Origin of the sequence: Streptomyces agglomeratus, assembly GCF_001746415.1 — a bacterium.
GTDB lineage: Bacteria > Actinomycetota > Actinomycetes > Streptomycetales > Streptomycetaceae > Streptomyces > Streptomyces agglomeratus.
This window is the reverse complement of sequence record NZ_MEHJ01000001.1, coordinates 3,968,026-4,082,432: the sequence shown is the minus strand read 5'-3', so window position 1 is coordinate 4,082,432 and position 114,407 is coordinate 3,968,026. Positions and strand designations below refer to the sequence as shown.

At 69.9% G+C, this 114,407-nt stretch carries 102 protein-coding genes, 3 tRNA genes and 1 pseudogene (2 of these 106 only partly in view); 58 read left to right on the top strand and 48 right to left on the bottom strand.

Annotated elements, in window-relative coordinates; genetic code table 11:
• Window positions 1–141 carry the beginning of an HAD family hydrolase gene (locus AS594_RS17680; RefSeq protein ID WP_069927972.1) on the bottom strand. Its footprint begins 492 nt before the window's first position, so only the first 141 of its 633 coding nucleotides appear in the window; the start codon lies at window positions 139–141; its stop codon lies beyond the left edge, outside the window.
• Window positions 142–218: 77 nt separating this feature from the next.
• Here AS594_RS17680 and AS594_RS17675 point away from each other — a divergent pair, with 77 nt between their 5' ends.
• Entirely contained in the window at window positions 219–749 is a 531-nt protein-coding gene (locus AS594_RS17675) for a DUF2269 domain-containing protein (protein ID WP_069927971.1), read from the top strand.
• Between the two features lie 4 nt (window positions 750–753).
• On the top strand, window positions 754–1,644 hold the full coding sequence (locus AS594_RS17670) for a GNAT family N-acetyltransferase (protein ID WP_069927970.1): 891 nt from the start codon (window positions 754–756) through the stop codon (window positions 1,642–1,644).
• 63 nt (window positions 1,645–1,707) lie between these two features.
• Here the strand turns inward: AS594_RS17670 and AS594_RS17665 are convergent, their stop codons facing one another.
• Window positions 1,708–2,142, bottom strand: coding sequence for a GlcG/HbpS family heme-binding protein (locus AS594_RS17665; RefSeq protein WP_069932650.1), 435 nt, complete (start codon window positions 2,140–2,142; stop codon window positions 1,708–1,710).
• Window positions 2,143–2,171: 29 nt separating this feature from the next.
• Window positions 2,172–3,389 (bottom strand): MFS transporter, encoded by a 1,218-nt coding sequence (locus tag AS594_RS17660; RefSeq protein WP_069927968.1) that lies wholly within the window; start codon window positions 3,387–3,389, stop codon window positions 2,172–2,174.
• 137 nt (window positions 3,390–3,526) lie between these two features.
• Between AS594_RS17660 and AS594_RS17655 the strand changes: the two genes are divergently transcribed.
• From AS594_RS17655 to AS594_RS17645, 3 genes are all read left to right on the top strand, one after another.
• Window positions 3,527–3,985, top strand: coding sequence for a MarR family winged helix-turn-helix transcriptional regulator (locus tag AS594_RS17655; RefSeq protein WP_069927967.1), 459 nt, complete (start codon window positions 3,527–3,529; stop codon window positions 3,983–3,985).
• 39 nt (window positions 3,986–4,024) lie between these two features.
• Window positions 4,025–4,477 carry a GNAT family N-acetyltransferase gene (locus tag AS594_RS17650; RefSeq protein WP_069927966.1) on the top strand — a complete coding sequence of 151 codons (453 nt, stop codon included), beginning with the start codon at window positions 4,025–4,027 and terminating at the stop codon, window positions 4,475–4,477.
• 114 nt (window positions 4,478–4,591) lie between these two features.
• A complete protein-coding gene (locus AS594_RS17645) occupies window positions 4,592–5,650 on the top strand; it encodes a restriction endonuclease (RefSeq protein ID WP_069932651.1) in 1,059 nt (352 codons plus the stop codon).
• 118 nt (window positions 5,651–5,768) lie between these two features.
• Here the strand turns inward: AS594_RS17645 and AS594_RS17640 are convergent, their stop codons facing one another.
• The 4 genes from AS594_RS17640 to AS594_RS17625 form a co-directional block, all read right to left on the bottom strand.
• The gene (locus AS594_RS17640; protein WP_069927964.1) at window positions 5,769–7,154 is read right to left on the bottom strand and encodes a serine hydrolase domain-containing protein; all 1,386 of its coding nucleotides are present in this window, start codon (window positions 7,152–7,154) and stop codon (window positions 5,769–5,771) included.
• Window positions 7,155–7,336: 182 nt separating this feature from the next.
• Window positions 7,337–8,128: an ABC transporter permease gene (locus AS594_RS17635; protein ID WP_069927963.1), complete on the bottom strand. Its 792-nt coding sequence runs from the start codon at window positions 8,126–8,128 to the stop codon at window positions 7,337–7,339.
• Window positions 8,125–9,084: an ATP-binding cassette domain-containing protein gene (locus AS594_RS17630; RefSeq protein ID WP_069935151.1), complete on the bottom strand. Its 960-nt coding sequence runs from the start codon at window positions 9,082–9,084 to the stop codon at window positions 8,125–8,127. The genes AS594_RS17635 and AS594_RS17630 overlap by 4 nt, the downstream gene beginning before the upstream one ends.
• 11 nt (window positions 9,085–9,095) lie before the next feature.
• Window positions 9,096–9,767 (bottom strand): DUF4097 family beta strand repeat-containing protein, encoded by a 672-nt coding sequence (locus AS594_RS17625; protein WP_069927960.1) that lies wholly within the window; start codon window positions 9,765–9,767, stop codon window positions 9,096–9,098.
• A 225-nt stretch (window positions 9,768–9,992) separates the two neighbouring features.
• Between AS594_RS17625 and AS594_RS47930 the strand changes: the two genes are divergently transcribed.
• Window positions 9,993–10,748: a helix-turn-helix domain-containing protein gene (locus AS594_RS47930; RefSeq protein ID WP_069932653.1), complete on the top strand. Its 756-nt coding sequence runs from the start codon at window positions 9,993–9,995 to the stop codon at window positions 10,746–10,748.
• 73 nt (window positions 10,749–10,821) lie between these two features.
• On the opposite strand, the gene dnaB is transcribed toward AS594_RS47930, so the two are convergent.
• Window positions 10,822–12,297 (bottom strand): replicative DNA helicase, encoded by a 1,476-nt coding sequence (dnaB, locus tag AS594_RS17615; protein ID WP_079144543.1) that lies wholly within the window; start codon window positions 12,295–12,297, stop codon window positions 10,822–10,824.
• A gap of 458 nt (window positions 12,298–12,755) precedes the next feature.
• Between dnaB and AS594_RS17610 the strand changes: the two genes are divergently transcribed.
• Window positions 12,756–14,093, top strand: coding sequence for an MATE family efflux transporter (locus AS594_RS17610; protein WP_069932654.1), 1,338 nt, complete (start codon window positions 12,756–12,758; stop codon window positions 14,091–14,093).
• A 143-nt stretch (window positions 14,094–14,236) separates the two neighbouring features.
• Here the strand turns inward: AS594_RS17610 and rplI are convergent, their stop codons facing one another.
• From rplI to rpsF, 4 genes are all read right to left on the bottom strand, one after another.
• Complete coding sequence (gene rplI / locus AS594_RS17605) at window positions 14,237–14,683, bottom strand: 50S ribosomal protein L9 (protein WP_069927956.1); 447 nt, start codon at window positions 14,681–14,683, stop codon at window positions 14,237–14,239.
• 18 nt (window positions 14,684–14,701) lie between these two features.
• Window positions 14,702–14,938 carry a 30S ribosomal protein S18 gene (gene rpsR, locus AS594_RS17600; RefSeq protein WP_003949403.1) on the bottom strand — a complete coding sequence of 79 codons (237 nt, stop codon included), beginning with the start codon at window positions 14,936–14,938 and terminating at the stop codon, window positions 14,702–14,704.
• Window positions 14,939–14,981: 43 nt separating this feature from the next.
• Window positions 14,982–15,578, bottom strand: a complete 597-nt coding sequence (locus tag AS594_RS17595) for a single-stranded DNA-binding protein (protein WP_069927955.1) — start codon at window positions 15,576–15,578, stop codon at window positions 14,982–14,984.
• A gap of 75 nt (window positions 15,579–15,653) precedes the next feature.
• Window positions 15,654–15,944 (bottom strand): 30S ribosomal protein S6, encoded by a 291-nt coding sequence (rpsF, locus tag AS594_RS17590; protein ID WP_006604399.1) that lies wholly within the window; start codon window positions 15,942–15,944, stop codon window positions 15,654–15,656.
• Window positions 15,945–16,211: 267 nt separating this feature from the next.
• Between rpsF and AS594_RS17585 the strand changes: the two genes are divergently transcribed.
• From AS594_RS17585 to AS594_RS17575, 3 genes are all read left to right on the top strand, one after another.
• Complete coding sequence (locus tag AS594_RS17585; RefSeq protein ID WP_069927954.1) at window positions 16,212–16,526, top strand: hypothetical protein; 315 nt, start codon at window positions 16,212–16,214, stop codon at window positions 16,524–16,526.
• A gap of 110 nt (window positions 16,527–16,636) precedes the next feature.
• Window positions 16,637–17,755: a lipid II:glycine glycyltransferase FemX gene (locus AS594_RS17580; protein ID WP_069932655.1), complete on the top strand. Its 1,119-nt coding sequence runs from the start codon at window positions 16,637–16,639 to the stop codon at window positions 17,753–17,755.
• A gap of 76 nt (window positions 17,756–17,831) precedes the next feature.
• Complete coding sequence (locus tag AS594_RS17575) at window positions 17,832–18,863, top strand: alanine racemase (RefSeq protein WP_069927952.1); 1,032 nt, start codon at window positions 17,832–17,834, stop codon at window positions 18,861–18,863.
• A gap of 164 nt (window positions 18,864–19,027) precedes the next feature.
• Here AS594_RS17575 and AS594_RS17570 read toward each other — a convergent pair whose 3' ends face one another.
• Together AS594_RS17570 and AS594_RS17565 are read right to left on the bottom strand one after the other, a co-directional pair.
• Window positions 19,028–20,518 carry a glycosyltransferase family 87 protein gene (locus tag AS594_RS17570; RefSeq protein WP_420877796.1) on the bottom strand — a complete coding sequence of 497 codons (1,491 nt, stop codon included), beginning with the start codon at window positions 20,516–20,518 and terminating at the stop codon, window positions 19,028–19,030.
• A 92-nt stretch (window positions 20,519–20,610) separates the two neighbouring features.
• The gene (locus AS594_RS17565; protein WP_069927950.1) at window positions 20,611–23,295 is read right to left on the bottom strand and encodes a transglycosylase domain-containing protein; all 2,685 of its coding nucleotides are present in this window, start codon (window positions 23,293–23,295) and stop codon (window positions 20,611–20,613) included.
• A 366-nt stretch (window positions 23,296–23,661) separates the two neighbouring features.
• On the opposite strand from AS594_RS17565, the gene AS594_RS17560 reads away from it, so the two are divergent.
• The 3 genes from AS594_RS17560 to AS594_RS17550 all read left to right on the top strand — a co-directional run bounded on the left by AS594_RS17560 (window position 23,662) and on the right by AS594_RS17550 (window position 26,872).
• Window positions 23,662–24,345, top strand: a complete 684-nt coding sequence (locus tag AS594_RS17560; RefSeq protein WP_069927949.1) for a PadR family transcriptional regulator — start codon at window positions 23,662–23,664, stop codon at window positions 24,343–24,345.
• A gap of 48 nt (window positions 24,346–24,393) precedes the next feature.
• Window positions 24,394–25,476: an inositol-3-phosphate synthase gene (locus AS594_RS17555; RefSeq protein WP_069927948.1), complete on the top strand. Its 1,083-nt coding sequence runs from the start codon at window positions 24,394–24,396 to the stop codon at window positions 25,474–25,476.
• A gap of 118 nt (window positions 25,477–25,594) precedes the next feature.
• A complete protein-coding gene (locus tag AS594_RS17550; protein WP_069927947.1) occupies window positions 25,595–26,872 on the top strand; it encodes an MFS transporter in 1,278 nt (425 codons plus the stop codon).
• Between the two features lie 85 nt (window positions 26,873–26,957).
• On the opposite strand, the gene AS594_RS17545 is transcribed toward AS594_RS17550, so the two are convergent.
• On the bottom strand, window positions 26,958–28,400 hold the full coding sequence (locus AS594_RS17545) for a CCA tRNA nucleotidyltransferase (protein ID WP_069935150.1): 1,443 nt from the start codon (window positions 28,398–28,400) through the stop codon (window positions 26,958–26,960).
• A 189-nt stretch (window positions 28,401–28,589) separates the two neighbouring features.
• On the opposite strand from AS594_RS17545, the gene AS594_RS17540 reads away from it, so the two are divergent.
• The 7 genes from AS594_RS17540 to trxA all read left to right on the top strand — a co-directional run bounded on the left by AS594_RS17540 (window position 28,590) and on the right by trxA (window position 38,249).
• Window positions 28,590–30,905 carry a DUF6049 family protein gene (locus AS594_RS17540; RefSeq protein ID WP_069933881.1) on the top strand — a complete coding sequence of 772 codons (2,316 nt, stop codon included), beginning with the start codon at window positions 28,590–28,592 and terminating at the stop codon, window positions 30,903–30,905.
• 139 nt (window positions 30,906–31,044) lie between these two features.
• Window positions 31,045–33,246, top strand: coding sequence for a murein biosynthesis integral membrane protein MurJ (gene murJ / locus AS594_RS17535; protein ID WP_069932657.1), 2,202 nt, complete (start codon window positions 31,045–31,047; stop codon window positions 33,244–33,246).
• Between the two features lie 121 nt (window positions 33,247–33,367).
• On the top strand, window positions 33,368–35,083 hold the full coding sequence (locus AS594_RS17530) for a protein kinase family protein (RefSeq protein WP_069927944.1): 1,716 nt from the start codon (window positions 33,368–33,370) through the stop codon (window positions 35,081–35,083).
• A 29-nt stretch (window positions 35,084–35,112) separates the two neighbouring features.
• On the top strand, window positions 35,113–35,865 hold the full coding sequence (gene sigM / locus AS594_RS17525; RefSeq protein WP_069927943.1) for an RNA polymerase sigma factor SigM: 753 nt from the start codon (window positions 35,113–35,115) through the stop codon (window positions 35,863–35,865).
• Window positions 35,862–36,755, top strand: a complete 894-nt coding sequence (locus AS594_RS17520) for a zf-HC2 domain-containing protein (RefSeq protein WP_069927942.1) — start codon at window positions 35,862–35,864, stop codon at window positions 36,753–36,755. Before sigM ends, AS594_RS17520 begins: the two co-directional genes overlap by 4 nt.
• Window positions 36,756–36,879: 124 nt before the next feature.
• The gene (trxB, locus tag AS594_RS17515; RefSeq protein ID WP_069927941.1) at window positions 36,880–37,854 is read left to right on the top strand and encodes a thioredoxin-disulfide reductase; all 975 of its coding nucleotides are present in this window, start codon (window positions 36,880–36,882) and stop codon (window positions 37,852–37,854) included.
• A 50-nt stretch (window positions 37,855–37,904) separates the two neighbouring features.
• Complete coding sequence (gene trxA / locus AS594_RS17510; protein ID WP_069927940.1) at window positions 37,905–38,249, top strand: thioredoxin; 345 nt, start codon at window positions 37,905–37,907, stop codon at window positions 38,247–38,249.
• An 82-nt stretch (window positions 38,250–38,331) separates the two neighbouring features.
• On the opposite strand, the gene AS594_RS17505 is transcribed toward trxA, so the two are convergent.
• From AS594_RS17505 to rpmH, 9 genes are all read right to left on the bottom strand, one after another.
• Window positions 38,332–38,949 carry a GNAT family N-acetyltransferase gene (locus tag AS594_RS17505; RefSeq protein ID WP_069927939.1) on the bottom strand — a complete coding sequence of 206 codons (618 nt, stop codon included), beginning with the start codon at window positions 38,947–38,949 and terminating at the stop codon, window positions 38,332–38,334.
• Window positions 38,950–39,257: 308 nt separating this feature from the next.
• Window positions 39,258–40,361 carry a ParB/RepB/Spo0J family partition protein gene (locus AS594_RS17500; protein ID WP_069927938.1) on the bottom strand — a complete coding sequence of 368 codons (1,104 nt, stop codon included), beginning with the start codon at window positions 40,359–40,361 and terminating at the stop codon, window positions 39,258–39,260.
• Window positions 40,358–41,434 (bottom strand): ParA family protein, encoded by a 1,077-nt coding sequence (locus AS594_RS17495; protein WP_079148710.1) that lies wholly within the window; start codon window positions 41,432–41,434, stop codon window positions 40,358–40,360. Before AS594_RS17495 ends, AS594_RS17500 begins: the two co-directional genes overlap by 4 nt.
• A 253-nt stretch (window positions 41,435–41,687) precedes the next feature.
• The gene (rsmG, locus tag AS594_RS17490; protein WP_069927936.1) at window positions 41,688–42,404 is read right to left on the bottom strand and encodes a 16S rRNA (guanine(527)-N(7))-methyltransferase RsmG; all 717 of its coding nucleotides are present in this window, start codon (window positions 42,402–42,404) and stop codon (window positions 41,688–41,690) included.
• Between the two features lie 107 nt (window positions 42,405–42,511).
• Window positions 42,512–43,024, bottom strand: a complete 513-nt coding sequence (locus tag AS594_RS17485; protein WP_069927935.1) for a Jag family protein — start codon at window positions 43,022–43,024, stop codon at window positions 42,512–42,514.
• Window positions 43,025–43,039: 15 nt separating this feature from the next.
• Window positions 43,040–44,275: a membrane protein insertase YidC gene (yidC, locus tag AS594_RS17480; RefSeq protein WP_069927934.1), complete on the bottom strand. Its 1,236-nt coding sequence runs from the start codon at window positions 44,273–44,275 to the stop codon at window positions 43,040–43,042.
• 3 nt (window positions 44,276–44,278) lie between these two features.
• Window positions 44,279–44,620, bottom strand: coding sequence for a membrane protein insertion efficiency factor YidD (gene yidD / locus AS594_RS17475; protein WP_069927933.1), 342 nt, complete (start codon window positions 44,618–44,620; stop codon window positions 44,279–44,281).
• Window positions 44,617–44,991: a ribonuclease P protein component gene (gene rnpA / locus AS594_RS41130; RefSeq protein WP_079144545.1), complete on the bottom strand. Its 375-nt coding sequence runs from the start codon at window positions 44,989–44,991 to the stop codon at window positions 44,617–44,619. The genes yidD and rnpA overlap by 4 nt, the downstream gene beginning before the upstream one ends.
• An 18-nt stretch (window positions 44,992–45,009) precedes the next feature.
• Window positions 45,010–45,147, bottom strand: coding sequence for a 50S ribosomal protein L34 (rpmH, locus tag AS594_RS41125; protein ID WP_019707372.1), 138 nt, complete (start codon window positions 45,145–45,147; stop codon window positions 45,010–45,012).
• A gap of 368 nt (window positions 45,148–45,515) precedes the next feature.
• On the opposite strand from rpmH, the gene dnaA reads away from it, so the two are divergent.
• From dnaA to AS594_RS17425, 11 genes are all read left to right on the top strand, one after another.
• Window positions 45,516–47,255, top strand: a complete 1,740-nt coding sequence (gene dnaA, locus AS594_RS17470; RefSeq protein ID WP_079148176.1) for a chromosomal replication initiator protein DnaA — start codon at window positions 45,516–45,518, stop codon at window positions 47,253–47,255.
• Window positions 47,256–48,127: 872 nt separating this feature from the next.
• Window positions 48,128–49,258: a DNA polymerase III subunit beta gene (gene dnaN, locus AS594_RS17465; RefSeq protein ID WP_069927931.1), complete on the top strand. Its 1,131-nt coding sequence runs from the start codon at window positions 48,128–48,130 to the stop codon at window positions 49,256–49,258.
• A gap of 88 nt (window positions 49,259–49,346) precedes the next feature.
• Window positions 49,347–50,225 carry a phosphogluconate dehydrogenase (NAD(+)-dependent, decarboxylating) gene (gnd, locus tag AS594_RS17460; protein WP_069927930.1) on the top strand — a complete coding sequence of 293 codons (879 nt, stop codon included), beginning with the start codon at window positions 49,347–49,349 and terminating at the stop codon, window positions 50,223–50,225.
• Between the two features lie 34 nt (window positions 50,226–50,259).
• On the top strand, window positions 50,260–51,390 hold the full coding sequence (recF, locus tag AS594_RS17455; RefSeq protein ID WP_069927929.1) for a DNA replication/repair protein RecF: 1,131 nt from the start codon (window positions 50,260–50,262) through the stop codon (window positions 51,388–51,390).
• Window positions 51,387–51,971 (top strand): DciA family protein, encoded by a 585-nt coding sequence (locus AS594_RS17450; RefSeq protein WP_079144547.1) that lies wholly within the window; start codon window positions 51,387–51,389, stop codon window positions 51,969–51,971. The genes recF and AS594_RS17450 overlap by 4 nt, the downstream gene beginning before the upstream one ends.
• Before the next feature lie 281 nt (window positions 51,972–52,252).
• Window positions 52,253–54,334 (top strand): DNA topoisomerase (ATP-hydrolyzing) subunit B, encoded by a 2,082-nt coding sequence (gene gyrB, locus AS594_RS17445; RefSeq protein ID WP_069932659.1) that lies wholly within the window; start codon window positions 52,253–52,255, stop codon window positions 54,332–54,334.
• Between the two features lie 49 nt (window positions 54,335–54,383).
• Window positions 54,384–57,032: a DNA gyrase subunit A gene (gene gyrA, locus AS594_RS17440; RefSeq protein ID WP_069927926.1), complete on the top strand. Its 2,649-nt coding sequence runs from the start codon at window positions 54,384–54,386 to the stop codon at window positions 57,030–57,032.
• Between the two features lie 93 nt (window positions 57,033–57,125).
• Window positions 57,126–57,746, top strand: a complete 621-nt coding sequence (locus tag AS594_RS17435) for a DUF3566 domain-containing protein (protein ID WP_069927925.1) — start codon at window positions 57,126–57,128, stop codon at window positions 57,744–57,746.
• 61 nt (window positions 57,747–57,807) lie between these two features.
• A tRNA-Ile gene (locus AS594_RS17430) sits at window positions 57,808–57,881 on the top strand.
• A 361-nt stretch (window positions 57,882–58,242) separates the two neighbouring features.
• Window positions 58,243–58,377: a DLW-39 family protein gene (locus tag AS594_RS46185; RefSeq protein ID WP_003958712.1), complete on the top strand. Its 135-nt coding sequence runs from the start codon at window positions 58,243–58,245 to the stop codon at window positions 58,375–58,377.
• 396 nt (window positions 58,378–58,773) lie between these two features.
• Complete coding sequence (locus tag AS594_RS17425; protein WP_069927924.1) at window positions 58,774–60,150, top strand: hypothetical protein; 1,377 nt, start codon at window positions 58,774–58,776, stop codon at window positions 60,148–60,150.
• 108 nt (window positions 60,151–60,258) lie between these two features.
• On the opposite strand, the gene AS594_RS17420 is transcribed toward AS594_RS17425, so the two are convergent.
• Complete coding sequence (locus tag AS594_RS17420; protein ID WP_420877794.1) at window positions 60,259–61,680, bottom strand: protein kinase domain-containing protein; 1,422 nt, start codon at window positions 61,678–61,680, stop codon at window positions 60,259–60,261.
• 30 nt (window positions 61,681–61,710) lie between these two features.
• On the bottom strand, window positions 61,711–62,259 hold the full coding sequence (locus AS594_RS17415) for a helix-turn-helix domain-containing protein (RefSeq protein WP_069927922.1): 549 nt from the start codon (window positions 62,257–62,259) through the stop codon (window positions 61,711–61,713).
• A gap of 162 nt (window positions 62,260–62,421) precedes the next feature.
• Here AS594_RS17415 and AS594_RS17410 point away from each other — a divergent pair.
• Window positions 62,422–62,494, top strand: a tRNA-Ala gene (locus AS594_RS17410).
• Between the two features lie 68 nt (window positions 62,495–62,562).
• Here the strand turns inward: AS594_RS17410 and AS594_RS17405 are convergent.
• From AS594_RS17405 to AS594_RS17395, 3 genes are all read right to left on the bottom strand, one after another.
• Complete coding sequence (locus AS594_RS17405; protein ID WP_069930576.1) at window positions 62,563–63,222, bottom strand: response regulator transcription factor; 660 nt, start codon at window positions 63,220–63,222, stop codon at window positions 62,563–62,565.
• A 25-nt stretch (window positions 63,223–63,247) separates the two neighbouring features.
• Complete coding sequence (locus AS594_RS17400; protein ID WP_240509038.1) at window positions 63,248–64,999, bottom strand: sensor histidine kinase; 1,752 nt, start codon at window positions 64,997–64,999, stop codon at window positions 63,248–63,250.
• 207 nt (window positions 65,000–65,206) lie between these two features.
• Entirely contained in the window at window positions 65,207–65,914 is a 708-nt protein-coding gene (locus AS594_RS17395) for a DUF5324 family protein (protein ID WP_069927921.1), read from the bottom strand.
• Between the two features lie 275 nt (window positions 65,915–66,189).
• Here AS594_RS17395 and AS594_RS17390 point away from each other — a divergent pair, with 275 nt between their 5' ends.
• Together AS594_RS17390 and AS594_RS17385 are read left to right on the top strand one after the other, a co-directional pair.
• The gene (locus AS594_RS17390) at window positions 66,190–66,717 is read left to right on the top strand and encodes a peptidylprolyl isomerase (RefSeq protein WP_069927920.1); all 528 of its coding nucleotides are present in this window, start codon (window positions 66,190–66,192) and stop codon (window positions 66,715–66,717) included.
• 115 nt (window positions 66,718–66,832) lie between these two features.
• Window positions 66,833–67,678 carry a rhomboid family intramembrane serine protease gene (locus AS594_RS17385; protein WP_069927919.1) on the top strand — a complete coding sequence of 282 codons (846 nt, stop codon included), beginning with the start codon at window positions 66,833–66,835 and terminating at the stop codon, window positions 67,676–67,678.
• A gap of 274 nt (window positions 67,679–67,952) precedes the next feature.
• Here the strand turns inward: AS594_RS17385 and crgA are convergent, their stop codons facing one another.
• Window positions 67,953–68,213 (bottom strand): cell division protein CrgA, encoded by a 261-nt coding sequence (gene crgA / locus AS594_RS17380; RefSeq protein ID WP_069927918.1) that lies wholly within the window; start codon window positions 68,211–68,213, stop codon window positions 67,953–67,955.
• 141 nt (window positions 68,214–68,354) lie between these two features.
• Between crgA and AS594_RS17375 the strand changes: the two genes are divergently transcribed.
• From AS594_RS17375 to AS594_RS17355, 6 genes are read left to right on the top strand one after another with little or no spacing between them, the layout of a single operon-like run.
• Window positions 68,355–69,122 (top strand): DUF881 domain-containing protein, encoded by a 768-nt coding sequence (locus AS594_RS17375; protein WP_069927917.1) that lies wholly within the window; start codon window positions 68,355–68,357, stop codon window positions 69,120–69,122.
• Between the two features lie 18 nt (window positions 69,123–69,140).
• Window positions 69,141–69,860, top strand: a complete 720-nt coding sequence (locus AS594_RS17370; protein WP_240509037.1) for a class E sortase — start codon at window positions 69,141–69,143, stop codon at window positions 69,858–69,860.
• A gap of 58 nt (window positions 69,861–69,918) precedes the next feature.
• On the top strand, window positions 69,919–70,089 hold the full coding sequence (locus tag AS594_RS44700; RefSeq protein WP_167368027.1) for a hypothetical protein: 171 nt from the start codon (window positions 69,919–69,921) through the stop codon (window positions 70,087–70,089).
• Window positions 70,086–70,724, top strand: coding sequence for an aminodeoxychorismate/anthranilate synthase component II (locus tag AS594_RS17365; protein WP_069927915.1), 639 nt, complete (start codon window positions 70,086–70,088; stop codon window positions 70,722–70,724). Before AS594_RS44700 ends, AS594_RS17365 begins: the two co-directional genes overlap by 4 nt.
• A complete protein-coding gene (locus tag AS594_RS17360) occupies window positions 70,721–72,157 on the top strand; it encodes a class E sortase (RefSeq protein WP_069932661.1) in 1,437 nt (478 codons plus the stop codon). The genes AS594_RS17365 and AS594_RS17360 overlap by 4 nt, the downstream gene beginning before the upstream one ends.
• Before the next feature lie 48 nt (window positions 72,158–72,205).
• Window positions 72,206–72,949 (top strand): class E sortase, encoded by a 744-nt coding sequence (locus AS594_RS17355; protein WP_069932662.1) that lies wholly within the window; start codon window positions 72,206–72,208, stop codon window positions 72,947–72,949.
• 237 nt (window positions 72,950–73,186) lie between these two features.
• Here the strand turns inward: AS594_RS17355 and pknB are convergent, their stop codons facing one another.
• The 6 genes from pknB to AS594_RS17325 all read right to left on the bottom strand — a co-directional run bounded on the left by pknB (window position 73,187) and on the right by AS594_RS17325 (window position 81,345).
• Window positions 73,187–75,226: a Stk1 family PASTA domain-containing Ser/Thr kinase gene (pknB, locus tag AS594_RS17350; protein WP_069927912.1), complete on the bottom strand. Its 2,040-nt coding sequence runs from the start codon at window positions 75,224–75,226 to the stop codon at window positions 73,187–73,189.
• A gap of 168 nt (window positions 75,227–75,394) precedes the next feature.
• Entirely contained in the window at window positions 75,395–76,855 is a 1,461-nt protein-coding gene (locus tag AS594_RS17345; RefSeq protein ID WP_069927911.1) for a peptidoglycan D,D-transpeptidase FtsI family protein, read from the bottom strand.
• Entirely contained in the window at window positions 76,852–78,249 is a 1,398-nt protein-coding gene (locus AS594_RS17340; protein WP_069927910.1) for an FtsW/RodA/SpoVE family cell cycle protein, read from the bottom strand. The genes AS594_RS17345 and AS594_RS17340 overlap by 4 nt, the downstream gene beginning before the upstream one ends.
• A 21-nt stretch (window positions 78,250–78,270) precedes the next feature.
• Window positions 78,271–79,821 (bottom strand): Stp1/IreP family PP2C-type Ser/Thr phosphatase, encoded by a 1,551-nt coding sequence (locus tag AS594_RS17335; RefSeq protein ID WP_069933884.1) that lies wholly within the window; start codon window positions 79,819–79,821, stop codon window positions 78,271–78,273.
• Between the two features lie 128 nt (window positions 79,822–79,949).
• Entirely contained in the window at window positions 79,950–80,459 is a 510-nt protein-coding gene (locus tag AS594_RS17330; RefSeq protein WP_069927909.1) for an FHA domain-containing protein FhaB/FipA, read from the bottom strand.
• A 10-nt stretch (window positions 80,460–80,469) separates the two neighbouring features.
• Complete coding sequence (locus tag AS594_RS17325) at window positions 80,470–81,345, bottom strand: FhaA domain-containing protein (protein WP_069927908.1); 876 nt, start codon at window positions 81,343–81,345, stop codon at window positions 80,470–80,472.
• 467 nt (window positions 81,346–81,812) lie between these two features.
• Between AS594_RS17325 and AS594_RS17320 the strand changes: the two genes are divergently transcribed.
• The 5 genes from AS594_RS17320 (at window position 81,813) to AS594_RS17300 (ending at window position 86,987) form a co-directional block, all read left to right on the top strand.
• A tRNA-Leu gene (locus tag AS594_RS17320) sits at window positions 81,813–81,895 on the top strand.
• Between the two features lie 81 nt (window positions 81,896–81,976).
• On the top strand, window positions 81,977–83,776 hold the full coding sequence (locus AS594_RS17315) for a glycosyltransferase (RefSeq protein ID WP_141747167.1): 1,800 nt from the start codon (window positions 81,977–81,979) through the stop codon (window positions 83,774–83,776).
• A gap of 218 nt (window positions 83,777–83,994) precedes the next feature.
• Window positions 83,995–85,428, top strand: coding sequence for a DUF2252 domain-containing protein (locus tag AS594_RS17310; RefSeq protein WP_069927906.1), 1,434 nt, complete (start codon window positions 83,995–83,997; stop codon window positions 85,426–85,428).
• Between the two features lie 79 nt (window positions 85,429–85,507).
• Entirely contained in the window at window positions 85,508–86,527 is a 1,020-nt protein-coding gene (locus AS594_RS17305) for a J domain-containing protein (RefSeq protein ID WP_069932664.1), read from the top strand.
• Window positions 86,528–86,642: 115 nt separating this feature from the next.
• Window positions 86,643–86,987, top strand: coding sequence for a rhodanese-like domain-containing protein (locus tag AS594_RS17300; protein ID WP_069927904.1), 345 nt, complete (start codon window positions 86,643–86,645; stop codon window positions 86,985–86,987).
• A gap of 70 nt (window positions 86,988–87,057) precedes the next feature.
• On the opposite strand, the gene AS594_RS17295 is transcribed toward AS594_RS17300, so the two are convergent.
• The 6 genes from AS594_RS17295 to paaA all read right to left on the bottom strand — a co-directional run bounded on the left by AS594_RS17295 (window position 87,058) and on the right by paaA (window position 91,887).
• Window positions 87,058–88,191: an acyl-CoA dehydrogenase family protein gene (locus AS594_RS17295; RefSeq protein WP_069932665.1), complete on the bottom strand. Its 1,134-nt coding sequence runs from the start codon at window positions 88,189–88,191 to the stop codon at window positions 87,058–87,060.
• 105 nt (window positions 88,192–88,296) lie between these two features.
• On the bottom strand, window positions 88,297–89,382 hold the full coding sequence (locus AS594_RS17290) for a 2Fe-2S iron-sulfur cluster-binding protein (protein ID WP_069927903.1): 1,086 nt from the start codon (window positions 89,380–89,382) through the stop codon (window positions 88,297–88,299).
• On the bottom strand, window positions 89,383–89,880 hold the full coding sequence (gene paaD, locus AS594_RS17285; RefSeq protein WP_069932666.1) for a 1,2-phenylacetyl-CoA epoxidase subunit PaaD: 498 nt from the start codon (window positions 89,878–89,880) through the stop codon (window positions 89,383–89,385).
• The gene (gene paaC, locus AS594_RS17280) at window positions 89,874–90,617 is read right to left on the bottom strand and encodes a 1,2-phenylacetyl-CoA epoxidase subunit PaaC (protein ID WP_069927901.1); all 744 of its coding nucleotides are present in this window, start codon (window positions 90,615–90,617) and stop codon (window positions 89,874–89,876) included. Before paaC ends, paaD begins: the two co-directional genes overlap by 7 nt.
• Window positions 90,614–90,901: a 1,2-phenylacetyl-CoA epoxidase subunit PaaB gene (paaB, locus tag AS594_RS17275; RefSeq protein ID WP_069932667.1), complete on the bottom strand. Its 288-nt coding sequence runs from the start codon at window positions 90,899–90,901 to the stop codon at window positions 90,614–90,616. Before paaB ends, paaC begins: the two co-directional genes overlap by 4 nt.
• The gene (gene paaA, locus AS594_RS17270) at window positions 90,898–91,887 is read right to left on the bottom strand and encodes a 1,2-phenylacetyl-CoA epoxidase subunit PaaA (protein ID WP_069927899.1); all 990 of its coding nucleotides are present in this window, start codon (window positions 91,885–91,887) and stop codon (window positions 90,898–90,900) included. The genes paaB and paaA overlap by 4 nt, the downstream gene beginning before the upstream one ends.
• Before the next feature lie 148 nt (window positions 91,888–92,035).
• Here paaA and AS594_RS17265 point away from each other — a divergent pair, with 148 nt between their 5' ends.
• From AS594_RS17265 to AS594_RS17255, 3 genes are read left to right on the top strand one after another with little or no spacing between them, the layout of a single operon-like run.
• Entirely contained in the window at window positions 92,036–92,797 is a 762-nt protein-coding gene (locus AS594_RS17265; protein WP_069932668.1) for a DUF5819 family protein, read from the top strand.
• Window positions 92,794–94,035, top strand: coding sequence for an HTTM domain-containing protein (locus tag AS594_RS17260; RefSeq protein WP_069932669.1), 1,242 nt, complete (start codon window positions 92,794–92,796; stop codon window positions 94,033–94,035). The genes AS594_RS17265 and AS594_RS17260 overlap by 4 nt, the downstream gene beginning before the upstream one ends.
• Window positions 94,032–94,829: a TrmH family RNA methyltransferase gene (locus AS594_RS17255; protein ID WP_069927896.1), complete on the top strand. Its 798-nt coding sequence runs from the start codon at window positions 94,032–94,034 to the stop codon at window positions 94,827–94,829. Before AS594_RS17260 ends, AS594_RS17255 begins: the two co-directional genes overlap by 4 nt.
• Window positions 94,830–94,868: 39 nt before the next feature.
• Here AS594_RS17255 and paaN read toward each other — a convergent pair whose 3' ends face one another.
• Complete coding sequence (gene paaN / locus AS594_RS17250) at window positions 94,869–96,560, bottom strand: phenylacetic acid degradation protein PaaN (RefSeq protein WP_069927895.1); 1,692 nt, start codon at window positions 96,558–96,560, stop codon at window positions 94,869–94,871.
• A gap of 125 nt (window positions 96,561–96,685) precedes the next feature.
• Here paaN and AS594_RS17245 point away from each other — a divergent pair, with 125 nt between their 5' ends.
• The gene (locus AS594_RS17245; protein ID WP_069927894.1) at window positions 96,686–98,194 is read left to right on the top strand and encodes a 3-hydroxyacyl-CoA dehydrogenase; all 1,509 of its coding nucleotides are present in this window, start codon (window positions 96,686–96,688) and stop codon (window positions 98,192–98,194) included.
• Window positions 98,194–98,796 carry a TetR/AcrR family transcriptional regulator gene (locus AS594_RS17240; protein WP_069927893.1) on the top strand — a complete coding sequence of 201 codons (603 nt, stop codon included), beginning with the start codon at window positions 98,194–98,196 and terminating at the stop codon, window positions 98,794–98,796. The genes AS594_RS17245 and AS594_RS17240 overlap by 1 nt, the downstream gene beginning before the upstream one ends.
• A gap of 54 nt (window positions 98,797–98,850) precedes the next feature.
• Here the strand turns inward: AS594_RS17240 and AS594_RS17235 are convergent, their stop codons facing one another.
• Window positions 98,851–99,408 (bottom strand): Lrp/AsnC family transcriptional regulator, encoded by a 558-nt coding sequence (locus AS594_RS17235; protein WP_240509036.1) that lies wholly within the window; start codon window positions 99,406–99,408, stop codon window positions 98,851–98,853.
• 174 nt (window positions 99,409–99,582) lie between these two features.
• On the opposite strand from AS594_RS17235, the gene pdhA reads away from it, so the two are divergent.
• From pdhA to AS594_RS17195, 8 genes and pseudogenes are all read left to right on the top strand, one after another.
• Complete coding sequence (gene pdhA, locus AS594_RS17230) at window positions 99,583–100,740, top strand: pyruvate dehydrogenase (acetyl-transferring) E1 component subunit alpha (protein ID WP_069927892.1); 1,158 nt, start codon at window positions 99,583–99,585, stop codon at window positions 100,738–100,740.
• Window positions 100,737–101,765 (top strand): alpha-ketoacid dehydrogenase subunit beta, encoded by a 1,029-nt coding sequence (locus AS594_RS17225; protein WP_069927891.1) that lies wholly within the window; start codon window positions 100,737–100,739, stop codon window positions 101,763–101,765. The genes pdhA and AS594_RS17225 overlap by 4 nt, the downstream gene beginning before the upstream one ends.
• Window positions 101,765–103,120, top strand: coding sequence for a dihydrolipoamide acetyltransferase family protein (locus AS594_RS17220; protein ID WP_069930572.1), 1,356 nt, complete (start codon window positions 101,765–101,767; stop codon window positions 103,118–103,120). Before AS594_RS17225 ends, AS594_RS17220 begins: the two co-directional genes overlap by 1 nt.
• A 77-nt stretch (window positions 103,121–103,197) precedes the next feature.
• Window positions 103,198–104,621, top strand: a pseudogene (locus AS594_RS17215) (IS701 family transposase).
• Between the two features lie 235 nt (window positions 104,622–104,856).
• Window positions 104,857–105,750, top strand: a complete 894-nt coding sequence (locus tag AS594_RS45420; protein ID WP_069935148.1) for an NTP transferase domain-containing protein — start codon at window positions 104,857–104,859, stop codon at window positions 105,748–105,750.
• Window positions 105,747–107,477: a molybdopterin molybdotransferase MoeA gene (locus AS594_RS17205; RefSeq protein ID WP_069932670.1), complete on the top strand. Its 1,731-nt coding sequence runs from the start codon at window positions 105,747–105,749 to the stop codon at window positions 107,475–107,477. The genes AS594_RS45420 and AS594_RS17205 overlap by 4 nt, the downstream gene beginning before the upstream one ends.
• Before the next feature lie 20 nt (window positions 107,478–107,497).
• Window positions 107,498–108,571 carry a potassium channel family protein gene (locus AS594_RS17200; RefSeq protein WP_079144550.1) on the top strand — a complete coding sequence of 358 codons (1,074 nt, stop codon included), beginning with the start codon at window positions 107,498–107,500 and terminating at the stop codon, window positions 108,569–108,571.
• Between the two features lie 170 nt (window positions 108,572–108,741).
• Window positions 108,742–109,722 (top strand): NAD(P)H-quinone oxidoreductase, encoded by a 981-nt coding sequence (locus AS594_RS17195; protein ID WP_069935147.1) that lies wholly within the window; start codon window positions 108,742–108,744, stop codon window positions 109,720–109,722.
• Window positions 109,723–109,883: 161 nt separating this feature from the next.
• Here the strand turns inward: AS594_RS17195 and AS594_RS17190 are convergent, their stop codons facing one another.
• The 4 genes from AS594_RS17190 to AS594_RS17175 all read right to left on the bottom strand — a co-directional run.
• Window positions 109,884–110,423 (bottom strand): bacterial proteasome activator family protein, encoded by a 540-nt coding sequence (locus AS594_RS17190; RefSeq protein ID WP_069927886.1) that lies wholly within the window; start codon window positions 110,421–110,423, stop codon window positions 109,884–109,886.
• Between the two features lie 117 nt (window positions 110,424–110,540).
• On the bottom strand, window positions 110,541–113,381 hold the full coding sequence (locus AS594_RS17185) for an ABC transporter permease (RefSeq protein WP_069932672.1): 2,841 nt from the start codon (window positions 113,379–113,381) through the stop codon (window positions 110,541–110,543).
• Window positions 113,378–114,193 (bottom strand): ABC transporter ATP-binding protein, encoded by an 816-nt coding sequence (locus AS594_RS17180; protein ID WP_240509034.1) that lies wholly within the window; start codon window positions 114,191–114,193, stop codon window positions 113,378–113,380. The genes AS594_RS17185 and AS594_RS17180 overlap by 4 nt, the downstream gene beginning before the upstream one ends.
• Before the next feature lie 56 nt (window positions 114,194–114,249).
• Window positions 114,250–114,407, bottom strand: partial view of a PadR family transcriptional regulator gene (locus AS594_RS17175; protein WP_069927884.1) — the 3' end only. The gene runs 586 nt beyond the window's last position; only the last 158 of its 744 coding nucleotides appear in the window; its start codon lies off the right edge, out of view; it ends in the stop codon at window positions 114,250–114,252.

Genomic DNA, 114,407 nt, shown 5'->3' with positions numbered 1-114,407 from the left:
GGGTGCCAGACCCCGCAGAAGGAATTCCCGCTCCAGCTCGGCGATCTCGGCACTGACACCCAGCTGACGGGAAATCTCGACCGCCGCCGCCGAGCCCCGCATCAGCGTTCCGTCGAGATCAAAGAGGTGAAGTCGCGTCATGTACGCCGAGGCTAGTACGCGCGGTTACTCCCCCTGCCGGACGCCGGACCCGCCCGCCACCGGGCAGCGTGTTTCACGTGAAACCACTCCCGCGCCCCGCACGCCGGGCACTCCTCGTCACACATCTCGCCGCTTCCGTGGGCTGGCTGGGCCTCACGGTCGGGCTGACCGCTCTCGGTATCACCGCCTGGACGACCGACTCCCCAGCCATGACCCGGTCCGCCTACACGGCCATGAAGGTCTTCGGCGACTGGCTGGTCACCCCCGTCGCACTGCTGTCACTGGGTACGGGACTGGCACTGTCCCTCGGCACACCGTGGGGCCTGGCCAGGTACCGCTGGGTGTGGGTGAAGTTCTGGCTGACCCTCGTCACCGGGGCAGCGACGGTCTTCGCGCTGCGGCCCGGCATCAGCGCGGCGGCCGCCCTCGGCGTCCCCGACAGCAGCCTCGTCGCCGCGCCGGTCGTCGCATCGAGCGCGTACCTGTTCATGACCGCGATCTCGGTCCTCAAGCCCTGGGGCCTCACCCGGCGCGGGCGGCGTTCCCGAGCCGTCTCCTCCTCTTCACGTAAAACGGTGGACGGGCGATCAGTACGTCAGCCAGCCTGATCCAATGCCGACTCCGCACGCCGAACTGCCCATCCGCCGACTGACCCTGGGCGACCTCACCGCCTGCGCCGACCTCTCGGAAGACCGCGGCTGGCCCCGCGAAGAGCACAAATGGGGCCTGCTGCTGACCGCCGGCACCGGCTACGGCATCGACGCGCCGGAAGGCAAGGGCCTCGCCGCGGCGAGTGTCGTCACCTCGTACGGCCCCCAGGACTCGTACACCCCCGGAGCCTCCGGCAAGACCGCACTCACCGCGATCGGCATGGTTCTCGTCGCGGAACGCCACGCACGGCAGGGCATCGGCCGCCGCCTGATGAAACACCTCATCGCCGGAGCAGGAACCACCCCGCTCACCCTGCACGCCACACCCAACGGCCGCCCGCTCTACGAAGAACTCGGCTTCGCCGTCACCGGCAGGGCCGAGATGGTCAGTGGCCACTTCCGTCCCTCCGGCTCCCCGTCCGACGTCCCGACCCGTCCCGCGACAGCCGACGACCTGCCGGCGATACTGCGCCTGGACGCCGAGGTGTTCGGCCAGGACCGCACCCACGTCCTCACGCGGCTGCCCGCCTTCGCCGACCAGATCCGGATCGCCGAGGACCGGAACGGCATCACCGGCTACGCGGCCGCCTGGCCCAACATGCAGACCCACGTCGTGGGGCCGCTGATCGCCAGGGACACCGAGACCGCCAAGGCACTCGTCGCCTCACTGGCCGCCGGTACGGACCGCCCGCTGCGCACCGACATCGACGTACGCCACGAGGAACTCCTGGAATGGGTGAAGGCGCACGGCCTGGAGCCGGTCGCCTTCAACGCCGTGATGACCTTCGGGATCCCCGCCCTCCCCGGCGACTGGACCCGCCGCTTCGCTCCCCTGACGGTCGCGGCGGGCTGAGGGAGCGCCGACGCGGGCTGACGGGCGGCGGCGACGGGCGGCGGGGCCCGGCCGTCGGCCCGGCTACCTGCCGAGTGCCTCGACGGCCGTGGTCGCGAACCCGTGATCCTGCTCGGGCGCCCCGCCGCCCACACCGATCGCCCCGACGAGTCGACCGTCGCGGTGGACCGGCACGCCGCCGGCGATGAACAGGAGCGGGCGGTCGAGCGCGGTCGGCAGCGTGTGGAAGAGCCCTCCGGGCTGAACGGCGTCGACCAGATCGGCCGTCGGAGCGTTCAGCTGGAGCGCGGTGTACGCCTTGCGGGTGCTGGTCTCGCCCGCGATCAGTACGGCCCTGTCGTCTCGCCGGAAGGCGAGCAGGTGGCCGCCCGCGTCGAGCACGGTGACGGCGACCGTGACGCCCGCCTCCTCGGCCGCGCGACGGGCCGCGTCAACGAGGGCTTCGGCGTCCTGAATGGTCAGCGGGACCACTGCGGTGGCTGTGGCTGTGGTGCTCATGGGGTGACTCCTTGGTTCTTGACGGGGGTTCAGCGGCGTACGGCGGCAGCGCTCAGAGCGGCGGGCTCGGGAAGCGATCCCGCGACGACCCGGCTGCGGGCGTCCGTACGGCGCTCCAGGGCGCTGGACAGGAACGCCAGGCCGAGAGCCGAGCCGGCGAGCACGGCGCCGACCCAGTTGGGGGCGGTGTAGCCGAGGCCGGCGGCGATGACGAGGCCGCCGAGCCACGCGGCGAGCGCGTTGCCGAGGTTGAACGCGCCGATGTTGACGGCGGAGGCCAGGGTGGGAGCCCCCGCGGCCTGGTCCAGAACGCGCTTCTGGAGCGGCGGAACGGTCGCGAAGCCCAGCCCGCCGATCAGCACGATGGTGACCGCCGCCGCGACCTGGTGGTGGGCGGTCACGGTGAACAGGGCGAGGACCAGCGCGAGGGCGCCGAGGGACACGTACAGCAGCGGCATCAGCGCGCGGTCCGCGAACTTGCCGCCGATCAAGTTGCCGCCGACCATGCCGAGGCCGAACAGGACCAGCAGCCAGGTGACGGATCCGGCGGAGTAGCCGGCGACGCCCGTCATCATCGGGGCGAGGTAGGTGATCGCGGCGAAGACGCCACCGAAGCCGAGCACGGTCATCGCCATGGCGAGCAGCACCTGCACATTGCGGAAGGCGGCCAGCTCGTGGCGCAGCCGCACGCCCTCGGGCCTGGGCATCTCCGGCACCAGCCGGGCCACGCCCGCCAGACCCAGCACGCCGAGCACCGCCACGGCGGCGAAGGTGAGCCGCCAGCCGTAGCTCTGGCCGATGAACGTGCCGAGCGGAACACCGACGACGTTGGCGACGGTGAGGCCGGTGAACATCATCGCGATCGCGCCGGCCTTCTTCTCCGGCGCGACCAGATCGGCCGCGACGATCGACCCGATACCGAAGAACGCGCCGTGCGCGAGGGACGCGACCACGCGGCCCGTGAGCATCACGCCGAAGGACGGGGCGAGTGCGGAGAGGAGGTTGCCCGCGATGAACAGACCCATCAGCAGCATCAGCATGCGCTTGCGGGAGATCCGGGTGCCGAGGACCGACATCAGCGGAGCGCCGAGTACGACACCGAGGGCGTAGCCGCTGACGAGGTAGCCGGCGGTGGGGATCGAGACGCCGAAGTCGGCGGCGACCTCGGGCAGCAGACCCATGATGACGAACTCTGTGGTGCCGATACCGAACGCCCCGATGGCCAGGGCGAGGAGGGCGAGTGGCATGGCCAGACCTTCCGAATAGATTGCACATGCACCTTACGAGCGTCGACATTCATTGCACACGCGGGCTAATGCAAGCGCGGGCTATTTCGGTAGTCGTCTATCCTGGGCACCAGCCGCTCCGGGAAGAGGAGAGATCCATGACCGCCACAGACCCCGCACTGACCGCCCTCTCCCAGGGCTGGTGCGCCCTCTCCCTGCTCCACGGCAGGATCGACGCCCACATCGAGAAGGCCCTCCAGAGCCGGCACGGCCTCAGCGTGCGCGAGTACTCACTCCTCGACGTCCTCAGCCGCCAGCACAGCGGCCCCGGCGGACACCTGCGCATGCAGCAGGTCGCCGACGCCGTCGTACTGAGCCAGAGCGCCACCACCCGACTGGTCACCCGCCTCGAGGACCGCGGCCTGCTCACCCGCTACCTCTGCGACACCGACCGGCGCGGCATCTACACCGACGTCACAGAGGCCGGCCAGGCCCTGCTCACCGAAGCCCGCCCCACCAACGACACCGCCCTGCGCCAGGCCCTCGACGAAGCCGCGAAGAACCCCGAGCTCGCCCCCCTGGTCAGAGCGGTGGAAGAGCTGCGCGTCCCCGCCTGATCCGCCCCCGCAAGCCTGCTCCCGCGTAATCTGCGCCCCATGAGCGATCTTGAAATACGCCCCGCGGCCCCCCACGACCTCCCCGCGATCGTCGCCATGCTCGCCGACGACCCCCTGGGCGCCCGGCGCGAATCCCCCGACGACCTCACCCCGTACACCGCCGCCCTCACCCGCCTCACCGCCGACCCCAACCAGCACCTGGTCGTCGCCGTACGCGACGACCGCGTCGTCGGCACCCTCCAGCTCACCGTGATCCCCGGACTGTCCCGCCGCGGCTCCACCCGCTCGATCATCGAAGGCGTACGCATCCACGCCGATGAACGCGGCAACGGCCTCGGCACGCGGCTCATCGAGTGGGCCGTCGACGAATCCCGCCGCCAGGGCTGCCAGTTGGTCCAACTCACCTCCGACGCCACCCGCACCGACGCCCACCGCTTCTACGAGCGGCTCGGCTTCGAGGCATCCCACGTCGGATTCAAGCTGAGTATCTGAAAACCGTTTCTTTATCCGATGTGTCTCGTTGCCCCGAGCAAGTGGGGCGGCCGTATGTCCGGATCCCGTTCCCGCACTCGAACGGGCCCCGGGGCCCAGGAGGAGACGAGCCGGATGGTCCACGAAGTGGCCCTGCTGGAATCCAGGACACTGCGCGACAGCGTCGCCAAACGCACGGAAGCACTCGACAAGGTCAAGGCGCTCTCACTGCTGCCGGACGGAGCGCACGTGACGACCCAGATGGTCGCGAAGTACTTCGAAGTGCTCGAGACCGCCGTCTACAGCATGGTGTCCGACCACCGCGAGGAGCTGGAGGCCAACGGCTACCGCCTGGCGACCCGCGAGGAGGTTACTGCCTTGAAGGCAGGAGCCTCCGTGGACCGCTACACGAGCAAGGTCGGGTTGTTCACAAGAAGGACCGTGCTCAACGTCGCCATGCTGCTCCGTGACAGCGTCGTCGCACGTCAGGTGCGTACTCACCTGCTCGACACGGAAGAAAGCCGGCCCTCGCAGCCTGTGGACAACTTTGTCCACAGGCTCTCGTCGTTGCTCGACGAGCACATCACCGAAGTCCTCGACCGGCGCATGGCCACTCACGCCGACGCGCACGTCGCCGAGATCGCGGAGGACATCTGCCGCACCGCCATCGGCCACGCGGTAGTCCCCCTGCTCAACACCGCGGTCCGGAACGACGGCGAACACCGGGACCGCATCCAGGCTCTCGAAGGCGAAGTGACCCACCTCCGGCGCGTCCTGCGCGAACGCGAGGCAGCCGGGTCGATGGGCGCACTCGACGCCATGAACCCCCGCCAGTTCGAGCAGCACATCGCCTGGCTCTGCCGACGCGACGGGTGCGACCGGGTCACGGTCACCGGAGGCCACGGCGACACGGGCGCGGACATCGTCGCCTACACCCTCGACGGGCGGCGCATCGTCGTCCAGTGCAAGTCCCGCAACCCCGGATCGGTGATCGCAAGCGGGGACGTCCAGCAGTTCATCGGCATGGCCAGACTCGAATACAACGCCGACATCGCACTACTCGTAGCCACCTGCCCGTTCACCCGCGACGCCCTCCTGCTGGCCGCCCGCCACGACGTGACGGCCGTCCACCGGGGCCTGCTCGAAGCATGGAACAACGGCGCCAGGTTGCAGGTCCTCAACACCGCGCCGTAGGGGCCATCTCCACCCTCGTCGGCCTACAGAGCGGGCCCGAAGCCGCAATCCGAAGTTGCGGCTTCGGGCCCGACGGCACTCTACCGGCGCCGGTCCGACGCCGGTTCCACGTGAAACATCACAGCCCGCGCCAGCCGCCTTCGTCCACCCCGCCAGGAATCGCGTCCTCCGGCGCGTACGGCTCCCGCGTGAAGACGAACGAACCCAGGTCCAAGTGGCTCACCGCGCCACCCTCCCGCCGCACCACCCGGAGCGTCTCCCCCAGGTAGTAGCCATCGAGGCCGAGCCACGTACCGTCCGCCCGCGCGGTGAAGCGTGATCCCCGGCCATTGCCCCGCAGCGGCTGAAGCTCCACACCACCGCCCGCGACCAGCGTCAGCGCGTACGCCGAAGTGCCCCAGAACCACGGCCCCGTCAGCGCCAGCAGCTCCCTGTCGACCTCCGCCCCGGGAAGCGGCCGCCAGGGCTCCGGGATGCGCGGCTCGGCCTCGACCACGATGCGGATCAGGTCCGCTGCCACCGCGGGCGCCGACAGCCCGGACGTCGCATTGGCAAGCGCCACCGCGGCCACGCCGTCCTCCACACTCACCCACAGACCCGCGACAAAACCCGGCAACGACCCCGTATGCCCCACCAGTGTCCGTCCGCCGCTCTGCACGATCTGCAACCCCAGCCCGTACGCGCCGAACGGGTCCCCAGGGCTCGCCGGAGCAGCAGGCGTACGCATCTCCCGTACGGACTCCGCACCCAGCACCTTGTCGTGCCCCTCCGCGAGGAACGCCGCGAAACGGCAGAGGTCGGCAGTCGTCGACCAGAGCTGACCCGCCGGAGCCATCAGCCCCAGGTCCACGGACGGCTCCGGCAGCATCACGTCCGCCCACGGGTGCACCGCCCAGCCACCCGCATGCGGCGCCTGCGGCTGTTCGCTCGTACGCCCCAGGTCCAGCGGCCCGAGCACCTCCCGCCGCAGCACCTCGCCCCAGGGCTCTCCCCGCACCGCCTCGACAAGCCGGCCGAGCAACGTGTAGCCGGGGTTGGAGTAATGGTGCGTACGCCCCGCCGGATGCATCCGCGCCTGGTCACCCAGCACATCGCCCAGCCCGGGGCGCGAAGTGCCCGGCGTCCGCTCCCACCAGGGCGCCGGCGTCTCCGCCGCCAAACCGGCGGTGTGGGCGAGAAGTTGAGCGACGGTCACCTCACTCCCCACCCCCGTACCCGGAAGGTGCTTGTCCAGCGGATCGCCCAGGTCGAGAAGACCTTCGTCGCGCAGCCGCATCACCAGCACCGCGGTGAACGTCTTGGTGATCGAACCGATCCGGTACTGCGTCCCGGGGTCCGGCCCGTGCCCCTCTACGCATGTACGGGAGCCCGTCCAGACCGTTCGCCCGTCCCGCTGAACCGCCGCCACGAGCGACGGCGCCCTGCCCTCGGCCTGGGCGGTCGCGATGCGGTGCAGGAGGGCGCGTTGCGTACTGGGCAAAAGATCTTCGAACGGTGAGGTCATGGTCAAGACCTACCCGCCCCCGCCCCACCCCGTCGACCCCTTTTGAGCTCCGACATCACGGCCGGGGATCCCCTGGACGGACGGCCCGGAACGCCGACGGGGCGGCGTACACCGACCGTGTGTCGGATACGCCGCCCTGGGGCGGGACGAGTTGCGGGAGGCGGCCCGCGCTGCCATGGCGATTACTTCGGGTCGCGGTTGAACGTCGAGGTCGACCAGAAGTAGCCGAGCACCGCGAGCCCCAGGCACCAGCCGATCGCGAGCCATCCGTTGTGGCCGATCTCCGTGCCGAGCAGCAGGCCCCGCAGGGTCTCGATGGCGGGCGTGAACGGCTGGTACTCGGCGATGGGCCGGAACCAGCCGGGCATGGAGTCGACCGGGGTGAAGGCGCTGGACAGGAGCGGCAGCAGGATCAGCGGCATCGCGTTGTTGCTGGCCGCTTCGGCGTTCGGGCTGATCAGACCCATGCCGACCGCGATCCAGGTGAGCGCCAGGGCGAAGAGCACGAGCAGCCCGAACGCCGCCAGCCACTCCAGGGCGGTTGCATCCGTGGACCGGAAGCCGATGGCCACCGCGACGGCGCCCACCAGGACCACGCTGGCGACCGACTGGAGGACGCTCCCGACCACGTGCCCGACCAGTACCGCAGGGCGGTGGATCGCCATCGTCCGGAAGCGGGCGATGATGCCCTCGGTCATGTCGTTGGAGACGGAGACCGCGGTTCCGATCGTGGTGCTGCCGATGGTCATCAGCAGCAAGCCCGGGACCACGTACGCGATGTACGCGGAGCGGTCCGCCCCGCCGCCGCCGATACCCGCGCTCATCGCGTCGCCGAAGATGTAGACGAAGAGCAGCAGCAGCATGATCGGTGTGAGCAGCAGATTGAGCGTCAGGGACGGGTAGCGCCGGGCGTGCAGGAGGTTGCGGCGCAGCATGGTGGACGAGTCGCGCATCGCGAGGGAGAGGGTGCTCATCGGACGGTCTCCTTGGGCTGGCTGGGGACGCTGGAGCCGGTGAGGGCGAAGAACACGTCGTCGAGGTCGGGGGTGTGGACGGTCAGCTCGTCGGCCTCGATGCCGGCCGAGTCCAGCCGGTCGAGGATGGAGCGCAGTTCGCGCTGGCTGCCGTCGCTGGGGATCTGTAGCGCGAGTGCCTCGTCGTCGCGGGTGACCTCGCGGAGCGCGGAGGCGGCGCTCCGGTAGGCGGCCGGGTCGGAGAAGCGCAGCCGCACGTGTCCGCCGGGGATGAGCCGCTTCAGCTCCTCGGCTGTGCCCTGGGCGGCGATCCTGCCGTCGTTGAGCACGGCGATACGGTCGGCCAGTTCGTCGGCCTCTTCCAGGTACTGGGTGGTGAGGAAGACGGTGACGCCGCCCGTGACGAGTTCGCGGATGATCTGCCACATGTTGTGGCGGCTGCGGGGGTCGAGGCCGGTGGTGGGTTCGTCGAGGAAGATGATCCGCGGGTTGCCGACCAGCGTCATCGCGATGTCCAGGCGGCGCTTCATGCCGCCGGAGTAGGTGGAGGCGGGCTTCTTAGCCGCCTCGACCAGATCGAAGCGCTCCAGCAGTTCGGCCGCGACCCGCCGCCCCTCGCGCTTGGACAGGTGGTGCAGGTCCGCCATGAGGAGCATGTTCTCCTCGCCGGTGATCAGACCGTCGACCGCGGAGAACTGACCGGTGACACCGATCGCGGAACGCACCCCGTCGGCGTCGGTGGCCAGGCTGTGGCCGCCGATGTGGATGTCGCCGGTGCCCGGGTCGGCCGAGACGAGGGTGGAGAGGATCTTCACGGCGGTGGTCTTGCCGGCGCCGTTCGGGCCGAGCAGGGAGAAGACGGTTCCTTCCGGGACGGCCAGGTCGACGCCGTCCAGCACGACCTTGTCCCCGTACGACTTGCGCAGCCCGTTCGCCGCGATGGCCAAGCTGGTCATGAGGTGCTCCTTCAGAGGCTGCGGGCGGTGACGTTGCCGTAGGCGGTCGTCGCGTGGATGTTCAGGCCGGCGGCGGCGCCGTCGGTGTTCTTGAGCGTGTTGTGGATCCGGCCGTACGTGGTGCCGGCGTCCAGGGAGGCGGAGACGCCGCGGGCGGCGCCGACCGAGATCTCGCCGTACTCGGTGCGCAGCGTGACCGTGCCGCGCATGGCCTCGGCGATGCGGAGGTCGCCCTTCTGGGTGCTGATCTCCGCGGCGCCGCCCAGGCGGCCGACCGAGACGTCGCCGGCCAGCAGGGTGAGGCGGGCGCTCCCGGCCTCGTCGATCTTGACCGAGCCCTGCGCGCCCTCGAAGACCACGTCGCCGAGCCGTCCGACGACCCGGAACTCGGAGCTGGCCGCCTTCGCCTCGACCCGGGAACCGGCCGGCAGTTGCACTGTCACCTCGATGGATCCGGAGCTGCCGAGGATCCGGTTCTTCGCCGGTGCGGCCTCGATCCGCAGGACACCGTCGCCGTACTCGACCGTGGTCTGCTCCGCCGCCTTCACGTCGCGGCCGTTCGAGGCGTCCATGGGCAGGACCTCGACCGTGGTGTCGGACCGGTCGGCGGCGATGAACCGAATGCTTCCGGCGGCGATGTCGAGGACTGCGGAGACCGGGGCGGGGGTGGTGAACGTCTGCATCGTGGTTTTCCTTTGACTCGGTGTTTCCGACATCGCAAACGCTACGTTGCCTTCACCGATCCATCAACGCACTCGTTGCACTTCACCACAATAAATGCAGGTCACAGCCAACAAATCGTTGCAATGACGCTGAAGATAACGCAACAGAAAACTCTCTGACCGTTGCAATAGAATGAGCATGAACGCTATGCTGGAGCCCTCAAGGACCACAAAGGAGAGATCGCCATGCCGGGAGGCAGACTCACCCAGCAGGAACGCCGGCACATCGCGCTGGGACTGGCCGACGGTCTCGCCTACGCCGAGATCGCCAGAAGTCTCGACCGTCCGACCTCGACGGTCACGCGCGAGGTGATGCGCAACGGCGGCCCCACCGCCTATCGCGCCGACCTCGCCCACCGCGCCACAGAACAACGCGCACATCGGCGCAAGCAGGCCGCGCCCAGGGACCCGCAGGGGCCCACACACGTCCACGGACGCGACGCCGAGGCCGTACGCGAGTACGAGGAGACGTTCACCACCGCCCTCATGGCCTCGGGCATGCCCAAGATGATGTCCCGGGTGATGGCCTGCCTCACCCTGGCCGACACCGGCAGCCTCACCGCGTCCGAGCTCGTCCAGCGCCTCCAGGTCAGCCCGGCGTCCATCTCCAAGGCGGTCGCGTTCCTCGACACCCAGGGCTTCCTCCGCCGGGAACGCGACGAACGCCGCCGCGAGCGCTACGTCGTCGACGACGACATCTGGTACCAGTCGATCGTGGCCAGTGCCCGGTCCACCGCCCAGCTCGTCGAAACCGCACGGCAAGGCGTCAGCGTCCTCGGCCCCGACAACCCGGCCGCCGCCCGCCTCGAAAACGTCGCCCGCTTCCTCAACTTCGTCTCCGAGAGCATCACCCGCGCCGCGGAGCAGGCCCGCGAGGTTCTCCACCCACGACCCGAAGCCGCCGCGGGCAGCCCTGACAAGCCAGGTGCAGACCTCGGATAGTCGGTCTGGCCGGTTCGTGTGCTGTAGGGGAGAGAGAAGCCGCCGTCCGGGCGCAGGGCTGCGACCGCGGAGGTCAGATCTGCGCCATGTCCACGAAGCGCGAGTAGTGACCCTGGAACGCCACCGTGATCGTGGCCGTAGGACCGTTACGGTGCTTCGCCACCATCAGGTCCGCCTCGCCGGCACGCGGCGACTCCTTCTCGTACGCGTCCTCACGGTGCAGCAGGATGACCATGTCCGCGTCCTGCTCGATGGACCCCGACTCACGCAGGTCGGACACCATCGGCTTCTTGTCCGTACGCTGCTCGGGACCACGGTTCAGCTGCGACAGCGCGATCACCGGCAGCTCCAGCTCCTTCGCCAGCAGCTTGAGGTTTCGCGACATGTCCGAGACCTCCTGCTGACGGCTCTCCGCCCGCTTCGAACCACCGGACTGCATCAGCTGGAGATAGTCGATGATCACCAGCTTCAGATCATTGCGCTGCTTCAGCCGGCGGCACTTCGCCCGGATCTCCATCATCGAAAGGTTCGGCGAATCGTCGATGTACAGCGGCGCCTGCGAGACGTCCGGCATCCGGCGCGCGAGCCGCGTCCAGTCCTCGTCCGTCAGCGTGCCCGAACGCATGTGATGCAGCGCCACCCTGGCCTCCGCCGACAGCAGACGCATCGCGATCTCGTTGCGCCCCATTTCAAGGGAGAAGATCACGCTCGGCAGGTTGTTCTTGATCGAACACGCCCGCGCGAAGTCCAGCGCGAGCGTCGACTTGCCCATCGCGGGACGAGCCGCGATGACGATCATCTGGCCCGGGTGCAGACCGTTGGTCAGCGAGTCGAAGTCCGTGAAACCGGTCGGCACACCGGTCATCTCGCCCGTACGCGAGCCGATCGCCTCGATCTCGTCGAGCGCGCCCTCCATGATGTCGCCGAGCGGCAGGTAGTCCTCGCTGGTGCGCTGCTCGGTGACGGCGTAGATCTCCGCCTGGGCGGCGTTCACGATGTCGTCGACGTCACCGTCGGCCGCGTATCCCATCTGCGTGATCTTCGTGCCCGCCTCGACCAGCCTGCGCAGCACCGCCCGCTCGTGGACGATCTCCGCGTAGTACTCCGCGTTCGCCGCCGTCGGCACCGTCTGCACCAGGGTGTGCAGGTACGAGGCGCCGCCGACCTTCGTGATCTCGCCGCGCTTGGTCAGCTCGGCGCCAACCGTGATGGGGTCGGCCGGCTCACCCTTGGCGTACAGGTCGAGAATCGCCGTGTAGACGGTCTCGTGGGCCGGGCGGTAGAAGTCGTGGCCCTTGAGGATCTCCACCACGTCCGCGATGGCGTCCTTCGACAGCAGCATGCCGCCGAGAACCGACTGCTCCGCGTCGAGGTCCTGCGGAGGCACCCGCTCGAAAGCCGGAGAGCCACCCTCCCAGCCACTGCCCTCGCCACCGCGGTCGTGCTGCTCGTCGCGGCCCCGGCCTTCGCCTCGGCGCCGGCGGGAGGGCAGACGGTCACCAGGACCGCTGTCGGCCCAGGGGTCGTCCAATGGCTCGGAAATGCTCACCGGGCCACCTCCTCCCGTCCGCTGCGCGGACCTCGCTGTGCCACTCTTTCTTACGGCACGGCTCTGACAAATGAGACGCCCGACTCCGGTTCCGGCGCATCGAGTTCGACGGGCTTCCGGGGCCGGAACGGAAGGCGGGCGCCGCACCACGGTAGGCCCGCGGGCACCGTCAGCCAATCTGGTTATCCACAGGCCGTGTGGACGAAAGACGAGTTGCTGTGGAGAACTCCCCAGAACCTGTGCACGGACCGGGGGACAGTACTGTGGACAAACTCATACCGCCTCCACGCCCCGGCCCCTGACCTGCACTTTCTCCATCCACGGGCTGTGGGGAAGAAAAACTTCGCCACCCGGTTCAAGATCAGAACAAACGGCGCACAGCCGAACCCTGACAGCACCCAGAAGTAAGGACCGTAGATACCTTGCATCTGTTACCTGTGGAAGATTAGATTGACCTCATGACTCAGGCCCCCACGGCAGCGAAGAACAGCCGGCGCCGGCACGACCGCGAGATCGTCGCGCTCGCCCTCCCGGCCTTCGGCGCCCTGGTCGCCGAGCCCCTTTTCGTCATGGTCGACAGCGCCGTCATCGGCCACCTCGGCACACCGCAGCTCGCGGGTCTCGGCATCGCGGCCACGCTTCTGATGACCGCTGTGAGCGTCTTCGTCTTCCTCGCGTACGCGACCACCGCCGCGGTAGCCCGCCGCGTCGGAGCGGGCGACCTTCCCGCAGCGATCCGTCAGGGCATGGACGGTATCTGGCTCGCACTCCTTCTCGGCGCGGCGGTGATCGCCTTCGTCCTGCCCGCCGCCCCCTGGCTCGTCGACCTCTTCGGCGCCTCCGAGACCGCCGCTCCGTACGCCGTCACGTATCTGCGGATCTCCAGCCTGGGTATCCCCGCGATGCTCGTGGTCCTCGCGGCGACGGGTGTCCTGCGCGGCCTCCAGGACACGAAGACGCCTCTGTACGTGGCCGTCGGCGGATTCACCGTCAACGCCGTACTCAATGTGGGTCTGGTGTACGGCGCCGGACTCGGCATAGCCGGTTCCGCGTGGGGCACCGTGATCGCCCAGTGCGCGATGGCGGCCACCTATCTGGCGGTGGTCGTGCGGGGCGCGAGGAAGCACGGGGCCTCGCTGCGTCCCGACGCGGCGGGGATACGGGCCTGTGCCCAGGCGGGTGCGCCACTGCTGGTCCGTACGCTCTCGCTGCGCGCCGTCCTGATGCTCGCCACGGCTGTGGCCGCCCGGCTCGGGGACGCCGATGTCGCGGCCCACCAGATCATCCTCGCGCTGTGGAGCCTGCTGGCCTTCGCCCTGGACGCGATAGCGATCGCCGGTCAGGCGATCATCGGGCGCTATCTGGGCGCCGGTGACGCCAAGGGGGCGCAGGAAGCGTGTCGGCGGATGGTGCAGTGGGGCATCGTCTCGGGGGTGGTGCTCGGGGTGCTGGTCGCGGTGTCGCGGCCGTTGTTCATCCCGCTGTTCACGAGCGACGAGGTGGTGCGGGACGTCCTGCTGCCGGCCTTGCTGGTGGTGGCTGTGTCGCAGCCGATTTCGGGGATCGTCTTCGTGCTGGACGGTGTTCTGATGGGTGCGGGCGACGGGCCGTATCTGGCCTGGGCGATGCTGGCGACGCTCGCTGTGTTCGCGCCGGTGGCTCTGTTGGTGCCGGTGTTCGGTGGTGGTCTGACGGCGCTGTGGTGGGCGATGACGCTGATGATGGCCGTGCGGATGCTGACGTTGTGGCTACGTGCGCGTTCGGGACGCTGGATCGTCACGGGCGCCACGCGTTGAGCGGCAGCGGCAGCGGCAGCACGTGAGAAAGCAGCAGGTGAGAACCCGACAAGCGTGAAGTGATCAGTGATGTTTCACGTGAAACGGCGAAGGGCCGCACCCCATGGGGTGCGGCCCTTCGTACTGCTGTGAGATGCGCAGCCTTAGGCGGCGACGACCTCGACGCCGAGCTTCGCGGCGACCTCTGCGTGCAGACGCACGGAGACCTGGTGCGAACCGAGGGTCTTGATCGGGGCGCCCAGCTCAACGCGGCGCTTGTCGACCTCGGGGCCACCGGCGGCCTTGATCGCCGAAGCGACGTCGGCCGGGGTGACGGAGCCGAAGAGACGGCCGGCGTCGCCGGAGCGAACGGCCAGGCGCACGTTCACGCCTTCGAGCTTGGCCTTGATCTCGTTGGCCTGCTCGATGGTCGCGATCTCGTGGATCTTGCGGGCGCGGCGGATCTGCGCCACGTCCTTCTCGCCACCCTTGGTCCAGCGGATCGCGAAACCACGCGGGACCAGGTAGTTGCGAGCGTAGCCGTCCTTGACGTCAACGACGTCGCCGGCCGTGCCGAGGCCAGTGACCTCGTGGGTGAGGATGATCTTCATTTTTCGGTCACCCTTCCCTTATCGCGCGGTGGACGTGTAGGGCAGCAGCGCCATCTCACGGCTGTTCTTGACTGCCGTGGCGACGTCACGCTGGTGCTGCGTGCAGTTGCCGGTCACGCGGCGGGCACGGATCTTGCCGCGGTCGGAAATGAACTTCCGCAGCATGTTCGTGTCCTTGTAGTCCACGTACGTGACCTTGTCCTTGCAGAATGCGCAGACCTTCTTCTTAGGCTTGCGCACAGGCGGCTTCGCCATGGTGTTTCTCCTGTGTGATCAAGAAGTGGTGTACGGGCCCGCCCTAGAAGGGGGGCTCGTCCGAGTAGCCGCCGCCGGCGGACCCGCTGGAGCTTCCGCCCCAGCTGCCGCCACCCTGCTGCTGACCGCCGCCGGCCGGTGCACTGCTGGCCCAGGGGTCGTCGGCGGGGGCGCCGCCGCCCTGCTGGCCGCCGCCGCCGGGGGCTCCGCCCCAGTTGCCGCCGCCCTGCTGACCACCCTGCTGGCCGCCGCCGTACCCACCCTGACCGCCTCGGCCGGTGGTCTTGGTGACCTTGGCCGTGGCCGTCTTCAGGCTGGGGCCGACTTCTTCGACGTCCAGCTCGTAGACCGTGCGCTTGACGCCCTCGCGGTCTTCGTAGGACCGCTGCTTGAGCCGGCCCTGAACGACGACGCGCATGCCTCGCGTAAGCGACTCCGCGACGTTCTCCGCCGCCTGACGCCAGACCGAGCAGGTGAGGAACAGGCCTTCGCCGTCCTTCCACTCATTGGTCTGCTTGTCGAAGATGCGGGGAGTGGACGCGACACGGAACTTCGCGACCGCCGCACCGGACGGGGTGAAGCGCAGCTCGGGGTCGTCGACGAGATTGCCGACGACCGTGATGACGGTCTCGCCTGCCATGGGTGAACCTCTCGGCGGGGATTGCTGCTGGCTGCTTGTTGCTACTCGGACCCGATTACCGCTGAGCTACTGAGCTCAGTGGGTTTCGGGGCGGAGGACCTTGGTCCGGAGGACCGACTCGTTCAGGTTCATCTGTCGGTCGAGCTCCTTGACGACCGCAGGCTCGGCCTGGAGGTCGATGACCGAGTAGATGCCCTCGGGCTTCTTCTTGATCTCGTAGGACAGACGACGACGGCCCCAGGTGTCGACCTTCTCGACCTTTCCGTTGCCCTCGCGGACGACGGAGAGGAAGTTCTCGATCAGCGGGGAGACAGCGCGCTCCTCGAGATCGGGGTCGAGGATGACCATCACTTCGTAGTGACGCATGTGGAACCCACCTCCTTTGGACTCAGCGGCCACGGTCGTTCCGTGGCAGGAGGGTCGTGATGCGTACGCAACGGTATCGGCCGCCACTGACAAGCCGCCTTCTTCGAGGGAAGAGGCTTGGATTGCGGCATGGGCAGACACCGGTGCAGACCGTACAGACTACCTGCTCACCGCCTTCCGGTTGAAATCCGGCCGGGAGGGGCCACACTCTTTACACATCGGGTGTGTGCGGTGTCACGATTCGCCGCTTCGAGCAGGAGGTGCCTCATGGCACAGGCAATGCGACGACGCTCCTCGACTTCCCTCTTCGAGACCGACGGCAAGCCTCATCCGCGTCAGGACACCCTGGTGGCGGTGACGGTGCTGCTGGGCGTGATCGCCTTCGTCACGGCGATGTTCCACGACCTGCATCTGATCAGCTCCTGGGTCGGGCTGGTGGGCATCATCACGGGTGCGTACGGGCAGTTCATCTCGGTCACGACCCGCGAGCGGACGTTGCTGATCGTCGGCCTGGGGGCTTCCGCGGTCGGTTTCTACCTCGGCATGGCTCACGGCGGCCTGTTCGGAGGGGTGCTGGGATAGGTCCGGCTGGGTCAGCGGCCAGTCGGGGCGCTCCCCGGGCGCAGTAGGCTTCGGCGCGAGAGCCGGAGCCCCTGATCCCATGGGGACAGACCTGCCGAGGAGCGCCCCGCATGAGCCTGACCCTGAGGACCATCAGCCGAGAGCAGCATCTGGCGTACATCCAGAGCCTGCCGTCGGCGAGCCACTGCCAGGTTCCGGCGTGGGCCGATGTGAAGACCGAGTGGCGCTCGGAGAGCCTGGGCTGGTTCGACAAGAGTGGCGTGCTGGTCGGTGCAGGGCTGGTGCTGTACCGGCAGCTGCCGAAGATCAAGCGGTACCTCGCGTATCTGCCCGAGGGCCCGGTGATCAACTGGTACGCGCCGAATCTGGACGACTGGTTGCAGCCGATGCTGGCGCATCTGAAGCAGCAGGGTGCCTTCTCCGTGAAGATGGGTCCGCCGGTGGTCATCCGCCGCTGGGACGCGCCGGCGATCAAGGCCGGTATCCAGGACCCGGATGTGAAGCGGCTGCGGGACATCGAGGCGACGTACATCGAGCCGCGCGCGTTCGAAGTGGCGGACCGGCTGCGGAAGATGGGCTGGCAGCAGGGTGAGGACGGCGGCGCCGGCTTCGGTGACGTGCAGCCGCGTTACGTGTACCAGGTGCCGCTGGCGAACCGGTCGCTGGACGATGTCCTCAAGGGCTTCAACCAGCTGTGGCGGCGCAACATCAAGAAGGCCGAGAAGGCCGGCGTCGAGGTCGTCCAGGGTGGTTACGAGGACCTGGCCGAGTGGCAGCGGCTGTACGAGATCACCGCGATCCGCGACAAGTTCCGGCCGCGCCCGCTGTCGTACTTCCAGCGCATGTGGTCCGTTCTGAACGCCGAGGACCCGAACCGGATGCGGCTGTACTTCGCGCGGCACAACGGGGTGAACCTGTCCGCGGCGACGATGCTGGTCGTCGGTGGGCACGTCTGGTACTCGTACGGCGCCTCCGACAACATCGGCCGCGAGGTCCGGCCCTCGAACGCGATGCAGTGGCGGATGCTGCGTGACGCGTACGCGATGGGCGCGACCGTGTACGACCTTCGGGGCATCTCCGACTCCCTGGACGAGACCGACCACCTGTTCGGCCTGATCCAGTTCAAGGTGGGTACGGGTGGAGAGGCTGTGGAGTACGTCGGTGAGTGGGACTTTCCGCTCAACAAGATGCTGCACAAGGCACTGGACATGTACATGTCGCGCCGCTGATCCTGCACGAATCTCAGCTCTGCATTCCTTCATACCTCTGATACACCGCAGCCACGAGAAAGGTTCCGGACCGGCCATGGCGCTCACCCTCTACGTCGACACCGCGCGCTGGCGGGCGCACCAGAAGTCCGTGCTCGACCAGTTCCCCGGGATAGTGCCGGTCTGCAAGGGCAACGGATACGGCTTCGGCCACGAACGGCTCGCCGACGAGGCGACCCGTTTCGGTTCGGACATCCTCGCCGTCGGCACCACCTACGAAGCGGCGCGCATCAAGGACTGGTTCGGCGGTGACCTGCTCGTCCTGACGCCCTTCCGGCGCGGTGAGGAACCGGTTCCGCTGCCGGACCGGGTGGTGCGCTCGGTGTCGTCGGTCGACGGGGTGCACGCGCTGGTGGGTGCCCGTGTCGTCATCGAGTGCATGAGCTCGATGAAGCGCCACGGCGTGAAGGAGGAGGAGCTCGGGCTGCTCCACGCGGCCATCGAGGACGTACGCCTGGAGGGCTTCGCCCTGCACCTCCCGCTGGACCGCACCGACGGTTCGGACGCGGTGGAGGAGGTCATCGGCTGGATGGACCGGCTGCGTGCGGCCCGTCTGCCGCTGCACACGATGTTCGTCAGCCACCTGAAGGCCGACGAACTGGTGCGCCTCCAGCAGCAGTTCCCGCAGACCCGCTTCCGCGCGCGGATCGGTACCCGGCTGTGGCTGGGCGACCACGACGCGACGGAGTACCGCGGCTCGGTGCTGGACGTGACGCGTGTGTCCAAGGGCGACCGGTTCGGCTACCGCCAGCAGAAGGCGGCGTCGGACGGCTGGCTCGTGGTGGTGGCGGGCGGTACGTCGCACGGCGTCGGCCTGGAGGCGCCCAAGGCGCTGCACGGCGTGATGCCGCGGGCGAAGGGCGTGGCGCGGGCCGGTCTGGCCACGGTCAACCGCAATCTCGCGCCGTTCGTGTGGGCGGGCAAGCAGCGCTGGTTCGCCGAGCCGCCGCACATGCAGGTGTCGATCCTGTTCGTTCCCTCGGACGCGCAGGAGCCGAAGGTGGGCGACGAACTGGTGGCCCACCTGAGGCATACGACGACGCAGTTCGACCGTCTCGTCGACCGCTGACTGCCGGCGGCACCAGCCGCCCGCCGCATCAACCGCCGACGGCATCAGCCGCCCGCAGGATCGGCCGCCCCCAGGGTCAGCGGCCGAGGTGTCAGCCGCACGCCGCACGTGGGGGCCGACCCCTGTGGGCGGTCTCCCGCCGCGCGTCCCCGCCGTCGGTCCCGCTACCGCTCGGCCGCGCCCGACCCGGCGGTGGCGCCCCATTCCACCCGGGGCCCCTCGAAGTGGTGCACGGCGTGCCGCGGCGGGTGCGCGGCCTTCCCCAGGACGAAGGTGTCCTCGGCGCCGTCGAGGACACCTCCCGAGGGGTCGTCGGAGCCGTCGCGCCGCACGGCGTCCCGCTCCGGCATGAGGATGTCGCGTACGACGACGGCGCACAGGTAGAGCGTGGCCAGCAGGTGCAGCGCGATGGCGAGCTGGTAGCCCTCGGGCGGCAGTCCGCGCTGCTTGTCGCCGCTGGTGGTGTACGCGAGGTACATCCAGATCCCGAGGTAGTACATAACCTCGCCGCCCTGCCAGATGAGGAAGTCGCGCCAGCGTGGCCGGGCGAGGGCGGCCAGCGGGATGAGCCACAGGACGTACTGCGGTGAGTAGACCTTGTTGGTGAGGACGAACGCGGCGACGACCAGGAACGCGAGCTGGGCGAAGCGCGGCCGGCGGGGCGCCGTGAGGGTCAGGGCGGCGATGCCCGCGCAGACGGCGACCATCAGCAGGGTGGCGTAGGTGTTGACGGCTTCGACGTCGAGCGGCTTTCCGGTGCGCTGCGTGATGATCAGCCAGAACGAGCCGAAGTCGACGGCCCGTTCCTGGCTGAAGGTGTAGAACTTCTTCCACCCCTCGGGGGCGAAGGCCATGACGGGCAGGTTCACCAGCAGCCAGGCTCCGCTCGCACCGAGCAGCGCGGCCCCGTACTCACGGTATTTTCCGGCCCTCCAGCACAGCACGAGGAGCGGTCCCAGCAGGAGTACGGGGTAGAGCTTCGCGGCGGTGGCGAGTCCGATGAGGATGCCGAACGCGAGGGATCGGCCCCGGGACCACATGAGCATCGCGGCGGCCGTGAGGGCGACGGCGAGCAGGTCCCAGTTGATGGTGGCGGTGAGCGCCAGGGCCGGTGCGAGCGCGACGAGCAGGGCGTCCCAGGGGCGGCGCCGGTGCGTACGGGCGACGCAGACGGCGATGACGGCGGCGCAGATCATCAGCATCAGCGCGTTGACCATCCAGTACGCCTGTTCCCGCTCCTGCACGGAACCGTCGAAGGGCATGGTCAGCCAGGCGGCGACCTGCATGAAGAGCCCGGTCAGGACGGGGTACTCGAGGAACTCCATGTCGCCGGTCAGGCGGTCGAAATACGGTACGAGCCCGTCGGCGAAGCCGCGCCCCAGATACAGGTGCGGGATGTCGGAGTAGCAGGCGTGGGTGTACTGCGAGCTGGTGCCGCGGAACCAGGCCCACTCGTAACAGGGGATTTTCTGCACCATGCCGAGCGCGAACATGCCGATGGCGACCAGGGCGACGACGCGGACCGGTGTGAGCCGGCTGGAGCCCAGCCTGGCCCAGCGGCCGACGGGTCCGCCGATCAGCTCGCTGCCCGCCGCCGCGATGTCGTCCTGATGCGTGGGCCGAACTGCGGGACGGTCCTCGTGCACGCTCGTCATGGGGGTCATCCTGCCGTACGGCGCTGTGCATGCGGCGAGGGCCGCCGCACCGGGTGCGACGGCCCTCGTCAGGGGTGGGGTGGGGCGTGGCGTCAGCCGCCGCCTCCGAAGAGGCCGCCGTTGCTGTTGCCGTTGCCCGGTTTGCCTTCGGTGCTGCCGTCGGTCGTGGTGCCGGCGTCGGTCGTACCGCCATCGGTCGTACCGGCGTCGGTGGTCCCGCCGTCGGTCGTGCCGCCGTCGGTGGTCCCGCCGGTGTCGGTGCCGCCGACGTCCGTTCCGCCGGTGTCGGTGCCGCCGTTCTTGCCGTCGTCGTCACAGGCCCAGTCGAACGGTTTGCAGGACTCGCTCGGGCTCGGTGTCTCGGAGGGAGACGGGGTCTGCGAGGGGGTCTGGGACGGGGTGGGGCTCGGCGTCTGGGACGGGGTACGGCTGGGCGTGATGCTGGGCTTGGGCGACGGAGCGCCGTCCGCGTCGGCCTTCGCGCCGATCGGTCCCGCTTCAGGGAAGTCGCTCGCGGGCAGGCCCTCGAGCGCGTCGCGCATGTAGTTCGTCCATACCTCGGCGGGGATGTCGCCACCGTGGATGGACGGGACGCCGCCGGTGCCGTTCATGGAGAGCAGCTTGCGGGACTCGGGGTCCGTACGGAACAGGGTGACGGCAGTGGACAGCTGCGGCGTGTAGCCGACGAACCAGGCCGACTTGTTCTTGTCGGTGGTTCCCGTCTTGCCGGCGGCCGGGCGGCCGAGCTTCTTGGCCTTGGTGCCGGTGCCGTTCTCGACGACGTTCTTCAGGACGTCGGTCACGTTGTCCGCGATGTTGTCGTCCATCACTCGCTTGGACGCCGGCTTGTCGAACCCGGGCTGCACCTCGCCGTTGAAGAGGACCTTCGACACGGAGTACGGCTCGACGTGCTCACCGGAGGCTGCGAACGTCGCGTACGAGTTGGCCATGCGGATGGCGCTCGGAGTGGAGGTACCGAGGGAGAAGGAGGCGTTGTTGTTGGGGTCCATCGAGCTCTCGAGAATCCCGGTGTCCTTCGCCATCTTGCGCACGTTGCTCAGACCGACATCCATGCCGAGCTGGGCGAAGGGCGTGTTGATGGACTTCTCCATCGCCTTGGTGAGGGTGACGTAGCCGAACGGGGTGGGGTCCTCGTTCTTCTGCCGGAACGGCTCCCCCTTGTTGTTCATCAGGGGCTGACCCTGCTGGTTGTTGATGACCGTCAGGTCGTTGCCGTTGTACTTGCTGTTCGGCGAGAGTCCGTCGGGACCCGAGTTCGGGGTGCCGTATTCCATGGCCGCGGCGAGGACGTACGGCTTCCAGGTCGATCCCACGGGGACACCGGAGGTGTCCGCGTTGTTGGTGAAGTGCTTCTTGTCCCAGCCGTCGCCGCCGTAGAGCGCGACGATCGCGCCGGTTTTGACATCCACCGAAGCCGAGCCGAACTGGACGAGCTTGTCCGTTTCGGGGCGCTCCTTGGGGTCGAGGAATTCCTTCTTGGTCTTGTTGACCGCCCTCTCCATCGCCTCGACCTTCTTCCTGTCGAAGGTCGTGTAGACGCGATAGCCACCCCGCTCGAGCTTCTCGGGCGTGATGTTGGTCTGCTTCATCACGTACTTCTTGGCGGTCTCGACGAGGTAGCCCTTCTGGCCCTTGAGACCACTGGCCTGCCCGGAGTCCTTGAGCTTGGGGAACTTCGTGTACGTCGCCCGCTCCGCCGGAGTCATACGGCCCACCTCGACCTCGCGGTCGAGGATCCACTTCCAGCGCTCCTCGGCGCGGGCCCGGTTCTTCGCGGGTTCGGCGGCGGTGCCGATGCCTCCGTCGGGGTTGTAGAGGTTCGGCCCCTTCAGAAGGTTCGCCAGGAAGGCGCTCTCGTCCGGCTTCAGCCTGTCGCAGTTCTTGCCGAAGTACGCCTGCGAGGCGGCCTGGATCCCGTATGCGTCACGGCCGAAGTAGGCGGTATTGAGGTAGCCGGCCATGATGTCCGGCTTCTTGTCCGTGACACCGACCTTGATCGAGATGATCAGTTCCGTGAACTTGCGCTTGAGCGTCTGGTCCTGGTCCAGATAGTTGTTCTTCACGTACTGCTGGGTGATGGTCGAGCCGCCCTGGGTCTCGCCGCCCTTGGCCATGTTCCACACGGCCCGGGCGATACCCATGGGGTCCACGCCCCAGTCCTCGTCGAAGGACTCGTTCTCGGCGGCGATCACCGCGTTCTGCATGTGCTCCGGGATCTTGTCAATGGTGACGATCTGCCGGTTGCGCTGTCCGCCGGTCGCGGCGAGCTGCGTCTTGTCACTCCAGTAGAAGACGTTGTTCTCGGCCTCCGCCATGAGCTGCGGGTTGGGCTTGTCGACCCAGGCGAAGGCCACCCCCGCCCCGGCGACCAAGAGCGCGAAGAACCCCAGGCAGGAGCCGCCGACGAGCTTCCAGGAGGGTACGAAGCGCCGCCACCCGTACCGGTCCGAGCGCGGGTAGTTGATGAAGCGGTCCTTGCCCGGCGGGCCTCCCCGCCCCCGCCCCGCCGCGCGGCCGGCGGGCTCCGCGGCGCGCCGGCGCGAGCCGCCCGAGGCGCCGCGCTGGGCGGCACGCCGGGCTTCCGCTCTGCCGCCGGGCGGACGTTCCCCTCCGTACGAACCGGAGGGCATCTCAGTGGTGCTGTTGGTGTCCCGCGTGGGGGCAGCGCGGCGGCCTGATGGCTGCTGGGCGGCTCGCCGGGCCGCGGCACGTCCTCCGTCCTGCGGCTGCGACGGTTTGCGACGGTGCTCGCTCATCGAACGACTACTCCTCGGGCAGGCGAGATCGCCTGGAAGCGGCAGGTGAGTTCCGGTCCCCCCGAAGTACGGACCACCCCGTGCTCGGGGTCGTCCGTACGGCCTCATGTGCATCCAGGACGAGGACGCTCCCTGGCGTCACTTGGTTCCCGGTGGTCTCCATGCCGCACAGACTACGCACCGTCAAAACCCACCCAGTGCCGATGTTCACCCCAAATCAGGCAAGTTGCGTGCATCGAATTGGTGATGTGACGCCGTTCACGATGGCCCCTCTTGTTCCATCGGCACTCCCGTTCTATCGTCTGGATGTATCGAGTCGATACATCAGCTCGGCATAAGGGCCGTCGGCGACTGAGGAGGCGAAGGATGAGCAGGCGCTCAGGCATCCTCGAATTCGCCGTGCTCGGCCTGCTGCGCGAGTCCCCGATGCACGGTTACGAGCTGCGCAAGCGGCTCAACACCTCGCTGGGGATCTTCCGCGCCTTCAGTTACGGAACGCTCTACCCCTGCCTCAAGACGCTCGTCGCAAACGGCTGGTTGATCGAAGAGCCCGGCAGTGCTCCCGAGGACGCGCTCGCCGCGTCTCTCGCGGGGCGCCGGGCGAAGATCGTCTACCGGCTGACGGCCGAAGGTAAGGAGCACTTCGAGGAGCTGCTCTCCCACACCGGGCCCGATACGTGGGAGGACGAGCACTTCGCCGCTCGTTTCGCCTTCTTCGGACAGACGGAGCGCGAGGTGCGGATGCGGGTGCTCGAGGGCCGCAGGAGCCGGCTGGAGGAGCGTCTCGAAAAGATGCGTGCCTCCCTGGCCCGTACCCGAGAGCGCCTGGACGACTACACGCTTGAGCTTCAGCGGCACGGCATGGAGTCCGTGGAGCGCGAAGTGCGCTGGCTGAACGAGCTCATCGAGAGCGAGCGGGCGGGGCGGGATCAGCGACGATCCGACCCCGGTGACCCGGCTCGCCACGACAGCACATCTGGAGAGACGGACGGCCTGCCCCGGCACCGGGACGACACCGGTCCGGATCCGTCCGACGACACCGTCAAGTGAGCCCTGCACTTCCGCAGGTCTCGTCTAGAACACAGGGAGCAACCGCCAATGGGTTCGGTTCGCGTAGCCATCGTCGGCGTGGGCAACTGCGCCGCCTCGCTGGTGCAGGGCGTCGAGTACTACAAGGACGCCGACCCGGCGGGCAAGGTGCCGGGTCTCATGCACGTGCAGTTCGGCGACTACCACGTCAGTGACATCGAGTTCGTCGCCGCGTTCGACGTCGACGCCAAGAAGGTCGGCCTCGACCTCGCGGACGCCATCGGCGCCAGCGAGAACAACACCATCAAGATCTGCGACGTGCCGAACACCGGCGTGAGCGTCCAGCGCGGCCACACCTACGACGGTCTGGGCAAGTACTACCGCCAGACCATCGAGGAGTCCGCCGAGGCCCCGGTCGACATCGTCCAGGTCCTCAAGGACACGCAGGCCGACGTCCTCGTCTGCTACCTCCCCGTCGGTTCCGAGAACGCCGCGAAGTTCTACGCGCAGTGCGCCATCGACGCCAAAGTCGCCTTCGTCAACGCTCTCCCCGTCTTCATCGCGGGCACCAAGGAGTGGGCGGACAAGTTCACCGAGGCGGGCGTCCCGATCATCGGCGACGACATCAAGTCGCAGGTCGGAGCCACCATCACGCACCGCGTCATGGCGAAGCTGTTCGAGGACCGGGGTGTCATCCTGGACCGCACGATGCAGCTGAACGTCGGCGGCAACATGGACTTCAAGAACATGCTCGAGCGTGAGCGCCTGGAGTCCAAGAAGATCTCGAAGACGCAGGCCGTCACCTCGCAGATCCCCGACCGCGACATGGGCGCCGACAACGTCCACATCGGCCCGTCGGACTACGTGGCCTGGCTCGACGACCGCAAGTGGGCGTACGTACGCCTCGAGGGCCGTGCCTTCGGTGACGTTCCGCTGAACCTGGAGTACAAGCTCGAGGTCTGGGACTCCCCGAACTCCGCGGGTGTCATCATCGACGCCGTGCGCGCCGCGAAGATCGCAAAGGACCGCGGCATCGGCGGCCCGATCCTCTCCGCGTCCTCGTACTTCATGAAGTCCCCGCCGGTGCAGTACTTCGACGACGCCGCCCACCGCGCCGTCGAGAGCTTCATCAAGGGCGAGGTCGAGCGCTAAAGTCCCCGCCTGCTCCACCCGTTCCACCTGGCGTGCCCGCAGGCGCGCCAGGGGCCGGTCGTCGAGGGTCCCCGGGCAATCCGCCCGGGGACCCTCGACGTGTGTGACCCTTGCTCGCATGCCCGTCGTAGGTGATCTGCGCGTCCTGCTGCGCCTGACCGACTTCCGCCGCCTGCTGACGGTCCGGCTGCTCTCCCAGTGCGCGGACGGCGTGTACCAGGTCGCGCTCGCCGCGTACGTCGTCTTCTCCCCGGAGAAGCAGACCTCGCCCGGCGCGATCGCCTCGGCGATGGCCGTACTGCTGCTCCCCTACTCGGTCGTCGGCCCGTTCGCGGGCGTGCTGCTCGACCGCTGGCAGCGCCGGCAGGTGTTCCTGTACGGGAACCTGCTGCGGGCGGTGCTCGCCTGCGGGACGGCGCTGCTGATCCTCGCGTCCGTACCCGACTGGCTCTTCTACGTTTCGGCCCTCTCCGTCACCGCCGTCAACCGCTTCGTCCTGTCCGGGCTCTCGGCGGCGCTGCCGCGCGTCGTCGACGCCGACCGGCTCGTGATGGCCAACTCGCTGTCCCCCACCGCCGGTACGCTCGCCGCCACCGTGGGCGGCGGGCTTGCCTTCGCCGTGCGGCTGGTGGCAGCGGACTCCGACGCGGTGGTGGTGCTGCTGGGGGCGGCCCTGTATCTCTGCGCCGCCCTGTCATCGCTGCGCATGAGCCGCGAACTGCTGGGCCCCGACCCCGAACAGGTGCAGCCGAGGCTGGGCGCCGCCCTGGCCTCCACGGCGCGCGGCCTGGCCGCCGGCATGCGCCATCTGGCCCAGCGCCCGTCCGCGACACGCGTGCTGGCCGCGATGACACTGATGCGGTTCTGCTACGGCGCACTGACGGTCATGGTGCTGATGCTGGTCCGCTACGCCTGGTCCGAGGGGCAGGGGACGGGTTCCGAGGGGCTGGCGCTGCTCGGGATCGCGGCCGGCTTCTCGGGGGCGGGGTTCTTCGCGGCCGCGGCGCTGACGCCGTGGGGGGTGGGCCGGTTCGGACCGTACGGGTGGATCGTCGCGTGCGCGGGGTCGGCGGCCGTCCTGGAACCGGCTCTCGCGCTGCCCTTTGAGCCCGCACCGATGATGATCGCCGCCTTCGTGCTCGGCCTGACGACGCAGGCCGCGAAGATCACCACGGACACGGTGGTGCAGTCGTCGGTGGATGACGCGTACCGGGGGCGGATCTTCTCGATCTACGACGTGCTGTTCAACGTCGCCTTCGTGGGGGCCGCGGCGACGGCGGCGGTGATGCTGCCCGCCGACGGCCGCTCAGTCGTCCTGGTGGTCACGGTCGCCGGCCTCTACGCAGTGGTCACTGCCGTCATGGTCCGTTGGAACCGAGGAGGCGGCACCTCGTGACGCGCACGGCCGAGGGGCGGTGTTTCACGTGAAACACCGCCCCTCGCCACGTCCGTCCGACCCATGTTTCACGTGAAACATGACCTCAGTTCTGCGCGGCCCACCATTCCTTGAGTGCCGCGACGGCCGCGTCGTGCTCCATCGGCCCGTTCTCCAGGCGCAGCTCCAGCAGGAACTTGTACGCCTTGCCGATCTCCGGCCCCGGCCTGATGCCCAGGATTTCCATGATCTGGTTTCCGTCCAGATCCGGCCGGATGGAGTCCAGCTCCTCCTGCTCCTTGAGTTGCGTGATGCGCTCCTCAAGTCCGTCGTACGCCCGTGAGAGCGCGCCGGCCTTGCGCTTGTTGCGCGTGGTGCAGTCCGAGCGGGTCAGCTTGTGGAGCCGTTCCAGCTGGGGTCCCGCGTCCCGTACGTACCTCCGCACCGCGGAGTCGGTCCACTCGCCGGTGCCGTAGCCGTGGAAGCGCAGGTGCAGCTCCACCAGGAGCGAGACGTCCTTGATCATGTCGTTGGAGTACTTCAGGGCCATCATGCGCTTCTTCGTCATCTTCGCCCCGACCACTTCGTGGTGGTGGAAGGAGACCCGCCCGTCCGTCTCGAAGCGCCGCGTCCGCGGCTTCCCGATGTCGTGGAGCAGCGCCGCGAGCCGCAGCACCAGGTCCGGCCCCTCCTCTTCGAGGTCGATCGCCTGCTCCAGGACCGTCAGCGAGTGCTCGTAGACGTCCTTGTGCTTGTGATGCTCATCACTCTCCAGGCGCAGCGCGGGCAGCTCCGGGAGCACGTGTCCGGCGATCCCGCTGTCGACGAGCAGCCGCAGTCCCTTGCGCGGGTTCGGGGAGAGAATCAGCTTGTTGAACTCGTCACGCACCCGCTCCGCGGAGACGATCTCGATACGTTCCGCCATGGCCGTCATCGCCTCGACGACCTCGGGAGCCACCTCGAAGTCGAGCTGGGCGGCGAACCGTGCGGCGCGCATCATCCGCAGCGGGTCGTCGGAGAACGACTCCTCGGGGGTCCCGGGCGTGCGCAGGACACGGGCCGCGAGGTCCTCCAGACCGCCGTGCGGGTCGACGAACTCCTTCTCCGGGAGGGCGACGGCCATCGCGTTCACGGTGAAGTCGCGGCGCACCAGGTCTTCCTCGATGGAGTCGCCGTACGACACCTCCGGCTTGCGCGAGGTCCTGTCGTACGCCTCGGAGCGGTACGTCGTGACCTCGATCTGGTAGCCGGCCTTCTGGCAGCCCACGGTGCCGAAGGCGATCCCGACCTCCCACACCGAGTCCGCCCAGGGCCGGACGATCTTCAGTACGTCGTCGGGCCGGGCGTCGGTCGTGAAGTCCAGGTCGTTGCCGAGGCGGCCGAGCAACGCGTCCCTGACCGATCCGCCGACGAGCGCGAGACCGAAGCCCGCCTCCTGGAAACGGCGCGCGAGATCATCGGCGACAGGGGAGACCCGCAGCAGTTCGCTGACCGCGCGGCGCTGCACCTGATTCAGGGCACTGGGGTTGTCTTCGTTGGCGTTCGGCACAACAGAAAAGGGTACGTGCCCCGGCCGGCCGAAGCTCCCCTGTTTATTGCCGCCCGACAAGACTCTTCCGATCATGTGGAGCAGTGGGCAGCACTTCGCCACAGCGCACCTCGTTACCATGCGTGGACGCAAGAACCGACAACCAACACCAACACCGACAGCAGACGAAGACTAGGGACGGGCGTGGGCGTGGCCGAGGCGGCAGACTTTCAGGGGATGGTTCCCTCACCTGCCCGCCGGTGGCTGCGGCGCGCGGCGGGGCTGCTCGCGGGCGCCCCGCTGGCGGCGGGCCTTCTGTGTGTCCCCGGGGCCGCGTCCGCGCACGCCACCGAGGACATCACCCCGTCGCGCACGGTTGATGTGTCCCTGGACGCGCTGACCCCCGGCGCCCCGGTGGAGGGTGACAAGGTCACCGTCTCCGGCACGGTCACCAACCGGGGCAAGGAAACCGTCACCGACGCGCACGTCGGCCTCAGTGTGGGGCCGCGGCTGTCCGGCCGGACGGCGATCGACGCGGCGGACCAGCGCAGCCAGGACGTGGACATCCGGGACCCCGCCGAGCTCGGCGGAAAGTTCACGAAGAAGTTCTCCAGGATCCCGTCCGGGATCAGTGAGGACTTCAGCATCACGGTGCCGGTCGACAAGCTGGAGCTGGACGACCAGGGGGTCTACCAGCTCGGGGTGTCCCTGTCGGGGCAGACGCCGAGCCGTCCGTACGAGCAGACGCTCGGCATCCAGAAGACCTTCCTCCCCTGGCAGCCCGACGCCACGGAGAAGAAGACCCAGCTCACCTACCTGTGGCCGCTGATCTCCTCCACGCATCTCACGGCCGAGACGGGCTCCGACGAGCAGCAGACACCGGTCTTCGAGAACGACAACCTCGGCGCGGAGCTCGCCCCTGGCGGGCGGCTGAACCAGCTGGTCTCGCTCGGCAACGAGCTGCCGGTGACCTGGGTGGTCGACCCGGACCTGCTCGCCACGGTCAACGCCATGACGCAGAGCTACCAGGTCAAGTCGCAGGACGGCGAAACGACCGTCGCGGGCAAGTACCAGACCGTGGCCAACCAGTGGCTGAGCGATCTCCAGAAGGCCGTCGACGGCCGCAAGGTCGTCGCGCTGCCGTTCGCCGACCCCGACCTCGCCTCGCTGGCACACCGCGGCAAGCACGTCCCCGGCTCCCTCAGTCACCTGCGGCGCGCGACCGATGTCGCGGCGACCGCGGTGAAGTCGATCCTCCAGACAGAGCCGACCACCGACTTCGCCTGGCCGGTGAACGGCGCCGTCGACCCGTCGGTCGTCGACGTCGCCACATCGGCCGGCGCCCACAACGTGATCGCCCGCAGCGACAGCCTCCCCGAGACGGGCGGTCTGTCGTACACGCCCACCGCCGCCCGGCCGATCGGCGGCGGCACCACCGCCGTGGTCGCCGACGCCAGGCTCTCCACGGCCTTCGAGGGCGACATGTCGAGCGCCGGGGACTCCACCCTGGCCATACAGAGGTTCCTCGCGCAGACCTTGGCGGTGACTCTCCAGGACGAGGAGAAGCAGCGCAGCGTCGTGGTCGCCCCGCAGCGCCTGCCGTCCGCCGGCCAGGCGCAGTCGATGGCGAGCGCCCTGCACAGCCTCGACGCCCAGCGCTGGTCGCAGCCGCTGGACCTGGTGGCCGCCTCGAAGGCCAGGCCCGACGCCCGTGCCACGACCGACGTGCCGGGCGCGGGCTCGTACCCCCGCTCACTCAGCAAGCGGGAGCTTCCGGCCAAGGCGTTCCAGGACATCAAGGCCACGCAGGACACCCTCGACAACTTCAAGGTGATCCTCACCGCACCCGACCGGGTGGTGACCCCCTTCGGCAACGCGGTCAACCGGGCGATGTCGACGTCCTGGCGGGGCAGCGAGCGCCCGGCCCAGAAGTACCGCGACGGCGTGCAGAGCTACCTCGAGAGCCTCACCGACGAGGTCCAGCTCATCCAGAAGTCCGACGCGACCCTCTCGGGGCGCAGCGCGACCGTGCCGGTGACGGTCCAGAACCAGCTGGTGCAGGGCGTCGAGAACCTCGTGCTGCGGCTCACATCCACCAAGCCGACCCGTCTCAAGCTGGACGGGGACCAGAGCATCGCCGAGCGCCCGGTGAAGGTCACGGGGGGTCACAGCCAGTCGGTGAAGTTCACGGCCACCGCCAACGCCAACGGCCCGGTACCGGTGACCGCGCAGCTCTACACCGAGGACGGCACGCCGTACGGCCGTCAGATGGAGTTCACGGTCGACGTGAACGAATTCACCCCGACCGTGATGCTCGTGATCGCCGGCGGTGTGCTGCTGCTGGTCCTCGCGGGCGTCAGGATGTACACCCAGCGCAAGCGCGCGGCGGCCCGTGAGGCCGCCGACAGGGGCGACGGCGAGTGCGGTGGCGAGGGTGACGACGCCGAGCAGCCGAGTGACCCGACACCGGACACCGGTCCCGAAAGCGGCAACCCGTCCGGCGCGGGTGAGAAAGTGGACCGTTGAGCTACGCCGTGGCCGGTCGGCCGGGGACGATGAGGTGGGGTTGCGATGCAGCGTCCAACCGGGGGACAGTCCCCGGATCCCCGGCCGTACACGCAGCGGGGCACAGCTCGCCGGAACAGGAAGCTCGAGGGGAGCACCAGTGAACGCGCCGTACGACGGTGACCGTGGACAGGGCGCGAGTGGCACCGCGCCTTTCCAGGGCGTGCCCTCGGAGCCCTCGGCAGCAGGCCATGTGCCGTCGCCGCAGCATCCCGAGTCCGCCCAGGAGCCCTATGCCGCCCCGGACCCGTACGTCCAGGACGCCTACAGCCACGATCCGTACCGCTCCCAGGACCCCTCCGCGCAGGACCCGGTGACGGAGGCGCTCTACGACCGCGCCTCGCACCCCCCGCCGCCTCCCGGCACCTACCAGGAGCCGCAGCCGCTGTACCAGCAGCCGGCCGCGCCGCAGTACGCGCCGGACCCGCACGTATGGGCGCAGACCCCGCCGCCGGAGCCGGACGGTCCCTCGCGCCGGCTGCCGTACGGGGACAACGCCGCCACCACCGAGTTCGTCGGTGTCGACGCTCTGGTCTCCCGGGCCGGCGAGGAGATCCCCGAGCAGGCGGACGCGTTCGCCCACCTCTACCGCGACCAGCAGGCGCCCGGGCAGCCCGCTCCCGTGGCCGCCCCCGAGCCGGCTCCGGCCCCCGCCCCGCCCAAGAAGCCCGCAGGCCGCGCGGCCAGTGTGCTGAAGTCGAGCGCGCTGATGGCCGCGGGCACGCTGGTCTCCCGCCTCACCGGTTTCGTACGCAGCCTGGTGATCACCGCGGCGCTGGGTGCGGCGCTGCTCGGTGATGCCTACACCGTGGCGTACACCCTGCCGACGATGATCTACATCCTCACCGTCGGCGGCGGGCTGAACTCGGTCTTCGTGCCCCAGCTGGTGCGCGCGATGAAGAACGACGAGGACGGCGGCGAAGCCTTCGCCAACCGCCTGCTCACCCTCGTCATGGTGGCCCTCGGTGTGATCGTGGCCGTCGCGGTGTTCGCGGCGCCGTACCTGGTGCACGCGATGTCGCCCACCATCGCCGACGACCCGGCGGCCAACAGCGTCGCCGTCACGTTCGCCCGTTACTGCCTGCCCACGATCTTCTTCATGGGCGTGCACGTCGTCATGGGCCAGATCCTCAACGCCCGCGGCAGGTTCGGCGCGATGATGTGGACTCCCGTCCTCAACAACATCGTCATGATCGTCACCTTCGGACTGTTCATCTGGGTGTACGGCACCTCCGCCGAGACCCGGATGGGTGTGCAGACCATCCCGGACGAGGGCATCCGGCTCCTGGGCATCGGCACGCTGCTCGGCCTCACCGTCCAGGCGCTGGCGATGATCCCGTACCTGCGCGAGACCGGATTCCGCTTCCGTCCCCGCTTCGACTGGAAGGGCCACGGCCTGGGCAAGACGGTCAAGCTCGCCAAGTGGACCGTCCTGTTCGTTCTCGCCAACCAGGCGGGTGTCGTCGTCGTCACCCAGCTCGCCACGGCGGCAGGTGCGGCGTCCGACAAGGATGGCGCCGGCATCCTGGCCTACTCGAACGCCCAGCTGATCTGGGGCATGCCGCAGGCCATCATCACGGTCTCGGTCATGGCCGCCCTGCTGCCCCGCATCTCGCGCGCCGCGCACGACAACGACCCGGGCGCCGTCCGCGACGACATCTCGCAGGGGCTGCGCAACTCGGCCGTCGCGATCGTTCCGGTCGCGTTCGCGTTCCTGGCGCTCGGCGTCCCCATGTGCACCCTGCTGTTCGCGTCCACCGGGCACCAGGCGGCCCAGTCCATGGGCTTCATCCTGATGGCGTTCGGCCTCGGACTCATCCCGTACTCCGTGCAGTACGTCGTCCTGCGCGGGTTCTACGCGTACGAGGACACCCGGACCCCCTTCTACAACACCGTCATCGTCGCAGCGGTCAACGCGGCGGCCTCCGCGCTCTGTTACGTCGTCCTGCCGTCCCAGTGGGCGGTGGTCGGTATGGCGGGCTCCTACGGCCTGGCCTACGCCATCGGCGTCGGTGTGGCCTGGCGGCGCCTGGCCAAGCGGCTGGGCGGCGACCTGGACGGCAAGCACGTCCTGCGTACGTACGCCAGGCTCTCCGGTGCGTCCGTACCGGCGGCGATCCTCGGCGGCGGCGCGGCCTACTACCTCATGCGGATCCTGGGCAGTGGCGCCCTCGGATCGCTGGCGGCCCTGGTCGGCGGAGGCATCGTACTGCTGGGAGTCTTCTTCCTCGCCGCGAAGAGAATGCGGATCGTGGAGCTCAACGCCATGGTCGGCATGGTGCGCGGACGCCTCGGGCGCTGAGCGGCCGTGCGGCTCCGCACAACCATCACCGGCCGCCGCGTGTCGTGCATAGCGCCGGACTGTGGGCACAATTGGCATGGCTGTTCAACAGCGCGCAACGGATGGGGAGGCAGGAACGACGGTGGCGGAACGTAGCACGGCTGCCGTCGACGTGGCAGACAACAGCGGTGACGAACCGCTGGCCGCCAAGGCGGACAAGGCCACGGCCGACGGGGTGGAGAAAGCCCAGGAGCCAGCGGACGACAGCAAGAGCGACGCGGACGGCGAGCGCCAAGGCGCCGAACCCCCCAGCGCGACACCTGAGCTGCACAGTGGACACAAGCTCGCCAGACGCTACCGGCTCGAAGAATGCGTCACCCGTCTGGACGGTTTCAGCAGTTGGCGGGCGGTCGACGAGAAACTGCGCCGCGCCGTGGGCGTGCACCTGCTGCCCGCGGACCACCCGCGGGCCAGGTCCGTGCTCGCCGCGGCCCGCTCCTCGGCGCTGCTCGGCGACCCCCGGTTCGTCCAGGTCCTCGACGCGGTGGAGGAGAACGACCTCGTCTACGTCGTCCACGAGTGGCTGCCCGACGCCACCGAACTGACGGCGATGCTCGCCGCCGGGCCGCTGGACGCGCACGAGGCGTACCAGCTCGTCAGCCAGGTCTCCCAGGCCATGGCCGCGGCCCACCGCGAGGGCCTCGCGCACCTCAGGCTCACCCCCGGCGCCATCCTGCGGACCTCCTCGGGCCAGTACCGGATCAGAGGTCTCGCCGTGAACGCCGCCCTGCGCGGCATCGCTTCCGACCGTCCGCAGCGCACCGACACCGAGGCGATCGGTGCACTCCTGTACGCCGCCCTGACCCAGCGCTGGCCGTACGAGAGAGACGCCTACGGCCTCTCCGGGCTGCCCAAGGGCGTCGGTCTGATCCCCCCCGACCAGGTCCGCGCCGGCATCCACCGGGGCCTCTCCGAGCTCGCCATGCGTGCCCTGGTCAACGACGGCGCCACCGCCTCACGCCAGGAACCGCCCTGCACGACCCCCGACGAGCTGGCCAAGGCCGTCGCCGCGCTGCCCCGCATCCGCCCGCCGGAGCCCACCTTCACGGCGCTGCCGGAGTACCAGCGCACCACGTACCAGCAGGGCACCTACGGCAGGCCCGGCCCGCACGCCGGTCTGCCCACGGCCCAGGCGGTCGCGGCCGTACCTCCGCGGCCCCTCCAGGGCCGCACCGGCAAAGCCCTCAAGTGGAGCGTGGCCGCGCTGCTCATCGCCGCCCTCGGCCTCGGCAGCTGGCAGCTCGCGGACACGCTCCTGGACCGCGGCCAGGACTCCGGCGACCCGAAGACCTCGCAGCCGAACGACGACGAGGCGCCGAAGAAGCGGGACCCAAAGCCGATCCGCATCGCCGACGCGACGGTGTTCGCCCCGGGCGGCTCCGGGATAGAGCCTGAGGACGTTCCGAACGCCATCGACGGCCAGACCGGCACCGCCTGGATCACCCCGTCGTACAAGGGGTTCGCCAACTTCGGCAATCTCCCGCACCGCAGGGAAGGCAGCGGGATCATCGTCGACCTCGGCAGCGTCAAGGACGTCTCCGGCATCGACATCGACATGTACCGCAGCGGCCAGACCGCCGAAGTCCTCGCCGCGCCCGAAGACGCCGCACAGCCGACCGCCGTCTCCGATTTCTCTCAGGAGATGACGAAACTGGAGCCGACGGAAGGCAAGCTGGAAGCCACGCTCGACAAGCCGGTCCGTACCCGGTACATCCTGATCCACATCACGGAACTTCCGACCGACGGATCGGCCGGCAGTTTCCGTGGCGGAATCTCGGAGATCAGGGTCTCGGGCTGACCGGCACACCAGGGGGAGGGGGCTCACCGTTGGACGACGCCGCGCACCGCGCCACAAGCGACCAGGACCTCCTGGCCGCTCATGTCAAAGGCGACCCCGACGCGTTCGGTGAGCTCGTACGGCGCCACCGCGACCGGCTGTGGGCCGTGGCCCTGCGCACGCTCGGCGACCGCGAGGAGGCGGCCGACGCCGTACAGGACGCCCTGGTGTCCGCCTACCGCGCCGCCCACACCTTCCGCGGGCAGTCCGCCGTCACCACCTGGCTGCACCGCATCACCGTCAATGCCTGCCTCGACCGGGCCCGCAAGGCGGCGTCGCGCAAGACCGCCCCGGTCGACGACGCGGACCGCCTGGACCAGCTCCTGGAGCCCCACGAGTCCGCCGAAGCGCCCGCGGAGCGCCAGGACCTCCACAGAGAGCTCATCGCGGCCCTGGCGACCCTTCCCCCCGAACAGCGGGCCGCGCTCGTCCTGGTGGACATGCAGGGCTATCCAGTGGCGGAAGCCGCCCGCGTCCTCGATGTGCCGACCGGAACGGTGAAAAGCCGCTGTGCGCGCGGCCGCGCCCGGCTGCTGCCACTCCTCACCCATCTGCGCACCCCCACCGGGGGTAGCGAGGACTCCGGCGGGGGAAGGAACCGGACGCCCGGGGCATCCGTCCCACCGGCATCGGGGCCCAAGAGCCCAAAGAAACCCGGGACCGCGGAACAAGCGGTCGCGGGACCAACGGATGCGGGACCGAGCGATCCTGCTGCGGTGAAGGGCGGAGGTGAGCGCGCATGACATCGAGGGCCGGCACGACTCAGCACCCGGATGTCTCGGAGATCTCCGACCTCGCCGAGGGGCTCCTCACCCCTTCCCGCACGGCGGACGTACGCCGACACCTCGAAGAATGCGCTCTGTGCCGCGACGTACAGGCATCCCTGGACGAGATTCGCGGACTGCTCGGGACCCTGCCCGGGCCGCCCCGGATGCCGGGCGATGTCGCGGGCCGCATCGACGCCGCGCTGGCCGCCGAAGCGCTCCTGGACTCCACGGCCCACGAGGAGACCCCGCCTGTTTCACGTGAAACAGCGCACCCGTCTCACCTCGCCGACCCCGTACCGGCAGCAGACCGCCCCGCCGGCCGCCCCCGCGCGACCACCGGGCCCGGCCGGGACAGCAGGACCAGGCGCCGTCGGCGCGGTGCCGTCCTCGGCGCCCTGTTCGGTACGGCCGCCCTCGGCATGGGCGTGTTCCTGCTCCAGTCGGTCGAGTCACCGGACGGCAAGGACGCCACCGCTGACAGGAGCGCCACCGCGAAGATGAGGTCAGGTCCCACGTTCTCCGCGAGCGCCCTCGAGAACCGCGTCCAGGACCTGATCGCCCAGCAGCCGCTCTCCCAGGAGGAGACGACCGAGAACGCCCCTTCCATGGGTATCGAGTCCCACACGCCCCTGCGCAAGACAGACGTGCCGGTGCCGCAGTGCGTCCACGAGGGCACTGGCCGCAACACGGTCCCGCTCGCCGCGGAGGAAGGCACGTACGACGGCAGGAGGGCCTTCCTCCTCGTCCTTCCGCACACCACCGACGCCACCCGGGTGCAGGCATACGTCGTCGACGCCGCGTGTGAGGGAGCCGCTCCGCCCGTCAAGGGTGAGATTCTGCTGACACAGACCTACCCTCGCCGTTGACATCGGGCCCGAATGGGGCCGGACACCTCGGGAATGCATGCCCCTTAGGATCCGTTGGGTGGGGTGAGAGTCCCAGACAGGCCCCGTAGGCAGCAGGCAGTCCGCAGAGACGAGGAAATTACCCGTGAGCGACGTCCGAAACGTGATCATCATCGGCTCCGGGCCCGCCGGCTACACCGCCGCGCTGTACACCGCGCGTGCGTCGTTGAAGCCGCTGGTGTTCGAGGGTGCGGTGACCGCAGGCGGTGCTCTGATGAACACCACCGACGTGGAGAACTTCCCCGGGTTCCGCGACGGCATCATGGGCCCCGACCTGATGGACAACATGCGCGCCCAGGCCGAGCGCTTCGGCGCCGAGCTCGTTCCGGACGACATCGTGTCCGTCGACCTCACCGGCGACATCAAGACCGTCACCGACACCGCCGGTACGGTTCACCGCGCCAAGGCGGTCATCGTCTCGACGGGCTCCCAGCACCGCAAGCTCGGTCTGCCCAAGGAGGACGCGCTCTCCGGACGCGGCGTCTCCTGGTGCGCCACCTGCGACGGGTTCTTCTTCAAGGACCAGGACATCGCCGTGGTCGGCGGCGGCGACACGGCGATGGAAGAGGCGACCTTCCTCTCCCGCTTCGCCAAGTCCGTCACCATCGTCCACCGCCGTGACACCCTGCGCGCCTCCAAGGCGATGCAGGACCGCGCCTTCGCCGACCCGAAGATCAAGTTCGCCTGGGACAGCTCGATCGCCGAGCTCCAGGGCGACCAGAAGCTCTCGGGCGTGACGCTGCGGGACACCAAGAGCGGCGAGATCACCCCGCTGCCCGTCACCGGACTGTTCATCGCCGTGGGCCACGACCCGCGCACCGAACTGTTCAAGGGCCAGCTGGAGCTGGACGAAGAGGGTTACGTGAAGGTCGACGCACCGTCAACGCGCACGAACCTCACCGGTGTCTTCGCCGCCGGCGACGTGGTGGACCACACCTACCGGCAGGCCATCACGGCCGCCGGCACCGGCTGCTCGGCCGCACTCGACGCCGAGCGATTCCTGGCCGCTCTGGCGGACACCGACAAGGTGGCCGAGCCGGAGAAGACCACCGCCGCCTGATCTCACCCTCTTCCCCACCCCACACCCCACCCGAAGTTAAGGAGGCTGCCGTGGCCGGCACCTTGAAGAACGTGACCGACGCATCCTTTGAGCAGGACGTCCTCAAGAGCGACAAGCCCGTACTGGTGGACTTCTGGGCCGCCTGGTGCGGACCGTGCCGCCAGATCGCCCCGTCTCTCGAAGCGATCGCGGCCGAGCACGACGAGATCGAGATCGTCAAGCTCAACATCGACGAGAACCCGGCCACCGCAGCCAAGTACGGCGTCATGTCCATCCCGACGCTGAACGTCTACCTGAACGGCGAGGTCGCCAAGACCATCGTCGGCGCCAAGCCGAAGGCCGCACTTCTGCGCGACCTCGGCGACTTCATCGGCGAAGAGGTCACCAAGGCCTGACACCGGCCTCTGGTTCCTGTTTCACGTGAAACGTGTGTGGGCTCATCCCTGTCGGGGATGAGCCCACACACGTTTTTCAGCCCTACAGCGGACGGAGCACCGGCTCCTTCTGCACCGCCCCCAGCAGTCTGTCCAGTGCCAGCTCGACGTCTTCCTTCCAGGAAAGCGTCGTCCTGAGCTCCAGCCTCAGCCGGGGGTGCAGCGGATGCGGGCGTACCGTCTTGAAGCCGACCGACAGCAGGTGGTCCGCAGGCAACAGACAAGCGGGCTCCGTCCAGCGGGCATCGCCGAACGCCTCGATGGCCTTGAATCCCCGCCGCAGCAAGTCCTTGGCTACGGTCTGCACCATGACGCGCCCCAGCCCCTGCCCCTGATAGCTGGGCATGATCCAGGCCGTCATCAACTGCACCGCGTCCGGCGACACCGGGCTGGTCGGGAAGGCCGTCGACCTCGGTACGTAGGCCGGCGGTGCGTACAGCACGAAGCCCGCGGGGACCTCGTCCACGTAGACCACCCGCCCGCACGAACCCCACTCCAGCAGGACCGCCGAGATCCAGGCTTCCTTCTCCAGCTCCGGAGTGCCTGCCTTTACCGCTGCTTCTCCACTGACCGGATCAAGTTCCCAGAAGACGCAGGAGCGGCAGCGCTTGGGGAGGTCCGGAAGATTGTCCAGCGTGAGCGGTACGAGCCGACGTCCCATGAAGGATGTTCCTCGCTTCCTTCCCCTGCCGCGTCACGGGCGGCCGCCAGCGCGCCCCGTTCCCGAAGCAGACTGCCGACGAACCCGCCGACCGCTCCGACACTCAGACCCGCGGTCACCAGTTGGCTGCGACTCACCGATCGCATGGCCCCCGCCCTCCTTCTCAAAGTGAACCAAGGTGGATGCGCCATACCAGAACGCATCGTATCCACCCCGAGATCGAACGGATACCGAGAGAGAGCAAAGGGCGGGAAGTGTTCCAGATTGCTCCGGACACAGCCCGCCCTGCAACAGCTCTCGGCCGGCGATCAGCTCTCGCTGCCCTCCGGGTCCTCTTCGGTGAGCCCCTTCTCTAGAACCCGCCCCTCGCCGGGGGCGAGTGTCCCAAGAATCCGCTCCAGGTCCTCCATCGACGCGAATTCGACGACGATCTTCCCCTTCTTCTGCCCCAGGTCGACCTTCACCCGCGTCTCGAACCTGTCCGAGAGACGCGAAGCGAGGCTGGACAGCGCGGGTGACAGCCGGGTACCCGCGCGCGGTCCCTTCGCCTTCGGACTGCTCTGCGGGCCCGAGCCCATCAGAGTCACGATCTCCTCGACCGCACGTACCGACAGCCCCTCGGCCACGATGCGGTGCGCCAGACGGTCCTGCTCCTCGGAGTCGTCCACCCCGAGCAACGCCCGCGCATGCCCGGCGGACAGCACGCCCGCCGCGACCCTGCGCTGCACCGACGGCGAGAGCCGCAGCAGGCGCAGTGTGTTGGACACCTGCGGACGCGAGCGCCCGATCCGGTCCGCCAGCTGGTCGTGCGTGCAGTTGAAGTCCTTGAGCAGCTGGTCGTACGCGGCAGCCTCTTCCAGCGGGTTCAGCTGCGCCCGGTGCAGGTTCTCCAGCAGCGCGTCGAGGAGAAGCTTCTCGTCCTCTGTGGCTCGGACAATCGCCGGGATCCGATCGAGACCCGCTTCCCTGCACGCACGCCACCGGCGCTCGCCCATGATGAGCTCGTACCGCTCAGGGCCCAGCTGCCGTACGACGACGGGCTGGAGGAGTCCGACCTCCTTGATGGAGGTGACCAGCTCCGCGAGCGCGTCCTCGTCGAACACCTCACGCGGTTGGCGCGAGTTCGGCTTGATGGAATCCAGCGGAAGCTCCGCGAAATGAACACCCGCGACCTCACTGGGCCCAGCGGCCTCCGGCTGCGCCCCCTGCCCGGGAACTTCGGTTTCACGTGAAACGCCGCCGGCGGGGAGCGACGTGACCTTCGCGGCCGCCACCCCGCGCTCCGCCGTCATCACCGGCACCGAACCGGGGGACGTCGAGGCCGCCCCCACGGGCGGACTCGGCTTCTCCTGCGAAGCGGCAGGGATCAGCGCACCGAGCCCACGCCCCAACCCTCTACGTCGCTCACTCACTGGATCCCCTCCGACATGCTCTGCTGGCTGTTCTGGCTGCCCGAGTGGGCATGCTGCGGGTCGTAGTGCACCCCGACGCCCCGCAACGCGATCTCACGGGCCGCTTCCAGGTAGGAAAGCGCTCCGCTGGATCCCGGGTCATAGGTGAGCACGGTCTGCCCGTAGCTCGGCGCTTCCGAGATACGCACGGACCTCGGGATGCTCGTCCGGAGCACCTCCTTGCCGAAGTGGGTACGCACTTCGTCGGCCACCTGAGAGGCGAGCCGGGTCCTGCCGTCGTACATGGTCAGCAGGATCGTCGACACATGCAGGTCCGGGTTGAGGTGCCCCCGCACCAGGTCGACGTTCCGCAGGAGCTGCCCCAGTCCCTCCAGCGCGTAGTACTCGCACTGGATGGGGATCAGCACCTCGGCACCGGCGACCATCGCATTGACGGTCAGCAGGCCCAGGGAAGGCGGGCAGTCGATGAGGATGTAGTCCAGCGGCTGCTCGTACGCCTGGATAGCCCGCTGCAAGCGACTCTCCCGCGCCACCAGCGACACCAGCTCGATCTCCGCACCGGCGAGATCGATGGTGGCCGGGGCGCAGAAGAGACCTTCGACGTCCGGGACCGGCTGGACCACTTCGGAGAGCGGCCTGCTGTCCACGAGGACGTCATAGATCGAGGGAACTTCGGCGTGATGGTCGATGCCCAGCGCCGTGGAAGCGTTGCCCTGCGGGTCGAGGTCCACCACCAGGACGCGCGCGCCGTGCAGCGCGAGCGAAGCGGCGAGGTTGACCGTAGACGTGGTCTTCCCGACGCCGCCCTTCTGGTTGGCCACCACCATGACGCGTGTCTGCTCAGGACGGGGCAGGCCCTCGCCTGCACGGCCAAGAGCTTCTACCGCCAGCTGGGCAGCACGACCAATGGGGGTGTCGTCCATAGGGGGCGGTGTTTCACGTGAAACATCCTCCCCCACCGATTCGGATCGGGGACCGGGGACCGGGTCGGTCATCGGTCCCGCGATGTTGGCGTCGGACCGCAAGGATTCACTCTCCTCGACTTCAGGCTCGCAATGCACAGAGCCTGCCATGCTTTCGGGGTCATGAACCAGCGAGGCCCGTTCTTCTGTGGACGAATCCACCTCTGTGGACAACTCCGTCCCTCTTACGGCCTTGCGGTCGCGCGGTGTGGCAGCCGCACGACCGCGGCTGATGATTCCATGCAGCAGAGAGCGACGTTTCACGTGAAACACGATGCACCGGCAGTGCACCTACATCTTCACGACACTCCGCAGTGCGTACGTATGGCAGCTTGTATGGAGCATCGCTGATAAAAAGGGCAGATCAACGGCGCCGACGCGTACGTGACGGCCGCGCCGCCTTGGCCCGCTTGGCCGCGAACCGCACCCCGCCAGGACTCTCCCCGACCTCCACACGCACCACCGTGGACAGCGGATTGACCACACCCTCGCCCACCTGAAGCACCTCGGTCTTCACCACACCGAGCTTGCTCAGCGCGGAACGGGTGCTCTTCAGCTCCTCCTCGGCGGTGTCGCCCTTGAGGGCCAGCATCTCCCCGTACGGACGCAGCAGGGGAACTCCCCAGCCCGCCAGCCGGTCCAGCGGTGCCACAGCCCGCGCCGTCACCACATGGACCGGAGGCAGCTTCCCGAGGACCTCCTCCGCCCGGCCGCGCACCACCGTCACGTGATCCAGACCCAGCAGCTCGACGACCTCCTGAAGGAAGTTCGTACGCCGCAGCAGCGGCTCCAGCAGCGTGATCTTCAGATCCGGGCGCACCAGGGCGAGCGGAATTCCCGGAAGCCCGGCACCCGAACCCACGTCGCAGACCGTGAGACCCTCCGGCACCACCTCGGAGAGCACCGCACAGTTCAGCAAGTGCCGCTCCCACAGCCGCGGCACCTCGCGAGGGCCGATCAGGCCCCGCTTGACGCCGGCGTCCGCGAGAAGCTCCGCGTACCGGACGGCCGCTGGAAAGAACTCACCGAATACCGCACGTGCCTCTTCAGGCGCCTGGGGAAGCTCTGCTTCCTCCGTCACGGGGACCGTCCTTCCGTACCGCGCTACCGAACTGATGGCTGACTAACAGGCTGACAAAGATCGGCCCCGCCTGCGAACAGACGGGGCCGACAGACAAACAAGGCCGATCAGGCCGGGAGTACGACGACGAAGCGCTCCGGCTCTTCGCCCTCGGACTCGCTGCGCAGACCAGCGGCCGCGATCGCGTCGTGCACGACCTTGCGCTCGAACGGCGTCATCGGGTCCAGCTTCACCGGCGCACCGGAACCCTTCACCTCGTCCGCGGCCTTCGCGCCGATCTCGGCGAGCTCCTCACGCCGCTTGGCCCGGAAACCCGCGATGTCCAGCATCAGCCGGCTGCGGTCCCCGGTCTCACGGTGCACAGCGAGACGCGTCAGCTCCTGAAGCGCCTCCAGCACCTCGCCGTCACGGCCCACGAGCTTCTGGAGATCACGGCTGCCCGTGTCACTGATGATCGACACGGCGGCCCGGTCGGCCTCGACGTCCATGTCGATGTCGCCGTCGAGGTCGGTGATGTCGAGCAGACCCTCAAGGTAGTCGGCCGCGATCTCCCCTTCCTGCTCGAGGCGGGTCAGGGTGTCGCTACCCTCAGCGGCCACGGAGGTGGTGCCTTCCGTCACGGGATGGACTCCTTATTACTTCTTGGACGGGTGCTTGGGCCGCTGCTGGCCCTTGCGCTGCCCGGACTTGGCTTGACGTGCGGAACCGGAAGAAGGCTTGCCGGCCGTCTTGGGCTTGTCGTCCTGCTCTTCCTTCTGGAGCGAGGGCTTCGCCGCGGACTCGGCAGCGGCAGCCTGACGCTGCGCCTTGGTCAGACGCTTGGGCTGCTGCCGCTTCGGGCCGGAATCCGGCGTCGTACCGTCCTCGGCCTCGACCTCGGGCTCGCCCTTCGCCACCGTGCCGTCGAGCTGCACCGTCAGCCGCGCCATGCCAAGACCCTTGACGAACTTGCGCTCCGCCTCGTTGCGCTCACGGCCCTTGGCGGCGATCTGCTTGATCACGTTGCGCTCGCTCCGACGGCGGACCTTGCCGTGCTTGACGATCGACTTCTGCATCCGCTCCAGCAGCTGGGCCTGAGCCTTGCTTCCCGGAGTCGGGTTGCCGTGGATCACGTACATCTGCTGACCCATGGTCCACACGTTGGTGGTCAGCCAGTAGACGAGGACACCGACGGGGAAGTTGATGCCCATGACGGCGAACATGACCGGGAAGATGTACATCAGCATCTTCTGCTGCTGCATGAACGGCGTCTTGACCGTCAGGTCGACGTTCTTCGTCATCAGCTGGCGCTGCGTGTAGAACTGCGACGCCGACATCAGGATGATCATGAGCGCGGTGACGACGCGGACATCGAACAGCGAGGCGTTGAGACTCTCCATCTTCGCCGCGCTGTCCGTGAACTTCGCGGCCAGCGGAGCACCGAAGATGTGCGCCTCACGCGCACTCGCCAGCAGCTCGTCGTTGATCACGCCCACGGTCTTGCCCGAGGCGATGTTGGAAAGCACGTGGTACAGGGCGAAGAAGAACGGCGACTGCGCCAGGATGGGAAGGCACGAGGACAGCGGGTTGGTACCCGTCTCCTTGTACAGCTTCATCATCTCTTCGGACTGACGCTGCTTGTCGTTCTTGTAGCGCTCCTGGATCTTCTTCATCTCAGGCTGGAGCGCCTGCATGCCACGCGTCGACTTGATCTGCTTGACGAACAGCGGGATCAGGCAGATCCGGATCAGCACCACGAGGGACACGATGGACAGACCCCAGGCCCAGCCCGTGTCCGGTCCGAAGAGGGCCCCGTACATCGTGTGGAACTGGACGATGACCCAGGAAACTGGGGTGGTGATAAAGCTGAACAGACTGGCAATCGTGTCCACTAATCAGGCTCCTTGAGCATTGGGCGAGGTCTCTGCGGCCGGGTTGATCTCAGCGGCGGAGTGCTGCCCGCCCTTGCTGCCGCGGTCGCCGCTCCACGCATGGCGCAGCGCTTCGTGCCAACGCGGACGCTTGCGCAGCGGGACATGGTCCACACCGCCCGGCGACCACGGATTGCACCGCAGAATGCGCCAGGCGGTCAGGGCCGTGCCCTTGACCGCACCGTGCCGGTCGATGGCGGTGAACCCGTAGTGGGAGCACGACGGGTAGTACCGGCAGACAGGCCCGAGCAACGGACTGATCGTCCACTGGTACAGCTTGATCAGAGCCAGCAGCGGGTACTTCATCGCGCGCCCCCTCCCAGCAGCCGCTCAAGTGCGGCATCCAGGTCTCGGGCCAGCTGTGCATGGTCGGCATCGCCTGATCCGGGCAATGCCCGTACGACAACCAGGCTACCGGGGGGCAGCTCCGACAGACGGTCCCGGACCAGGTGGCGAAGCCTGCGCTTCACCACGTTCCGTACGACAGCGTTGCCAACGGCTTTGCTGACGACGAAACCCGCACGCGGCTGGGGAACGCTCTCCCCAGGCGCGTGCGGGTCCGTTGCACCGCTACTTCGCAGGTGTACGACGAGGAGCGGGCGTCCGGCCCGGCGTCCTCGGCGTACCGCGGTCGCGAAGTCCTCGCGCCGCCTCAGCCGATTCTCGGTAGGCAGCACGTCATGACCTGTAGGTGATCAGGCGGAAAGGCGCGTGCGGCCCTTGGCACGGCGAGTCGCCAGGATGGCGCGACCGGCACGCGTCCGCATGCGGAGACGGAAACCGTGGGTCTTGGCGCGACGACGGTTGTTCGGCTGGAAGGTGCGCTTGCTCACTCGGGGGCTCCAGAAGTGGTGTGGTGGCGGGGCATCGCCTGGCTGTCACCGTGCGCCCACGAGGAAGCTCGCAACGCCCGTGTGCACCGCTTCACGATCACAGACCGTGATCTTTGCCCATCGGAGGCAGGCGGCAGCAGCCATCGACAACTCGACCTGGTCACGGTACGCGCGGCTACGCCATCCGGTCAAACCGACCGGGCACCAGGGTCCACTGTGCACAGGCTGTGGACAACAACTTGATGCACGCAAGGACCCGCGACTACCGTGCATGAACTTGGATTCTTATCCGTTGTGTCCTTGCCTGTCCTTCCCATCCCGTCCCAAGAACCACACCTTCGTGGGACCTGTGAGAGAGCGCGTGCCCTGTGGCTGACGTACCTGCCGATCTTGCCGCAGTGTGGCCACGCGTGCTGGAGCACCTCCTCGGAGAGGGCCAGCAGGGCATCGAGCCCAAGGACAAACAGTGGATCGAGCGCTGCCAGCCGCTCGCCCTGGTCGCCGACACGGCGCTGCTCGCCGTCCCCAACGAGTGGGGCAAGAGGGTGCTCGAAGGCCGCCTCGCGCCGCTCATCAGCGAAACGCTGAGCCGCGAGTGCGGCCGGCCGATCCGGATCGCGATCACCGTCGACGACTCGGCTGCCGAGCCGGCCCCGCAGCAGCAGCCCCAGCACGAGTCGTACGACACGTACGGGCACCGCCCGCAGGCCGACGACCTTCCGACCGCCAGGCCGGCGTACCCGGACTACCGCCAGCCCCGCCACGACCAGGGCTCCTGGTCCCGCCAGCAGGAGAACCACGGCTGGCAGCAGCCCCGCCTCGGCGGATTCCAGGAGCGCGACCCGTACGCCACCCGCCCGCAGCAGCACGACTACCGGCAGCAGGCACCCGAACACCAGCAGTACGAGCAGCCCCACTACGACCAGCCGCCGCGTCACGAGCGGCCCGAGCGCCGCGACCACCAGGACCAGCAGGCCCCGCACCGCGGCGGCCCCGGCTCCTCCATGCAGTCCGGCGGCGGTGGCGCCCCCGGCCCCCTGGCCGCGCAGGCCCCGGCCCCGGGCCCCGGCGAGCCGCACGCGCGCCTGAACCCGAAGTACCTCTTCGACACCTTCGTGATCGGCTCGTCCAACCGCTTCGCGCACGCGGCCGCCGTAGCGGTCGCCGAGGCGCCGGCGAAGGCGTACAACCCGCTCTTCATCTACGGGGAGTCGGGGCTCGGCAAGACGCACCTGCTGCACGCGATCGGGCACTACGCGCGGAGCCTCTACCCCGGCACGCGCGTGCGCTATGTGAGCTCCGAGGAGTTCACGAACGAGTTCATCAACTCCATCCGCGACGGCAAGGGCGACGCGTTCCGCAAGCGCTACCGCGATGTGGACATCCTGCTCGTCGACGACATCCAGTTCCTGGCGAGCAAGGAGTCGACGCAGGAGGAGTTCTTCCACACCTTCAATACGCTCCACAACGCCAACAAGCAGATCGTGCTGTCCTCGGACCGCCCGCCCAAGCAGCTGGTGACCCTGGAGGACCGGCTGCGCAACCGGTTCGAGTGGGGTCTGACCACCGACGTGCAGCCGCCGGAGCTGGAGACGCGTATCGCGATCCTCCGCAAGAAGGCGGTCCAGGAGCAGCTCAACGCCCCTCCGGAGGTACTGGAGTTCATCGCGTCCCGCATCTCGCGCAACATCCGCGAGCTGGAGGGCGCGCTGATCCGGGTGACGGCGTTCGCGTCGCTCAACCGGCAGCCGGTCGATCTGGGCCTCACCGAGATCGTGCTCAAGGACCTGATCCCCGGCGGTGAGGACGCGTCTCCCGAGATCACGGCGAGCGCCATCATGGCGGCGACGGCGGACTACTTCGGGCTGACGGTGGAGGACCTCTGCGGGTCGTCCCGCAGTCGCGTGCTCGTGACGGCCCGGCAGATCGCGATGTACCTGTGCCGCGAGCTCACGGACCTCTCGCTGCCGAAGATCGGCGCTCAGTTCGGCGGCCGCGACCATACGACCGTGATGCACGCCGACCGCAAGATCCGTGCCCTGATGGCGGAGCGCCGCTCCATCTACAACCAGGTCACCGAGCTCACGAACCGCATCAAGAACGGCTGACACGGCACGGGAGCGGCTTCAGGCAGGCTCCACATCACGCTCCGAAGGGCGCCCAGGGACGTACTTCCCGGGCGCCCTTCGCCGTTCCGCGCCTGCGCGGTGTCCTCGAGGTGTCTTCGCGGTGTTCGAATACGTGCCCGCGGGGCCCTGTTCTCCACAGAACAGGGCAGGATGTTCCGTCCACACCCTGGGGACCGCGAAGTTGTCCAGACTGGGTCCACAGGTGCGGTTCCTGAGACTTCATCACCCCAGGTCAGGTGGTTGTGGATTTGTGGTCAACCTTCATCCACAGGCTGTGGACGGAAATTTTGTCCACAGGGGCGGATCTTGGTTGTCCACCGGCGGCCCACAGGCTGGGCCGTCTTGTGCACAGCTAATCCACACCTCTGTCCACTGTTCGGCAACGAAACACGCGCCCTCACCGGCCCGAGTGAAAGCGGTCACACCAAGGAGGCTGGTTGGGCTGTGGGGAACATGGGTAAAGCTGGGGACAGCGCTGGGGAGAAGTCACCCCTGCCTGTGCACCCCGTGTGTGTAACTTTCGCGCGTCCACAGAAACACCGAGTTGTCCACCGGCTCCGCCCACAGGCGCGGTGGACAAAAAAGTGGGGCTGACCTGCGCAAACGGGGTTATCCACCGTTTCCACAGGCCCTACTACTACTCCCACTAAGAGTTAGCCCGGAAATCGCTTGGAAGAGGGCCCTGTGCACAACTCGGCCCCGGAGCCGGCGACGCCTCTCGCCACGACTTGACCCCGAGCCGCACCGACTGTCGGTGCCGTGCGTCAGACTGGTCCCCGGCAACACAGCCAGACGACCCCAGACCACGACGGCCAGCAGGGCGAGCCAGCAACAAGCAGGAGGCGGTTCCGGTGAAGATCCGGGTTGAGCGCGATGTACTCGCGGAGGCGGTGGCCTGGACGGCTCGCAGCCTTCCGGCCCGTCCGCCGGTCCCCGTTCTCGCGGGCCTTCTTCTGAAGGCCGAGGAGGGCGCGCTGAGCCTCTCCGGCTTCGACTACGAGGTCTCGGCCCGCGTCTCGGTCGAGGCGGACGTGGAGGAGGACGGCACCGTTCTCGTCTCCGGCCGGCTCCTCGCCGACATCTGCCGCGCCCTGCCGAACCGGCCGGTGGAGATCTCCACAGACGGTGTACGGGCGACCGTGGTCTGCGGCTCCTCCCGGTTCACACTCCACACCCTTCCTGTGGAGGAGTACCCGGCGCTGCCGCAGATGCCGACCGCGACGGGCACCGTCCCCGGTGAGGTCTTCGCCTCCGCCGCCGCCCAGGTGGCCATCGCCGCCGGCCGTGACGACACGCTGCCCGTGCTGACCGGTGTCCGCATCGAGATCGAGGGCGAGCGAGTGACGCTGGCCTCCACCGACCGCTACCGCTTCGCGGTCCGCGAGTTCATGTGGAAGCCCGAGGACCCCGAGGCCTCGGCCGTCGCGCTGGTGCCCGCCAAGACTCTGCTGGACACCGCCAAGTCGCTGACCAGCGGTGACACGGTCACCATCGCGCTGTCCAGCTCGGGCGCCGGTGAGGGGCTGATCGGTTTCGAGGGTGCCGGCCGGCGTACGACCACGCGGCTGCTGGAAGGCGACCTGCCGAAGTACCGGACGCTCTTCCCGACCGAGTTCAACTCGATCGCCGTCATCGAGACCGCGCCGTTCGTCGAGGCCGTCAAGCGTGTGGCGCTGGTCGCCGAGCGGAACACTCCGGTGCGCCTCAGCTTCGAGCAGGGCGTACTGATCCTCGAAGCGGGTTCGAGCGACGACGCACAGGCTGTGGAGCGGGTCGACGCGAACCTGGAGGGCGACGACATCTCGATCGCCTTCAACCCGACCTTCCTGTTGGACGGCCTGAGCGCGATCGACTCCCCGGTCGCCCAGCTGTCCTTCACGACGTCCACGAAGCCGGCGCTGCTCAGCGGCAGGCCCGCGGTGGATGCCGAGGCGGACGAGGCGTACAAGTACCTGATCATGCCGGTGCGGCTCTCGGGCTGACGGCCTCGGCGGCCCCCGGGTGGACCTCCGCGGCCGGGCGTAGGCTCGGTCGCGGGTACGAATCGCCACAACGCTTAAGGAATCTCTGATGGAGCTCGGTCTCGTCGGCCTCGGCAAAATGGGCGGCAACATGCGCGAGCGCATTCGCCGCGCAGGCCACACCGTCATCGGTTACGACCGCAACCCGGACGTCGCCGATGTCCACAGCCTCGAGGAGCTCGTGGCCAAGCTCAAGGGCCCGCGGGTGGTGTGGGTGATGGTTCCGGCCGGTGCCGCGACCCAGTCCACGATCGACGAGCTGGCCGAGCTGCTGGAGCCGGGCGACGTGGTCGTGGACGGCGGGAATTCCCGCTGGACGGACGACGAGAAGCACGCGGTGGAGCTGGGCCTCAAGGGCATCGGCTTCGTCGACTGCGGCGTCTCCGGTGGTGTGTGGGGTCTGGAGAACGGCTACGCGCTGATGTACGGGGGCGACGCCGAGAACGTGGCGAAGGTCCAGCCGGTCTTCGACGCGCTGAAGCCGGCGGGTGACTTCGGTTCGGTGCACGCGGGCAAGGTCGGTGCCGGGCACTTCGCGAAGATGGTTCACAACGGCATCGAGTACGCCATGATGCAGGCGTACGCCGAGGGCTGGGAGCTGCTGGAGAAGGTCGACTCCGTCACGGACGTGCGTGAGGTCTTCCGGTCCTGGCAGGAGGGCACGGTCATCCGTTCCTGGCTGCTGGACCTGGCGGTCAACGCGCTGGACGACGACGAGCACCTGGAGAGTCTGCGCGGGTACGCCGCCGACTCGGGTGAGGGCCGCTGGACGGTCGAGGCGGCGATCGACAACGCGGTGCCGCTGCCCGCGATCACGGCGTCGCTGTTCGCGCGTTTCGCGTCGCGTCAGGACGACTCCCCGCAGATGAAGATGATCGCCGCGCTGCGCAACCAGTTCGGTGGTCACGCGGTCGAGTCGAAGAAGTAAGCAGTTCAGAGCTGGGAGAAGGTCGGCGCACGCCATGCACGTCACGCATCTGTCGCTGGCCGACTTCCGCTCGTACGCCCGGGTCGAGGTCCCTCTCGATCCGGGCGTTTCCGTGTTCGTGGGGGCGAACGGGCAGGGCAAGACGAATCTCGTCGAGGCGGTCGGCTACCTGGCGACCCTCGGCAGCCACCGTGTCGCCTCGGACGCTCCGCTGGTGCGGATGGGCGCGGAGCGGGCGGTGATCCGGGCCGCGGTGACGCAGGGCGAGCGGCAGCAACTGGTGGAGCTGGAGCTGAATCCGGGCCGGGCGAACCGGGCGCGTATCAACCGGTCGTCGCAGGTCAAGCCACGTGATGTGCTGGGGATCGTACGGACGGTGCTGTTCGCGCCGGAGGACCTGGCGCTGGTGAAGGGCGATCCGGGTGAGCGGCGCCGGTTCCTCGACGAGCTGATTACGGCGCGGTCGCCGCGGATGGCGGGGGTGCGGTCGGACTACGAGCGGGTGCTGAAGCAGCGGAACACGCTGTTGAAGTCGGCGGCGATGGCGCGTCGGCACGGTGGCCGGTCGATGGACATGTCGACGCTGGACGTGTGGGACCAGCATCTGGCGCAGGTGGGTGCGGAGCTGCTGGCGCAGCGGCTGGACCTGATCGCGACCTTGCAGCCGATGACGGACAAGGCGTACGAGCAGCTGGCGCCGGGCGGGGGCCCGGTGCTGCTGGAGTACCGGAGTTCGGTTGGCGGCGGCGTAACCGCTGATCAGACGCGTGAGGAGTTGTACGAGCTGCTGTTGGCGGCGTTGGCACAGGCGCGGAAGCAGGAGATCGAGCGGGGTGTGACGCTGGTCGGTCCGCACCGGGACGATCTTGTGCTGAAGCTGGGGCAGCTGCCGGCGAAGGGCTATGCCAGCCATGGCGAGTCGTGGTCGTACGCGTTGTCGCTGCGGCTTGCTTCGTACGATCTGCTGCGCGGCGAGGGCAATGAGCCGGTGCTCGTGCTCGATGACGTCTTCGCCGAGCTGGACGCGCGCCGGCGGGAGCGGTTGGCGGAGTTGGTGGCGCCGGGTGAGCAGGTGCTGGTGACGGCCGCGGTGGATGACGATGTGCCGGGCGTGCTGGCGGGGGCGCGGTACATGGTGTCCGGCGGCGAGGTGGCGCGGGTATGAGCGGGCTCAGTGGTCCGGGTGGATTGAGCGGGGAGCTGCCGCAGGAGCAGCCGAGGGTGCCCGAGCCGTCGAGGGCGCCGGAGTCGTCGGGTGTGGATCTGGCGCGGGTGGCGTTGCGTGCGGCGAAGGAGCAGGCGCGGGCGCGGGGTGCGGCGGCGCAGCAGAAGAAGCAGGCCAGGCGTGGTGGAGGGCTGCGGTCGGGTTCGGGGGCGGACGGTCGTGACCCGCTGGCGCTGGGGGCCGCGCTGGACCGGTTGAAGACGGAGCGCGGCTGGGAGATGCCGATGGCGGTCGGCGGTGTGATGGGCCGGTGGCCGGAGATCGTGGGCGGGGATCTGGCGAAGCACTGTGTGCCGCAGCGTTACGACGAGGACGAGCGGGTTCTCACGGTGCAGTGCGATTCGACGGCGTGGGCGACGCAGCTGCGGCTGATGCAGCGGGAGCTGCTGACGCGGCTGAACGCCGATCTGGGCCGGGACACGGTGCGGATGATCAAGATCTGGGGGCCGGGTGGTCCGCCGCGCCGTTTCGGCGCGCTGCGGGCTCCGGGGAGTACGGGCCCCGGGGATACGTACGGATGAGAAGCGGCCGGCGAGCGGGTGTCCGCGTGAGGTGTCGCTCACGGTGGCGGGTGCTTGACAGCCGGAAGCGCTGGATGCCCGTGTGAGCCTCTTGGAGCCCCTTCCCGGATATGGGGAGTCGGACGGCGCCGGTTCAGGACGGCACATGGGTACTCAGGTACCGGCAAACCCCCATGAGTGTCCGCGCTACCGGTAGACTGGTGGACAATCCCGCCCGCGTGCGGGATCCGTCGACTTATACAGAACGACGCAGCCGGTCCCGTTTGTCGCGGTCTCGGCTCGTGCTGTGCCAGAAAGGGCGCTTCGTGGCCGATTCCGGCGACCCCAACGAGAACATTCCGTCCACTGATGCCGGTGAGATCGGCGAGGCTGCCCCGCAGGGCTCCTCGTCGTACGACGCCAGCGCGATTACCGTCCTCGAGGGTCTGGACGCGGTCCGCAAGCGCCCCGGCATGTACATCGGCTCGACCGGTGAGCGTGGACTTCATCACCTTGTGCAAGAGGTCGTCGACAACTCCGTCGACGAGGCCCTCGCCGGGCACGCGGACACGATCGACGTCACGATCCTGGCCGACGGCGGTGTGCGTGTCGTCGACAACGGGCGCGGCATCCCGGTGGACATGCACCCGGTCGAGAAGAAGCCGGCCGTCGAGGTCGTGCTCACGGTCCTGCACGCGGGCGGCAAGTTCGGCGGCGGCGGCTACGCCGTGTCCGGCGGTCTGCACGGTGTCGGTGTGTCCGTGGTCAACGCGCTGTCGACGCGGCTCTCGGTCGACATCAAGCGTGACGGCTTCCGCTGGACCCAGGACTACAAGCTGGGTGTGCCCACGGCCCCGCTCGCCAAGCACGAGCAGGTCGAGGACTCCGGTACGACCGTGACGTTCTGGGCGGACCCGGACGTCTTCGAGACGACCGAGTACTCCTTCGAGACGCTCGCGCGCCGCTTCCAGGAGATGGCCTTCCTCAACAAGGGTCTGACCCTGACGCTGACGGACGAGCGCGAGTCGGCCAAGGCGACGATGAACGCCGACGACCCCGACGCCGAGGCGGCGGCGGAGCAGCCGGCGAGGACGGTCACGTACCACTACGAGGGCGGCATCGTCGACTTCGTGAAGTACCTGAACTCGCGCAAGGGTGAGCTCATCCACCCGACCGTCATCGACGTCGAGGCCGAGGACAAGGAGCGCATGCTCTCGGTCGAGATCGCGATGCAGTGGAATTCGCAGTACACGGAGGGTGTGTACTCCTTCGCGAACACGATCCACACGCATGAGGGCGGTACGCACGAGGAGGGCTTCCGTGCGGCGATGACGGGTCTGGTGAACCGTTACGCGCGCGAGAAGAAGTTCCTGCGCGAGAAGGACGACAACCTCGCGGGTGAGGACATCCGCGAGGGTCTGACGGCGATCATCTCGGTGAAGCTGGGCGAGCCGCAGTTCGAGGGCCAGACGAAGACCAAGCTGGGCAACACGGAGGCGAAGACCTTCGTGCAGAAGGTCGTGCACGAGCACCTCAACGACTGGTTCGACCGCAACCCGAACGAGGCCGCGGACATCATCCGCAAGGCGATCCAGGCGGCCACGGCGCGCGTCGCGGCCCGCAAGGCGCGTGATCTGACGCGTCGCAAGGGTCTGCTGGAGTCGGCGTCGCTGCCGGGCAAGCTGTCCGACTGCCAGTCGAACGACCCGACGAAGTGCGAGATCTTCATCGTCGAGGGTGACTCCGCCGGTGGTTCGGCGAAGTCGGGCCGTAACCCGATGTACCAGGCGATCCTGCCGATCCGCGGCAAGATCCTGAACGTCGAGAAGGCGCGGATCGACAAGATCCTCCAGAACACCGAGGTCCAGGCGCTGATCTCGGCGTTCGGCACCGGTGTGCACGAGGACTTCGACATCGAGAAGCTCCGCTATCACAAGATCATTCTGATGGCGGACGCCGACGTCGACGGTCAGCACATCAACACGCTGCTGCTGACGTTCCTGTTCCGCTTCATGCGGCCGCTGGTCGAGGCAGGTCACGTGTACCTGTCGCGTCCGCCGCTGTTCAAGATCAAGTGGGGCCGGGACGACTTCGAGTACGCGTACTCGGACCGTGAGCGCGACGCGCTCGTCGAGCTCGGCAAGCAGAACGGCAAGCGGATCAGGGACGACTCGATCCAGCGCTTCAAGGGTCTCGGTGAGATGAACGCCGAGGAGCTGCGCATCACCACGATGGACGTGGACCACCGGGTTCTCGGCCAGGTGACCCTGGACGACGCGGCGCAGGCCGACGACCTGTTCTCGGTGCTGATGGGTGAGGACGTCGAGGCGCGGCGCTCGTTCATCCAGCGCAACGCCAAGGACGTCCGCTTCCTCGACATCTGAGTCGGCCGTGCAAGCCACCAGCCGCAGCTCGAAAGGACTTTGACCAGCAATGGCCGACGAGAACACCCCTGTCCCCGTGACGCCCGAAGAGGTGCCGCCCGTCGAGGGCGTGGGCATGCGTGTCGAGCCCGTGGGGCTCGAGACGGAGATGCAGCGTTCGTACCTCGACTACGCGATGTCCGTCATCGTGTCGCGTGCGCTGCCCGACGTGCGGGACGGTCTCAAGCCCGTCCACCGCCGTGTGCTGTACGCGATGTACGACGGCGGTTACCGGCCCGAGAAGGGCTTCTACAAGTGCGCCCGTGTCGTCGGTGACGTCATGGGTACGTACCACCCGCACGGCGACTCCTCGATCTACGACGCCCTGGTGCGCCTGGCGCAGCACTGGTCGATGCGCATGCCGCTGGTGGACTCCAACGGCAACTTCGGTTCTCCGGGCAACGACCCGGCCGCGGCGATGCGGTACACCGAGTGCAAGATGATGCCGCTGGCCATGGAGATGGTCCGGGACATCGACGAGGAGACCGTCGACTTCCAGGACAACTACGACGGCCGCAACCAGGAGCCGACGGTTCTGCCGGCGCGCTTCCCGAACCTGCTGATCAACGGTTCGGCGGGTATCGCGGTCGGTATGGCCACGAACATCCCGCCGCACAACCTGCGGGAGGTGGCGGCGGGCGCGCAGTGGTTCCTTGAGAACCCGGACGCGGGTCACGAGGAGCTCCTGGACGCGCTGATGGAGCGCATCAAGGGCCCCGACTTCCCGACCGGCGCGCTGGTGGTGGGCCGCAAGGGCATCGAGGAGGCGTACCGGACGGGCCGCGGCTCGATCACGATGCGCGCGGTGGTGGCGGTCGAGGAGATCCAGAACCGCCAGTGCCTGGTGGTGACGGAGCTTCCGTACCAGACCAACCCGGACAACCTGGCGCAGAAGATCGCCGACCTGGTGAAGGACGGCAAGGTCGGCGGCATCGCGGACGTCCGTGACGAGACGTCTTCGCGTACCGGTCAGCGCCTGGTCATCGTGCTGAAGCGGGACGCGGTCGCGAAGGTCGTGCTGAACAACCTGTACAAGCACACCGATCTCCAGACGAACTTCGGCGCCAACATGCTGGCGCTGGTGGACGGTGTGCCGCGGACGCTGTCGCTGGACGCGTTCATCCGGCACTGGGTGACGCACCAGATCGAGGTCATCGTCCGGCGTACGCGCTTCCGTCTGCGCAAGGCGGAGGAGCGGGCGCACATCCTGCGCGGTCTGCTCAAGGCGCTGGACGCGATCGACGAGGTCATCGCGCTGATCCGCCGAAGCCAGACGGTCGACGTGGCGCGTGAGGGCCTGATGGGCCTGCTGGAGATCGACGAGATCCAGGCGAACGCGATCCTGGAGATGCAGCTCCGCCGGCTGGCGGCGCTGGAGCGTCAGAAGATCGTCGCGGAGCACGACGAGCTCCAGGCGAAGATCAACGAGTACAACGCGATCCTCGCCTCGCCGGAGCGTCAGCGGCAGATCATCAGCGAGGAACTGGCCGCGATCGTCGACAAGTTCGGTGACGACCGCCGTTCCAAGCTGGTGCCCTTCGACGGTGACATGTCCATCGAGGACCTGATCGCCGAGGAGGACATCGTCGTCACCATCACGCGTGGCGGCTATGTGAAGCGTACGAAGACGGACGACTACCGGTCGCAGAAGCGCGGCGGCAAGGGCGTGCGCGGTACGAAGCTGAAGGAAGACGACATCGTCGACCACTTCTTCGTGTCGACGACGCACCACTGGCTGCTGTTCTTCACGAACAAGGGCCGGGTGTACCGGGCGAAGGCGTACGAGCTTCCGGACGCCGGCCGGGACGCGCGCGGGCAGCACGTCGCGAACCTGCTCGCCTTCCAGCCGGACGAGCAGATCGCGCAGATCCTCGCGATCCGTGACTACGAGGCGGCGCCTTACCTGATCCTGGCCACCAAGGGCGGCCTGGTGAAGAAGACGTCCCTGAAGGACTACGACTCGCCCCGTTCGGGCGGCGTCATCGCGATCAATCTGCGGGAGACCGCGGACGGCAGCGACGACGAGCTGATCGGCGCGGAGCTGGTGTCGGCCGAGGACGATCTGCTGCTGGTCAGCAAGAAGGCGCAGTCGATCCGCTTCACGGCGACCGACGACGCGCTGCGGCCGATGGGCCGTGCGACTTCGGGTGTGAAGGGCATGAGTTTCCGCGAAGGTGACGAGCTGCTCTCGATGAATGTCGTCCGGGCCGGTACGTTCGTGTTCACCGCCACCGATGGCGGGTACGCGAAGCGGACCCCTGTCGACGAGTACCGGGTCCAGGGTCGCGGTGGTCTGGGTATCAAGGCCGCCAAGATCGTGGAGGACCGGGGATCGCTGGTCGGCGCGCTGGTGGTGGAGGAGACGGACGAGATCCTCGCCATCACGCTCGGCGGTGGTGTGATTCGTACGCGAGTCAACGAAGTCAGGGAGACGGGCCGTGACACCATGGGCGTCCAACTGATCAACCTGGGCAAGCGCGATGCCGTCGTCGGTATCGCTCGTAATGCCGAGGCCGGTCGCGAGGCCGAAGAGGTGGAAGGCCCCGAGGGGGCCGACATCGACGAGGTCGAAGGCGATGCGGTCGAGGCGACCGAAGCCGTCGAGGTTGCCGAATCCGCCGAGGGCGCAGCGCCTTCGGCCGGTGAGCACGAGGAGTAAAGCGTGAGTGGAGCCACGGGCGCCGGAGCGGCCGCTTCTGAATCTGGAGCACCCGGTGCCCGTGGCTCTGCCGCGGACTCCCAGGGGGGGACTGTGACCGATACGCGAGGGCCTCAGGCTCAGGGGTACGACGGGTACGGGAGCGGACCGCTGCCGGGTGAGCGTGAGCCGCAGGGCGAGGGCCGCCAGGCTCAGCCGTATCACCCGCCGCAGGCGTATCCCTCGCCGCAGGGCGATGGTGCGCACGGTGCCGCAGTGGCGCCTGGTGGGGCGCAGCGGGCCGGGCAGCAGCCGGGTGCCGCCGCGGTGCGTCTGCCGCGTACGGGGGCGCGTACGACGCCGCGTACGCGCAAGGCGAGGCTGCGGGTGGCCAAGGCCGACCCGTGGTCGGTGATGAAGGTCAGCTTCCTGCTCTCCATCGCGCTGGGCATCTGCACGGTGGTGGCGGCGGCGGTGCTGTGGATGGTGATGGACGCGATGGGCGTCTTCTCCACGGTGGGCGGGACGATCAGCGAGGCGACGGGCTCCAACGAGAGCAACGGCTTCGACCTCCAGTCCTTCCTCTCGCTGCCGCGGGTACTGATCTTCACTTCGGTCATCGCGATGATCGACGTGGTGCTCGCCACGGCGCTCGCGACGCTCGGCGCGTTCATCTACAACCTGTCGGCGGGCTTCGTCGGCGGCGTCGAGCTGACGCTCGCCGAGGACGAGTAGGAAGCCGGCGGAACCGATTTTGGTACTGCCCCCGAGGTGCGCTAATCTTCAGGGGCAGCGCGGGGCTATAGCTCAGTTGGTTAGAGCGCATCCCTGATAAGGATGAGGCCACAGGTTCAAATCCTGTTAGCCCCACCGCGGACCGCAAGGTCGGAAGGCCGGTAGATCTCAGGATCTGCCGGCCTTCTACATTTGTCGCGCCGCCCGTGGGGGCCCAGGCCCACGCAGGCTCTTACCCGCACACGGAATCGCGCGCTGGCTTGTTTCACGTGAAACAGGGTCACCTCCGACGGCAACCCTCCAACGGCAACCTCCCGCCGGTCGGGGGCGGCCGTGGACGCCAGGTCGAGGGCTCCGCGGACCGAAATGATCTGCCGGGCCTTTGCTGGGTGGCGCGCGTGAGTTGGGCGGGTGGCTAGGTCACCGATCGGTATCGGTCGGTGTGTATAGTCGGGCGCCAGAAGTCTCCTACGTCAAGGAAAGACGAGGTCGCGCGGTGAAGAAGCTTCTCCTGGTCGCACTGGCCGCCATCGGCGGGCTCCTCGTGTACCGCCAGATCCAGGCGGATCGCGCCGAGCAGGATCTGTGGACGGAGGCGACTGACTCCGTGCCCGCAGGTTCGGGTGTGTGAGACCCAGTAGTCCGAAAGCCTGGCCCCGGTCGCTCAGCGTCCGGGGCTTTGTGCTGTCCGGCTTGTGCTGTCCGGCGTGTGCGTTTCGGGGACTCTGGACGGGCCGTGGTCGGTCTTTGCCGATCCATGACGGCGACCCTCCTTGAATTCACCCGAGCAAATTACTAGCTTGCTTGGGCAAAGGGCGGGAGAGTGTGGCAAGGATGAGGGGGCGGTCCGCGCAGACAGTCGCGGGGCCGGCGGGGCAGGATGGACCGGCACTGCGGCCGTCGGCGGCGGGCGGCGTGTAGTCCCCGGCCGCGAGGTCTCTGCTCGTAGCGACGCGGCGTGGGGATGCGGCGTGGGGATGCGGCGCGGTGCGGGGCGGCCGAGGAGACGACGAGGGGTGGGCGCGCGATGAGGCAGCGCAGCAGGGGCAGGGTGGCGCCGGCCGTGGTGGCGGCGCTCTGCACGGTGGTGGCGGTGCCGACGCAGGCGCGGGCGGCGGGTGAGCCCGCCCCGTACGCCTATGAACCGTCGGCGAAGCCGGCCGGGGGGACGGCCACCAACACCGACGCGCGGCGGCTGGAGCCGGGCGGGACGTACCGGGACTCGATCAAACCGGGCGGCAAGCTGTTCTACCGCCTGGAGCTCGACGCGACGTCCAACGCCTATGTTTCGGCGATGGCGGTGCCCAAGCCGGGGACGAAGGTGGGGTACGCCGACGAGCTCAAGGTGACGTTGCAGGACCGCGACGGCTCTTCGTGCAGCTACAACACCGCGCGGTTCGGCTCGGCGGAGTTCGCGCGGCCGATCGGCGCCTACGCGCACCGGACGGTCGAAAAGGACCGCAGCTCCTGCCAGGACGCCAACACGTACTACGCCCTGATCGAGCGGACCAGTGCCGCCTCCTCGTCGAGCGAGCCGTGGGAGCTGGAGATCCGGCATCAGACGGAGCCGGGCGTCGGCGCCGGCGGGGCGACCGAGGCGCCCGAGGACTGGCCCAGCAGCTCGCCCGCGCCGCCTGCCGGTGAGGCTCGGGACCGCAGGGGCGGGACGAGTTTCTACAGTGCGACCGGGCTGAAGGACGGCGAGTGGCGGGACCGGATCAAGCCGGGCGAGACGCTGTTCTACAAAGTCCCGGTCGACTGGGGGCAGCAGCTGTTCGCCAGCGCCGATCTGGGCAGCACGGCGGGTGACGGCTATGTCTCCAACGCGCTGACCATGGCCCTGTACAACCCGGCGCGGGGGCTCGTCGACAGCGCGACCGACGTGTCGTACGACGGCAAGCAGAAGTCGTCGGCGTTCGATCCGCTGCCGCCCGTGGCGTACGAGAACCGATTCGACTCGTCCGAGGACGTCAACGGGATGCGGTTCGCGGGCTGGTACTACCTGAGGGTCAGTCTGAGCCCCGAGGTGGCGAAGGAGTTCGGGCCGAAGGCACTCGGGCTCTCACTGCGGCTGAACGTCGAGAACGACAAGAAGGGCGCGCCCGCCTACAAAGGTGCCGCGGGTGACTTCCAGGTCACCGGCCAGGACCTGAGCGCGGCGGAGGACGGGCTGAGTACGCCCACGGCGGCCAGGAGCGACACGATGCGGCTCGTCGCGGCGGCCGGGATCGGGGCGGGCACCGTGCTGGTGCTCGGGCTCGCGGTGTGGACGCTGGTCGCCAGGCGGCGTGCGGCGGCGGGGGCCGGGGCCGGGGAAGCCGCCGGTCCGGGAGCTCCCGGGGGTGCCGGTCCCGGGCATGACAGTGGGGCGCCTGCACAGTACGGGCCTCCGGCCGCCTGGTAGGGCGGCCGGGCTTCCGGGGGCCTTCCGGCGCGGCTTCGGCTCAGCTCTGGGTCAGGGCCCAGATGCCCACCGCGAAGCAGGCCAGCGCCAGCAGCAGCACCGGGACCGTCACCTTCGGGGGCGGTCCCGGCCGCTTGCGGGGGGCTTGTACGGGGGTGTGTGCGCCTCGCGGGACGGTCGGGGCCTGTGGAGTGGGAACCTCCGGCCGCTGAGCGGTGTATGGACGAGTGAGGGCTTGTTCGTACTGCGCCGCGGCCTGCGGAACCTGGGAGGGGTTTCGTGGCCCGGCGGTATGGGGGAGGGCAGATGTGCGGGAAAGGGAGCGGGGGCCGGTGCCGGTGCGGCGGTGGGGGGCGTGTAGGGCTGCGCCGGGTGCGGCGGCGGGGGCTGCTCGGGCTGCCGGGGCGGATGGTGTGGAGACTGCTGCGGTGGCGGCGCCAGGTGGAAGCTGCCCGTCTCCGACATGCGCGACGGCTGCGGTACGGCGTGAGGCTGCCGGCCGTCGGTGTGGCCCTCGGTGTGGCCGCCGCCGGCTGCGGGGCCCGGCTCGGAGCTTTGGCTGTGCTGATCCGGTCCGTGGTGGTCCGGTCCGTGGTGATCCAGTCCGTGGTGGTCCGGTTTGTGGCTCCGGGGGCCGCGCGGCGCGGGTCCGGCGGGTCCTTCGGGTCCGAAGCCGGGCGGGAGCGGGCCGATCTGGTCGAAGACCTCCACCGGCTCCTCGCCGGGGCCCGCTTCGGGCAGCATCTCGACGGCCGCGGTCAGTGCCTTGCGGGCGCCCGTCGCCGTACGGAACCTGGCCTGGGGGTCGGGCTGGAGCATCCCGGCGATGACCTGCCACAGCGGCTCGGGGATGCCCTGAGGGGCACTCGGTGTGCCGTGCGTCGCGAAGTGTTCCACCAGCGCCCGGGAATCGGGCTTCTGACCCTGCACCAGGTAGAGGGCGACCAGGCCGACCGCGAACAGGTCGGCCGCGAAGTCCGGCTCGGCGCCCATCAGCTGCTCGGGCGCGAAGTAACCCGGCGTTCCCACCACGTAGTTGGTCTCGGTGAGACGGGGCTCGCCTTTGCGCATCGAGATGCCGAAGTCGGAGAGCCGCAGGTGCGGACGCCCGGTGCCGGTGGCTTCCAGGAGGATGTTGGCCGGTTTGATGTCGCGGTGCACGACACCTTCGGCGTGGACGGCCGTGAGACCGGAGAGGAGCTGGTCGAGAAGGGTGCAGACGAACCGGGGCGGCAGCGGACCGTAGTCGCCGATCAGGTGCGCCAGCGAACCGCCGCTCACCAGATCCATGGTGAACAGCACCTTGTCGTCGTCCGCGGCCCAGCTGGCCGGAGCGAGGACATGGGGGTGGTCGATCCGCAGGGCCTGCTCGCGCACGAAGCGCAGCAACGTGTGGGCGTCGCTCTGCTGGAGCACCTTGGCCGCCACGTACCGGCGGCGCCGGTGGTCCCAGGACCGCCAGACCGCGCCCACCCCACCGCGCCCGATGGGGTCGATCAGCTCGTACCGACCAGCGAAGATCTCACCCATTGCGCTGTGCCCGCTCCCCGGTCCGCCCGTTCAGCTTTGGTGCGCCTCGTAGTGGGCGACCGCGTCCGCGGTTCGCCCGGCGCCGTACACCCGGAGGAACTCTGCCAGTTCCGGGTGCGTCGGGGCGAGGGTGTCCGCCGCGTCTATGATGTCGCCGGCCGCCGCCACGGAGCGCAGCAGCGACTGGATCTCGCGCACCACGCGCCGCACGGTCGGCGCGCCCGAACTTGCCGTGGTCTGGCTGGTGTTGCTGAGCACGGAGCCGCCCTGGGATTTCTTGATCTCTTCCATCCGGTCGGTGGCCTCGGCGGCGCTGACGCTGCCGTCGGCGACCTGCCCGGCCAGGTCTTGCAGAGCCTGGACGCGCTGCACCACGGCCGGGTTGCCGATCTTGGCTCGCTGGCCGCTCATCAGCTGGGACAGCATGGGCGCGGACAGGCCGAGCACCGCCGCGAGCCTGGCCTGATTCAGGCCCAGGTCGTCGATGAGCCGACGGAAGAGCGCCCCCAGCGGCTCCCCGTACCAACTGCGCTGTAGCTCTCTGGCTCTGGCCGTCGACTCTTGCTGCGCTGCGTCCATTGCGTCTCCCCTTCGCTGCTGCGAACCTCGCCGAGCATCTTACGGAGCGTGGTCGCGGACCGGGAGTCCCAATCCTTTTGCAGGATCTGGGGGTACACCCGGTACTCTGTTCTGCGGCGGTGGCCACGGCGCGGTTGCGACCGGTCGCCTCCACCCGTTCCCGGGGCCTTAGCTCAGTTGGTAGAGCGCTGCCTTTGCAAGGCAGATGTCAGGAGTTCGAATCTCCTAGGCTCCACTGCACAGAATGCCCCTCTGGCCTGTTTTGCCAGGTCAGAGGGGCATTTCTCGTTCGCGGGGCGTCGTTTACAGGGCGGCGTCCCGGGCCAGAAGTGCTGCCTGTACGCGGTTCTCGCAGCCCAGTTTCGCAAGGATCCGGCTGACGTACGTCTTCACGGTGGCCTCGCTCATGTGCAGCCGCTTGCCGGCGTCGGCGTTGGACAGGCCCTCGCCGAGCAGGGCGAGCACGTCCCGTTCCCGCCCGCTCAGCGCCGCGACCAGCCGCCGTGCCTCCTCGGCGCGGGCGGGGGCCCGTCCGGAGGCGAGCTGCTCCACGACGTGCCGGGTCGCCCCCGGTGACAGGTAGGCGTCCCCGGCCGCGGCGGCCCGTACCGCACGGATCAGCTCGGCCGGTGCCGAGTCCTTCAGCAGGAAGCCGGCGCCGCCGCTCTCCAGGGCCCGCAGTACGTTCTCCCGCTCGCCGAACGTCGTCAGGACGATGACGCGCGCCGCGGGTACCGCCCGGCCCAGTTCGGCGAGCGCGGTGAGCCCGTCCATGACCGGCATCTGAAGGTCGAGGAGCACCACGTCCGGTGCGTGCACGCGTGCCAGGTCGACGGCCTCGCGGCCGTTGGCCGCCTCCGCCACGACCTCGATGCCCCGGTCCGAGGTGAGGATCATCCGGATCCCCGCCCGGATCAGCGGCTCGTCGTCCGCGATCACAACCCTGATGTGCGGAACCGTCACGCTCTCTCCCACAGCTGCCGCTCATCTACTGTTCGACGTCGTACGACTTCTTCTCGATCAGCTTGCCGTCCCGGAAGCAGAAGCGGAACACCGGCTCCGACGTCAGGCTGTCGCCGTACTCCGAGGACGCGAGGACCAGGCACTCGGATCCCTCCGGTTTCGCGGGCCCGCTGTCCTGAAGGCCCGACGTCATGAAGGAGTCCCCGCTCGGCAGCTTGTCGCGGACCTTCTCCTCCGACGTGCCGACCTTCACCGCTTCGTACTGGGCCGGCTCGATCATGCCCTTGTCCACCGAGCCGACGAGGAAGAACAGAGCGAACCCGCCCACCACCATCAGCAGTACCAGTGCTCCTGCCGCGATCCCGCAGCCCAGTGCGATCCCGCCGGCCCTGCTTCCGCGTCCGCCGCTCATGTTCAGCTCCCTCTGCACAGCGGTCCAGTCCATGACGGGACCAGCGTTGCCCAGAGGGACCGACGGCGACTGCTGCCGGAAGTCGTCCCGCGCATCGACCAAAGGCGCGTGTGCCGCGCCCGCCGCCGCGACCTTGGCCGGGGGGAGGCCGTCGGTGCCGTACGGCAGGACCCCGGCCACGCGGAATCCCCCGCTCTCGGTGCGTCCCGCGTGGACCATGCCACCGACCAGCCGGGCCCGTTCGCGCAGCCCCGTCAGACCCTGCCCGCCGCTGACGACGTCTTCCGGGTCCGCCGGGGCGGGGCCGTTCGCGATCTCGACGACGAGCGAGTCCGGTTCGTACCGCAGCTCGACGGTGATCGCGGCGCCCGGCGCGTGCTTGTACGCGTTGGTCAGCGCTTCCTGGACGATCCGGTACGCCGCGTGGTCGGCGGCGGCGGCCAGTGGCCGCCGGTCGCCCGAACGCCGCAGGTCGACGCTGTTGCCGGCCGCCCGCGCCGCCGCCACCAGGCCCTCGATGCCCGCCGCGCCCCGGGCCGCCGGGTACGGGTCCTCGCCGGGCGGGGGGCCCGGGGCGGGCGATGGTTCCTCCCGCTCCACGCCGTCGCGCAGGATGCCGACGACCTCGCGCAGTTCGTGCATCGCGGCCACGGAGGCGTTCCGCAGCACGCCGACCCCTTCGCGCTGGCGGTCCGTCAGCGCGGGGTCGACCTCCAGCGCTCCGGTGTGTACGGAGATCAGCGCCAGCTGGTGGCCGAGGCTGTCGTGCATGTCCTGCGCGATCCGCTGCCGCTCACGCAGCCGCGCCTGCCCGGCCACCATGGCGCGCTCGCGCAGCAGTTGGGCGTTGTGGTCCTGGAGGGCGTGCAGCAGGGTGCGGCGCTGGGTCCAGTAGCGGCTGGCCAGGCCGGGCACGACCGTCGTCGCGAGGAAGTAGAGGGTGCTGAACATGATCAGTGACAGCGGGGAGAACCGCGGCCACTCCAGGGCGACCCCGATGCCGATGGTCAGGACGTACGACGCGGTGAAAGCCCCCAGCGCGCGCCCGGCGCCCGGGATCCGGCGTCCCGCGGACCACCCCGAGACCATCAGCAGCGGCGCGAACCCGCCCAGTACGCCCGCCGCCCCGCCCGAGACGACCAGTACGCTCGCGGGCAGCCGGCGGCGCAGCAGCGACAGTACGGCGACGGCGAGGGCGGTACCGGCCTGCGCGAGTCCGGTGCTGCCCAGCAGCTCCTGCATCCCGGCCGCCAGCAGCGCGAGCACGACGGCGAGGACGCTCTCGCCCGCGATGCGGCGCCCCGGCCAGGGGTCGGGGCCGGCCAGCCACCGTCGCGAGGCTCTGATCTTCGAAGACACGTCCACGGCCGAACTCTAGGCAGCGGGCCGTGGCGCCCGCCGCGCACTTTCGTCGCGCCCGGCCGCTACGAAAGAGAACAGGGGGAGGCCGTCCGCGGCAAGCCGGCGGCGGCACGCGGCAAGCAGCGCACAGCCCGCACAGCACAACGCACGGGTGCCGGGAGACCCGCAGGTCTCCCGGCACCCGTGCTTCAAGCAGGCCCTGACGTGATGTCAGGGGTTGTTCTTGTCACGCTCCGCGGCCTCGGCCTCTGCCTCGGCCTGCTTCGCCTGCACCTCCGGGTCGAGCACCTGACCGCTGCCGTCGACCGAGGTCAGCGGCGCCCGGTCGGAGACCTCGGTGGCGGCGGGGGGCTCGACCAGCCAGTCCGGGTTGGCCTGCTTGTCCCACCACTTCCACGCCGCGAAGGCGCTGCCCGCCAGTACGCCGACGATCGCGAAGCTCTTGGCGACCCGGCCGGCCCGGGCCCGCCGCTCGTGCCTCTTGACCAGCTTGCGGATGTCCTTCGCCGTGATCTGGCCGCGCAGTGCGGCCACGGCGGCCGCACTGCGCACGGCGGCCTGCTCACGTACGGGCTGCGCGGCCGCCATCGCCTGCTCCACGCGCGGGACGGTGAAGTCGGCGGCCTGCCGGGCCGCGGTGCGGGTCCGTACCGCGGCCCGGTGGGCGGCCACGTCGACCTTCGGGGGTACGTGCGTACGGGCCTGCTCTATGCGCGGCGCCACATGTGCTCCGTACTGGACACGGGCCTGGTGAGCGGCCTTGGACACCTTCGGCGCGAGCCGTACGCGGGCGTCGTGCGCATATTGCGTGGCCTGTTCCTTGGCCGTACCGGCGTAGGGCGCCACCACTTCCGCGGCGTGCAGCACGCTCTCCTTGGCCGATTCGGATGCGGCGCGCACGCTGTCGATGCGGGTCACTGGATCCTCCTCCTTGGTGGCGGTTCGGTATATCGCCTATCCACCCATTTCGAAATCATGCCTTCCGGAGGCCATCACGGCACGTGCGGACGCGCATCCGGGTCATGGGTGGCGACTCGGGCAATCTCAGGTCTCTCAGGACAATGCGGTGCAAGGGGACTCGCGCACGACAATGCCACGGTTCGCCGTCGCGCGTGGCGGTTCGGCGGCTACTCGTCGTAAACCGTCCGTGCGAGGATCTGGACACGTCAGTGAGTACTTATGGAAGGCAGAACGTGGCAGAGCAGCTTTACGCCACCCTGAAGACCAGCCAGGGCGACATCCGGATCCGGCTCCTGCCGGACCACGCGCCGAAGACGGTCAAGAACTTCGTGGAGCTCGCACAGGGTGAGCGGGAGTGGACGAACCCCGAGACGGGGAAGAAGACCACGGACCGGCTGTACGACGGCACTGTCTTCCACCGCGTGATCCAGGACTTCATGATCCAGGGCGGCGACCCGCTGGGCAACGGCACCGGCGGTCCCGGCTACAAGTTCAGGGACGAGATCCACCCCGAGCTCGCCTTCGACAGGCCCTACCTGCTGGCGATGGCCAACGCGGGTCCGGGCACGAACGGCTCGCAGTTCTTCATCACCGTGTCGCCGACCATGTGGCTGACCGGCAAGCACACCATCTTCGGCGAGGTCACGGACCCGGCGAGCTGGAAGAACGTGGACTCCATCGCCGCCACGAAGACCAATCCGCGCACCGCGCGTCCGCTCAGCGACGTCGTCATCGAGTCGGTCGTCGTCGAGAGCCGCTGACAGACGCCGGGCGCGGCCGGGAACCAAACGGCACCGCCCGTCCGTACTGGATACGCGGGGCGGTGCACGGAGCCGGACCGCCAAGAGCCACACCTGGGGACCTAGGGACGGACCGATGGACCACTGCTACCGGCATCCGGGCCGCGAGACGGGCATCCGCTGCACGCGCTGCGAGCGTCCGGTCTGCCCGGAGTGCATGATCAGCGCGTCGGTCGGCTTCCAGTGCCCGGACTGCGTCCGCGAAGGTTCCGGTACGGGCCACCCCCCGGCCGCGAGCCGGCCCCGCACGATCGCCGGCGGCTCGGTAGCCGCCGACCCGCGGCTGGTGACGAAGATCCTTCTGGCGATCAATGTGGCGCTGTTCGTCGCGGTGCTGTCGCGCGAGGCGCTGGTCGACCAGCTCGATCTCGTCGGTCTCGCGTTCAGCCGTTCGTCGCTCCAGGTCGTCGGCGTCGCGGACGGTGAGTGGTACCGCTTGATCACGGCGGTGTTCCTGCACCAGGAGTTCTGGCACATCGGATTCAACATGCTGGGCCTGTGGTGGCTCGGCGGCCCCCTGGAGGCGGCGCTGGGCCGGGCCCGGTTCCTCGCGCTCTACCTGCTGTCCGGCCTCGGGGGCAGCGCGCTCACCTATCTCGTGGCCGCGCCGAACCAGCCCTCGCTCGGCGCTTCCGGTGCGATCTTCGGGCTGCTGGGCGCCACCGTCGTCCTGATGCGCCGCATGAACTACGACATGAAGCCGGTTCTGGTGCTTCTCGCGCTGAACCTGCTCTTCACGTTCACCTGGTCCGGCATCGCCTGGGAGGCGCACGTCGGCGGGCTCGTCGCCGGGACCCTGGTGGCGATCGCCCTCGTGCACGCGCCGCGTGAGCGCCGGGCGCTGGTGCAGTACGGCGCCTGTGGGCTGATCCTGCTGGCGACCGCCGGGATCGTCGTGGCGCGGACTCTGATGCTCACATGAGCCCTGGTGGCGTCGATTGCGCGCACGTTGTCCACAGAGCCCGGTGTGCATTGTGCATTCAGGTGGAAAGTGCGGGAACAGCTGTGCCCCTCGTCGCTGAACTGGCTTTTTCCCAGGCAGGACAAGGGGCAGGCCGTAACTTTTAACTGCCCGGCAGGGCCTCGGCAGTCACACCGGCGTCAACACGCTGTGAGTTATCCACAGATCGTCTGACCTTTCCCCACCGTGTGGACAACGCTGTGGATAACCTCTGGTCAGAGCTTGCGCGGGGCGCTTACTTCCACTGCGTGGAGACACCGAAGCCGGCGGCGATGAAGCCGAACCCGACCACGATGTTCCAGTTGTCGAAGCTCTGGATCGGCAGGTCGCCCTCGGTGACGTAGAAGACGACGATCCAGGCGAGCCCGATCAGGAAGAGCGCCAGCATCACCGGAGCCACCCAGCTCCGGTTCGTCAGCCTGATGGCGGTCGCCTGCTTCGACGGCGCCGGCGGCGGCGTGAAGTCTGACTTCTTGCGGATACGTGACTTCGGCACGAGGGACTCTCCTGTCGATGCGCTGCGTTACCGCGCAGGGAACTGTGGCTGGTGCCCGGTGCGGGCACAACGGGGAGCACTGCCTCCCCCGGGCGTCCGTTAGCGTAGTGCTTCCGCGGCGTCGAAGGAGATAAGGGTACGTTGAGCAATTCTGCCGACTCTCCCACCGAACCCGCCCGGCGCCCCGCGCTGCGGCCGGTCAGGCTGCTGACGGCCGGGGTCTTCGCGCTCGCCGGGCTGATCTTCGTGACCAGCTTCAACACGGCCAAGGGCACCAATATCCGGACCGACGCCTCGCTGCTGAAGCTCTCCGACCTGATCGACCAGCGCAGCCACAAGAACAAGGAGCTGGGCGAGTCGACGGCGGCCGTACGCGACGACGTGGACGCGCTCGCGGAGCGCGGCGACAGCAGTACGCGGGCCGAGGACGCCAGGCTCAAGGCGCTGGAGGCGTCCGCCGGCACCCAGAAGCTGTCCGGTCCGGGTCTCACCGTCACGCTCGACGACGCCCCGCCGAACGCCACGGCGAACCCCGGCTACCCCGATCCGCAGCCCAACGACCTGGTCATCCACCAGCAGGACCTCCAGGCGGTCGTCAACGCCCTGTGGCAGGGCGGCGCGAAGGGCATCAGGGTCATGGACCAGCGGCTGATCTCCACCAGCGCGGTGCGCTGCGTCGGGAACACGCTGATCCTCCAGGGGCGGGTCTACTCGCCGCCGTACAAGGTCACGGCGGTCGGCGACCGGGACCGGCTCCAGAGTGCGCTGACGGCGTCCACGGCGCTCCAGAACTACCAGCTGTACGTGAAGGCGTACGGCCTCGGCTGGAAAGTCGACGAGCACGAGGCGGTGACTCTTCCCGGCTACTCGGGCACAGTGGATCTCCACTACGCGAGGCCCGTCGAGTGAGCGGGGGAGCCGATGGCGGTGCGCGGACGGCCGGTGCGCGGAGGGCCGGTGCGGCTGGTCGTCAGGACCTTCAGTGAACTGTGCCTGACCGTAGGCACCTTGATCGTGCTCTTCGTCGCGTACGTGATGTTCTGGACGGGGGTCAAGGCCGCCGAAGCGAGCGACGGACAGATCGACCGGCTCCAGGACACCTGGGCGCGCAGCCCTCTCGCCGCCCCCGCGCCGGGGCCGGAGGCCGAGACCGCACCGCGGGCCCCCGGGGCGTACGAGCCGGGCAGGCCCTTCGCCGTGATGTACGTGCCGCGCCTGGGCAGGGACTGGGACTGGCCGGTCCTGGAGGGCACGGGGACGAAGACGCTCCAGAAGGGGCTCGGCCACTACGCGGGGACCGCGCGGCTCGGCGAGACGGGGAACTTCTCCGTCGCAGGACACCGCCGTACATACGGAGACCCCTTCAAGGATTTCCCCCGGCTGCGGCCGGGTGACGCGGTGGTGCTGACGGACGGGGCGACCTGGTTCACGTACCGGATCGTGAACAAGCCGTACCGGACCGTTCCCGGGGACATCGGTGTGATCGACGACGTTCCGCGGAAGGCCGGCTTCGACGGTCCCGGGCGCTATCTGACGCTGACGACGTGCGAGCCGGAGTGGGGCAGCAGCCACCGGCTGATCGTCTGGGCGCACCTCGACGCCACGCAGCCCGTCGCGGACGGCAGGCCGCGCGCATTGAGCGGCTGACCCACGCGCCTTCCCCGTCGCCCTTTACTCTGGGTTCCGACCGAACGGAAGGGACAGCATGTACGGCTGGATCTGGCGGCATCTGCCGGGCAACACATGGGTGCGGGCGTTCCTCGCGCTCGTACTGGTCCTGGCGGTCGTCTACGCACTGTTCCAGTACGTCTTCCCGTGGGCGGAGCCGCTGCTTCCGTTCAATGACGTGACGGTGGACGGAGGGTCGGGCCAGTGAGCGCGCGGATCCTGGTGGTCGACAACTACGACAGCTTCGTCTTCAACCTGGTCCAGTACCTCTACCAGCTCGGCGCCGAGTGCGAGGTGCTGCGCAACGACGAGGTGGAGCTGAGTCACGCCCAGGACGGCTTCGACGGCGTGCTGCTCTCGCCGGGCCCCGGCGCTCCCGAACAGGCGGGCGTCTGCGTGGACATGGTGCGGCACTGCGCCACGACGGGTGTGCCGGTCTTCGGCGTCTGCCTGGGCATGCAGTCGATGGCCGTGGCGTACGGCGGTGTGGTGGACCGGGCCCCCGAGCTGCTGCACGGCAAGACCTCCCCCGTGACGCACACGGGCGTCGGCGTCTTCGCCGGGCTGCCCTCGCCCTTCACGGCGACGCGCTATCACTCGCTGGCCGCCGAACCGGAGGCGCTGCCCGCCGAGCTGGAGGTCACCGCGCGGACGGCCGACGGGATCATCATGGGCCTGCGCCACCGGGATCTGGCGGTCGAGGGTGTGCAGTTCCATCCGGAGTCGGTACTGACGGAACACGGCCACCTGATGCTGGCCAACTGGCTTGCCCGGTGCGGCTATCCGGGCGCGGTGGAGCGGGCGGCCGGGCTCGCGCCGGTGGTGGGCAAGGCCGCCGCGTGACGGAGCTCCGCCCCGAACACGACGCCGGCCGGGAAGCCTCGTACGGGCAGGGTGCGTACGGGGCGGCAGGCGCGTTCGAGGCGGCGGTGGACCGGCTCGCGGATCCGCTGAACGATCCGCTGCCGGGGCAGGAGGGGCGGCCGTCGGCGCCGCCGCCCGCGCCGGACCCGGAGCCCGATGAGACCTCGCCGTGGTTCCGGTCGGCGACGGTGCCGCAGGCGCAGACGCGGAAGCCCGCGTACGACCAGCCCCAGCAGCCCCACCAGCCCCAGCAGCCGCACGAGGCGTACGGACAGCCGGTGCGGCAGCAGCCCGCCGTACATCAGTCCGTGCATCAATCCGTACACCCGTCCGTACAGCAGGCCGCGCAAGAGCCCCAGAGGCCCCTCCAGCGGCCGCAGGAGGCGTACGGCGTCCCGGGCGCCGCCCAGGACTGGTACGGCCCCCAGGGGCCCGTACCGGCCCCCGGGCCGACAGCGGCACCCGAACCGGCACCCGAACCGGCCAACGCCCCGGAACCCACCCCCGCCCCCGCGCCCGCGTTCGACGACGAGACCGTGGCACTGCGGACGGAGGACACCCGGCGAATAGCCGAGCCGGCGCCCGTCACCGGTGGCCGCGCGGAGCGGCGCAGGGCCGCCAAGGGCAAAGGGGGCCGGGGCAAGGCCGTCTCCGGGGCGAAGGCGGGAGAGAAGGCGGCAGCGGACAGTGCCGAGCCGCCGCGCTCCCGCGTCGAGGCCCGGCGCGCCGCCCGCGCCGCGAAGGACGGTCCGGCCGTCGTCGCGAGCCGCTTCTTCGGCGAGCTGTTCATCTCGCTGGGCGTGCTGATGCTGTTGTTCGTCACGTACCAGCTGTGGTGGACGAACGTCCGGGCCGGTCTGTTCGCGGGCCAGGAGACGGACAAGATCCAGGAGGGCTGGGCGAACGGGCGCAAGCCCGGGGCGTTCGAGCCCGGCCAGGGCTTCGCGATCATGCACATCCCCAAGCTCGACGTCGTCGTCCCGATCGCCGAGGGCATCGACAAGAAGCGGGTCCTCGACAACGGCATGGTGGGGCACTACGCGGAGGGCCGGCTCAAGACGGCGATGCCGTCGGACAAGCGGGGGAACTTCGCGGTGGCGGGTCACCGGAACACGCACGGCGAGCCGTTCCGCTACATCAACCAGCTGGAACCGGGCGATCCGATCGTGGTGGAGACGCAGGACACGTACTACACGTACGAGATGACGAGCATCCTGCCGCAGACTTCTCCTTCGAACGTGAGCGTGATCGGACCGGTGCCGCCGGGGTCGGGGTTCACCAGGCCCGGCAGGTACATCACGCTGACGACCTGCACGCCGGAATTCACGAGTACGTACCGAATGATCGTGTGGGGCAAGATGGTCGACGAACGGCCGCGCGCCAAGGGGCAGCCCGACGCACTCGTCGGCTGAGAACGGGCCGGGCGGACGTATGGGACTTGAGGGACGGGGACGGGTGCGGTGGCAGCCAGGACGACCGAGCAGGACGAGCAGACCGGCACGCCCGTGCCCGCGTCGGCACCCGGGACGGGGCGGAGGAAGCGTGGGCGCGTCGCGGGCGCGGTCAGCCTCTTCGGCGAGCTGCTGATCACGGCGGGCCTGATCCTCGGGCTCTTCGTCGTCTACTCGCTGTGGTGGACGAACGTGCTGGCCGACCGCGACGCCGACCGGCAGGGCAACGAGGTGCGCGACCGGTGGGCGGGCGGCCCCGGGGCCCTCGACACCAAGGACGGCATCGGGTTCCTGCACGTACCGGCGATGAAGAACGGCGAGGTGCTGGTCCGCAAGGGTACCGACGCGAAGGGCCTGAACCGCGGTGTCGCCGGTTACTACACGGACCCGGTGAAGTCGGCGCTGCCGGCCGACAAGCAGGGCAACTTCTCGCTGGCGGCGCACCGGGACGGGCACGGCGCGAAGTTCCACAACATCGACAAGCTCAAGGACGGCGACGCGATCGTCTTCGAGACGAAGGACACCTGGTACGTCTACAAGGTGTACGCGAAGCTTCCCGAGACCTCGAAGTACAACGTGGACGTACTGAAGCCGGTCCCGAAGGAGTCGGGCAAGAAGAAGCCGGGCCGCTACATCACGCTGACGACGTGCACGCCGGTCTACACGTCGAAGCACCGGTACGTCGTGTGGGGCGAGCTGGAGCGTACGGAGAAGGTGGACAGGCACCGTACGCCGCCGGCGGAGCTGCGCTAGCGGTCGTCGCGCACGAGAGGGGCCCGGGGCCGCACCTTCGATGTGCGGCTCCGGGCCCTTTCCCGTTCGCCGTCCCGTGCGGCTTCTTGTGCGCCTCTCGGGCGTCCTCTCGTGCGGCGTCTCGTGCGGCTGGACGCGCGCCGTCTCGTGCGGCTGGACGCGCGGCGTCGAGGGGGAACGCGCGAAGGGCCGTGGACTTCTGTCGAAGTCCACGGCCCTTCCCATGTCTGCCGGAGGCTAGTCGCTCTCGCCGCCCCGGCCGAACGCGCCGCCGAAGAGGCCGCCGGCGTCGTTGCCGCCGTTGTTGCCCCCGTTGTCGCCGCCGCCGTCACCGCCGCCGCCGCCGGCCGCGGTGGTGAGGTTGACCGCCGTGCCCTTGGGGACCTGCTGGCCGGCCGCGGGCTGCGGGAGGATGACGATGGCATCGTCGTCCTGCGGGCCGGTGACCGTGCCGACCGTCAGTCCGGCGTCCTCGATCGCCTTGCGGGCGTCCTTGAGCTTCTGGCCGGTCACGGGCGGCACCGCGACCTGCTCCGGCTGGGCCGGTGCCTTCGCGACCGTCAGGGTGACGGTGCCGCCCTTGTCCGTCTGGCTGTTGCCGACGGGGTCCTGCTTGATGACCGTGCCCGGTGCCTCGGTGGACTCTTCGTCGTTGCGGGCGACCTGGAAGCCGAGGTCCGAGAGCTGCTTGCTGGCCGCGTCGAAGGGCTGGCCGACCACGGGCGGAACGTCGGCCTTGGTGGACTTGGCGATGGAGATGGTGATCGTCTCGCCCTTCTCCGCCTTCGTGCCGCCCTCCGGGTCCTGGTCGATGACCGTGCCGGCCGTCTTCTCGGACTCGACCGACTCGGTCTCGACGGAGAAGCCCTTCGCCTCGAGGTTCTCCGTGGCCCGGTCCTTGGTCTGGTCCATGACGTCGGGGACCTCGATCTTCGGCGCGCCCGTGGAGACGACGACCGTGACGGTCGAGCCCTGCTCGACCTTCTCGCCGCTCGACGGGTTCTGCTCGCAGACGTTGCCCTTGGGCTGGTTCTCGCACTCCTTGCGCTCGCCGACCTTGACCGTCAGGTCGCCCTCCGTGGCGAGGTCTCTGGCCCGGTCGAGTTTCTCGCCGATCAGCGTCGGCACCGTCACGTCGCCGGGGCTCTCCTCACCGGGGAAGAGCGACTTGCCGATCAGGATGGCGCCGACGAGGACCAGGATGCCCGCGAGGACGAGCAGGATCGTCGAGGTGTTGCTCTTCTTGTTCTGCTGCCTGCGGCGGTCCGGGCGGTCGTCGTAGCCGTAGCCGCCGTCGTCCGGATTGACCGGCGGGAGCATCGAGGTGGGGGCGCCGCCGGTGTCGGCCGAGCGCAGCGCCGTGGTGGGCTGGTCGTCGCCGTGGCCGCCGTAGCCGCCGTAACCGACCGAGCCGAGGGCGGAGGTGGCCGCGACGGGCTGGCCGTCGAGGCACGCCTCGATGTCGGCGCGCATCTCGTCGGCGGACTGGTAGCGGTAGTCGGGGTCCTTGACCAGCGCCTTCAGGACGATGGCGTCCATCTCGGGCGTGATCTCGGGGTCGAAGTTCGACGGCGGCTGCGGCTCTTCCCGTACGTGCTGGTAGGCGACCGCGACCGGGGAGTCCCCGATGAACGGCGGCCGTACGGTCAGCAGCTCGTACAGCAGGCAGCCGGTGGAGTAGAGGTCGGACCGCGCGTCGACCTGCTCGCCCTTGGCCTGCTCCGGGGAGAGGTACTGGGCGGTGCCGATGACGGCGGCGGTCTGGGTCATGGTCATGCCGGAGTCGCCCATGGCGCGGGCGATGCCGAAGTCCATGACCTTGACCTGGCCGGTGCGCGTCAGCATGACGTTCGCCGGCTTGATGTCGCGGTGGACGATCTGGGCGCGGTGCGAGTACTCGAGGGCCTGGAGGATGCCCACGGTCATCTCCAGGGTGCGCTCGGGCAGCAGCTTGCGGCCGGAGTGCAGGAGCTCACGCAGGGTCGACCCGTCGACGTACTCCATCACGATGTACGGGATGGAGACGTTGTCGACGTAGTCCTCACCGGTGTCGTAGACCGCGACGATCGCCGGATGGTTCAGCGAGGCCGCCGACTGGGCCTCGCGGCGGAACCGGGCCTGGAAGGACGGGTCGCGGGCGAGATCCACCCGCAGCGTCTTCACGGCGACGGTGCGGCCGAGCCGGGTGTCGTGCGCGATGTAGACCTCGGCCATGCCACCACGGCCGAGCACCGAGCCCAGCTCGTACCGGCCGCCGAGGCGACGCGGCTCTTCCATAGCTAATCCAGCCCTCTCCGTCTGTCCCGACCGCACCTGTGTGTGGTCCGGCGGTGTGCTGTCCGCGCATACGGTACCGGGCGGCCCGTATCTGGTCCGCCCGTGACCGCCGAGCGGTACCCGTCGGGTACCGCGACGTGGGCGTACGCGCCCGTCAGGTGACCGGCGTCACTTCTGCCTGTCGAGGACCGCCTGCATCACGTCCTTCGCGATGGGGGCCGCGAGACCGCCGCCGGAGATGTCCTCGCGGTTGGCGTTGTCGTCCTCGACGACGACGGCGACCGCGACCGGGGAGCCTTCGTCGGTCTTGGCGTACGAGATGAACCAGGCGTAGGGCTTCTCGCTGTTGTCGACGCCGTGCTGGGCGGTGCCCGTCTTGCCGCCGACGGTGACGTCGGGGATCTTGGACCGGGTGCCGGTGCCCTCGTTGACGACCGTCTCCATCATTTCCTGGAGCTTCTGGGCGTTCTCCGGGGAGAGCGGGGTGCTCATCTCCTCGGGGCTCGTCTTCTCCAGGACGTCCAGGTTCGGATCGGTGAGCCGGTCGATCATGTACGGCTTCATCAGCTTGCCGTCGTTGGCGATGGCGGCGGTCACCATGGCCATCTGGAGCGGGGTGGCGGCGGTGTTGAACTGGCCGATGGAGGAGAGGGCCGTCTGGGCCTTGTCCATGTCCTTGGAGAAGACGCTCGCGTTGGAGCGGACGGGCACGAACTGCTGCTCGTTGAAGCCGAACTTCTCGGCGGTCTCCAGCATCTTCTCGTTGTCGAGGTCGGCGCCGATCTTGCCGAAGACCGTGTTGCAGGACCACTGGAGCGCGACCCGGAGGCTGGCGTTCTTGCAGGGGTGGTTGCCGTCGTTCACCAGGTTCTTGGTGGACAGCGGAAGCTTCCACGGCAGCGGCGAGTCGGTCTTCGCGTCGACGTCGTCGTACAGGCCGTGCTCCAGCGCGGCGGCCGCCGTGACGACCTTGAAGGTGGAGCCGGGCGGGTACGTCTCGCGCAGCGCGCGGTTCGTCGTCGGCTTGTCCGGGTCCTTCTCGTACTGCTGCCAGTTCTTCACGTCCTCGTCGGTGTTGCCGGCGACGCGTGAGGGGTCGTACGAGGGGGTGCTGGCGAGGGCGAGGATCGCGCCCGTCTTCGGGTCGATCGCCGCGACGGCGCCCTTGCGGCTGCCCAGGCCCTTGTAGGCGGCTCGCTGGGCGGCGCCGTTGAGGGTGGTGACGACGTGGCCGCCCTGCTTCTTGTCGCCGGTGAACATCGAGAGCGTACGGTCGAAGAACAGGCGGTCGTCGGTGCCGGTGAGGATGTCGTCCTCGATGGACTCGATCTGGTTGGAGCCCATCCGCTGTGACGTGAAGCCGGTGACGGGCGCCCACATCGGGCCGTCCTTGTAGGTCCGCTGGAACTTGAAGTCGCCGCTCTTCGACTCCTTGGACCCGGTGATCGCCTTGCCGTCCACGATGATGTCGCCGCGCTTGTGGGCGTAGCGGTCGATCAGGACGCGGCGGTTGTTCGGGTCCTTGGAGAGCTCGTCGGCCTTGACGTACTGCACCCAGTTGACGCGTACGAGCAGGGCGAGGATGAGCAGGCCGCAGAAGATCGCGACCCGGCGCAGGGGCTTGTTCACGGGCGGACCACCTGGGTCATCTCGGCGTCGGACGTAGGTGCGGGCGCGGGCGCGGGCCTGCGCGCGGTGTCGCTGATGCGCAGCAGGATGGCGATGAGCGCCCAGTTGGCGATGACGGAGGAGCCGCCCTGCGCGAGGAACGGCATGGTCATGCCGGTCAGCGGGATGACGCCGGTGACGCCGCCGGCGACCACGAAGACCTGGAGGGCGAAGGCGCCGGAGAGGCCGATCGCCAGGAGCTTGCCGAAGGGGTCGCGGGCGGCGAGTGCGGTGCGTACGCCGCGCTCGATGAGGAGGCCGTACACGAGGATGATCGCCATGAGGCCGGTGAGGCCCATTTCCTCACCGACGGTGGCGAGGATGTAGTCGCTCTTGGGGGCGATGCCGCCGATGAGGCGCGAGTAGCCCTGGCCGAGCCCGGAGCCGAAGAGGCCGCCGGAGCCGAAGGCGTAGACGGCCTGGGCGGTCTCGGTGACGCCGCCGTTCTGGAGGGCGAGGGGGTTGAGCCAGTTCTCGACGCGGGACTGCACGTGGCCGGCGAAGGAGGCGACGCCGACGGCGCCGGCGGCGCTGAGGGTGAGGCCGAAGACGACCCAGCTGGTGCGCTCGGTGGCGACGTACAGCATGATCACGAAGAGGCCGAAGAAGAGCAGCGAGGTGCCCAGGTCGGTCTCGAAGATCAGGATCATCAGGCTGATCGCCCAGATGGCGAGGATCGGTCCGAGGTCGCGGCCGCGGGGCAGGTACATGCCCATGAAGCGACGGCTGGCCAGGGCGAGCGCGTCGCGCTTCACCATCAGGTAGCCGGCGAAGAAGACCGCGATGATGATCTTCGCGAACTCGGCGGGCTGGAGCGATCCGACACCGGGGATGGTGATCCAGATTCGTGCGCCGAACTTGGCCGGGAAGAACATCGGCAGGATCAGCAGCACGAGGGCCACGACCATCGAGATGTACGTGTAGCGCTGGAGTACGCGGTGGTCCTTCAGGAACAGCAGGACGCCCAGGAAGAGGGCGACGCCGAGCGCCGACCAGATCATCTGCTTGGGTGCCATCGCGCCGCCCACGGCGGCGGTGGTGATGGACGGCTCCAGGTCGAGCCGCCAGATCAGCACCAGTCCGAGCCCGTTGAGCAGGGTGGCCAGGGGCAGCATCAACGGGTCGGCGTACGGCGCGAACTTGCGCACCATCAGGTGCGCGACGCCCGCGAGCAGGCTGAGTCCGAGGCCGTAGCCGAGCATGCCCGCGGGCAGGCTGCCGTCCTTGGCGAGGCCGACATTGGCGTACGCGAAGACCGGGATGATGACGGCGAACGCGAGCATGGCCAGCTCGGTGTTGCGCCGGCTCGGCGCTTCGATCGCGCCGATGGTGGTCGTGTTGGTCACAACGCTCATTTGGTAAGGCCCCCTACGGCTTTACGGCTTACCGCACTGCGAGACCAGCTTCTGCTCTTCCTCGGAGAGGCTGGGGCCAGGAGTGGGCGTAGCTGTAGCCGTCGGAATCTTCTGGGTGGTCTGGGTCGTGGCGCCGGAGCCGGTCGTGCCGCCCGCTTCGCCCTCGCCCGTACGTGCGTCGTTCTCGCGGTTCTCGCGCTCCGCCTTTTCGCGCTCCGCCTTCTCGCGGGCCTCGCGCTCGGCCTTGCGGCGCTCCTCGTCCTTCTTGCACGCGGATGCCTGGGTGCCGAGCTCGGTGACCTTCTCGCGCGCGTCGGTGAGGCTGCCCTCGGTGATGGTCGCCTCTACCTGCTTGCGCTGGTAGGGCGGGAGGTACTTGAGTTCGATCTCGGGGTGGTCCTTCTCGACCTTCGAGAGGGAGACCCAGGCGAGGTCCTGGCTGATGCCCCGGTAGAGCGCGACGTGTTCCTCGTTGGCGCCGACGTAGTACTGCGTCTGCGTCCAGCGGTAGCCGCCGTAGAGGCCGCCGCCGACGACGGCGACCGCGAGCGCCAGGTACAGCGTTCTCTTGAACCACTTGCGGCCGGCGCGCGGCTTGACGAAGTCCTCGTCGCTGTACGCGCCGAAGGCGCCGTCGGGGGCGCCTCCGTAGCCGCCGGTGTCACCGCTGCCGGGCGGGCCGAACGCGCCGCCCGGTGCGGCCTGCGGGGGGACGGGCCTGCCGAGGCCCGCCGCGCGGCCCGCGGGGGTCTGCATGGCGCCGCCGTCGTTGGCCTGGAGCTGGTTCTCGGCGACCGCGCCGACCACGACCGGGGTGTCGTTGAGCTGCCCGGCCAGGGTGTCGTTGCCGTCGACGTCCAGGACGTCCGCGACGATGCAGGTGATGTTGTCGGGTCCGCCGCCGCGCAGGGCGAGCTGGATGAGCTCCTGCACGGTCTCCTGGGGGCCGTGGTAGCTGGCGAGCGTCTCCTCCATCGTCTGGTGGGAGACGACGCCGGACAGACCGTCGGAGCAGATCAGGTAGCGGTCGCCGGCCCGGACCTCGCGGATGGAGAGGTCGGGCTCCACGTGGTCGCCACTGCCCAGCGCGCGCATCAGCAGGGAGCGCTGCGGGTGGGTGGTGGCCTCTTCCTCGGTGATGCGGCCCTCGTCGACGAGGCGCTGCACCCAGGTGTGGTCCTGCGTGATCTGGGTCAGTACGCCGTCGCGCAGGAGGTACGCCCGTGAGTCGCCCACGTGCACGAGACCGAGGCGCTGCCCGGTCCACAGGAGGGCGGTGAGCGTGGTGCCCATGCCTTCCAGCTGCGGGTCCTCCTCGACCATCATGCGCAGCTGGTCGTTGGCCCGCTGCACGGCGGTGCCGAGCGAGGTCAGGATGTCCGAGCCGGGTACGTCGTCGTCGAGGGTGACCAGGGTCGAGATGACCTCGGAGCTGGCCACCTCGCCGGCGGCCTGTCCCCCCATGCCGTCGGCGATGGCGAGAAGGCGTGGGCCGGCGTAACCGGAGTCCTCGTTGCCTTCCCGGATCATGCCTTTGTGCGATCCGGCGGCGAAGCGCAGTGACAGACTCATGCGCACCTCGCCCGTCGGCTCCGGGTACATCCGCACGGTGCCCACCCTCCGGTCGGGAGCCTGCGGAGATCCGTTGTGGGGACCGCCGCGGCTCGCTCGCTCCGCTCGCGCTCAATCATGACGTGGCACTACTTCCGCAGCTCGATGACGGTCTTGCCGATGCGGATCGGCGCGCCCAGCGGAATGGGGGTCGGGGTGGTGAGTCGGGTCCGGTCGAGATACGTGCCGTTGGTGGACCCGAGATCCTCGACGATCCACTGGCCGTCACGGTCCGGGTAGATCCTGGCATGACGGCTGGACGCGTAGTCGTCGTCCAGCACGATCGTCGAATCGTGCGCCCGCCCCAGCGTGACGGTCTGCCCCTGGAGGGCCACCGTCGTGCCGGTGAGCGTGCCTTCGGACACCACCAGCTTGGTGGGGGCGCCGCGGCGCTGGCGCTGCTGCGGCGGCGCCGCAGCCTGTTGCTGGCGTCCGGTCTGCGGCGGCCTGGCGTCGGCGGACGCGGTGCGGCGTGAGCCGCGCTGCGTGACCCGCGTACCGAACAGATCGCTGCGGATGACCTGGACGGCCACAATCACGAACAGCCACAGAACAGCCAGGAAACCTAGCCGCATGACCGTCAGGGTCAGCTCTGACATTGCCCCCGCTTCACCCTTCGGCTTGCCGATAAACGATGGTCGTGCTGCCCACGACGATCCGCGAGCCGTCGCGGAGCGTAGCGCGGGTGGTGTGCTGTCCGTCTACCACGATGCCGTTGGTAGACCCGAGATCCTGGATCGTCGGGGGCGTTCCGGTCCGGATCTCACAGTGCCGGCGCGATACGCCGGGGTCGTCGATCCGCACGTCGGCTTCGGTGCTGCGGCCCAGCACCAGCGTCGGGCGGGACATCTGATGGCGTGTGCCATTGATCTCGATCCAGCGCCGCGTCTGCGCGCCCGGCATCGGGCCGGGGCCCGCGCCGGGGGCGGGCGGCCTGCCGGACACGGCTGCCGGCCCGCCGGGCCGTGCGCCGTGCGCCGGCGGCGGGGCGGCGGGCATGGGAGGCGCTCCGGGAGCGGCCGACGGCGGGTAGCCGTAGCCGCCGCCGCGAGGGGCGGCGGGTGCGGGGCGGCCGGGGGCCGGGCTCTGCGCGGGGGCGGCCTGCGACGTGCTCGACGCGAGCGTGCGGCTGCGTACGCGGTAAAGACCGGTGTCGAGGTCTTCGGCCTTCTCCAGGTGGACCTTGATGGGGCCCATGAAGGTGTAGCGCTGCTGCTTCGCGTAGTCGCGGACCAGGCCGGAGAGCTCGTCACCGAGCTGTCCGGAGTACGGGCTGAGGCGCTCGTAGTCCGGGGTCGAGAGCTCGACGATGAAGTCGTTGGGAACGACGGTCCGCTCGCGGTTCCAGATCGTGGCGTTGTTGTCGCACTCGCGCTGGAGGGCGCCGGCGATCTCGACAGGCTGGACCTCGGACTTGAAGACCTTGGCGAAGGTGCCGTTGACCAGACCTTCGAGACGCTGCTCGAAACGCTTCATGACTCCCATGGGGCACCTCCTCCGTCGTTGCCGTCCTGGTACTGCTTACTGATCGTATCCACGCGTCGGGAAATCGGCTGGTTCCCCTTGTCTGCACAGCGGATGAGTGTCACCTCTCACAGGGATCGTAGAGGTGGCCTGATGACAGTGTCCCGCACCCGGCGAGCACTCTGGAGGAGTGGGTGACGGGCGGCGGCGTTCCCTCGGGCGTTCCTCTTGTCGTGCGGTGCGCGTTCTCGCGCTTTCCCGCCCGTTCTCGTCCTCGTCGCCGTCCTTCGTCGCCGTCGTCCTGCTGTGCCCGCGGCGGTGCCGCCTGTCTTGTTCCCCTCCCTGTGCCCCTCCCTGTCTCCCTCTCGTTCCCCTCCTCGGGTCCCCCCGAACAACGCGTGTGAATCCACCCTGGCCACCGTGCTAATCTTCTGCATGTCGTCAGGCGCTCGCACAAACCAGTGAGAGATTCGAACGGCACCACTCATGCGCGAGTGGCGGAACGGCAGACGCGCTGGCTTCAGGTGCCAGTGTCCTTAGGGACGTGGGGGTTCAAATCCCCCCTCGCGCACTTGGTTGGACCCTGATTCGGGCCCCATCGTTGACCACGATGGGGTCCGTTTCTTTTTGCGTTGCACATGGTGTTTTCGGGGTGGGGGATCTCGCAGTGGCCCGTCGGAGGATCGCCGGGGTCGTGGCCGTGGTGTTCACGGCGCTGGCCGGCGCTCAGCAGGTGTTGCTGGTGGCGGGGTACGGGGGGTGGCTGCCGGGGTGGCAGCCGTGGCCGTACCTGCTCGTCGCCGCACCGGCCTGGCTCATATCCAGGCCGCTGTGGGGGGAGCGAATACCCCTTCCATGGCGGCGGATTGAAGATGTGCTGCGGCGGATTCCTTCCTGGGCGTACCTGGTGGGGGCGCTGGCGGCGGCCGCCGGGGTGTGGGCGGTGCTTCAGGATTTCGAGCCGTACCTCGGTCACGAGGAGGCGGTGTACGCGAACAAGGCGCGCTCCTGGGTGAGCGGGACGCCGGACGCGGGGTGGGGTCTCTACCGGCCCGTGGGGCTTCCGGCGCTGGGGGCCGTGGCCCTGTGGCTGGGCGGTGACGGCTCCGGGGTGGGTACAGACGGCTCGGGGATGGGCGGTGACGGCTCTCAGGCGGGCGCGCTGCGGGCGGTGGCGCTCGTGCTGACGCTGGGAACGCTGACTGTGACGTATCTCGTGGCGGCGGCCTGGACTTCGCGGCGGCGTGCGGTGGTGGTCGTGCTGGTGCTGCTGAGCGGGCTGGGGTTCCTGCGCAGGGTGCCGGAGTACCTGAACGACATCGGGGCGACCGGGCTGCTGCTGGTCGTCGTCTTCCTGCTGGTGCGGGCGCAGGAGAAGCCGGGTTCACGGGCGCTGTGGGGCGTGCCGGTCGTGGTGCTGGCCGCCTTCTATCTGCGGTACGGCGTGGTGGGGAACCTGCTGGCCGTAGGGCTCGCGGCGGTCTTCGCGTACGGGCCGCGCGCGTGGATGGCGCAGGGGCGGCGGCTGGCCGGCGCGGCCGTTGTGCTGGTGATCGGGCTCGTACCGCATCTGGTTCACGCCGTACGGGAGACGGGGTCGCCGCTCGGGATGGTGATGTCGGCGACTTCGCAGGCCAATCGCGCGTACGTGGGTGACGGGTTCGTCTACTACCTGGCGGTCTTTCCGTACCGGCTGGCCGGGGACCTGGGCGCGGTGGTGATGGTCGCGGGGCTGTGGGCGGCCGGGGCGGCGCTGCGGCGCGTGCGGGCTTCGCGGGCCGGGGCTTCGGTTGAGGCGGGGGCTTCGCGAGCAGGGACTTCGCACGCGGGGTGGGCGAGTGCTTCGCGGGGGGCGGCGGCGGGTGCTTCGTGCGGGATGCGGGCGGACGACCGGCGGCGGGTGTTCCTCGGTACGGCCGCTGTGCTGGTCTTCGTGGTCCTCGGAGTGGCGACGGACGGGGAGCCGCGGTTCGTCTATCTCGCGGTGGTCCTGCTCACGGTGCTCGGAGTGCAGGCGGTGGCCGAACTGGCGGGGGCGGCGTGGGGGGCACCCGTGCTGGCCGCCGTGGCGGCGCTGGCGGGACTGACGGTGCTGGGGACGACGCAGGTCGTGGCCCACGGTGCGATGCCGGGCCCGACCCGGCTGGCCTGGTCGATGGTGCCGGTGGCGCGGGAGATCGGGGCGGCGGCGCAGGGGCGGCCGTGCCTGGTGGTGACCGGGTACGAGCCGGAGTTCGGCTGGTACTCCGGCTGCGACGCCGTGACGTACGCCCAGTACCGGAAGCTCCGGGTGCCCGAGGGGACGCTGGTGAGCCTGGTGGTCTTCGAGCGAGGGCGGCTCCAGCCGGACGCGGCGGGGCTGGAACGGCTGACCGCGGGGCGGGAGACCGGCGTACGAACGATTGGGACGGACGGGCCGGTGGGGGCGGCGACGGTCGTCACGCTGCGGTAGGCGCCGTCTCCTTTGTCCACAGGGGGAGACGGGTGTCGGTGCCCGGCGGTACGGTCGTGAGCAGTTGATGTTGGCGGGCCGGGCGGTCGGGTGCCTTCGTGGCCCGGTGGCCTGGCGGCCTGGTGGTTCGGCGGGTTGGGCGGTTCGGCGGGGGACGTCGGTGACCGGTCTGCCGGTCTGCCGGCCGGTGCTGTGCGAGGACGGGGAGGCGGTGCACGATGGCCGAGAACGAGACGGTGTTTTCCGGGTTCGGCGGGGAGCGTATTCCGGTGGTGCCCGGCTTCGCCCGGTGCGGGTCGGAGGAGGAGCCCTCGCAGTCGCCCAAGGCTGAGGGCAAGGCGCTGCGCTCACGGGTGCCCAGGGCGTCGCACGACTCGCTCGTGCTCGCCGTGCAGCGGCCCGACGCGGTGCGGGCGGTCGAGGAGTCGAATCGCGGCCGGGTGCCCGAACTGGCCCCGATACGGGTGGGGCGGATGGCCGCGTCCCCGTTCGCGTTCCTGCGGGGTGCGGCCGGACTGATGGCGCACGACCTGGTGGGGACGCCCGTGACCGGAGTCGCCGCGCAGATATGCGGTGACGCCCACGCGGCGAACTACGGCCTGTACGGCGATGCGCGCGGCCGCCTGGTCATCGACCTGAACGACTTCGACGAGACCGTCGTCGGCCCGTGGGAGTGGGACGTCAAACGGCTCGCCACTTCGCTCGTGCTGGCGGGGCGCCAGACGGGAGCCGACGAGGACATATGCCGGCAGGCGGCCTTCGACGCGGTCGGGGCGTACCGGCGCACGATGCGGCTGCTCGCCCGGATGCCGGTGCTGGACGCGTGGAACGCGATCGCCGACGAGGAACTCGTCTCGCACGCCGACGCGCGCGATCTGCTCGGCACGCTGGAGCGCGTCTCGGAGAAGGCCCGTAACAACACCAGCGCGCGGTTCGCCGCCAGGGCGACGACCGAGGGGCCGGGGGGGACCCGGCGGTTCGTGGACGCACCGCCGGTGCTGCGGCGGGTGCCGGACGGGGAGGCGGCCGCGGTCGCCTCGGCGCTGGGCGGGTATCTGAAGACGCTTCCCGAGGACCGGCTGCCGCTGCTCGCGCGGTACGCGATCCACGACGTGGCGTTCAGGGTGGTCGGCACGGGCAGCGTCGGCACGCGGTCGTACGTGGTGCTGCTGATCGACCACCGGGGCGAGCCGCTGGTGCTCCAGGTGAAGGAGGCGCGGGCCTCGGCGCTGACGCCGTACCTGCCTCTCGCCGGCTTCGACGCGCCGCCGGCCGGGCACGAGGGGCGGCGGGTGGTGCTCGGGCAGAAGCGGATGCAGGTGGTGAGTGACAGTCTGCTGGGCTGGGCCGAGGTGGACGGGCGGCCGTTCCAGGTGCGGCAGTTCCGCAACCGCAAGGGCAGCGTGGATCCGGCGGCGCTGGAGCCCGGGCATCTCGACGACTACGGGCGGATGACCGGGGCGCTGCTGGCGCGGGCCCACGCGCACAGCGTCGATCCGCGGCTCGTCGCCGGGTACTGCGGGAAGAACGAGGAGTTCGACGAGGCGGTGGGGCGCTTCGCGGTGGCGTACGCGGACCGTACGGAAGCGGATCACGCGGTTCTGGTGGCGGCGGTGAAGGACGGGCGAACGGCGGCGGAGCACGGGGTGTGACGCGGCGGTCGGCGGTGGTCCGGCGCGGGGGTGGCGGGGTTGGGAGCGCGGGCACCCCGGGCGCCCGTACGCTGGTCGGGTGACTCAGGAAGCTCCCGGGGAGCCGACGACCCGGAACGACGACGCGCAGGACCCGCACGCGGCCGGGCACCGGGCCGCCGGCCAGCAGGCCGCCGGTGGTGATCAGGAGGCCGCCGGGCAGGGCGCTGAACAGGGCGCTGGGCAGAGCGCTGAACAGGGCGCTGGGCAGAGTGCCGGCCAGGGCGCTGGGCAGAGCCAGGGCCTGGAATCCGGCCAGAGCCCGGACCAGGGCCGGGCTCAGGACCAGGAGCGGCCGGAGGCGCGGCTGGAGAGGGCCGTGCGTGCGGCCGAGCAGGCGCTGATCGAGTTCGAGATCGCGGTGGAGACCTTCCGGGTCGAGGTGGAGAACTTCTCCCGGCTCCACCACCAGAAGCTCGGCCCGATGTACGCACGCCTCGACGAGCTGGACGCCCGGATCGCAGAGGCCACGGCCGCCCGTACCGGCGATCCGGAAGACCGCCGCCGCGCCGACGAGGCACGGGCGGTCGTCATGCCCATGCCGGGCGTCGAGGAGCTGTTCCACGACTGGATGGACTCGGACGGCCTTTCGCCCGAGGCTTCGGCGATGCTCACCGACCAGCGGGTGCAGCCGCCGAGGCGGGTCCGGCCGACCGAGGAGGCCCGCAAGCTCTACCGCGAGCTGGCCCGCAAGGCGCACCCGGACCTGGCGCAGGACGATGCGGAGCGCGGGCGCAGGGACGAGTTCATCACCCGGGTCAACGCGGCGTACGGGCGCGGTGACGTGGACCAGTTGCGCGCGCTCGCCGAGGAGTGGGCCGCCGGGCCGGTGCCCGAGCGGCAGCAGCCCGAGCGGGACGAGCTCTATGCCCGGCTGGAGTGGCTTTCGCAGCGCAAGGAGCTGCTGGCGGTGGTCGCGCGGGAGCTGGAGGACAGCGCCATCGGTTCGATGCTGCGGATGGCCCCCGAGGACCCTGACCGGCTGCTGGAAGAGATCGCCGAGCAGCTGCTCGCGCAGGTCGCCGAGCGTGAGGCGGATCTGGCGAAACTGGTGCAGTAGGTTGCCGGACGGGCAACCACTGCGGCACCGGCCGCCGGGCCGCTGTGACGGGCACACTGTTTACGTACATGTAGGTGCGTGTAGGTACGTGTAGGTACGAGAGAAGGCATGACCCATGAATTTCGCCCCGCTTCCTTCCGTCGACGCCGCGAAGGTGCCGTCGGACGGCTTCGTGCTGGACGTAAGGGAGAACGACGAATGGGCGGCCGGTCACGTCGAGGGCGCGCTGCACATCCCGATGAGCGACTTCGTGAGCCGCTTCGGTGAGCTCACCGAAGCGGCGGAGGACGGTCGGCGGGTGCACGTCATGTGCCGGGTCGGCGGCCGTTCCGCGCAGGTCACGCAGTACCTGGTGCAGCAGGGCGTGGACGCGGTGAACATCGACGGCGGGATGCTCGCCTGGGACGGTGCCGGACGCCCGATGGTCACCGAGAGCGGAATCCCGGCCTTCGTTCTCTGACCCGTCCTCTCCGGTTCTCCGGCCTCCGTTGCACCTGCCGGTCCGGACGGTGTTCAGCTGAGTCCACGGTTCAGCCGAGGGGGTGGGCCGCCAGTAGATCGCCGAGGGCTTCCTCGTGGGCGGCGGCCGGGCCGAGTGAGAGCTCGATCTGTTTGGCCCACGCGTGGTAGCGGTGCAGGGGGTAGTCGGTGTCCGCGCCGAAGCCGCCGTGCAGGTGCTGCGCGGTCTGGACGACCCGGCGTACGCCGTCGGAGGCCCAGATTTTCGCCACCGCGACATCCCCCGTGACCGGCAGCGCGCCGGGCGCCCCGGTGGCCAGCCGCCAGGCGGCCTGCCAGAGGGTGGCTTCCATGGCGCGCAGATCGATGTAGCGGTCCGCCGCCTGGACGGCCACGGCCTGGAAGGTGGCGACGGGGAAGCCGAACTGTTCGCGCTTGCCCGTGTATTCGCTCGTCATGGCCAGTACGCGCTCGCCGAGCCCCAGCGCCAGGGCGCAGGTTCCGGTGGTGAGGAGATCGCGCAGCCACTCCCAGGCGCCTTCGGCGCCGATCATCCGGTGGGCGCTGATCCGTACGGCTTCGAGGCGGACCTCCGCGAAGCGTTCACCGCTGGTGGAGACCTGGTCGGCCAGGGTGACGCCCGGTTGGTCGCGGGGGACCAGGGCGAGCACGGCGCGGCCCGCGCCCGTGTGCGCGGGCACGGCGATACGGTCCGCGCACTGAGCCCAGGGGACGCCCGTCTGGACGCCGTCGAGCAGCCAGTCGTCGCCGTTGCGCCGCGCCGTGACGGCGAGCTCCGCCGGGTCGTGCCCGGTACGGCCGTTGGCGGCGGCTGTCAGCACCAGCTCACCGCGGCCGACGCGAGGGAGGACCTCGGCGGCCAACTCGGCGGCTCCGTAAGCCTGTACGGCCATAGCGACCGCACTGGTCTCCAGCAGCGGTACGCGCGCGAGTACCTTCGCGGACTCGCGGAGCACGAGGCAGAGCGCGATGGGGTCGAGGCCCGCGCCGCCGTGTTCGGCGGCGAGGACCAGGCTCAGCAGGTCGGACCCGGCGAGCCTGGCCCACAGCGGGCGGTCGAAGTCCTCGGCGACCGCGCCCTGGGTGAGTGCGGGGCTCGGTACCCGGTCGGGCGCGACGCCCGAGAAGACCGCCTTCGCCGCCTCGACCGCCGCCTGCTGCTCCTCGGTGAAGGTGAAGTCCACGTCCCAGCCCTCCCGTGCCCCGGATGCCGCGTACACATCTGACGTCTGACGGAGCGTCAAGATAGAACACGTTCCTGAAAATGAACACAGTCGGGCCGGATGGCCTCAGCGGTCGAAGTCCAGCTCCACTTCGGGCGTCGCCGGATGCGACTGGCACGCCAGGACGTAGCCGGCGTCGGTCTCCTCGGGCTCCAGCGCGTAGTTGCGGTCCATCCGCACCTCGCCGGAGACCAGGAAGGCGCGGCACGTTCCACAGACGCCGCCCTTGCAGGCGTACGGCGCGTCCGCGCGGCTGCGCAGCACCGTCTCCAGCAGCGATTCGCCGTCCAGGACGGGCCAGTTGCCCGACCGGCCGTCGAGTGTGGCGGTGAGTGTGCTGCTCGCGGGGGCCGCCACGGGACTGCTGGTGACCGTTCCGGTGCCGTCGTCGACGTGGAAGATCTCCTCGTGGATACGGTTCCTGGCCACCCCGAGCCCGCGCAGGGCGCGCTCCGCCCCCTGGACGAGTCCGAAGGGCCCGCACAGGAACCAGCCGTCCACATCTGCCACCGGCAGCAGCGCCGGCAGCAGCCGGGTCAGCCGCTCCTCGTCGAGGCGGCCCGACGGCAGCCCCGCCTGCTGCTCCTCCCGCGAGAGCGCGGTGACCAGCTGGAAGCGGTCCGGGTAGCGGTCCTTGAGGTCGGCCACCTCCTCCAGGAACATCGTCGAAGCCGCCGTGCGGTCGCTGCGCAGCAGGCAGAACGTGGCGTCCGGCTCCCGGGCGAGCAGCGTGGACGCCATCGACAGCACCGGCGTGATGCCGCTGCCGCCCACGACGGCCGCGAAGCGGCCGGGGCGCGGCTCCAGAACGAAGCGGCCCGCCGGCGCCATCGCCTCGACGGTGTCGCCGACGGCCAGTTCCTTGAGGGCGTACGTCGAGAAGTCGCCGCCGTCGACCAGCCGGATGCCCACCCGCAGCACGGGCTCCCGCGGCGCTTCGGTGGCCGGGGCGCAGATCGAGTACGTACGGCGGATCTCCTCGCCGGCCACGACCCGGCGCAGCGCTATGTGCTGGCCGGGGGTGTGCCGGAAGGTCTCGCGCAGTTCGGGCGGCACGGCGAGGGTCACGGCCACGGAGTCGTCGGTGAGCCGCTCGACCTCGCGGACCCGGAGCGGATGGAACCCAGCCCGTCCGGCGTCTGAGGACAGCATCTACAACTCCTTGAAGTGGTCGAACGGTTCGCGGCAGGAGACACAGCGGCGCAGCGCCTTGCACGCGGTGGAGGAGAACCGGCTGAGCAGCTCGGTGTCCGTGGAGCCGCAGTGCGGGCAGCGCACCGACAGCGTGAGGGGTACGGGTCCGCCGTCGGCGGGCTGGGGGCGCGGCGGTGCTATGCCGAACTCCGTGAGCTTGCGGCGGCCCTCCGCGCTGATGTCGTCGGTCGACCAGGCGGGGGACAGGACCGTGCGGACCGTGACGTCCAGTATGCCGTGGTCGTGGAGCACCCGCTCGATGTCCGAGGACATCGCCTCGATCGCCGGGCAGCCGGTGTACGTCGGGGTCAGCTCGACCTCGACCCGGCCGGGACCGGAGACGTGGACGGCGCGCAGGACGCCGAGCTCCTCCAGGGTGAGCACCGGCAGCTCCGGGTCGGGGACCGAGCCCGCGACCTGGCGCAGCTCGGCCTCCAGGTGCGTCTCGGTCACCATGTCGCCCCCGGGTGGCTGCGGTGCAGGTGCTGCATCTCGGCGATCATCAGCCCGAACGGCTCGGTGTGGAGGCCCTGCCGGCCCGCTCCCGCCGCCCAGGCGCCGCTGCGCGGCCCGTCGGGGACGGTCAGCGTCGCCCGCTCCAGCACGGCGCCGACCGACTCCCGCCAGCCGTCCTCCAGCTTCTGCCGGTCGACGTCCAGGCCCTCGACGGGCTGGAACATCTCGCCGGTGAACCGCCACAGGGCGTCGCAGCCCCGCTGCATCCGCGCGTGGCTCTCCTCGGTGCCGTCGCCGAGGCGCAGCGTCCAGTGCTCGGCGTGGTCCTGGTGGTAGGCGACCTCCTTGACGGCCTTCGCCGCCAGCGGCGCGAAGGGGCCGTCCCCTGCCGCCAGCTGCCCGTACAGCAGCTTCTGGTAGGTGGAGAAGTAGAGCTGGCGGGCGATGGTGTGGGCGAAGTCGCCGTTCGGCTGCTCGACCAGCTGGAGGTTGCGGAAGGCCCGCTCCTCGCGGAGGTAAGCGAGCTCGTCCTCGTCGCCGACGAGGGAGAGCAGGACGCGTGCCTGCCCGAGCAGGTCCAGCGCGATGTTCGCGAGGGCCACTTCCTCTTCGAGCACCGGCGCGTGTCCCGCCCACTCCCCCAGCCGGTGCGACAGCACCAGTGCGTCGTCGCCCAGGGCGAGAGCCGCGGGCGCGAGTGCGGCGGCCTCGGGTGCGGCCTCAGGTGCGTGGTTCACAGGTGCCGCACTCCCTCGGGGATCTCGTAGAACGTCGGGTGCCGGTAGGGCTTGTCGGCGGCCGGTTCGAAGAACGGGTCCTTCTCGTCGGGCGAGGACGCGGTGATCGCGGCGGACGGCACCACCCACAGCGAGACACCCTCGGACCTGCGGGTGTAGAGGTCGCGGGCGTTGCGCAGGGCCATTTCCGCGTCCGGCGCGTGCAGGCTGCCGGCGTGGGTGTGGGACAGTCCGCGGCGCGAGCGCACGAACACCTCCCACATTGGCCAGTCGGAGTTCGTCATGCTGCTGCCTTCCCGTGCTTCGCGGCGTACGCGCTCGCCGCTTCCCGGACCCAGGCGCCTTCTTCGTGCGCCGTGCGCCGCTGTGAGATCCGCTGCTCGTTGCAGGGACCGTTGCCCTTCAGTACGTTCCAGAACTCGTCCCAGTCGATCGCGCCGAAGTCGTACTGGCCGCGCTCCTCGTTCCATCGCAGGTCCGGATCGGGGAGGGTGAGCCCGAGGGCCTCGGCCTGGGGGACCGCGATGTCGACGAAGCGCTGGCGCAGCTCGTCGTTCGAGTGGCGCTTGATCTTCCACGCCATGGACTGCGCCGAGTGGGCCGACTCGTCGTCCGGCGGGCCGAACATCATCAGTGACGGCCACCACCAGCGGTCCACCGCGTCCTGGGCCATCGCGTGCTGCTCCGGCGTCCCCTTGCTGAGGTGGAGCAGCAGCTCGTACCCCTGCCGCTGGTGGAAGGACTCCTCCTTGCAGATGCGGACCATCGCGCGGGCGTACGGCCCGTAGGAGCAGCGGCACAGCGGCACCTGGTTGGTGATCGCGGCGCCGTCCACGAGCCAGCCGATGGCGCCGACGTCGGCCCACGTCAGCGTGGGGTAGTTGAAGATCGACGAGTACTTCTGGCGGCCGGAGTGGAGCTTGTCGAGCAGCTCTTCGCGGCCGGTGCCGAGAGTCTCGGCGGCGCTGTAGAGGTAGAGGCCGTGCCCTGCCTCGTCCTGCACCTTGGCCATCAGGATGGCCTTGCGGCGCAGGGAGGGGGCGCGGGTGATCCAGTTGGCCTCCGGCTGCATGCCGATGATTTCGGAGTGGGCGTGCTGGGCCATCTGGCGGACCAGCGAGGCCCGGTAGGCGTCGGGCATCCAGTCCCGGGGCTCGATGCGCTCGTCGGCCGCCACGGCGGCGTCGAACGCCGCTTCGTGCGCGGCCGCGCCGTCCGCCTGTCCGGCCTGTGCCCCAGCCGTCGTACGGTCCGCAGCTGCTGTAGCCATCCGAGCCCCCTGCCGTCCCTGCCGACTGCTTCCCCGCCGGCGTCCCGACCGACCGATCGTTCGGTCCGATGACTTCAATGGTGAGTCGGCGGCCCGTAGGGTGTCAACCCTGTGGATAACTGTGGGGGCCTACGGTGATCGGGGCGGGATGGATTCGTACGACGACAGGGGTGTGACCGCCGGGCGGGACGCGGGCTCCGTCCCGGGCGCCACAGACGCCCCGGAAGCCTCCCGCGCCCCCGGCATACCGGGCGGCGGCATCGCCGCCCTGTCCCTCCCGTACCAGGCAGTGGCAGCCCTCGCGCTCGCCGTCGTCGGCGTGGTGGCCTGCGTGCATCTCGGGATGGTGTTTCTGCACGTCGCACCGTCCAACACCGTCAGCAAGCAGCACGGTGAGGCCGTCGACGACTGGATCTACCCCGAGTTCGAGCAGAACTGGAAGCTCTTCGCTCCCAATCCGCTCCAGCAGAACATCGCCGTACAGGTGCGGGCGCAGGTCCGTACGGCCGACGGGCAGTGGAAGACCACCGACTGGATCGACCTCTCCGATCAGGACGGCGAAGCGATCCGCGGCAATCTGCTGCCGAGTCACACCGTCCAGAACGCGCTGCGGCGCGCGTGGGACTTCTACACCGCCTCGCACGACAACGCGAACAAGCCGAACGGCATGCGCGGCGCCCTGTCCGAGCGGTACGTACGCCGCACCGTCATGCTGCGTCTTTCCCAGCAGGACCTGGGCGGTGAGGTGGAGCGGATACAGGTGAGGTCGGAGACCAAGTGGGTGAAGGCGCCGCCGTGGAGCGACGAGAAGACCAACACCCGGCCGGCCCACCGGGTGCTTCCCTGGTGGCCGGTGACCGGGGCGGATCTGCCGCAGGGCGCGCGGCGCGCATCGGAGGAGGCCCGGTGAGCTCGTCCGTCCGTACTCCTGCCGCGACCCGGGCCGCTCCCGTCCGCAAGCTCGCGCGCGCCGTCCAGCGCGTCACCTCCACCGCCCTCGGGCCGTACCAGAGCGCCGTCGTCCGGATCGGGTTCTCGCTGACCTGGCTGCTCTTCCTGCTCTGCGAATATCCGCACCGCCATGAGCTGTACGGACCGGGCGGGCCGTGGAACTGGGACATGGCCCAGCGGCTGATAGCCAACAATCACGCCTTCACGGCGCTGATGTGGTCGCCGAGCGAGGTCTGGTTCGAAATCGTCTACGGGCTCGCGGTCGTGTCCGCGGCGCTGCTCATGCTGGGCTGGCGGACCCGCACGATGTCCGTCCTGTTCATGATCGGCGTGCTGTCGCTCCAGAACCGCAGCATCTTCATGGGCGACGGCGGGGACAACGTCATCCACCTGATGGCGATCTACCTGGTGCTGACGCGGTGCGGACAGGTGTGGTCGCTGGACGCGCGGCGCGAGCCCGGGCGCGACGACCGGGTGGGGGCCGTCCTGTGGGGCGCGCTCGGTGCCTGCCTGACCGCCCTGACGTTCACCGGTGAGCTCGGCGGCGGCTGGTTGCTGATCTTCTGGGGCCTGTGGGCCGTGCACGCGCTGTGGTGGGCGGCCGGCCGTTACGCGCCCGGGCATCCGCGCGTCCTGCTGGACGTCATCGCCAACCTCGTCCACAACGCCGGCCTCTTCGTGATCATGGCGGAGGTCTGTCTCGTCTACGCCACCGCCGGCTGGTACAAGATCCAGGGCTCGCGCTGGCAGGACGGCACCGCGCTGTACTACCCGCTGCACCTGGACTACTTCTCGCCCTGGCCCGGTCTTTCCGGACTGCTGGCTTCCAGCGGCGTGATCGTGATGGTGCTGACCTACGGGACGGTGGCCGTGCAGGTCGCCTTCCCCTTCACGCTCTTCAACCGGCGGGTCAAGAACATCCTGCTCGCGGTGATGATCGCCGAGCACGCGGCGATCGCCGTACTGCTCGGCCTGCCCTTCTTCTCGCTCGCGATGATCGCCGCCGACGCGGTGTTCCTGCCGACCGGCTTCCTGCGCCGCGTCGGCCGGTGGGCGGCGCGGGGGCGGGCAAGGGTGCTTCGCCGCCCGGACGAGGACGTCGCGGCGCCTCAGGAGCAGGGACCACGGCCGCAGGAGCAGATCCGTACGCTCGTCGAGTGGGGCCCGGCCGCTCGCCGCCGTAGGCTGAGGCCATGACTGAGGACGTGGCCGGGGCCGGGGCCGGGACCGAGGACGTTGACGAGGCCGTCATGCGGCAGTGGCGCGAGGCTGCCCCCGACGCCGTACTGCTCGACGGCTTCCACGCCCTGAAGCACGCGCTGCGCTTCGGCGCGGAGGTGGTGCTGACGGTGGCGAGCGACCGGCAGGCCGTACTGGCGCTCGCGCGGGACCTCGCCGACGACCTGTCGGACGTGCTCGCCCGATCCGTCACCGAGATCCCGGCGGCCGCCCTGCGCGAGCTGGTTCCCCGGGTGCACACGACGGCGGTGGCCGCTCTGGCGGTCCGGCGCGACCCGGGAGCCAACGCGCGAACGCTGTCCCGGCTGCCCCGGCTGTCCCCGATCGTCGTGCTGGACAACCCCCGCAACCTCGGCAATGTGGGAGCGGTGGTCCGGCTGGCCGCCGGTTTCGGCGCGACGGGCGTCGTCACGACCGGCGACATGGACCCATGGCACCCCAACGTCGTGCGGGCCGGCGCCGGACTCCACTACGCCACCGCCGTCGAGCGCAGGAGCCTCGACGAGCTGCCTCCGGGCCCGCTGTACGTACTGGACCCGGAGGGCGAGGACATCAGGTCGGTCAAGATCCCCGACGACGCCCTCGTCGCGTTCGGCTCGGAGCGCCACGGGATCTCGCCGGAACTGCGCGGCCGGGCGACCGAGCTGGTGTCGCTTCCCATGAGGCCGCAGGTGTCCAGCTACAACCTGGCGACCAGTGTGGCCATGGCGCTGTTCCACTGGGGCGGACCGCCCGCCGCCGGCCCCGCGTAGGCGGGGCACGACGACGGGCCCGTGGCCGGCGGCAGGGGGCTACGCCTGGCGGCGCACCTCGACCACCCGGAAGCGGTTGGCGACGAAGGCCGCGTCGCACAGGGCGGCGTTAGCCGCCGGGTTGCCGCCCGAGCCGTGGAAGTCGGAGAACGCCGCCGTCTGGTTGACGTACACCCCGCCCGTCAGGTTCAGCGAGAGCTGCGCCGACTCCTCCAGGCAGACCTCCTCGATCGCGGCTTCCGTGACCTGCGAGGTCGTGTACGCGCCCACCGTCATCGCGCCCTTCTCCCGCACCGTGCGGCGCAGCAGCTCCAGGCCGTCCGCGGTGGAGTCGACGGCGACGGCGAAGGAGACCGGTCCGAAGCACTCGGACATGTAGGCCGCTTCCGCGTCCGGCTTGGCGCCGTCGAGCTTGACCACGACCGGCGTACGGACCACCGCGTCCGGGAAGTCCGGGTTGGCGATCTCCCGCGAGGCGAGTGCCACTTCGCCGAGCCCGGCGGCCGCTTCGAGGCGCGCCTTCACGTCGGGGTTGACCAGGGCGCCCAGCAGTGCGTTCGCCCGGGCGTCGTCGCCCAGCAGGCCGCCGACGGCGCCGGCGAGGTCGGCGACGACCTCGTCGTACGACTTCGCACCCGCGTCCGTCATGATCCCGTCGCGCGGGATCAGCAGGTTCTGCGGAGTGGTGCACATCTGGCCGCTGTAGAGGGACAGCGAGAACGCCAGGTTGGACAGCATGCCCTTGTAGTCGTCGGTGGAGTCGATGACGACCGTGTTCACGCCGGCCTTCTCGGTGTAGACCTGCGCCTGGCGGGCGTTGGCCTCCAGCCACTCACCGAACGAGGTGGACCCCGTGTAGTCGATGATCCGGATCTCCGGGCGGGTCGCGAGGGTCTTGGCGATGCCCTCGCCGGGAGCCTCGGCCGCCAGCGCCACCAGGTTCGGGTCGAAGCCCGCCTCGCCGAGCACCTCGCGGGCGACCCGGACCGTCAGGGCCAGGGGGAGCACCGCGCGGGGGTGCGGCTTGACCAGGACCGGGTTGCCGGTGGCCAGGGAGGCGAAGAGGCCGGGGTAGCCGTTCCAGGTGGGGAAGGTGTTGCAGCCGATCACCAGCGCGATGCCGCGCGGGACGGCCGTGAAGGTCTTGCCGAGGTTGAGCGGGTCGCGCTTGCCCTGCGGCTTGGACCAGTCGGCGGCGCCGGGGGTGCGCGTCTGCTCGGCGTACGCGTAGGCCACGGCCTCCAGGCCGCGGTCCTGCGCGTGCGGGCCGCCCGCCTGGAACGCCATCATGAACGCCTGGCCGCTGGTGTGCATGACCGCGTGCGCGAATTCGTGCGTACGGGCGCTGATGCGCGACAGGATCTCCAGGCAGACCAGGGCGCGGTTCTCGGGCCCCGCCTCCCGCCAGGCGCCCATGCCCGCCCGCATCGCCGGCAGCAGCACGTCGAGGTCGGCGTGCGGGTACTCGATGCCGAGCCGGGGGCCGTACGGCGACACCTCGGCGCCCGTCCAGCCGTCGGTGCCCGGCTGGTCGAGCTCGAAGCGGCCGCCTTGCAGGGCCTGGAAAGCGGCGAGCCCCTCGGCGGCGCTCAGGCTGCCGTTCTCGCCGTACGCCTTGGGGTGCTCGGGGTGCGGGGACCAGTACGCCCGCGTGCGGATCACGTCGAGCGCCTGGTCGAGCGTGGTCCGGTGCTTCTCGGACAGCTGGGAAGTGGTGAGTTCGGCGGCCACGGCGGACCAACTCCTCGTCGAGCTGGGCAGGGACAGGCGGACACGAGATACAGTAACCGAACGATCGGTCGGGACAAGAGGGCCCGGTAAAACCTGTGGACAACTCGTGCGGGAGGATCGGGGTCATGACAGCTATCGATCGAGCCCGCACCGTCGCCGTCGTCGGCACCGGCACCATGGGCCAGGGCATCGCCCAGGTCGCCCTCCTGGCCGGTCACCCCGTGCGGCTCTACGACGCGGGCCCCGGGCGCGCCCGGGAGGCCGCCGCGGCTGTCGGCGCCCGCCTCGACCGGCTCGTCGAGAAGGGCAGGCTCGGCCGGGAGGACGCGGCCGGCGCCCGCGCCCGGCTGCACACCGCCGACGACCTGGCCGAGCTGGCGGACGCCGCGATCGTCGTCGAGGCGATCGTCGAGCACCTGCCGGTCAAGCAGCAGCTCTTCACGGCGCTCGAAGAGGTCGTCGCCGAGGACTGCCTCCTCGCCACCAACACCTCCTCCCTCTCCGTGACGGCCGTCGCGGGCCCCCTGAAGAACCCCGGCCGCTTCGTGGGGATGCACTTCTTCAACCCCGCGCCGCTGCTGCCCCTCGTCGAGGTCGTCAGCGGATTCGCGACCGACGAGACGAGCGCCACGCGCGCGTGGGAGACCGCGGCGGCCTGGGGCAAGACCCCGGTGCGCTGCGCGGACACCCCCGGCTTCATCGTCAACCGCATCGCCCGCCCCTTCTACGCCGAGGCGTTCGCGGTGTACGAGGAGCAGGGCGCGGACCCGGCCACCATCGACGCCGTACTGCGCGAGTCCGGCGGCTTCAAAATGGGTCCCTTCGAGCTGACCGACCTAATCGGACAGGACGTCAACGAGGCCGTGAGCAGGTCCGTCTGGGAGTCGTTCTTCCAGAGCCCGAAATTCGTTCCCTCCCTCGCGCAGCGCCGCCTCGTGGAGTCGGGCCGGCTCGGCCGGAAGTCCGGCCACGGCTGGTTCCCGTACGCGGACGCAGGGGCGTCGAAGCCCGCTCCCCGGACCGCCGGTCCCCAGGACGCCCCCGAGGCCGTCACCGTCGTCGGGGACCTCGGCCACGCCGCCGCCCTCGTCGCGATGATGGAGGAGGCGGGCATCGCCGTGGAGCGGGTGGAAGCGGGCGGCCCGTACATCGAGCTGCCCGGGGAAGGGCAGCTCGTACCGGCCGACGGACGGACCTCCGTCGAGTACGCGGACGTCGTGTACTTCGACCTGGCGCTCGACTACCGCGGCGCCACCCGTATCGCCCTGTCCGCCTCCGAGGACACGTCCGCGCGGGCGGTGGAAGAGGCCACCGGGCTCTTCCAGAAGCTGGGCAAGGACGTCAGCGTCATCGGCGACGTGCCCGGCATGATCGTCGCCCGTACGGTCGCGATGCTGATCGACCTGGCGGCGGACGCCGTCGCCCGCGGGGTCGCCTCGCCCGGGGACATCGACACGGCGATGCGTCTTGGGGTCAACTACCCCCTGGGGCCGGTCGAATGGAGTGCCGCGCTCGGCCAGGACTGGGCGTACGACCTGTTGAAGAACCTGCACGAGTGCTGTCCGACCGGGCGTTACGCCCCGTCTCTGGCGCTCCACCGGCAGGCGTTCGCCGCCAAGGAGGAGGGCGCCTGATGACCACCGCGAAGCGTGACACGTACACCCCTGAGACGCTCCTGACGGTGGCCGTCCGGGTCTTCAACGAGCGTGGTTACGACGGCACGTCCATGGAGCACCTGTCCAGGGCCGCCGGCATCTCGAAGTCCTCGATCTACCACCACGTGACGGGCAAGGAGGAGCTGCTGCGGCGCGCGGTCAGCCGCGCCCTGGACGGGCTGTTCGGCATCCTCGACGAGCCGGGCGCCGGGCGCGGCCGGGCGATCGAGCGGGTCGAGTACGTCACCCGGCGCACCGTGGAGGTACTCCTGGCGGAGCTGCCGTACGTCACGCTGCTCCTGCGCGTACGGGGCAACACGAAGGCCGAGCGCTGGGCCCTGGAGCGGCGCCGCGAGTTCGACCAGCGGGTGGCCGATCTGATGAAGGCGGCGGCGGCCGACGGGGACCTGCGCGCCGATGTGGACATACGCATGGCGACGCGGCTGCTGTTCGGAATGATCAATTCGCTGGTGGAGTGGTACCGGCCGCAGGCGGCCGAAAGCGGTGCGGGCGTGGACGGGGAGCAGCTCGCCGAGACCGTGGTGCGGCTGGCCTTCGACGGGCTGCGGACCAGCCACTGAGGGGCGGCCGGTCGCGTCTCCTGGGGGCGGTTTCAAGGCTCCTGAGGCTGCTCGTCACAGCTCCTGGGGTGGCAGTGGTCCCTGAGGCGCTTGTGGGGGCTGGTGGGCCTGTGGGGCCTGTGGGGAGCCGCCCGAGTCGAGGTCTGTCTCCTCGAAGACCAGCAGGGTGCGTGTGCTGAGCACCTCCGGTATCGACTGGATCCTCGTCAGTACCAGCTCGCGCAGTGCCCTGTTGTCCGCCGTATGGACCAGCAGCAGTACGTCGAAGTCCCCGCTGACCAGCGCGATGTGCGCTGCGCCGGGCAGCGCCTGAAGCCGCTCGCGGACCGTGCGCCAGGAGTTCTGCACGATCTTGAGCGTGATGTACGCCGATGCCCCCTGCCCCGCGCGTTCGTGGTCCACGCGCGCGCTGAAGCCGCGGATCACTCCGTCGTCGATGAGGCGGTTGATGCGCGCGTAGGCGTTGGCGCGCGAGACATGGACGCGCTCGGCGACCGACCGTATCGACGCGCGCCCGTCCGTTTGGAGCATCCGCAGGATGTCCCGGTCGATGGCGTCGAGCGGGCGCACCGGCGGCCCCGCTCCCGCGTCGGCCATTTGTTCAGCCGGCATGTCCCCCCGCCTTTCTCCGATGGACGACCTGCCCCTATCCCAGGCTGTGGAGAACCGTTTGTCCACAGGCTGGAGGCGCCTGTAGCCAAATTGCGTCCACGACCGAACAATCGGTAGGTGAGGCACACCACATTCGCTGTGCCCTCTCACCGCTCCCACGAGGAGGTGCACGCGATGAAGAAAAGCACGATGACGGTCCGGCCGGTCCAGGATCTGTCCGGCGCCGCCGCCTACCGGCCGACGCCTCCCCCGGCCTGGAAGCCCCGCACCGACCCCGCACCGCTGCTCCCGGACAGCGAGCCGCACCGCGTGCTCGGCACCGACGCGGCCGCCCGGCTGGACGCCGGCCTGATGCGGCGGCTGTACGCGGAGCTCGTGCGAGGCCGCAGGTACAACGCGCAGGCGACCGCCCTCACCAAGCAGGGCCGCCTCGCCGTCTACCCCTCCAGCACCGGTCAGGAAGCCTGCGAGGTCGCGGCCGCGCTCGTCCTGGAGGAGCGCGACTGGCTCTTCCCGAGCTACCGGGACACGCTGGCCGCCGTGGTGCGCGGGCTCGACCCCGTGCAGGCGCTGACGCTGCTGCGGGGCGACTGGCACACCGGGTACGACCCGCGTGAGCACCGCATCGCGCCGCTGTGCACCCCCCTCGCGACCCAGTTGCCGCACGCGGTGGGCCTGGCGCACGCCGCCCGCCTCAAGGGCGACGACGTGGTCGCGCTCGCCATGGTCGGCGACGGCGGCACGAGCGAGGGCGACTTCCACGAGGCGCTGAACTTCGCCGCCGTCTGGAAGGCGCCGGTCGTCTTCCTCGTGCAGAACAACGGCTTCGCGATCTCCGTGCCGCTCGCCAAGCAGACCGCCGCCCCTTCGCTGGCCCACAAGGCCGTGGGGTACGGGATGCCGGGCCGGCTCGTCGACGGCAACGACGCCGCCGCCGTGCACGAGGTGCTGGCCGAGGCCGTGGAGCGCGCCCGCCGGGGTGGCGGGCCGACGCTGGTGGAGGCGGTCACGTACCGCATCGAGGCCCACACGAACGCCGATGACGCGACCCGCTACCGGGGCGACGCCGAGGTCGAGGCGTGGCGCGCCCACGACCCGGTCCAGCTGCTGGAGCGGGAACTGCTGGAGCGCGGAATGCTGGACGAGGACGGCGTACGGGAGGCACGCGAGGCCGCCGAGACGATGGCCGCGCGACTGCGCGACCGGATGAACGCGGACCCGGTGCTCGACCCGATGGACCTCTTCGCGCACGTCTACGCGGAGAAGACGGCGCAACTGCGGGAGCAGGAGGCCCTGCTGCGGGCCGAGCTCGATGCGGAGGACGAACGATGACGACGGCAGCGACGACCGTGGTCGACGCGAAGCCCGCCAAGCCCGCGACCATGGCGCAGGCCCTCGGCCGGGCGCTGCGCGACGCGATGGCCGAGGACCCGACGGTCCATGTGATGGGCGAGGACGTCGGCGCGCTCGGCGGGGTCTTCCGGGTCACCGACGGGCTCGTGAAGGAGTTCGGCGAGGACCGGGTCACGGACACGCCGCTCGCCGAGGCGGGGATCCTGGGAACGGCCGTCGGCATGGCGATGTACGGGCTGCGGCCGGTCGTCGAGATGCAGTTCGACGCGTTCGCCTACCCGGCGTTCGAGCAGCTCATCAGCCACGTCGCACGCATGCGCAACCGCACGCGCGGCGCGATGCCGATGCCGATGGTGATCCGCGTGCCGTACGGCGGCGGGATCGGCGGGGTCGAGCACCACAGCGACTCGTCCGAGGCGTACTACATGGCGACCCCTGGGCTCCATGTCGTGACGCCGGCGACGGTCGAGGACGCGTACGGCCTGATGCGGGCGGCGATCGCGTCGGACGACCCCGTGGTCTTCCTGGAGCCCAAGCGGCTGTACTGGTCGAAGGCGGCCTGGTCGCCGGAGGCACCCACCGCCGTCGAGCCGATCGGGCGCGCGGTCGTGCGGCGCTCCGGGCGCAGCGCGACGCTGATCACGTACGGGCCTTCCCTGCCGGTGTGCATGGAGGCGGCGGAAGCCGCCGAGGCGGAGGGCTGGGACCTCGAAGTCGTCGACCTGCGCTCGCTCGTGCCGTTCGACGACGAGACGGTGGCGGCTTCGGTACGGCGTACCGGGCGCGCGGTCGTCGTCCACGAGTCCACCGGCTTCGGCGGTCCCGGCGGGGAGATCGCCGCGCGGGTCACGGAGCGGTGCTTCCACCACCTGGAGGCGCCGGTGCTGCGGGTCGCCGGGTTCGACATCCCGTATCCGCCGCCGATGCTGGAGCGGCACCATCTGCCGGGAGTGGACCGGGTCCTCGACGCGGTCGCGCGGCTCCAGTGGGAGGCGGGCAGCTGATGCCGAAGGTCCTGGAGTTCAAACTGCCCGACCTCGGTGAGGGGCTCACCGAGGCGGAGATCGTGCGCTGGCTGGTGGAGGTGGGCGACGTGGTCGCCGTCGACCAGCCGGTGGTCGAGGTCGAGACGGCCAAGGCGATGGTCGAGGTGCCGTGCCCGTACGGAGGCGTGGTGACCGCCCGCTTCGGCGAGGAGGGCACGGAGCTGCCGGTCGGCTCGCCGCTGCTGACCGTGGCGGTGGGGGCGGCGGCGTCCGCTCGGACCGAGGCCGCACCGGACCCGTCCCCGGTTCCGTCTGCCGCTCCGGTCTCCGGCGAGGCGGAGTCGTCGGGCAACGTGCTGGTGGGATACGGCACGGCCGCTGCGGTGGCACGGCGGCGGCGTATCCGGCCGGAGGCGGCCCGTGGTCCCGTGGCCACTGCCGTGGCCGAGGTGACCCCCGCCGTGGTGGAGGTGACCCCCGCCGTGGTGGAGCACGACGGCCCCGTGCCGGTCATTTCGCCGCTGGTGCGGCGGCTGGCGCGGGAGAACGGGCTCGATCTGCGGGCGCTGAAGGGCTCCGGTCCCGACGGCCTGATCCTGCGGTCCGACGTGGAGGGCGTGATCCGCGAGGCGGAGCAGGCGCCCGCGCCCGCGCCGACGCCCGCAGTGGCGGCGTCCACGGCCGTCGGTGAACGCGTTCCGCTGCGCGGTATGCGCGGTGCGGTCGCCGACAAGCTGTCGCGCAGCCGGACGGAGATCCCGGACGCCACCTGCTGGGTGGACGCGGACGCGACCGAGCTCATGGCGGCCCGTACGGCGATGAACCAGGCGGGCGGGCCACCGGTGTCGGTCATCGCGCTCCTCGCCCGGATCTGCACCGCGGCCCTGGCCCGCTTCCCCGAGCTCAACTCCACGGTCGACATGGCCTCCCGCGAGATCGTGCGGCTTCCCGGAGTGCACCTCGGGTTCGCCGCGCAGACGGAGCGCGGCCTGGTCGTTCCCGTCGTACGGGACGCCCATGCGCGCAACGTGGACGAACTGAGCGCGGAGTTCGCGCGGTTGACGGAGTCGGCCCGGAAGGGGTCGCTGACGCCGGCCGAGCTGACCGGCGGCACGTTCACGCTGAACAACTACGGGGTGTTCGGGGTGGACGGGTCCACGCCGATCATCAATCACCCGGAGGCGGCGATGCTTGGGGTCGGCCGGATCGTCCCCAAGCCGTGGGTCCACGAAGGGGAGTTGGCGGTACGCAAGGTGGTGCAGCTGTCCCTGACGTTCGACCACCGGGTCTGTGACGGGGGGACGGCGGGCGGGTTCCTGCGGTACGTGGCGGACTGCGTGGAGCGGCCGACGCTGCTGCTGCGCACGCTCTAGCGGTGGTTTGTTGACGGCGGGTCAGTGTTGGGGTAGGCCGGTAGAGAGGAAAGTCGCCTCGCTGCCTGGGGGTTGTGATGACCCGTCGTGTGCCGTGCCCGCCGGCTCCTGGCCCGCTGGAAGCCTACGCCGCACGCTTCGATGACCTGCTCTCCACGCTGGCCCAGCGACGCGGGTTCCGTGAGTACCTCGCCGGGCTGCTGCTGCCGCGGGACCGCAACAAGACCCTGACCTGCCTGGCCGGCGCCGAGCCCGTGGCCGGAGCCCAGCACCCGGCGGTGCAGCGGCTGCAGTTCTTCCTCTCCGAGTCGACCTGGGACCACGAGCAGATCAACGCCCGCCGGTTGGAACTGCTGCTCGCCGACCCGGCGACCGAGCCGCACGCGGGCGGGGTACTGGTGATCGACGACTCGGGTGACCGCAAGGACGGGACCGCGACCGCGCATGTCGGGCGGCAGTGGCTGGGCCGACTGGGCAAGACCGACAACGGCATCGTCACCGTGACGACCTGCTGGGCCGACGAGAGCGTCTACTACCCGCTCCACGCGGTGCCCTACAGCCCCGCCCGTCACTTCCCCGCCGGCAAGAGCGACCCCGGCTTCCGCACGAAACTGCAGATCGCAGCCGAACTCGCCCGCACCGCCAAGACTGCCGGGGTGGCCTTCCGGGCCGTGGCCGCCGACTGCGCCTACGGCGACCAGGACGGCTTCCGCCGGCAACTCGGCGAGGCGGGTCTGCCGTTCGTCATGGCCCTCAAGCCGAGCCACGGCACGTGGGCCTACGGCAAGGATGCCTACACCCCCGTCGACGCCGCACGCGCACTGACCTGGACCAATCCCGAGCATCCCGGGGACTGGACCGCGGTTGAGCGGACTTTCCGCAACGGGCACACCGAGACCTGGTGGGCCGCCGACGCCCACCTCGGCTGGTGGGGTCCGGACGGAAACGTCCGCCTGGTCGTGGCCACCACCGACCCGGCCATCCTGCCCGCGCAGGCAACTTGGTACCTGGCCACCGACCTGCCCCGCCCCGGCGGCCCCCGTGAGGCCGACCACCCTCATCCCGCCGCTGACCTGCACGAAGTCGTGCGGATCTACGGCATCCGTCACTGGATCGAGCAGAGCTACAAACAGGTCAAGGACGAACTCGGATGGGCCGATTTCCAGGTCCGTTCCGACACCGCCATCCGCCGCCACCAGACACTGGTCACCTGCGCGTTCTCGTTCTGCTGGGACACCTGGTTCGCTCATCCGCCAGACCGGGAACCCGCCCCCGTCCCTGCGCTCCCGCCCGCCCCGACGCCGCCGGGACCGGCTGAGAGGGGGCCCAAGCAGACCCCACCAGCCCCAACCGGCCAGCTGGCCCAAGGCGATCCGAGCCGTCCGCGCCTGGCTCGCTCCCTGGACCAACCTCCAACGATGCTGGCACGCATGGACGAATGCACCCCACCGCCCGAACTCCAAGCACTGATCAACGCCGTCGGCGCAGGCCACCCACTTGACCTCTACATCCCCGTCTAACAAACCACCGCTAGCCGCGGCGCGGAGCCTTCTCTCGTTCCGCCCCGCCCTGCCTGCCCCGTCCCTCCCGCCCCGCCCCTTCCCGAACCGGGCCTCCGCCCCGGGCCCGCATGCCACCAGGGCCCGGGGCCTGCCGCCCGTGAGCGGCGGACCGCGAAGTGTCACGGGGCGGGGGCGGGGTGGGGAAACGGAAACGCCGCCCCGCATACTCGGGGCATGACCGCGACCGCGTACGACGCCATCGTGTTGGCCGGAGGGGCCGCCAGGCGGCTCGGTGGGGTGGACAAGCCCGGTGTGCGCGTGGGCGGGCGGACCCTGCTGGACCGGGTGCTGGGCGTGTGCCGCGGGGCCGGTACGACTGTCGTGGTCGGCGGTCGGCGGGCGACCGTGCGGGCCGTCGAGTGGGCGCGCGAGGAACCGGCCGGAGGCGGGCCGTTGGCCGCGCTGGACGCCGGTGTACGGGGTACGACCGCGCGGAACCTGCTCGTACTCTCCGCCGACCTGCCGTTCGTCGAAACCGGGACGGTACAGCGGCTGCTCGACGCCCTGGACGGCAGTGGGGCCGAGGCGGCGCTGCTCGTGGACGCGGACGGGCGTGACCAGCCGCTCGTCGCCGCGTACCGCGCCGAACCACTGCGCCGCGAACTGGCGCTGCTCGCCACCGAACACGGCGGGCTCTCCGGGCTGCCGCTGCGGCTGCTGACGCACGAGCTGGCTCTGACGCGCGTCGCCGCCGGGCCGCTCGACTTCTTCGACTGCGACACCTGGCAGGACATTGCGGCGGCCCGGTCCAGGATCAGGGAGCATGGGCGTGTGCTGGATGAATGGATGACCGCAGTCAAGGACGAACTCGGCGTCGAGCTCGACGTCGACATCAACGTTCTACTCGACCTCGCCCGCGACGCCGCGCACGGTGTCGCCAGGCCCGCCGCCCCGCTCACCACCTTCCTGGTGGGCTACGCGGCGGCACAGGCGGGCGGCAACGGGCCGGACGCCGTCGCCGAGGCGGCTCGCAAGGCCGCCGCGCTCGCTGCCCGTTGGGCGGCCGAGGCGGAGGAAGAGGCCAAGGGAGAGGCCGCGGGCCACGGCACGGAAGACGGCGCGGGGTGAACCAGGAGGACCGCGAGTTCGAGGAGGCCCTCGCCCTCGTCCGCCGGACCGCACAGCCGGCGCCGGCCCCTGCACTGTCCCCGGCCGCGCACCGGGACCCGGGCCCGCCCCTGGAACCGGTGGCGGACCCGAGCCCGAGCCTCGGCCCGGGCTCGGCGTCGTACCCGGACCGAAGCCCGGACCGGGCGTCGGGCCCGACGCCTGACCCGGCGTCGGCCATGCACCCGGACCCCGCGTCCGCACCGGACCCGGACCCGGCGCCGGATCAGCAGAGCCCGGACCCGTCGGACCAGCAGAGCCCGGACCCGACCCCGGCCCCGGACCCGGCAGCCGGCCGGCCGTCGGAGCAGGCGGCCCGGGGCGGTGGGCTCGCCGCTCGGTCCGGACTGCCCGCCGCCGTGCCCGCCCCGCCCGCATCCCGTACCCGTGCAACGCCCTGGGCCGACGCCCGCGCCGTCGCCGCACGGGCCGGTGCGGCGGCTTCGGCACGTACCCGGCGGGTGGCGCTCGCGCAGGCCCTCGGGCAGGTGCTCGCCGAGCCCCTCGACGCCCTCACCGACCTGCCCTCCTTCGACACGTCCGCCATGGACGGGTGGGCGGTCGCGGGGCCGGGGCCGTGGTGGAGCGTGGAGGCGGGCGGTCAGCTGCTGGCCGGTCAGGTCGCGCCCGGAGCGCTGGCCGACGGTGCGGCGGTACGCATCGCCACCGGAGGCCGTGTCCCGCCCGACGCCACCGCGGTGATCCGCAGCGAGCACGGCCGGCTGGACGAGGCCGCAGGGCGGCTGTACGCGCGCCGTGAGGTCGTCCAGGGGCAGGACATCCGGCCGCGCGGCCAGGAGTGCCGTACTGGCGACCAGTTGCTGCCCGCCGGTTCCCTCGTGACCCCGGCCGTCCTCGGGCTCGCCGCCGCAGCCGGTTATGACGCGCTGTCCGTCGTGCCCCGGCCGCGCGTCGAAGTGTTCGTACTGGGCGACGAGTTGCTCGGCGAAGGGCTGCCGCACGACGGGATGGTCCGCGACGCCCTCGGCCCGCTCCTCGACCCCTGGCTGCGCGCCCTCGGCGCCGAGGTGATCGGTACGCGGCACCTCGGCGATGACGCCGACGCACTCCACCGCGCCGTCACCGAGTCGCACGCCGACATCGTCGTCACCACCGGCGGTACGGCGTCCGGGCCCGTCGACCACGTCCACCCGATCCTGCGCAGGGCCGGTGCCGAACTGCTGGTCGACGGTGTCGCGGTGCGGCCCGGCCACCCGATGCTCCTGGCGCGCCTCGCCGGGGGACGGGAAGAGGCGGCGGGCAAGGAAGAAGCCGCCCGGGAGCGGTATCTCGTCGGCCTGCCCGGCAATCCGCTGGCCGCCGTGTCCGGCCTGCTGACCCTGGCCGAGCCGTTGCTGCGCGCCCGCGCCCGGCGGCCGTCCCTCGCGCCGTACCTGTCGCCCGTACGGGACGACGTGAACGGGCATCCGCACGACACCCGGCTCGTCCCCGTCGTCCACCGACGGGGAGGCATGGACGGCGGAGGCATGGACGGCGGAGGCCGGGGCGGCGGAGGCAAGGACGGCGACGGGCCGGAGCCGGCCGTGCCAATGCACTACAACGGTCCGGCGATGCTCCGCGGTATCGCCGCCGCCGACGGCATGGCCGTCGTTCCGCCCGGCGGAGCACGCGCCGGCCAAGAGCTGGAAATCCTTGACCTGCCCTGGACAGAAGGACGTTTCACGTGAAACTTCCCGGCCAAGATGCGATGGCCAGGCATGCCGACGAGCACCTCGTCACCGCTCGGATCAGGCTGCCGCGCCGCATTGTCGACCGCCCGCTCCGGCAGGTCGGCAAGCGGCTGCTGATGGCCATGATGGTCCTGGCCCTGACGGTGTTCATCGTCTACGTCGACCGCGCCGGCTACCACGACAACGCCGACGAGAGCGTCGACTTCCTCGACGCCGTCTACTACTCCACCGTGACCCTCTCCACGACGGGTTACGGCGACATCGTGCCGCACAGCGACAGCGCCAGGCTCATCAATGTGCTGCTGGTGACACCGCTGCGCGTGCTCTTTCTGATCATCCTGGTCGGCACCACTCTCGAGGTCCTCACGGAGCGGACCCGGGAGGAGTGGCGGCTGAACCGCTGGAGGTCCCAGTTGCGCGACCACACCGTCATCGTCGGATTCGGCACCAAGGGTCGTTCCGCGATCCAGACCCTGGCCGCCACGGGGCTCAGGAAAGAGCAGATCGTGGTCGTCGACCCGAGCGCGAAGGTCATCGAAGCGGCCAACGCGGACGGGTTCACGGGCGTCCTGGGTGACGCGACCCGCAGCGACGTACTCCTGCGTGCCGAGGTGCAGCGCGCCCGCCAGGTCGTCATCTCGACCCAGCGCGACGACACAGCGGTCCTCGTCACGCTCACCGCCCGCCAGCTCAACCGGGGCGCCAAGATCGTCGCCGCGGTCCGTGAGGAGGAGAACGCGCCGCTGCTGCGTCAGTCGGGCGCCGACGCCGTGATCACGAGTGCCAGCGCGGCCGGCCGTCTCCTCGGCCTGTCGGTGCTCAGCCCCAGCGCCGGCACGGTGATGGAAGACCTGATCCAGCAGGGCAGCGGTCTCGATCTCATCGAGCGGCCGGTGATAAAGGCCGAGGTGGGAAGGAACGTGCGGGAGACCGACGATCTGGTGGTCAGCGTCCTGCGCGGACACCGGCTGCTCGGTTACGACGACCCGGCGGCCAGCCCACTCCAGCTGACGGACCGGGTGATCACCATCGTGCGCGCCTCGCCCGGCGTCACGAGCGCGGGAGACATGCGGGTGACGTCGCCGGAGTAGGGGGCCCGGAGCGGGCCACCGGGAGCAACGGGGGCGTCGCCACCGGGAGCAACGGGGGCGTCCACAACAGCCGGGGCGACCGCCGGAGGACGGACCTGAAGCAAGGGGCGGGCGGCTGAGTGGCCGGGGAGGCGGAGTGCTCGGCTCCGGTGCGGAGTAGCCTCGCGGCCATGTATGCGATCACGATCCCTGAACCCGGTGGCCCCGAGGCGCTCGTATGGGCGGAGGTCCCCGATCCCGTACCCGCCGAGGGCGAGGTCCTCGTCGAGGTCGTCGCGAGCGCCGTCAACCGCGCCGACCTGCTGCAACGCCAGGGCTTCTACGACCCGCCGCCCGGCGCCTCCCCCTACCCCGGCCTCGAATGCTCGGGCCGGATCGCCGCGCTGGGGCCGGGCGTCCTCGGCTGGTCCGTCGGCGACGAGGTGTGCGCACTGCTGACGGGCGGCGGGTACGCCGAGAAGGTCGCCGTACCGGCGGGGCAGCTGCTGCCCGTGCCGCCCGGCATGGACCTCGTCACCGCGGCCTCACTGCCCGAGGTGACCTCGACGGTCTGGTCGAACGTCTTCATGATCGCGCACCTCCGGCCGGGCGAGACGCTGCTGGTCCACGGCGGCGCGAGCGGCATCGGCACGATGGCGATCCAGCTCGCCAAGGCGGTCGGCGCCCGCGTCGCGGTGACGGCCGGCGGCCCCGAGAAGCTGGCGCGCTGCGCGGAGCTGGGCGCCGACATCCTCATCGACTACCGCGAGCAGGATTTCGTACAGGAGCTGCGCAAGGCCACCGACGGGGCCGGCGCGGACGTCGTCCTGGACATCATCGGCGCCAAGTACCTCGACCGGAACGTGAAGGCGCTCGCCGTCAACGGCCGCCTCGCGATCATCGGCATGCAGGGTGGCGTGAAGGGCGAGGTCAACCTGAGCGCGCTGATGAAGAAGCGCGCGGCGATCACAGCGACGACGCTGCGGGCGCGTCCGCTCGGCGAGAAGGCGGCGATCGTCGCGGCCGTACGGGAGCACGTCTGGCCGCTGATCAGCACCGGCCGTGTGCGTCCCGTCGTGGACCGGGTCGTGCCGATGCCCAAGGCCGCCGAGGCACACCGGGCGCTGGAAGCGGGCGACCACGTCGGCAAGATCCTGCTGACGACGCCCTGACCGGGGCTGCCGGCCGCAGCGCGAGAGGCCCGCACCGCCACGACGGCGATGCGGGCCTCTCGCGCTCATGAACCGGTCCTGAGCGCTCATCGAACCGGGCGCTCATCGAACCGGGCGCTGATGAACCGGGCGCTGATGAACTGTCCGGCCGATGAACCGGTCTAGAGGTACGGCCCCGAGCGCACCGGCCCGTGGCCGTCCTCCTGGCCGTCGTCCTCGTGACCCGCGCCGGGCGGAAGTGCGCGCCGCATCTGCTCCAGCTGCGCCCGCGCCGCCATCTGCTGGGCGAAGAGCGCCGTCTGGATGCCGTGGAAAAGCCCTTCGAGCCACCCGACCAACTGCGCCTGCGCGATCCGCAGTTCCGCCTCGGAGGGGATCGCCTCGTCGGTGAACGGCAGCGAGAGCCGCTCCAACTCCTCGACCAGCTCGGGCGCGAGGCCGTCTTCGAGCTCCTTGACGGAGCTGGCGTGAATGTCCTTGAGCCGTACCCGGCTGGCCTCGTCGAGAGGAGCCGCCCGTACTTCCTCCAGGAGTTGCTTGATCATGCTGCCGATGCGCATGACCTTTGCGGGCTGTTCGACCATCTCTGTCACCGGCACCTCGCGCGACTCGTCCTCCGCGCCGCCGAGAGCCATTCCGTCCTGCCCTACGACCAGGACATGGGGGCTCTCCTGCGACCGTTCACTCCTCGGCATCTCCATGCAGCCATTGTCTCGTACACGTGCGTCATCACACGGTGTGCCCCCGTACAGAGGTGATCCACCCTGTACGGGGGCACGGAACGGACGCGGAACGGGAAGGTCCGCGTAACGCGGGTGTCAGCCCGCCGCGCGCCGCGCCACCGCGGTGCGGGACCTGGTGACCAGGGCGGCGAGGAGCGCCGCGCCCACGGGTACGGCGACGAGCAGCGCCGCGAGCGTTTCCCAGGGGACGACGATCGGGACGTACGGCGCCTCCTGCATGCCGCCCATGCCGGAGTCCAGAGCCTCCTCGTACCACTTCAACTGCTGGCGTTCCTCGGTCAGCCGCAGGCCGATCGCGGGCAGTACGCCCGCCGCCGAGCCGAGCACCACGCCCATCGCGGCGACCACCCCGCACTGGAAACCGCTCAGCGTCCTGCGCACCCGCGGGGGCGCCCCGACGGCGGCGAGGGTCTTGAGGTCGGGCTCGGCGTCGGTCTGGGCGAGGCCGGTCGCGATGCCTGCCGCGCCGATGGTGACGAGTCCGGCGAAGACGGTCAGGGCCAGCAGGACGATGCTGTTCTCACTGGTGTAGCCCTTTTCGACGTACAGGCCGCCGTCGGTGCCCAGTGTGTCCAGTGCCGCTTCGAGCTTCTGCTGCTGCGGGCCGCTCGGCAGCTTGTCGGTCGAGAAGTACGCGCCGACCGGGGCGGTGAGGAGCCCGGCGGCCTTCGCTGCCTGAGGGGGCAGGACGATCTTCACCCCGTACGCGGTGGCCGCCTTCGGTGCCTCGTGGACGGCGAAGGACTTGATCTCGCCGGGGTACTCCTTGCCCTTCTGCGTCATCAGATCGGCCTTGGCGGGGTCGGTGATCAGCTTGATGCCGATCTTCCCCTTCTCGACGTTGCGGCGGTCGAAGGAGACGGCCTTGCCGCTCTTGAGAGCGCTGACGGAGGCCGGGTCGTCGATCGCGAGCACCGACAGCAGCCTCTCGTCGGCGACCAGCACGTCGTATTCGGCGTAATGGCCGCTCTCCTTGCAGCGCCAGTCCGACGACAGCTTGCGGCGCTCGGCGGGCGTGAGCTCCTTGGCGCCCGGGGTGCCCTCCGTCCACAGCGCGCAGCGGTTCTCCTTCGGCGTGTGGATCTCGTACCGCCCGCAGCCCTTGACGTCGCTGTACGGGGCGCAGTTGACGTTGCCCACGGTGATCCGGCTGACATCGGCGCGTACGTCGACGGGGAAGTGCTTCTGGACGGCCGCGCGCAGGGCCGGCACGTCCCGCCCGCCGCCCTCGGCGTTCAGCACGGTCACCGCGCCGTGCGGCAGCTGCGCCGAGTACGCGGCACGCTGCTGTACGTCGTCGCTGGCGGCGTACGTCGCCACCGCGACCGTACCCGCGACGGCGGCCAGCACAGCGGCTACGGCGGGGGCCGTACGGCCCCGGTTGCGCACGGCGTCGCGCAGGGCGAGGCGCGGCGACAGCGGCAGCCACCCGCCGAGCCTGCCGAAGAGGCCGACCAGGGCGGGGGTGAGCGCGACGATGCCGAGCTCGGCGAGGGCGCTGCCGCCCGCGACGACGGGGACGCTGTCGGTGGCGGTGGCGCCGTACAGGGTGATGGCGATGCCCAGCCCGGCCGCGATCAGGCCGATGACGGGCAGGACGCGGCTGGAGCGGCGTACGCCGCGGCGGCCGGTGAGTGAGGCCAGCACGGACTGGCGCGACGACGTGATGGCAGGGACGATCGCGGCGAGCAGGCCGGTGAGTACGGCGAGCAGGCCGATGCCGAGCAGTTCCAGGGGCCGGACGTCGAAGCTGCCGAACCGCCGGCCCATGGTGTCCTCGAGCAGCGGCCGCAGCGCGAAGGTGAGGAGCAGGCCGAGCACGGTGCCGACGACGGCCGCGGCGATGCCGATGACCAGACCGCCGGAGAGCACGATGGCGCGGATGTGGCGGCGGTCGCCGCCGTTGGCGCCGACGAGACCGAGCTGGCGTGCGGAGCGCCGGGCGCCCACCGCGAACGCGGGGCCCGCCAGCAGGCAGATTTCCAGCATGGCGAGGCCGACGACGGTGGCGACGACGGCGAGCGCGGCGGCCTCGGACGCGGTGCTCTGCTCGTAGTTGGCCCAGCCCTCCTTCTGGAAGAGCGGCACGTCGGAGTCGGCGGGCGGATCGAGGGCGACTGCGCGCGAAATGACCGCGACGCCCTTGGAGTTCGCCTTCTGGACCATGTTCCACGTGAAACCGTCGCCACCGACGGAGACCAGGTAGGTGCTGCTGGTCTCGGTGCCGGGCAGGTCGTCGGCCTTCAGTGCCTTGTCGAGCGGCGCGAGGAACGTGCCGGGCGGGGCGAGGACCTCGTCGGCCTTGAGCGAGTCGGGGAGTTCGTACGAGCCGACGATCCGGTACTCGGTGTCGAGCCCCCGGGCGGCGATCGTCGAACCCACCTTCAGGCCGCCGGCCTCCAGGAAGTGCACGGTCGCGGCGACCTCGCCGGCCTTGTCGGGGAACCGGCCCTGGTCGAGGGTCATCATGCCCCGGGTCATCGGGTCGTTCGCGTCCAGCTCGTGGATCACCGCGTTGAGCAGACCGTGTCCGGTACGGAGCTTCCCGCTGCCGTTCGCGTCCTTGAGCGTTTTCGCGCCCGCCGGGAAGGCTGCCTCGATGTCACCGCGGCCCTCGGGCCACACCCCGTCCCCGTAGTCCTTCACCGGCGTGGTGTTGAGGCCGTCGGGTGCCTGGAGGATCGGCACGCCGCCCATGCCCGGGTCGGTCATCCGGGCGTCGGCGGCGCCCAGATCGCGCGCCATCTGCTGCTCGGTGGACAGCTCCGCGCTGCGCAGGGTGAGGTCCGCGGCGCTGACGCCGAGGATGGGCAGGGCGATCATGGCGAGTACGAGGGAACTGCGGCCCTTGAAGCGCCATGCGTCGCGACGGGCGATCCGCACCGCGGCCACCCAGGAGTGGTACCAGCGGTTCACTGAGCGGCCGCCTGCCCGGAGAGGAGCGAGTCGGCCTGGCTGCGCAGGGTCTCGTCGACGACGGAGCCGTCGCGCAGGAAGACCACCCGGTCCGCCCAGGCCGCGAAGCGCGGCTCGTGGGTGACGAGGATGCCGGCGGCGCCCGCGTCGCAGCGGGCGCGCAGCAGGGCGAGTACGGACTCGCCCGTCTCGGAGTCGAGGGCGCCGGTCGGCTCGTCGGCGAGGACCAGGCGGCGGTCGCCCACCAGGGCGCGGGCGATGGCCACGCGCTGCTGCTGGCCGCCGGACATCTCGTCGGGGAAGCGGTCGGCGAGCTGGCCGAGGCCCATCTCCTCCAGCGCGGCGACGGCGGAGACGCGGGCCTTGCGGGCGGATATGCCGTCCAGTTCGCGGGGCAGGGCGACGTTCTCGGCGGCGGTCAGGGCCGGGATGAGGTTGTAGTCCTGGAAGACGTAGCCGATGCTGCGGCGGCGCAGTGCGGCGAGTTCCTTGCGGCTGACGGTCGTGATGTCCGTACCTTCGACGACGACGCGGCCCGAGGTGGGGCTGTCGAGGCCGCCCGCGATGGTGAGCAGGGTGGACTTGCCCGAGCCGGACGGGCCCATGACGGCGACGAGTTCACCGGGATATACGGAGAGGTCGACGCCGCGCAGGGCGTGCACTTCGGCAGCACCGCTGCCGTGGACGCGGGTCAGCTGCTCCAGCCGCAGGACGGGCTGCTGGGCCCCCTGCGGCTGACTCTGCTGATGCGGCTGTCGCGACAGTTGTGCCTCATGAGGCTGCTGTGACTCATAGGGCGTGGATCCGGGCATGGCTTCGGGCATGAAGGGGTCCCCCTGGGACGGAAATGGTCGTGCGGCGCGTGGGCTTATCGCCGTGCGCTGCGGGACGTCGGGGTGGTACGAGCGGTTCCGGCAGCGTTGGTGCCGGGAGCGGTGGAGCCGGCGGCCGGGGTGGCGGAGGCGGTCGAGCCGGAAGGGGCGGCTGAGTCGGAAGAGGCGGCTGAGTCGGCCGCGGCGGCCGGCT

What these genes read in the sequence shown, in the direction of transcription:
- AS594_RS17310 (WP_069927906.1), top strand. Translation starts at nt 83,995, where the DNA reads ATGGCCGAGAACGAGACGGTGTTTTCCGGGTTCGGCGGGGAGCGTATT.
- AS594_RS17555 (WP_069927948.1), top strand. Translation starts at nt 24,394, where the DNA reads ATGGGTTCGGTTCGCGTAGCCATCGTCGGCGTGGGCAACTGCGCCGCC.
- AS594_RS17235 (WP_240509036.1), bottom strand. Translation starts at nt 99,408, where the DNA reads ATGCCGGCTGAACAAATGGCCGACGCGGGAGCGGGGCCGCCGGTGCGC.
- pknB (WP_069927912.1), bottom strand. Translation starts at nt 75,226, where the DNA reads ATGGAAGAGCCGCGTCGCCTCGGCGGCCGGTACGAGCTGGGCTCGGTG.
- AS594_RS17325 (WP_069927908.1), bottom strand. Translation starts at nt 81,345, where the DNA reads ATGGGAGTCATGAAGCGTTTCGAGCAGCGTCTCGAAGGTCTGGTCAAC.
- AS594_RS17290 (WP_069927903.1), bottom strand. Translation starts at nt 89,382, where the DNA reads ATGCTGTCCTCAGACGCCGGACGGGCTGGGTTCCATCCGCTCCGGGTC.
- pdhA (WP_069927892.1), top strand. Translation starts at nt 99,583, where the DNA reads ATGAAGAAAAGCACGATGACGGTCCGGCCGGTCCAGGATCTGTCCGGC.
- AS594_RS17580 (WP_069932655.1), top strand. Translation starts at nt 16,637, where the DNA reads ATGAGCCTGACCCTGAGGACCATCAGCCGAGAGCAGCATCTGGCGTAC.
- paaD (WP_069932666.1), bottom strand. Translation starts at nt 89,880, where the DNA reads ATGGTGACCGAGACGCACCTGGAGGCCGAGCTGCGCCAGGTCGCGGGC.
- AS594_RS17335 (WP_069933884.1), bottom strand. Translation starts at nt 79,821, where the DNA reads ATGAGTCTGTCACTGCGCTTCGCCGCCGGATCGCACAAAGGCATGATC.
- AS594_RS17610 (WP_069932654.1), top strand. Translation starts at nt 12,756, where the DNA reads ATGACTCAGGCCCCCACGGCAGCGAAGAACAGCCGGCGCCGGCACGAC.
- AS594_RS17585 (WP_069927954.1), top strand. Translation starts at nt 16,212, where the DNA reads ATGGCACAGGCAATGCGACGACGCTCCTCGACTTCCCTCTTCGAGACC.
- AS594_RS17550 (WP_069927947.1), top strand. Translation starts at nt 25,595, where the DNA reads ATGCCCGTCGTAGGTGATCTGCGCGTCCTGCTGCGCCTGACCGACTTC.
- AS594_RS17565 (WP_069927950.1), bottom strand. Translation starts at nt 23,295, where the DNA reads ATGAGCGAGCACCGTCGCAAACCGTCGCAGCCGCAGGACGGAGGACGT.
- AS594_RS17415 (WP_069927922.1), bottom strand. Translation starts at nt 62,259, where the DNA reads ATGGACGCAGCGCAGCAAGAGTCGACGGCCAGAGCCAGAGAGCTACAG.
- AS594_RS17190 (WP_069927886.1), bottom strand. Translation starts at nt 110,423, where the DNA reads ATGGAGATGCCGAGGAGTGAACGGTCGCAGGAGAGCCCCCATGTCCTG.
- AS594_RS17645 (WP_069932651.1), top strand. Translation starts at nt 4,592, where the DNA reads ATGGTCCACGAAGTGGCCCTGCTGGAATCCAGGACACTGCGCGACAGC.
- rpsR (WP_003949403.1), bottom strand. Translation starts at nt 14,938, where the DNA reads ATGGCGAAGCCGCCTGTGCGCAAGCCTAAGAAGAAGGTCTGCGCATTC.
- AS594_RS17630 (WP_069935151.1), bottom strand. Translation starts at nt 9,084, where the DNA reads ATGACCAGCTTGGCCATCGCGGCGAACGGGCTGCGCAAGTCGTACGGG.
- AS594_RS17570 (WP_420877796.1), bottom strand. Translation starts at nt 20,518, where the DNA reads ATGACGAGCGTGCACGAGGACCGTCCCGCAGTTCGGCCCACGCATCAG.
- AS594_RS17425 (WP_069927924.1), top strand. Translation starts at nt 58,774, where the DNA reads ATGAGGCAGCGCAGCAGGGGCAGGGTGGCGCCGGCCGTGGTGGCGGCG.
- AS594_RS17575 (WP_069927952.1), top strand. Translation starts at nt 17,832, where the DNA reads ATGGCGCTCACCCTCTACGTCGACACCGCGCGCTGGCGGGCGCACCAG.
- AS594_RS17505 (WP_069927939.1), bottom strand. Translation starts at nt 38,949, where the DNA reads ATGGGACGTCGGCTCGTACCGCTCACGCTGGACAATCTTCCGGACCTC.
- AS594_RS17200 (WP_079144550.1), top strand. Translation starts at nt 107,498, where the DNA reads ATGGCCAGGCATGCCGACGAGCACCTCGTCACCGCTCGGATCAGGCTG.
- recF (WP_069927929.1), top strand. Translation starts at nt 50,260, where the DNA reads ATGCACGTCACGCATCTGTCGCTGGCCGACTTCCGCTCGTACGCCCGG.
- AS594_RS17420 (WP_420877794.1), bottom strand. Translation starts at nt 61,680, where the DNA reads ATGGGTGAGATCTTCGCTGGTCGGTACGAGCTGATCGACCCCATCGGG.
- AS594_RS17300 (WP_069927904.1), top strand. Translation starts at nt 86,643, where the DNA reads ATGAATTTCGCCCCGCTTCCTTCCGTCGACGCCGCGAAGGTGCCGTCG.
- AS594_RS17220 (WP_069930572.1), top strand. Translation starts at nt 101,765, where the DNA reads ATGCCGAAGGTCCTGGAGTTCAAACTGCCCGACCTCGGTGAGGGGCTC.
- AS594_RS17340 (WP_069927910.1), bottom strand. Translation starts at nt 78,249, where the DNA reads ATGAGCGTTGTGACCAACACGACCACCATCGGCGCGATCGAAGCGCCG.
- AS594_RS17625 (WP_069927960.1), bottom strand. Translation starts at nt 9,767, where the DNA reads ATGCAGACGTTCACCACCCCCGCCCCGGTCTCCGCAGTCCTCGACATC.
- AS594_RS17245 (WP_069927894.1), top strand. Translation starts at nt 96,686, where the DNA reads ATGACAGCTATCGATCGAGCCCGCACCGTCGCCGTCGTCGGCACCGGC.
- AS594_RS44700 (WP_167368027.1), top strand. Translation starts at nt 69,919, where the DNA reads ATGTACGGCTGGATCTGGCGGCATCTGCCGGGCAACACATGGGTGCGG.
- AS594_RS17180 (WP_240509034.1), bottom strand. Translation starts at nt 114,193, where the DNA reads ATGCCCGGATCCACGCCCTATGAGTCACAGCAGCCTCATGAGGCACAA.
- AS594_RS17495 (WP_079148710.1), bottom strand. Translation starts at nt 41,434, where the DNA reads ATGGCAGGCTCTGTGCATTGCGAGCCTGAAGTCGAGGAGAGTGAATCC.
- AS594_RS17650 (WP_069927966.1), top strand. Translation starts at nt 4,025, where the DNA reads ATGAGCGATCTTGAAATACGCCCCGCGGCCCCCCACGACCTCCCCGCG.
- AS594_RS17560 (WP_069927949.1), top strand. Translation starts at nt 23,662, where the DNA reads ATGAGCAGGCGCTCAGGCATCCTCGAATTCGCCGTGCTCGGCCTGCTG.
- AS594_RS17195 (WP_069935147.1), top strand. Translation starts at nt 108,742, where the DNA reads ATGTATGCGATCACGATCCCTGAACCCGGTGGCCCCGAGGCGCTCGTA.
- gyrA (WP_069927926.1), top strand. Translation starts at nt 54,384, where the DNA reads ATGGCCGACGAGAACACCCCTGTCCCCGTGACGCCCGAAGAGGTGCCG.
- AS594_RS17655 (WP_069927967.1), top strand. Translation starts at nt 3,527, where the DNA reads ATGACCGCCACAGACCCCGCACTGACCGCCCTCTCCCAGGGCTGGTGC.
- AS594_RS17635 (WP_069927963.1), bottom strand. Translation starts at nt 8,128, where the DNA reads ATGAGCACCCTCTCCCTCGCGATGCGCGACTCGTCCACCATGCTGCGC.
- AS594_RS47930 (WP_069932653.1), top strand. Translation starts at nt 9,993, where the DNA reads ATGCCGGGAGGCAGACTCACCCAGCAGGAACGCCGGCACATCGCGCTG.
- yidD (WP_069927933.1), bottom strand. Translation starts at nt 44,620, where the DNA reads ATGAAGTACCCGCTGCTGGCTCTGATCAAGCTGTACCAGTGGACGATC.
- rpsF (WP_006604399.1), bottom strand. Translation starts at nt 15,944, where the DNA reads ATGCGTCACTACGAAGTGATGGTCATCCTCGACCCCGATCTCGAGGAG.
- AS594_RS17660 (WP_069927968.1), bottom strand. Translation starts at nt 3,389, where the DNA reads ATGCCACTCGCCCTCCTCGCCCTGGCCATCGGGGCGTTCGGTATCGGC.
- AS594_RS17640 (WP_069927964.1), bottom strand. Translation starts at nt 7,154, where the DNA reads ATGACCTCACCGTTCGAAGATCTTTTGCCCAGTACGCAACGCGCCCTC.
- AS594_RS45420 (WP_069935148.1), top strand. Translation starts at nt 104,857, where the DNA reads ATGACCGCGACCGCGTACGACGCCATCGTGTTGGCCGGAGGGGCCGCC.
- AS594_RS17265 (WP_069932668.1), top strand. Translation starts at nt 92,036, where the DNA reads ATGGATTCGTACGACGACAGGGGTGTGACCGCCGGGCGGGACGCGGGC.
- AS594_RS17240 (WP_069927893.1), top strand. Translation starts at nt 98,194, where the DNA reads ATGACCACCGCGAAGCGTGACACGTACACCCCTGAGACGCTCCTGACG.
- AS594_RS17670 (WP_069927970.1), top strand. Translation starts at nt 754, where the DNA reads ATGCCGACTCCGCACGCCGAACTGCCCATCCGCCGACTGACCCTGGGC.
- AS594_RS17255 (WP_069927896.1), top strand. Translation starts at nt 94,032, where the DNA reads ATGACTGAGGACGTGGCCGGGGCCGGGGCCGGGACCGAGGACGTTGAC.
- AS594_RS17595 (WP_069927955.1), bottom strand. Translation starts at nt 15,578, where the DNA reads ATGGCAGGCGAGACCGTCATCACGGTCGTCGGCAATCTCGTCGACGAC.
- AS594_RS17665 (WP_069932650.1), bottom strand. Translation starts at nt 2,142, where the DNA reads ATGAGCACCACAGCCACAGCCACCGCAGTGGTCCCGCTGACCATTCAG.
- paaA (WP_069927899.1), bottom strand. Translation starts at nt 91,887, where the DNA reads ATGGCTACAGCAGCTGCGGACCGTACGACGGCTGGGGCACAGGCCGGA.
- rplI (WP_069927956.1), bottom strand. Translation starts at nt 14,683, where the DNA reads ATGAAGATCATCCTCACCCACGAGGTCACTGGCCTCGGCACGGCCGGC.
- AS594_RS17225 (WP_069927891.1), top strand. Translation starts at nt 100,737, where the DNA reads ATGACGACGGCAGCGACGACCGTGGTCGACGCGAAGCCCGCCAAGCCC.
- AS594_RS17450 (WP_079144547.1), top strand. Translation starts at nt 51,387, where the DNA reads ATGAGCGGGCTCAGTGGTCCGGGTGGATTGAGCGGGGAGCTGCCGCAG.
- AS594_RS17330 (WP_069927909.1), bottom strand. Translation starts at nt 80,459, where the DNA reads ATGTCAGAGCTGACCCTGACGGTCATGCGGCTAGGTTTCCTGGCTGTT.
- gnd (WP_069927930.1), top strand. Translation starts at nt 49,347, where the DNA reads ATGGAGCTCGGTCTCGTCGGCCTCGGCAAAATGGGCGGCAACATGCGC.
- AS594_RS17385 (WP_069927919.1), top strand. Translation starts at nt 66,833, where the DNA reads ATGGACCACTGCTACCGGCATCCGGGCCGCGAGACGGGCATCCGCTGC.
- AS594_RS17520 (WP_069927942.1), top strand. Translation starts at nt 35,862, where the DNA reads ATGACATCGAGGGCCGGCACGACTCAGCACCCGGATGTCTCGGAGATC.
- paaB (WP_069932667.1), bottom strand. Translation starts at nt 90,901, where the DNA reads ATGACGAACTCCGACTGGCCAATGTGGGAGGTGTTCGTGCGCTCGCGC.